General features: G+C 33.9%; 71 protein-coding genes and 15 pseudogenes. 66 read left to right on the forward strand and 20 right to left on the reverse strand.

Features of this window, described 5'->3' with window-relative positions:
- The first annotated feature begins 180 nt into the window (after positions 1 to 180).
- From AC3WTI_RS21025 to AC3WTI_RS21040, 4 genes are all read left to right on the forward strand, one after another.
- On the forward strand, positions 181 to 381 hold the full coding sequence (locus AC3WTI_RS21025) for a hypothetical protein (protein WP_000879950.1): 201 nt from the start codon (positions 181 to 183) through the stop codon (positions 379 to 381).
- Between the two features lie 98 nt (positions 382 to 479).
- The gene (locus AC3WTI_RS21030) at positions 480 to 1025 is read left to right on the forward strand and encodes a hypothetical protein (RefSeq protein ID WP_097842124.1); all 546 of its coding nucleotides are present in this window, start codon (positions 480 to 482) and stop codon (positions 1023 to 1025) included.
- Complete coding sequence (locus tag AC3WTI_RS21035; protein WP_492304394.1) at positions 1022 to 1624, forward strand: hypothetical protein; 603 nt, start codon at positions 1022 to 1024, stop codon at positions 1622 to 1624. The genes AC3WTI_RS21030 and AC3WTI_RS21035 overlap by 4 nt, the downstream gene beginning before the upstream one ends.
- Before the next feature lie 1396 nt (positions 1625 to 3020).
- Positions 3021 to 3299, forward strand: a complete 279-nt coding sequence (locus tag AC3WTI_RS21040) for an ArsR/SmtB family transcription factor (protein WP_492304465.1) — start codon at positions 3021 to 3023, stop codon at positions 3297 to 3299.
- Between the two features lie 419 nt (positions 3300 to 3718).
- On the opposite strand, the gene AC3WTI_RS21045 is transcribed toward AC3WTI_RS21040, so the two are convergent.
- Positions 3719 to 3829 carry a YjcZ family sporulation protein gene (locus AC3WTI_RS21045; RefSeq protein ID WP_071758052.1) on the reverse strand — a complete coding sequence of 37 codons (111 nt, stop codon included), beginning with the start codon at positions 3827 to 3829 and terminating at the stop codon, positions 3719 to 3721.
- 401 nt (positions 3830 to 4230) lie between these two features.
- Here AC3WTI_RS21045 and AC3WTI_RS21050 point away from each other — a divergent pair, with 401 nt between their 5' ends.
- From AC3WTI_RS21050 to AC3WTI_RS21080, 7 genes and pseudogenes are all read left to right on the forward strand, one after another.
- Complete coding sequence (locus AC3WTI_RS21050; protein WP_097841309.1) at positions 4231 to 4497, forward strand: hypothetical protein; 267 nt, start codon at positions 4231 to 4233, stop codon at positions 4495 to 4497.
- 237 nt (positions 4498 to 4734) lie between these two features.
- Complete coding sequence (locus tag AC3WTI_RS21055; RefSeq protein WP_097841310.1) at positions 4735 to 5094, forward strand: DUF3796 domain-containing protein; 360 nt, start codon at positions 4735 to 4737, stop codon at positions 5092 to 5094.
- Positions 5084 to 5284 (forward strand): helix-turn-helix transcriptional regulator, encoded by a 201-nt coding sequence (locus AC3WTI_RS21060; protein ID WP_048530145.1) that lies wholly within the window; start codon positions 5084 to 5086, stop codon positions 5282 to 5284. The genes AC3WTI_RS21055 and AC3WTI_RS21060 overlap by 11 nt, the downstream gene beginning before the upstream one ends.
- Positions 5285 to 6706: 1422 nt before the next feature.
- Positions 6707 to 7141 (forward strand): sodium:proton symporter, encoded by a 435-nt coding sequence (locus tag AC3WTI_RS21065; protein ID WP_142305875.1) that lies wholly within the window; start codon positions 6707 to 6709, stop codon positions 7139 to 7141.
- Positions 7142 to 7377: 236 nt separating this feature from the next.
- Positions 7378 to 8037 (forward strand): annotated as a pseudogene (locus AC3WTI_RS21070) (YrrS family protein).
- Positions 8038 to 8826: 789 nt separating this feature from the next.
- Complete coding sequence (locus AC3WTI_RS21075) at positions 8827 to 9075, forward strand: hypothetical protein (RefSeq protein WP_097841312.1); 249 nt, start codon at positions 8827 to 8829, stop codon at positions 9073 to 9075.
- A gap of 641 nt (positions 9076 to 9716) precedes the next feature.
- Positions 9717 to 9998: pseudogene (locus tag AC3WTI_RS21080) on the forward strand (hypothetical protein).
- A gap of 1063 nt (positions 9999 to 11061) precedes the next feature.
- On the opposite strand, the gene AC3WTI_RS21085 reads toward AC3WTI_RS21080, so the two are convergent.
- On the reverse strand, positions 11062 to 11226 hold the full coding sequence (locus AC3WTI_RS21085) for a hypothetical protein (RefSeq protein ID WP_097841313.1): 165 nt from the start codon (positions 11224 to 11226) through the stop codon (positions 11062 to 11064).
- Positions 11227 to 11406: 180 nt separating this feature from the next.
- Between AC3WTI_RS21085 and AC3WTI_RS21090 the strand changes: the two genes are divergently transcribed.
- The 5 genes and pseudogenes from AC3WTI_RS21090 (at position 11407) to AC3WTI_RS21110 (ending at position 15530) form a co-directional block, all read left to right on the forward strand.
- Positions 11407 to 11685, forward strand: a complete 279-nt coding sequence (locus tag AC3WTI_RS21090; RefSeq protein WP_087953947.1) for a hypothetical protein — start codon at positions 11407 to 11409, stop codon at positions 11683 to 11685.
- A gap of 1056 nt (positions 11686 to 12741) precedes the next feature.
- Positions 12742 to 12996 (forward strand): annotated as a pseudogene (locus AC3WTI_RS21095) (LPD1 domain-containing protein); the annotation flags it as partial.
- Positions 12997 to 13009: 13 nt separating this feature from the next.
- Positions 13010 to 14323 carry a DUF3854 domain-containing protein gene (locus AC3WTI_RS21100; RefSeq protein ID WP_097841314.1) on the forward strand — a complete coding sequence of 438 codons (1314 nt, stop codon included), beginning with the start codon at positions 13010 to 13012 and terminating at the stop codon, positions 14321 to 14323.
- 58 nt (positions 14324 to 14381) lie between these two features.
- Positions 14382 to 14534 (forward strand): hypothetical protein, encoded by a 153-nt coding sequence (locus tag AC3WTI_RS21105; RefSeq protein ID WP_179861172.1) that lies wholly within the window; start codon positions 14382 to 14384, stop codon positions 14532 to 14534.
- A 111-nt stretch (positions 14535 to 14645) separates the two neighbouring features.
- Positions 14646 to 15530 (forward strand): Rpn family recombination-promoting nuclease/putative transposase, encoded by an 885-nt coding sequence (locus tag AC3WTI_RS21110; RefSeq protein ID WP_097841315.1) that lies wholly within the window; start codon positions 14646 to 14648, stop codon positions 15528 to 15530.
- A gap of 779 nt (positions 15531 to 16309) precedes the next feature.
- Here AC3WTI_RS21110 and AC3WTI_RS21115 read toward each other — a convergent pair.
- Positions 16310 to 16474, reverse strand: a complete 165-nt coding sequence (locus tag AC3WTI_RS21115; protein WP_048530165.1) for a hypothetical protein — start codon at positions 16472 to 16474, stop codon at positions 16310 to 16312.
- A 125-nt stretch (positions 16475 to 16599) separates the two neighbouring features.
- Between AC3WTI_RS21115 and AC3WTI_RS21120 the strand changes: the two genes are divergently transcribed.
- The 10 genes and pseudogenes from AC3WTI_RS21120 to AC3WTI_RS21165 all read left to right on the forward strand — a co-directional run bounded on the left by AC3WTI_RS21120 (position 16600) and on the right by AC3WTI_RS21165 (position 29816).
- On the forward strand, positions 16600 to 16860 hold the full coding sequence (locus tag AC3WTI_RS21120; protein WP_048530167.1) for a hypothetical protein: 261 nt from the start codon (positions 16600 to 16602) through the stop codon (positions 16858 to 16860).
- 244 nt (positions 16861 to 17104) lie between these two features.
- The gene (locus AC3WTI_RS21125) at positions 17105 to 18457 is read left to right on the forward strand and encodes an S-layer homology domain-containing protein (RefSeq protein ID WP_098345999.1); all 1353 of its coding nucleotides are present in this window, start codon (positions 17105 to 17107) and stop codon (positions 18455 to 18457) included.
- A 307-nt stretch (positions 18458 to 18764) separates the two neighbouring features.
- A pseudogene (locus AC3WTI_RS21130) lies at positions 18765 to 18964 on the forward strand (hypothetical protein).
- A gap of 158 nt (positions 18965 to 19122) precedes the next feature.
- The gene (locus AC3WTI_RS21135; protein WP_071759164.1) at positions 19123 to 19542 is read left to right on the forward strand and encodes a hypothetical protein; all 420 of its coding nucleotides are present in this window, start codon (positions 19123 to 19125) and stop codon (positions 19540 to 19542) included.
- 66 nt (positions 19543 to 19608) lie between these two features.
- The gene (locus tag AC3WTI_RS21140) at positions 19609 to 19959 is read left to right on the forward strand and encodes a PrgI family protein (protein ID WP_048530171.1); all 351 of its coding nucleotides are present in this window, start codon (positions 19609 to 19611) and stop codon (positions 19957 to 19959) included.
- The gene (locus AC3WTI_RS21145; protein WP_097841316.1) at positions 19960 to 20874 is read left to right on the forward strand and encodes a hypothetical protein; all 915 of its coding nucleotides are present in this window, start codon (positions 19960 to 19962) and stop codon (positions 20872 to 20874) included. It abuts the gene before it with no gap.
- A 2-nt stretch (positions 20875 to 20876) separates the two neighbouring features.
- Positions 20877 to 22958 carry a VirB4 family type IV secretion system protein gene (locus tag AC3WTI_RS21150; protein ID WP_097841317.1) on the forward strand — a complete coding sequence of 694 codons (2082 nt, stop codon included), beginning with the start codon at positions 20877 to 20879 and terminating at the stop codon, positions 22956 to 22958.
- 30 nt (positions 22959 to 22988) lie between these two features.
- On the forward strand, positions 22989 to 26975 hold the full coding sequence (locus tag AC3WTI_RS21155; RefSeq protein ID WP_492304395.1) for a TrbL/VirB6 family protein: 3987 nt from the start codon (positions 22989 to 22991) through the stop codon (positions 26973 to 26975).
- Between the two features lie 44 nt (positions 26976 to 27019).
- A complete protein-coding gene (locus AC3WTI_RS21160) occupies positions 27020 to 29224 on the forward strand; it encodes a lysozyme family protein (protein WP_098903317.1) in 2205 nt (734 codons plus the stop codon).
- Positions 29225 to 29240: 16 nt separating this feature from the next.
- On the forward strand, positions 29241 to 29816 hold the full coding sequence (locus tag AC3WTI_RS21165; RefSeq protein WP_097841320.1) for a hypothetical protein: 576 nt from the start codon (positions 29241 to 29243) through the stop codon (positions 29814 to 29816).
- 338 nt (positions 29817 to 30154) lie between these two features.
- Here the strand turns inward: AC3WTI_RS21165 and AC3WTI_RS21170 are convergent, their stop codons facing one another.
- A complete protein-coding gene (locus AC3WTI_RS21170; protein WP_097841321.1) occupies positions 30155 to 30763 on the reverse strand; it encodes a DUF998 domain-containing protein in 609 nt (202 codons plus the stop codon).
- Positions 30764 to 30975: 212 nt separating this feature from the next.
- On the opposite strand from AC3WTI_RS21170, the gene AC3WTI_RS21175 reads away from it, so the two are divergent.
- Entirely contained in the window at positions 30976 to 31659 is a 684-nt protein-coding gene (locus AC3WTI_RS21175; RefSeq protein WP_097841322.1) for a CPBP family intramembrane glutamic endopeptidase, read from the forward strand.
- Positions 31660 to 31711: 52 nt separating this feature from the next.
- Here AC3WTI_RS21175 and AC3WTI_RS21180 read toward each other — a convergent pair whose 3' ends face one another.
- From AC3WTI_RS21180 to AC3WTI_RS21195, 4 genes are all read right to left on the reverse strand, one after another.
- The gene (locus AC3WTI_RS21180; RefSeq protein ID WP_255448474.1) at positions 31712 to 31840 is read right to left on the reverse strand and encodes a hypothetical protein; all 129 of its coding nucleotides are present in this window, start codon (positions 31838 to 31840) and stop codon (positions 31712 to 31714) included.
- Positions 31841 to 31929: 89 nt separating this feature from the next.
- Positions 31930 to 32124 (reverse strand): hypothetical protein, encoded by a 195-nt coding sequence (locus AC3WTI_RS21185; protein WP_048568735.1) that lies wholly within the window; start codon positions 32122 to 32124, stop codon positions 31930 to 31932.
- Positions 32125 to 32439: 315 nt separating this feature from the next.
- Complete coding sequence (locus AC3WTI_RS21190; RefSeq protein WP_097841323.1) at positions 32440 to 33585, reverse strand: DUF418 domain-containing protein; 1146 nt, start codon at positions 33583 to 33585, stop codon at positions 32440 to 32442.
- Positions 33586 to 33624: 39 nt separating this feature from the next.
- Entirely contained in the window at positions 33625 to 34107 is a 483-nt protein-coding gene (locus tag AC3WTI_RS21195; RefSeq protein WP_097841324.1) for a thioredoxin family protein, read from the reverse strand.
- Positions 34108 to 34643: 536 nt separating this feature from the next.
- Between AC3WTI_RS21195 and AC3WTI_RS21200 the strand changes: the two are divergent.
- A pseudogene (locus AC3WTI_RS21200) lies at positions 34644 to 35144 on the forward strand (hypothetical protein); the annotation flags it as partial.
- Positions 35141 to 35266, forward strand: a complete 126-nt coding sequence (locus AC3WTI_RS21205) for an aspartate phosphatase (protein WP_097841325.1) — start codon at positions 35141 to 35143, stop codon at positions 35264 to 35266. The pseudogene AC3WTI_RS21200 and the gene AC3WTI_RS21205, both read left to right, overlap by 4 nt.
- 377 nt (positions 35267 to 35643) lie before the next feature.
- Here AC3WTI_RS21205 and AC3WTI_RS21210 read toward each other — a convergent pair whose 3' ends face one another.
- The gene (locus AC3WTI_RS21210; protein ID WP_492304396.1) at positions 35644 to 37863 is read right to left on the reverse strand and encodes an S-layer homology domain-containing protein; all 2220 of its coding nucleotides are present in this window, start codon (positions 37861 to 37863) and stop codon (positions 35644 to 35646) included.
- Between the two features lie 392 nt (positions 37864 to 38255).
- On the opposite strand from AC3WTI_RS21210, the pseudogene AC3WTI_RS21215 reads away from it, so the two are divergent.
- From AC3WTI_RS21215 to AC3WTI_RS21290, 16 genes and pseudogenes are all read left to right on the forward strand, one after another.
- Positions 38256 to 38610: pseudogene (locus AC3WTI_RS21215) on the forward strand (pyridoxal-phosphate dependent enzyme); the annotation flags it as partial.
- Between the two features lie 81 nt (positions 38611 to 38691).
- Positions 38692 to 38859 (forward strand): annotated as a pseudogene (locus tag AC3WTI_RS21220) (DUF3902 family protein); the annotation flags it as partial.
- Positions 38860 to 39291: 432 nt separating this feature from the next.
- Entirely contained in the window at positions 39292 to 39693 is a 402-nt protein-coding gene (locus tag AC3WTI_RS21225) for a BlaI/MecI/CopY family transcriptional regulator (RefSeq protein ID WP_098903321.1), read from the forward strand.
- The gene (locus tag AC3WTI_RS21230) at positions 39690 to 41615 is read left to right on the forward strand and encodes a M56 family metallopeptidase (protein ID WP_098903322.1); all 1926 of its coding nucleotides are present in this window, start codon (positions 39690 to 39692) and stop codon (positions 41613 to 41615) included. The genes AC3WTI_RS21225 and AC3WTI_RS21230 overlap by 4 nt, the downstream gene beginning before the upstream one ends.
- A gap of 1410 nt (positions 41616 to 43025) precedes the next feature.
- Positions 43026 to 44279 (forward strand): MFS transporter, encoded by a 1254-nt coding sequence (locus AC3WTI_RS21235; protein WP_097841330.1) that lies wholly within the window; start codon positions 43026 to 43028, stop codon positions 44277 to 44279.
- Between the two features lie 14 nt (positions 44280 to 44293).
- On the forward strand, positions 44294 to 48850 hold the full coding sequence (locus AC3WTI_RS21240; protein WP_098903323.1) for a non-ribosomal peptide synthetase: 4557 nt from the start codon (positions 44294 to 44296) through the stop codon (positions 48848 to 48850).
- A gap of 2 nt (positions 48851 to 48852) precedes the next feature.
- Positions 48853 to 55329: an amino acid adenylation domain-containing protein gene (locus AC3WTI_RS21245; protein ID WP_492304397.1), complete on the forward strand. Its 6477-nt coding sequence runs from the start codon at positions 48853 to 48855 to the stop codon at positions 55327 to 55329.
- The gene (locus AC3WTI_RS21250; RefSeq protein ID WP_492304398.1) at positions 55326 to 70208 is read left to right on the forward strand and encodes a non-ribosomal peptide synthetase; all 14883 of its coding nucleotides are present in this window, start codon (positions 55326 to 55328) and stop codon (positions 70206 to 70208) included. The genes AC3WTI_RS21245 and AC3WTI_RS21250 overlap by 4 nt, the downstream gene beginning before the upstream one ends.
- Before the next feature lie 363 nt (positions 70209 to 70571).
- Positions 70572 to 71276 carry a 4'-phosphopantetheinyl transferase family protein gene (locus tag AC3WTI_RS21255; RefSeq protein ID WP_097841334.1) on the forward strand — a complete coding sequence of 235 codons (705 nt, stop codon included), beginning with the start codon at positions 70572 to 70574 and terminating at the stop codon, positions 71274 to 71276.
- Positions 71263 to 71985 (forward strand): thioesterase II family protein, encoded by a 723-nt coding sequence (locus tag AC3WTI_RS21260; protein ID WP_097841335.1) that lies wholly within the window; start codon positions 71263 to 71265, stop codon positions 71983 to 71985. The genes AC3WTI_RS21255 and AC3WTI_RS21260 overlap by 14 nt, the downstream gene beginning before the upstream one ends.
- Before the next feature lie 660 nt (positions 71986 to 72645).
- Positions 72646 to 73153 (forward strand): annotated as a pseudogene (locus AC3WTI_RS21265) (patatin-like phospholipase family protein); the annotation flags it as partial.
- Positions 73154 to 73303: 150 nt separating this feature from the next.
- Positions 73304 to 73495, forward strand: coding sequence for a hypothetical protein (locus AC3WTI_RS21270; protein ID WP_253621744.1), 192 nt, complete (start codon positions 73304 to 73306; stop codon positions 73493 to 73495).
- A gap of 819 nt (positions 73496 to 74314) precedes the next feature.
- Entirely contained in the window at positions 74315 to 75544 is a 1230-nt protein-coding gene (locus AC3WTI_RS21275; protein WP_492304399.1) for an aminopeptidase, read from the forward strand.
- A 141-nt stretch (positions 75545 to 75685) separates the two neighbouring features.
- The gene (locus AC3WTI_RS21280; RefSeq protein WP_492304400.1) at positions 75686 to 77059 is read left to right on the forward strand and encodes an alpha/beta hydrolase family protein; all 1374 of its coding nucleotides are present in this window, start codon (positions 75686 to 75688) and stop codon (positions 77057 to 77059) included.
- Between the two features lie 440 nt (positions 77060 to 77499).
- Positions 77500 to 78084 carry a TetR/AcrR family transcriptional regulator gene (locus AC3WTI_RS21285; protein WP_128975406.1) on the forward strand — a complete coding sequence of 195 codons (585 nt, stop codon included), beginning with the start codon at positions 77500 to 77502 and terminating at the stop codon, positions 78082 to 78084.
- A 62-nt stretch (positions 78085 to 78146) separates the two neighbouring features.
- Entirely contained in the window at positions 78147 to 78770 is a 624-nt protein-coding gene (locus AC3WTI_RS21290) for a GNAT family N-acetyltransferase (RefSeq protein ID WP_097841339.1), read from the forward strand.
- Positions 78771 to 78824: 54 nt separating this feature from the next.
- Here AC3WTI_RS21290 and AC3WTI_RS21295 read toward each other — a convergent pair whose 3' ends face one another.
- The 3 genes and pseudogenes from AC3WTI_RS21295 to AC3WTI_RS21305 form a co-directional block, all read right to left on the reverse strand.
- Entirely contained in the window at positions 78825 to 79304 is a 480-nt protein-coding gene (locus AC3WTI_RS21295; RefSeq protein WP_097841340.1) for a CPBP family intramembrane glutamic endopeptidase, read from the reverse strand.
- Positions 79305 to 79444: 140 nt separating this feature from the next.
- Positions 79445 to 79570, reverse strand: a pseudogene (locus AC3WTI_RS21300) (HU family DNA-binding protein); the annotation flags it as partial.
- Positions 79571 to 80168: 598 nt separating this feature from the next.
- A pseudogene (locus tag AC3WTI_RS21305) lies at positions 80169 to 80534 on the reverse strand (CPBP family intramembrane glutamate endopeptidase); the annotation flags it as partial.
- 42 nt (positions 80535 to 80576) lie between these two features.
- Between AC3WTI_RS21305 and AC3WTI_RS21310 the strand changes: the two are divergent.
- Positions 80577 to 80678, forward strand: a pseudogene (locus tag AC3WTI_RS21310) (alpha/beta hydrolase); the annotation flags it as partial.
- A 539-nt stretch (positions 80679 to 81217) separates the two neighbouring features.
- Here AC3WTI_RS21310 and AC3WTI_RS21315 read toward each other — a convergent pair.
- Entirely contained in the window at positions 81218 to 82711 is a 1494-nt protein-coding gene (locus AC3WTI_RS21315) for a peptide MFS transporter (protein WP_097841341.1), read from the reverse strand.
- Between the two features lie 226 nt (positions 82712 to 82937).
- Here AC3WTI_RS21315 and AC3WTI_RS21320 point away from each other — a divergent pair, with 226 nt between their 5' ends.
- Positions 82938 to 83924, forward strand: a complete 987-nt coding sequence (locus AC3WTI_RS21320; RefSeq protein WP_492304401.1) for a DUF4046 domain-containing protein — start codon at positions 82938 to 82940, stop codon at positions 83922 to 83924.
- A 203-nt stretch (positions 83925 to 84127) separates the two neighbouring features.
- Here AC3WTI_RS21320 and pdxR read toward each other — a convergent pair whose 3' ends face one another.
- Entirely contained in the window at positions 84128 to 85519 is a 1392-nt protein-coding gene (gene pdxR / locus AC3WTI_RS21325) for a MocR-like pyridoxine biosynthesis transcription factor PdxR (RefSeq protein WP_097841343.1), read from the reverse strand.
- A 109-nt stretch (positions 85520 to 85628) separates the two neighbouring features.
- Between pdxR and AC3WTI_RS21330 the strand changes: the two genes are divergently transcribed.
- The 5 genes from AC3WTI_RS21330 (at position 85629) to AC3WTI_RS21350 (ending at position 92244) form a co-directional block, all read left to right on the forward strand.
- Positions 85629 to 86534, forward strand: coding sequence for a DMT family transporter (locus tag AC3WTI_RS21330; protein ID WP_097841344.1), 906 nt, complete (start codon positions 85629 to 85631; stop codon positions 86532 to 86534).
- Positions 86535 to 87344: 810 nt separating this feature from the next.
- On the forward strand, positions 87345 to 88109 hold the full coding sequence (locus AC3WTI_RS21335) for an SDR family oxidoreductase (protein ID WP_097841345.1): 765 nt from the start codon (positions 87345 to 87347) through the stop codon (positions 88107 to 88109).
- A 317-nt stretch (positions 88110 to 88426) separates the two neighbouring features.
- Entirely contained in the window at positions 88427 to 88855 is a 429-nt protein-coding gene (locus AC3WTI_RS21340) for a DUF4879 domain-containing protein (RefSeq protein ID WP_097841346.1), read from the forward strand.
- Positions 88856 to 89349: 494 nt separating this feature from the next.
- Positions 89350 to 91311 (forward strand): DUF3472 domain-containing protein, encoded by a 1962-nt coding sequence (locus AC3WTI_RS21345; RefSeq protein ID WP_492304402.1) that lies wholly within the window; start codon positions 89350 to 89352, stop codon positions 91309 to 91311.
- A gap of 282 nt (positions 91312 to 91593) precedes the next feature.
- Positions 91594 to 92244, forward strand: a complete 651-nt coding sequence (locus AC3WTI_RS21350) for an RpiB/LacA/LacB family sugar-phosphate isomerase (RefSeq protein WP_098903325.1) — start codon at positions 91594 to 91596, stop codon at positions 92242 to 92244.
- 561 nt (positions 92245 to 92805) lie between these two features.
- Here AC3WTI_RS21350 and blaIII read toward each other — a convergent pair.
- Positions 92806 to 93756 (reverse strand): class A beta-lactamase BlaIII, encoded by a 951-nt coding sequence (gene blaIII / locus AC3WTI_RS21355; RefSeq protein WP_097841349.1) that lies wholly within the window; start codon positions 93754 to 93756, stop codon positions 92806 to 92808.
- Positions 93757 to 94540: 784 nt separating this feature from the next.
- Here blaIII and AC3WTI_RS21360 point away from each other — a divergent pair.
- The gene (locus tag AC3WTI_RS21360) at positions 94541 to 95311 is read left to right on the forward strand and encodes an ABC transporter ATP-binding protein (protein WP_097841350.1); all 771 of its coding nucleotides are present in this window, start codon (positions 94541 to 94543) and stop codon (positions 95309 to 95311) included.
- A complete protein-coding gene (locus AC3WTI_RS21365) occupies positions 95286 to 97229 on the forward strand; it encodes an ABC transporter permease (RefSeq protein WP_097841351.1) in 1944 nt (647 codons plus the stop codon). The genes AC3WTI_RS21360 and AC3WTI_RS21365 overlap by 26 nt, the downstream gene beginning before the upstream one ends.
- A gap of 119 nt (positions 97230 to 97348) precedes the next feature.
- Here AC3WTI_RS21365 and AC3WTI_RS21370 read toward each other — a convergent pair whose 3' ends face one another.
- Positions 97349 to 97603, reverse strand: a complete 255-nt coding sequence (locus tag AC3WTI_RS21370; RefSeq protein WP_048528538.1) for a hypothetical protein — start codon at positions 97601 to 97603, stop codon at positions 97349 to 97351.
- A gap of 1016 nt (positions 97604 to 98619) precedes the next feature.
- Between AC3WTI_RS21370 and AC3WTI_RS21375 the strand changes: the two genes are divergently transcribed.
- Positions 98620 to 100047 carry an S-layer homology domain-containing protein gene (locus AC3WTI_RS21375; protein ID WP_097841352.1) on the forward strand — a complete coding sequence of 476 codons (1428 nt, stop codon included), beginning with the start codon at positions 98620 to 98622 and terminating at the stop codon, positions 100045 to 100047.
- Positions 100048 to 100195: 148 nt separating this feature from the next.
- On the opposite strand, the gene AC3WTI_RS21380 is transcribed toward AC3WTI_RS21375, so the two are convergent.
- On the reverse strand, positions 100196 to 100750 hold the full coding sequence (locus AC3WTI_RS21380; protein WP_001059816.1) for a helix-turn-helix domain-containing protein: 555 nt from the start codon (positions 100748 to 100750) through the stop codon (positions 100196 to 100198).
- Positions 100751 to 100929: 179 nt separating this feature from the next.
- Between AC3WTI_RS21380 and AC3WTI_RS21385 the strand changes: the two genes are divergently transcribed.
- The 6 genes and pseudogenes from AC3WTI_RS21385 (at position 100930) to AC3WTI_RS21410 (ending at position 106175) form a co-directional block, all read left to right on the forward strand.
- A complete protein-coding gene (locus AC3WTI_RS21385; RefSeq protein ID WP_253621752.1) occupies positions 100930 to 101163 on the forward strand; it encodes a serine ammonia-lyase in 234 nt (77 codons plus the stop codon).
- 185 nt (positions 101164 to 101348) lie between these two features.
- Entirely contained in the window at positions 101349 to 101852 is a 504-nt protein-coding gene (locus tag AC3WTI_RS21390) for a DUF3902 family protein (protein ID WP_492304403.1), read from the forward strand.
- A gap of 98 nt (positions 101853 to 101950) precedes the next feature.
- Positions 101951 to 102772 carry a peptidoglycan-N-acetylglucosamine deacetylase gene (locus AC3WTI_RS21395; protein ID WP_492304404.1) on the forward strand — a complete coding sequence of 274 codons (822 nt, stop codon included), beginning with the start codon at positions 101951 to 101953 and terminating at the stop codon, positions 102770 to 102772.
- 256 nt (positions 102773 to 103028) lie between these two features.
- On the forward strand, positions 103029 to 104759 hold the full coding sequence (locus tag AC3WTI_RS21400) for a methyl-accepting chemotaxis protein (protein ID WP_088314994.1): 1731 nt from the start codon (positions 103029 to 103031) through the stop codon (positions 104757 to 104759).
- A 459-nt stretch (positions 104760 to 105218) separates the two neighbouring features.
- A pseudogene (locus AC3WTI_RS21405) lies at positions 105219 to 105383 on the forward strand (helix-turn-helix domain-containing protein); the annotation flags it as partial.
- A gap of 129 nt (positions 105384 to 105512) precedes the next feature.
- Positions 105513 to 106175, forward strand: coding sequence for an alpha/beta hydrolase (locus tag AC3WTI_RS21410; protein WP_492304405.1), 663 nt, complete (start codon positions 105513 to 105515; stop codon positions 106173 to 106175).
- A 749-nt stretch (positions 106176 to 106924) separates the two neighbouring features.
- Here AC3WTI_RS21410 and AC3WTI_RS21415 read toward each other — a convergent pair.
- Positions 106925 to 107488 carry a GNAT family N-acetyltransferase gene (locus AC3WTI_RS21415; RefSeq protein ID WP_097841357.1) on the reverse strand — a complete coding sequence of 188 codons (564 nt, stop codon included), beginning with the start codon at positions 107486 to 107488 and terminating at the stop codon, positions 106925 to 106927.
- Between the two features lie 227 nt (positions 107489 to 107715).
- Here AC3WTI_RS21415 and AC3WTI_RS21420 point away from each other — a divergent pair.
- Together AC3WTI_RS21420 and AC3WTI_RS21425 are read left to right on the forward strand one after the other, a co-directional pair.
- Positions 107716 to 109146: pseudogene (locus tag AC3WTI_RS21420) on the forward strand (IS4 family transposase).
- A gap of 566 nt (positions 109147 to 109712) precedes the next feature.
- Positions 109713 to 111104 carry a family 8 glycosyl hydrolase gene (locus tag AC3WTI_RS21425; protein WP_492304406.1) on the forward strand — a complete coding sequence of 464 codons (1392 nt, stop codon included), beginning with the start codon at positions 109713 to 109715 and terminating at the stop codon, positions 111102 to 111104.
- Between the two features lie 198 nt (positions 111105 to 111302).
- Here AC3WTI_RS21425 and AC3WTI_RS21430 read toward each other — a convergent pair.
- Positions 111303 to 111488, reverse strand: a pseudogene (locus AC3WTI_RS21430) (helix-turn-helix domain-containing protein); the annotation flags it as partial.
- A gap of 192 nt (positions 111489 to 111680) precedes the next feature.
- A pseudogene (locus AC3WTI_RS21435) lies at positions 111681 to 111874 on the reverse strand (DDE-type integrase/transposase/recombinase); the annotation flags it as partial.
- A gap of 231 nt (positions 111875 to 112105) precedes the next feature.
- Between AC3WTI_RS21435 and AC3WTI_RS21440 the strand changes: the two are divergent.
- The 3 genes from AC3WTI_RS21440 (at position 112106) to AC3WTI_RS21450 (ending at position 115277) form a co-directional block, all read left to right on the forward strand.
- Entirely contained in the window at positions 112106 to 113191 is a 1086-nt protein-coding gene (locus AC3WTI_RS21440) for an S-layer homology domain-containing protein (protein WP_097841359.1), read from the forward strand.
- A 544-nt stretch (positions 113192 to 113735) separates the two neighbouring features.
- Positions 113736 to 115124, forward strand: a complete 1389-nt coding sequence (locus AC3WTI_RS21445; protein ID WP_097841360.1) for an MFS transporter — start codon at positions 113736 to 113738, stop codon at positions 115122 to 115124.
- A gap of 24 nt (positions 115125 to 115148) precedes the next feature.
- Complete coding sequence (locus AC3WTI_RS21450; RefSeq protein WP_002157812.1) at positions 115149 to 115277, forward strand: hypothetical protein; 129 nt, start codon at positions 115149 to 115151, stop codon at positions 115275 to 115277.
- Positions 115278 to 115343 lie beyond the last annotated feature (66 nt).

A 115343-nucleotide genomic window follows, 5' to 3' on the forward strand; every position in this document is an offset into this window, starting at 1 on the left:
AGTAATTGGGCCATTTGTATGGAAAGCAATTCAAGGTGGCTATGATACAATTCTAGCTCGATTCACAAAAGCATCAAGCAATGCAGACGTAAATTCTTGGAATAAGTAATAGAAGATTTAGATAGGGAATTCCTTATTTATTCAATTCTTAAAATCAATATATAAAGGAGAAAGAATAATATGTTGGCGAAAATGAAAAATTGGTTAAAAAACGAAGACTCACAGTTATCATCAGAAAACGGTATGTTAATCGCCTTGGCTGTAATTATCGTATTAGTAATTGGGCCATTTGTATGGAAAGCAATTCAAGGTGGCTATGATACAATTCTAGCTCGATTCACAAAAGCATCAAAAAATGCAGATGTAGATTCTTGGAACTAAATATAAATTTAATAGTAAGCATAAGGGGACTACTACTAGAAGTAGTTCCCTTTTTTAGAAAACATATTGTATTTGGATTCAGAAAAGGAGAGAAGAGAGTGTTTTTGTATATTATAGGGTTACTACTAAGTTACATGATCCTAAACGTATTTACTGATTTGAAATATAGAAAAACGAGGAATGTGTGGCATCTTCTATTCTTAATTTTGGGGATAGGAATCACGTATTTTGCTGGAATAAGAACAGGCAAAGAGATTGCGATTGTACTAGGCATGGCCTTAGCATGTGGTTTATTGTTAGAGATATTTAAATTTTCGTCACCTGGTGATACGAAAATGCTTGTGGTGGTAGCTTTATATGTTAGCAATGTAGTAGAAGAATCGGCTGTGTTTACCGCAATTACACTAACAGCTTTTCATTTACTATTCTTTTGGATTGCTAGTGTGTATCGATTAATTAAGATTTTGGGGTTTATAGGAGCAATTAAAGACCAATTAGAGCATGCTGCTTCTATGTTTGGTGCAAAACTACCTAGGAAAGATATACAGCTGATACAGAGCTTTCCAGGTGCTTGTTCTATTTTATTAGGAGCACTGGTGTATGTTGCGTTTACTATATATCACAACGGAGGTATCTTGGCTTGAACAGTAAAATCATTCATCAAAGAGAAAAATATATTTACTTTACAATATTTGTGCTTATAGGAGTTCTCATTCTAAACGTGTTTATTAATATGTTATTGGTATTAGCATATCCTTTATTAATTGGATTAATTGTGCAGGTTATCTTACTACAGAAGATAAAAAAATCATTTTATCGGAATGGAAAAGAATTAACAGAACAGTTAAAATTAAAAAATATATTCCTGGTAGAATCAAATATTTTAGGAGATGAAGAGGGAACCGTCTATGAGGTGCATCAAATGCCTTTTGCATTCTCAAATGGACTAATCAATAAGGAGAAGGGTTATAAAGTAGTAAAACAAGAGTATGAAAGAAAAGTAAAAGAAGATTTAACAAAAATCTCAAAGTGGCAAGTTACAACAACACATCTTCGTTTATATACAATTTGGCAGAAAAATAGTACAGGTTATCAATTGAAAAAAATAGAGGATTGTATTGATCCGTATGCAAAGATGAACCGTGTACAATGGATGATTGCTTCATTCTGTACGACTGGTCGTATCAAGTACGATAAGAAACCAAAAGAGTGGGCAAGCTATGAATGGATTACTTTAAGATAAATAAAAAACAGAAGAAAAACTAAGTAGTTCAGTAATTGTAGGGAAACTTATTAATATGCTGTTTGTATTGGCATGATTGGATTAATTACTAGGTTGCTTGCTACAGAAGTTAAATAGTCATTTTATCGAAGCGGAAAAGTTAAAGGAACAATTAAAGCTGAAAAATATATTTTTACTAGAATGAAATGTTTTAGGAGATAAAAAGGGAATAGTTTATGAGGCGCATTAAATGTCTTTTGCATTCTCTATCGATTGAAAAAATAGAGAATTGTATTAACCCTTACACAAAGTTGAATTTTATTTAATAGATGATAGCTTCTTTTTGTACCACTAGCAGGCTCAAATGTAACAATTTATGAGTATAAGAATATTTTCTACCATCTAATCTAATTTGAACTACTCACCACTTAACGTCCTTACGGACTGTTTGAAGTGGGAGATTCCTGCGAACACCGGTGTATCCACCGGTTATCTTAGCAGGCTCTACCCGTAGTCCCTACGGTGAAAACATAAGTATCTTGTACGTTGACTCACCACACTACCTACTTTAGCTTGGTTTTCGCAACTTCGGCAAGTATGGGGCGAAAGAACGTTGAAGATTTTACGGTTGCAACGTTTTTCTGCAACCAACCTCATATCTTCAGTTTTCAAAGAGCAATCTGTACAAGTAAATGATAGCAAACATGTTGGCTTATGCCAACCGACATTCATCTCCCACCTAAAATTGGTGTTTCACACCTTCACATTTTTGAGGAAGGAGCCTTCTGTCGGAAAACGATAAAATTATTTTGATTTAAAGTTTCTTTTGATTTTCATATGAATAATTTCGAAGGTGTTTATTTTATACGAAAGAGAGTTAGAAGTGGCTATTTGAAGAATTTAATAATATTTTGTTTATTAGCTACATTCAGTCTAAATATTGTAGAATGTTCTAATAATTTGAGTTCACTAAGGGAAAAGTCTAAAACTTCAAAACCTATGGAGTTTAAACGAATTAACAAAGCATGGTACAAACATATGTAATAGTTTAAAAGAACTTGAAATGGTTACTGGCTAAAGGTCATAAGGAACAATTAATTTGGCTGATAGCAGATGATGCAGATCGAGAAAAAAATAACGGAATTACATTTGAATTTAAGTAATTATAAAATAAAAATGGTCTAGATTTAGACCGTTTTTTTTGATGTTTTTCATTGAAAAGCCACACTAAGGTGCCTTCCTCCGACTAGAACCACTTTAACTTTAAAAATATGTATTGGAATTTCATCCGAATATTATTTTTCTCAATGGACAATTGATATATTTCAGGGTTATTTGTACTGTTTTTATGTTAAGATATTCTGGTTGTTATCTGTCTTATTTTAGGAGGGTGGAAGATTTGCTAAGGGCTTTTGATTTGGACATTAGTTTCTATACAGAAAATATAAAAGTTTTAGAGTTATTAGGGAATCCTACTCGATTATCAATGGTTTGTAAATTGATATCATATGGATCTTTGTCAATTTCTGATCTAAGTAAGGAAACAAAAATTCCGGAAGATTTGATTGTACAACATTTGCGTAAATTAACTTCTGGAAATATTGTAATTAGTGAACGTATGGGGAAAAGGCTTTATTGTAGAATAAAAGATGATAAAACAATTGAAATTATTAAGGTTTTAGGGCTATTAAGTTAATTTTAATTACTATATATAAATGATACTTAAAGTTTTGTTATGATTTGATCGTATACAAGTACAAGTGCAAAATTACATATAGTTCTCCTTGGAGAATAGGTGGGTTATTTTATATTAATGAGATTGTACCAATATGAAAGAATAAAGGTAACTGTTTATTGTGGAGGCAATTGGTTATCCCTGCTTTCAATTTGGAAGGATAGGGATGGGATTCGTAAAAAATAAATGATATATCACTACCCTGATGGTAGTAGGTATTAGAAGGGATGTTAACGCATCACTTCTTTTTGATATGTACATAAGGTATTACTGTAAACTACTACAGAGATTATATTAAACATAAATAAAAATTAATGAGCTTATAATGGATATAATGTACAAGAGAAAAGACACCTTAAAGAGTCTTTTCCAATAGTTTTTTAGCAGAAGCAACTGCATCCGATAATGATTAATAGAATAAATAATACAACTAATAAAGCAAATCTTCCAGCAAAACCGCAGCCTTCGCCACAACTACCACTATATCCCATAACAATAGTTCCTCTTTAAGATAAGGGGGGAAACTAGGATTCATTCTATGGATTTTAACGGGTTCGTTTTACCTTATGTTTTGAAGAAAGAAATGAGCAGGTCCTTTTGAAAATAAAGAAAAGACGCCATTAGGCCCCTTTTCCATAGGTAAATAAGACTTTAGTTTTCCAATCTAAAGAAATGTTGTATCAGCTCTTTGTGAGTATATCATAATATCTGACCAACATATTATGCATTATTACATATTGTTCTAAAACCCTCTCTTTTACAGTTGATAAAATTAACCCCAAAAATCACTAAAATTAAAACGAATATTTCTATATATGAAAAATATTTACAAAAAATACAAAAGTGATACATTTAAAGTGCAAGTTATAAAAATATTTGATTGGGAATTATTATGTTTAAGAAATTAGTAGTAGGGGCTTTAGCAACTGGGCTTATGCTATCTGGTACTACAGGAGCATACGCAGCTGTAGATACTGATAATAATTTGAATAGTAGTAAGAAGCCAATTGCTGCATCATGTGATTATAAGGCTTTTCCTTATGCTAAAAAAGAAGATATGCCTATGGTAGTGATAAAAGGTGGAATAAAACATTATTTAAAAGGAACTGTTACAAAGGGTGGACAGTTATACGGGTTATATGAACCTGAATATTGTTAAAAAAGAAAGGACACTCAATGAGTGTCCTTTCTCCGACTTGAACCATCTTAATTTTAATAATATGTATTGGACTCCCATCCAACTATTATTTTACCACGTTAAGTAATATTGGTGTAACTTTCAGATGAATTCATGACGTTTATAAAGAAGTTGTACTGTTTTCAATCCTTTTTATTATCATATCTATGTGATATATTTATAACGTTAAGAGCGAAATATATCACATAGGAGGTTTATATGAAAAATAAATTGGCATATTTAGGGTTTCTTGGGTTTTTTGGTTTTTTAGGTCCGTTTACATTTTTAGGTGATATTTCATGGGCATATTATTTTTTCGGTTTCTTTTTCTTCTTCACATATGCAAAAGTAGTACCAGATGAACTTTTTATGCTGCATGTTCGGATCGCTGCTACAAGAGCTTTTTTCGTAGCACTAGTACTAGGCAGTATACTACTCTTAAGTGTTTTTATATTAGAAAATTTACATGTAATTCGGTTATTCGTTATAATTTCAGTTTGCATACCTGTAGGTACATTTATAATTAATTTAGAAATATTTGAGCGTAGAGAAAAGAAAGGAATGCAAGATGCCACTTAAGACTAGAATGAAAGAATATAGAATTAGGTTAAATATGTCTCAAGAAGATTTAGCCAAAGAGGTGGGTGTTAGAAGGGAAACAATTGGCAATCTTGAAAATGGAAAATATAATCCTTCATTCAAACTTACTTATGATATAGCAAAGGTTTTAAAAGTACCAATTGAAGTTCTGTTTTGGTTTGAAGAATAGGTTGTGTATAAAAATTAATTTCGGGTTTCTAACAAGAGACTCTATTTTATTCAATATTTTTTTAAATGGGGTCTTTGTATTTACCATTTGGGGTACCCTCAATATTTTTTATAAAAATGCATATAAGTTATAAGTAATATGAGCAATTATACAAGGAAAAAGTGAATTAGATTTTTATAAAGAAAAGACACCCTAAGGTGCCTTCCTCCGACTTGAACCACGTTCAGTTAGTATAAACTTATCCGTATTATCCCTTTGTTATACTTATAAACACATCCTATAAAACAGAATCGTCTATATACACCAGATTGTTAGTTTACAAAATACAAGAGTTTTGAGATCAGTATTAGAGTGACGCCACATCTTCTATAATAATTGGTATGTTGCGCCTATCAAAAGAATCTGTTTTATAGAATGTATTCACATTTTTATTTTACTATATGTAATATTTATTTGGTGTAATTTTTGTGAATATGTATAATTGCATAAGGTTTATAAAAAAGAGAGTATAATTGGGTATTGTGTAATAAAGAAAAGACACTCATTAAGTGTCCTTCCTCCGACTTGAACCATCTTAAATTTAATAATATGTATTGGACCTCATCTAATATAATTGTATCAAGCTGATGCACAGTGGTAATTGAGTAATACGATTAACAATAGAATGGTAGTAGTGAAGACACCTAAAAATAAGGAAGTAGATTCTTATATGTTGACTACGAATTCATCGACTCATGGTAACCAAAGTGGCTGAAAACAATCTCATTAATAGTATTACAATGATATACAATTCGGATTGAGATATCATAATACCAATCATTATGCCATTAATCCTCCCATTGCTCCTGCTACAATCCCATTTAATATGAGCATCATATCTTAAAATAGAAAAATGATAATACCACTAACAAAAATACTGATCAGGAGTCCTAAAACATAGGCTGCACTTAAATAGTTGTTACATTATTTGTAAGAGATATTTTTTGTTCATTTAAAAATCCAAGCAATCTTATTAATGCATTACGGAGGTTAACAGGTAAAAACATCAATCATACAGATTTCTGGACTTAAAAAGGGCTACTAAACTATGTAGTCCTTTTTAATAATTTAGTTTTCAAAAATCGATATTTTTTGTAATTCAGTTGCAAACTACAAAATTTCTTTTAAAAGAAATGTACATACACATTATATTTTATTCCATAAAGCTCTATCTTTTTTCACGATAGTTTAATATCGTGAAAAAATAAAATATTAGGTACGACATCACTTTGTTTTTTATATAGATTAGTAATTAAACTATATATTGAAATTAGCAATAATAAAATGTATTATTGAAAAGCGCAATTTATAATTCAAGTAATCAAGACTATGTACCCGTAATAATTTGAACATTCAGAAATTATAATATTGTCTAAAAATGAGTTGAGATTCTTAGAAACAGTACATATTAAATGGTATGGATTGTATAGTATAAATGATTTGTATAATAGAGAAGAAGCTTCTAAGAAGGGGATATTTACAATCTCTAGAGTAGATGCTAAGAATGAAACATTGCTCTATATAGGAAAAACCAAAAGAAGTTTTATACAAAAGATAAGGGAACTTAATAAGGAGTGGCCTTTTGATGAGAGCGAATTAAAGATTACATTAGGAATAATAGAATTTCCTAGTGGTGAAAGTTACTCTGAAAAGAAGGTAAAAGAGATAAAATCCCTTTTGATTTTACGACATACCCCATTAGAAAACAAAACATCTTTATTATACCATAGAGGGAAATTTAATTTAAAAATTATAAATAAGGGAAGAAGAGGCTTAATTGTTAAAAAGCTTTCTACAAAAGATCTAATATGGACGTAATTAGAATCACCTTTGAATAAAATTGAAGGTTTCTAAAGTGCTGAAGCTTATCAATTTTTAATGTATTAAATTATTTTGAGTAACATACATCAGATGCTTGAAAAAAACAAATTTTATTATGATATGAAATCCTGTATGGAAAGTGTAGTTCATTTCTATTATTTAATAAAAATATTAAGAATTATAGGGATAATGCATAAAGAGTAGAGGAAACAATAAACACGGAGGTTTAAAGAATGGGGCAAGTAAGCAGGTTTCAAGAAAAACAACAGAATCGTCGTCAAAAGGTGATTTTTAATATTGCATTTACTTTGATTTTAGTGACAGTTGGTATAGTGACATACCAGTTGTTTACCCCTTCTGATGCATCAAAGAAAGCAATTGCTCAAGAAAAGAAAGCAACAAAGATAGAAGAGAAGAAAAATGAAGATAAAGAAACAGCACAGATAGAAGAGAAGAAAAATGAAGATAAAGAAACAGTACAGATAGAAGAGAAGAAAAATGAAGATAAAGAAGCAGCACAGATAGAAGAGAAGAAAAGTGGAGATAAAGAAGCAGCACAGTTAGAAGGGAAACTAAAAGCAGAAAAAACGGCATCTAATGAAAAAAGTTCTCAAACTAATTCTTCTTGAAAGCCAATTGGAACAGAGCAAGGAGCAAAACCTGAAATGAAATTTAAAGAAGGAACAGTAGATTGGAGTGAGATGAAAAAAGCAATTTCTTATGCAGTTGATGTTCCAGAGAGTCAATTGATTTTCGATTTTATTGGGAATAATGGTAATAATAAAGCCTACGGTAATGTACGAGATAAGCAAAGTAATAAAAAATATAAGGTTAATATTGATTGGGTAGAGAATCAGGGGTGGAAACCAGAATCTGTTCAGGTGGTAAAATAAATAATAGAAATGTAATTATGTGTTTAAAAGTTTATTTTTGTAAAAACTCAAAAAAGAGTCCGTATCAATCAGGACTCTTTTTGTTATTTATTTATAAAATTTCTGTTGTTTTTTTCGCCGAGATACGTGCAAAATTAGGTTATAGCAATACAATTTTTACCAAACTTTGTTTTTCGTTGATATTTGTAACATAAACGCCCGTTTTTGTTACGTTTTATATTTGAAAATATGAAATATCCTAGCGGTTTAACTAGCTGTAACAAAATACTGTTTCAAAAATAATCTGTAACATTATTAGAAAAAGACGGTAGACATACGTTAAGACAAATATGTGAAGTGACAATAAATTCGTACTAAATATATTTATATACATTTCCTATACTATTTTTGAGAGCCATTAGATATTTTAGTTCCCTTATTGATATTGCGTTTTTATTTCCACACTCCTTTGATTTTGATACTATATCCCGTTTTCAGTAGTATCGATACTACTGAAAACGGGATATCTAATAAATATTGTTTAATCTAAAAGCCCTGTTCTATCGCACAGTTATCAAAATATAAATTGTTATATGCACCTTCCATAAATACTTCATCACAAGAGTCACATAAATATCGCTTTTCGTATCTAATTTCATATTTTTCTACGTTATTTCCTCCTTAATGTGTAAAAGTGTAAACGTGAACATTTAAACTTTTACACAAGTTCACAAAAATTACACAGCGATAAATTTATATATTGTAATATAATTAAATGTACTTCATTATTTACAAACAGGAGGGATTTCATTGGAATATTTTGATGATGAGTTATGCCAAATTGATATGGATCAAAAAGAAGCAATATTAGTTGTAAGAGCTTATAAAAGGTATTTAGCAAAAACAGATGAAGATAGAGAATATGGAACAGAAGTGATTGAACGTATTAGCAATAGTGATACTACTCGTGAGGATGCTGATTTTATTATAAGATGCATGGAAGTTATTGATGATATTATCGATAAAGTCGTCGAGGAGAAAGTAACAAATAAAAGCTAACCTACTACTATATGATAACCCTCCCCAAAAAACATCTAGCGTATAGACTACGGATTGTCTCTACATGAGCTTGTTGCTTTACGAATGAAACAACAATATATTTTATCTATCTTGCGTATAATGGATATTTTGTTTTTGAAAAGAATAAAAGTGCATAAAACCATTATTTAAATGGAGAAGCCCTAAGATTACGGGCTAGGGCTTTTCGGGTAGGTATTTCTCACACGACATTATAAAAAAGAACTTACTGAAGATAACACATGAATGTTTCATAAATATGTATCAAAAAAGTTATTTAAATTGTTGCAGCCCCTTAGAGGGCGCTCTAAGGGGCTAAGAATCGAGAATTTTTAAACTCTTGTTAATTATTACATGATTACTCTCTAAGGAGTATATAAGGAATTTTAGCACTTAACTAATAATTTTACAACTATATATTTTAATGTATGAATTAATAGGCTATTTATATAAAAAAAGGGCTCTTACTACTACGTAAGAGCCCCATGAACAAAGAAAAAGTCGTATATGACACTATATAAGAATCACAATAACATTTTAACATCTTGATATGTAGTCGTCTATACGTGATTGGCGTAGTAGGCCTAATAAAATGTCATTTGATTTGAAAGGGGAATGGGAAAATGATTGAACAGGTTGAGATCGAAGGGCAGTTATCAATATTTGATATAGATGAAACAAAAATCAAGCTGTATGAAGTCTTAAAAGCAAATGCTCGCCATTGCAAGATTAGGAGTTATTACCTACACAACGATTACATACGTGAAGTTAAGTAGTTCTTTATTAGAATTATAGATGACATAATTATTGATATGTGTTTGAGTCAGTTTCCTGAAGTATTTGCTGTGTACGAGGGATTCCCTGAAGCGCAGATCAAGAAGGTATACAGAGTGAGATTGCAATAATGCTATTTTATAAAAAAAGAGAAGCTCTTAATCAGGTCGCTCCTCTTAATGCCAATATACAATAACTATTCCATTATAATGTATGGGCGTAAAATATTTAATAATTATCTTTGTGGTAAAAATTTCATTTTTTCTTAGAACCTTTAAATCATGAAAAAAGGTTCTACTGTTTCCAACAGAACCTTTTCTAAAATGGCAAAGAGTAATCCTTACCTTACTCTTTATTCCCAGGAATTCATGTTTTATAAATCAGATTATGATAGTCGATATTCTCCATATTGACCAGAAAAGGACCAAGAATTCTAGTAAAATTCCAAGTGTTCTTTTCCTAGTTTTTTGAAATTCTTTTATTAAATAGCCAACAGCACTAATTGCTAGAAGAATGAAAAGAATAAGTTCTAGTGTAACTGGCATTTGATCTACTCCTAATCCGTTAATTAATTTATTATATAACGATTATAAGATATTTTTGTGGTTAATGGTGAAAAATTAAACAAAACTATCTCTATATGTAAAAAGGCCCTGTTGTCTCCAACAGGACCTCTTCTAAAATGGCAAAGAGTAACTCTTACCTTACTCTTTGTTCATATACTACAAGATTGTTAACAAAAATCCAAGGCCCTTTATATTGAGAAATAAAGAAAAATTATTATAAAGGATTTTATCTTTTTTCATAAATGAAAGAGCAGCTAAAAAACTAACTGCTCGGCTGGTTCTCCAGAGGGGAAAGGAGAAAGGTTAGGGACTTTATTAAATGTGTTATGGCCATCGCCTATCTATATTATTGACAAAATATTAAATTTTATTCTAGTAAACCTTAAAAGAGCACCTTTAAAAAGTACTCTTTAAGGGAAAAGTGAGATGTTAAAAAATAAATTAGGGTTTTTTGCTTTGAGATAATATATGACCATTTCATCATAATGTGACGATGGATCAAAAAAGAACAGCTAGCAAATGCTAACTGCTCAGTTCTCCAAGGGGGAACAAGGAGAAAATCTAATGTCATATACAGTATTGACGGAATATTGAGTTTCATTCAAGAGGTGTGTACTAATTATACAGGTTACATAAGAAGTCCTATTAGCATCCAGGCTGTCCCGACCAGAATTAAAGTTTCGAATGTAATCCAAAACTTTCTTTTTTCTGGTTTTGGAAATACTTTGATTACAGTAAATATGGCACTTATTCCTACAAGAGAGAAAAGAGCAATTCGGATTGTTTCCGTCATTTGCATCACCACCTAATATTTGGATAGTTTGATTATATATTAATCACCATTTTATTTCTCTCTATTAGATGGGTTAACAATGAGTAAGTCAACAAAACATATTTTTTGAATTATTTAATACAAATATATATAATTATATCGATGTTTACATATTAACTAGTTAAAAATGGGGAAAGAAAAATGAAAATTAAATTTGATGTGGTTAAAGATGAAAATTTTGATTTTACTTTATTAGAAGCAAAATTACTGAAAACTTTTAAAGAAGTGGATAATGTAGCAATAGTCGAAAAGGTTGAAGATAAAATTTTTGAAAAAGACGATGTGAAAACCCATTTAGAGGAGATTACTATTAATGTTACAGGAAAGAATATCGGATATAGATCAGTTTCAGCTAGTATATTTATTGTTCTAGAAAGTCTATCAATGAAGTTATTTAATATTAATATTAGTATACATTAAGCATCCAAAACGGAGGTCTTTTTCTTTGCTATGTAGAAATCACACATTAAACATATATTTATACACTTTGTTCCTATGCGTTAAGGAATAGTAATAATAGTAATAAAAAGATAATACCGATGAAACCGTATAAAAACAAAAAGAATCCTAAAAAGAGGGGGGTATGAAAATTGAGCATGATAAACCTTCTTGGGTATATAGAAGTTTTTAATATAGATTTGGTTTATTTGGAAGGAACAACATAAATTCGTATATATTATATGATAATATGAACATATTGGATATTTGAATTAAAGGATATCTATAAAAATAGGTAGAGTCTAGTTATTTGGTTCACATTTTAATTCAAGGGGGAAAAATTCGATACGATGTGAAAAGGATTTGTTGAAGCAATGGAAGGCGGATTTGCAAGCTATTTAAGAAGAGAAAAGGCTGAAGAAGAAGACTAAGAATACTTATCGTATAGTCAAATTAATGAATTTAATAGAATTAATAGATTAGCCTATTTAAACAAATGAACCCAACGAAAGAGAAAAGTTCTTTTTGTCTGTCTAAAAGTCAGCCAATATATAAATGATAAATTTTAGATAGTATCAGAGGGACAATTAATGGGATTGGTGGGATATGCACGAGCTGTTATAAGAGAGCAAGATCTAGGATTGTAATTTGAAACGGTAGAAACATATGGTAGTACAAAAATATTCACTGAAAGGTAGAAAGGAGTGGATTAAGAGAACATAAAGTTGTTGAAATCTTTGTATGAATTTATTAATATGGAACTATATTTATTGTTTATTTGATTCCGTTTATTCCCACACCTTATGCGTTGTGGTTGAGTTGTAGAAGCAAGTTATGTCTTGTTTTAATTCTGAAAGGGCTTCTTTGAGCCGATTAGTGTATATAAAGCTTATTTAATTAGCTGTGCACATTTTTAATCGACTTGAAGAAGCCCTTTTTGTGTTGTTTTAAAGTCTGTTTGGCTGGTAAAATCCATTATTACATTAGGCACAAATTATTATTTAGGGAGATATAAAATGAATACTAGTTTTGAGGTATCTATACTTTGATACAACAATCAAATTAGATAAAAAGAAAATCAAAAAATATTGGTCTACAAATCACGAGATATTTGCTAGAGCATTTGAAGTATAGATAGCATCCGATTTGCTAGAACAAGAACATAAAAACAATTATTTAGTTTGTGATATATATTCTTTTGTATATCTGTTAGTAGAACGAAGAAAGCATCTAAATAGAAGTATAAGGAGTTTAATGGAGGTAGTTGTTCTATACATAATAAACAATATATAAGGAGTGGGGGATTATGCATTATAACATTCAAAAAGGACAGTTCCGTTTAACAAGTGCTTATCCAAGAGGTAGCTGGTGGGAGTTTTATCGTGTTCCGTGTCCAATTTGTCATGATACAGGAAATTGCATGCTGCATGTTTCGCAAGAGAAAGTAGCGTGTACACGTGTAGAAAGTAAATGGATCTATGGAAAAAACACGGGCAATCCAAGCTACATTCACTACATAAATGGAAAAGATAAGTATCAATTGCCTGAGGTGAATGAAGTTCAGATCCATGATAAGAAAAGCAATGAGGAATTAAATGTGTTTAATCGTAAGTTAATGGATTTCATACCATTGCAAAAGCATCATCATGCACATTTAATAAGAGATAGAAAAATGAGCGAGGAACAAATACAAGTACGTCAATATCGCTCTTTCTTAAAACAACAAATTGAGTTAGAAGAGGATAATACATATACGACAGTTTGGGAAAAGCTATTTAAACAGATTGGGAATAAACATTGCTGGCAGGGAATTCCGGGTTTTTATGAGATGAATAAAGGTCGACTTTCTCTTCGTTTGATGTCAGGATCTCCTGGTATATTGATTCCTTTTCGAAACCAATACAATCAAATTGTTGGGTGGCAGGTTCGTGTGGATGAAGTGAAAAACTCCGTTTATGTGAAAACGGCACCTACTGGAGTTCAAGCGGAATTAATCGAACAGCCTAATGTTGTAAAGATAACTAAAAATGATGATTGTATCTTTGAAGGTGAACTAGAAGTGAGCAAAAAGGTAGAAATTCCATCTCAAGAGGAACGAATTGTTGTAAAGATTCATAAAGGGCAAAAATATTTATGGATCTCATCAGCAAACAAAAATCAAGGAACTGGTGCAGGAGGTAGTGAAAATCCACTGCCTGTGCACGTAGCGGTACCAAGTTCTCATTTGAAACATTGGAATTCTGGTACACTTCATCAAACTAAATCAGTGATGATAACAGAGGGAGCTATAAAAGCAGATCTGATTGCTGATTTGATTCCAGAGAGATTTAATAAAGTGGAACTTTCTGAAGTAGGAACAACTGTTCTTGCAATTCCTGGTGTAAATGCTTGGCGAATTGTTATGCCTGTATTAAAGGATATGATGGTAGAAAATGTTTATTTAGCGTTTGATGCCGATTTAGTAGAGAATGTAAAAGTACGAAAAGCTCTTATAGACTTTGCGACAAAGCTAAAGAAAGAGGGTTATAACGTAATTATTGCTGCATGGAACCCAGCACAAGGGAAAGGTCTCGATGATGCAATGCAAGCTTCTTTCAAGCCTGTTTTCCGCACAATATAATAAATCGTATCATTTTAGCTAGGGGATTATATATAAAAGAAAGGTGTGTATTAAGGATATGGATATTATGCAACAATTAATGGACGTAGAAAAAACTAGGGAACAAGAAAGAATGGAACTCATTCAGCGATTTTATAATGAGGGGGGTTCTATCATGAAAATTGCAAATGCGACAAATATGTGTGAAGAGGTTATTTTATATATCAAGTAACTAGAAGCCATACTTGGTGATGTGAATAGAGGAGAAAAAGATAGAATTGTAATTCTATCTTTTTTTCTGTGCTTAAATACAATTTTAAAACGAGAAAGGTAGAGGAAGAACATGAGTGTCTATGTAAAAAAGAATCTAGTAAATTTACGAGTTGATTATGCTTTTAAGCGTTTGTTTGGAGTAGAAGGAAATGAAGATATATTAATTGGGTTTCTTAACGCAGTACTACAATCATCTATTGATGAAGAAATTAAATCTTTGCACTTAGATGATCCGCACCTTCCAAGAGAGCAGAAGGATGATAAATTGTCTATTTTAGATTTGCGAGCTACGTTAAATAGTGGTATAAAAATTAATATAGAGATTCAAGTTCGAGACAAAAAAGATATGATAGAGCGCTCTTTGTTCTATTGGTCAGGCATGTATTATTCCCAAATGACTCAAGGGATGCAGTACACGGAATTAAGACCAACCATTTGTATTAATATAGTAGATTTCATTCTGTTTCCAGAAGAGCAAGAGTTTCATAATGTTAATACAGTGATGAACAAGAAATCGAAGCGCATTATTACTGAAAATATGCAGTTGCATTTTCTTGAAATTCCAAAAGTAATTCAAGAATGGCAAGGAGAACGAATGAATCCATGGGAAGATTCTTTAGCGCGTTGGTTATTATTATTTCCTGCGCATGAGGATGAGAGATTAACAACAATCCTGGAGGCGATAGCAATGGAAAAAGATCCAGTTTTGAAAAAAGCAATAGAGGATTGGGAGCGTTTAAGTAGCGATAAGGACTTTTTACGGTTATATGAGGCTAGAGAAAAAGCAATAAAAGATAGAGTATCAGAAATAGAAACGGCAAAAGAAAAAGGTGCAAAAGAAGCCATAATACAACTAATTCAAAATATGATTAAAGTAGGGTTACCTATAGAGAAAGTTGCAGAAGCTGCTGAATTAAGTGTAGAAGAGGTTAATAAGATATTACAAAATATATAGTAGAGAATAGTTGTGAAAATAGGTAATTGTTATTACAAACAATTACCTATTTTTTTATTCTTTTTAATTGTTGCCCATTTTGTGATTTTAATTATATTTTTTCATGCTTTAGCATTCCTTCTAACTTATAACACAATTAAAATATCAGGAAATAATGATGTAAATTAAGGTGAATTTAAACAAAATCCTTATTTAAATGAAGAAGCCCTAGGATTAGGGGTCTAGGGCTCCAAGTCATGGTATATCTCACACGACATTATAAAAAGAAAAGAACGTACTGAAGATAACACATGAATGTTTCATAAATGTATCAAAAAAGTGAACAAAAAGTGATTTTATAAATCAAAGTACTCAGCATACTTAACTAACGGCTTGTTGAAAAAAAGAAGCCCTGCAGAAAATGTTACAGAGCTTCATAAGACTGAGTTATGTCGTACTCACAGGTGATTTTAACATGGTTTTAGCAGGAAATAAATTGGTAAATATGACCAAGTAGTTTGAAGCTATTATTTAAAACAAAAATGCTTTCTGGTAAGCATAAGTAAAAAAGAGCACTAAATAAAGTGCTCTCGTGACGAGATTCCTTTTGTAACGACTATTTTATATAGAAAGGAACGTAGAATATTATATGGTTGCCCAGTTAAATAAGTGCCTTTTACAAATAAAAGAGCAGTTAGCAAAAGCTAACTGCTCCAATCATGGAATATGGTTAAGAAATGGGTTGTCTACATTATTGACGGAATATTGAGTTTTATTCGACGGAACTTATGCTCTACAAATTAGATTATAATATTTGCAATTACCCATATCGCCCAGAAAAGAACTAAGAATTCTATTGAAATCCAAAGTGCTTTTTTCTCAGGTTTTTTAAACTCTTTTATTAAAGAGAAAACAGCACTAATTGCTATAAAGATGAAAAGAGCAAGTCTTATTGTATCAGGCATTTTAACCACTCCTAATTTAAATTAAATTCATTATATATCGATTTTAAAATTTTTAGATAGTTATTGGTGAAAATTAAGCAAAATTTAAACAAAATTAACCTTTTGAGAGAAAGTGAGGAATAACAATGGGACTAGGAAAGCGTGGAAATGAAGTAGACCAACAGCAAGGTGAGATTAGTCTGTTTTCTGAAATCAGGAATATAGGACATGTTAGTAATATCAGAGTCAAACAGATTGATAGGGCCATACAATACGTTTTAGATAATGACGAGGCAGTGGTTAATAAGATTTTACCACATAAATATGGAAGAATAATCTTAAAAACAGGTAATTGTTTTATACATGCAATTGCCTGTTTTTTAATTTTCTCCCAATGTAATAAATAATTCGAATAGGATATTAGTGGATATATCTTATTTAGAATTTATTGTGTTTCAAAACTTCTAAATAAGATAAAAGGAATATATTGCACGTTTTAATTTGTTGAATTAACATATAAAGATATGGTTGTATGGATAATTTCTTTAAGAAGTCTAAAACGTTAGTTTAGATGAAGGATTTAAATGTACTCAAGTATTATATTGAGGGTAAAAAATCATATAAACTTAATTTGAATGAAGGAGATAATTTATGAAACTTAAACAGAAGGTATTAGCAGGCGGTATTATGTTGGCGACAGCATTAACGCCAATGATAGATGCGCAGGCAGAAGGTAAAAGGTTTAATGATGTTCCACAAGGCCATTGGTCTTTTAATGCTATTACAGATTTAGCAAATAAAAATATTATTGCAGGTTATGGAAATGGTATGTTTGGTTTTGGTGATAATATAACTCGTGGTCAAGTAGCTAGAATGATTTATGCTTACTTGAAGCCTGCAGATGAACCTAATATTAAAAATCCATTTACTGATGTCAAAGGGCATATGTTTGAAAAAGAAATCTTATCTCTTACTAAAGTTGGTATTATGAGTGGCTATGGTGATGGGAAATTTGGACCTGACAATATCTTAACACGTGAGCAGTTAGCTGCTGTGTTAACAAAAGCCTTTAATTTAAAAGCAACAGCAACTACCACTTTTAAAGATGTGGAAAAAAACTATTGGGCTACGAATGCTATCAGTGCATTACAAGAAAATAAAATTGCTGCTGGTTCAGGGAACAATATGTTTGAGCCAAAAATGGTTGTAACACGTGAGCAATATGCGCAATTTTTATACAATGCAATTAATATGAAAGAGAAACCAACAACAGAACCAGATAAACCAGAAAATGATAAAAACGATGGTACGACAACAAATCCTGTAGATCTACTGCCCCCTACTCTAAAGAAGATAGAGATAGAAAAACAAACATATAAAGCAGGAGAGACGGTACAAATAAGTATAGAGGCGGAAGATGATGTATCAGGTGTTCGTTATGCTTATGTAGCAATAAAGGGAGCTACAGGAGAAGAGAAAGAAGTAGCGGCCACTTATAATGAAAAAAGTAATAAGTGGATTGCTGATATTCCATTAAGTTCATATGCTAATCCTGGGGAATATATGGTGAAAACAGTTATATTATATGACAATGCTAATCATGCTAAAGTATACTGGGGTGGACAAGATTTTAATATTCATTTTAATGTTGAAAATGATACAGTAGCAGATCAATTCCCCCCTACTTTAAAGAAGATAGAGATAGAAAAACAAACATATAAAGCAGGAGAGACGGTACAAGTAAGTATAGAGGCAGAAGATGATGTATCAGGTGTTCGTTATGCTTATGTAGCAATAAAAGGAGCTACAGGAGAAGAGAAAGAAGTAGCGGCCACTTATAATGAAAAAAGTAATAAGTGGATTGCTGATATTCCATTAAGTTCGTATGCTAATCCTGGGGAATATATGGTGAAAACAGTTATATTATATGACAATGCTAATCATGCTAAAGTATACTGGGGTGAACAAGACTTTAACGTTTTCTTCAATGTTATAAAAAGTTAATACGATTTAACAATTTTAATAATATGTTATAGAGCTTTTCTTTGATATAAGTATAAGTAACCAATCAGGTAAAGGGCTATTCATTATTTAATGAGGAGCTGTAATCTGATGGTTACTTTTTTCTATTTCTGAAAAATTAGAGATAAGTAGGTAAGAGAAGAAAAAGAGAGGAAGTTGTTTCATTAGACTTATTGTTTTAGGGGAATGAAATTTCTATGTTTATTAAGTAGGAATTTCCTGAAAAACAGTTAGTAATTATGTGATTTTTATATAGTTATTTAGGGGATTATTTTATAGGTATAAAAAGGTGTTAGAAGTTTATTGTTATTATAAAAAATTATATTATATATGTGTTTATAAGTTAAAGGATAAAAGTACGAAATCAATAAAATAGAAACATAGCGCTCATTGAAAGAAGAAATGAATGTTTTGGGTTTTAAGGGCAGTGATATTTTTCAAATTCAAATGATATGGTACGATCCAAATAAAGATAATAAGAAGCAATAAAAAGTAAAATAGAAAATGAATTGTCTATTTTACTTTTTATTTTTTAGGCGTAAATAGGGACTTGTATTTTTAAAAACGTATTGCTATAATATAAAAGTAATAGGATTTTATAATAAAATAAAAAATTAATCAGTTCGCATATAAGAGAAGACCTCAATATGCGCCATGTCCTTAGGGGATGTGTGCGTGTATTGAGGTCTTTTTGCGTTTTGCGAGCAAAAACACCTGGAGGTGCAGGAATTATGTTGAATTGGTTGTCTGCAAAACTTATGACAACATCAGTAGGAGATTTTTTACTGGCAAAAGGTAGTTTTACGAAGGGCCTTGGTGGTAATGGCGGTAAAGGCGATGCTGCAACTGTCCAAAATAGTATGAATACCCTTGTAAAAACATTAATCGGTTTTGGTAGTATTTGGGTAGTTGCTTGTGTTGTATTCGCAGCTATTAAACTTTCTGGTGCGCAAGGGAAGAACCCTGAAAACCGTACACAAGCTATGATTGGTTTAGCTTGTGCGGCAATTGGAGGCTTTGTCATGATCAAAGCGTACGACATCGCTGCTTGGGTTGCAACAATCTAACATAAGAGTTTGTACAAGCTCTCCTCCATTTGGGGAGAGCTTCTCTTATACAAGGGAGGAAACAATATGAGAAAAGTAACTGTTCCTGTTGACATGACTTCGGAACAAAAAACGCTGTTAGGAGTATTAAGTAAACGCCAATTGATTTATCTATTAGGTGGCGGGGCGGCTCTTTATTTATATGTACCATTTTTATGGCGGCTATTTGTACCTATTGATGCGGTAGTAGCGTTTTTTATTTGCTTAATTTTAGCACTACCAATGGTAGTAGGTGTAATAGCGTTTGCTTTTATTTATAAAGAAAAACAACACATGTATCTAGATAGATTTTTACTTATCAAAATGCGTAGCCGTTCCGAAAAAGGGAAATGGAGAAAAGGGTACGAGCCAACTACATGGGCAAAGGAGAATTTATAGATGTTGGAAATGATATATTTTGCGGCGATAGCCATTGTAGGATTTTTCTTTTATCGAAAAATGAACGGAAAACCGCTGTTTGGGTCTAAGAAAAAGGGGAAAAAGCAAGGCGGAGTAGAGAAACACACTGCTGAAAAAAGTGGAAAGAAAAATAAAAAGAATATGCCTGCTGAATCAGAAGTTGATGAGGATAATGTTGATTTCTTTAACGCTTTTGTAGAAGAAATTAAGGAAATTGATAATCATATGATTCGTTATCATGATGACACATTTGTCTTGATTGCGGAAGCGCATCCAGTTAATTATTACTTGCTCTCCAATATGGAACAAGAAGCGATTGATATCAAAATTGAATCATGGTTAACCACATTAGAGTTTAATACAAAAGTATATATTCAAAGTAAGTTTGTAGATTTAACAGATCCTGTACGAAAAATGACAGAAACGATGAAAGGTGCGAAGGACCTTACACCAGAGACAGTACTATATGGTCAAGAGGTTATCGATAACTTAGAGTACTGGCAACGTTCGCAACCTCGATATGAGCAAAAGCGTTATTTAATTTATCCATACAAGGTTGATATTAGTACGATTACTGCTGATACAGAGGACGAGTTAGAAGAAAAGATTGTAGATAAGGCATTTAACGAATTATATCGTCGTTATAATGCTTCTCGAAATCTACTATCAAAAGCAAAAATTAATGTAGAAATGTTAACGAAAGATAAATTAATAGAGCTTTTATACGTAGCGTTTAATCGTCGTAAAGCTGTAAAAGCGCGTTTCCAGGACTTAATTGAAAACGAGAATTTCTCCCTATATTCAACCAGTGAGACAAATGAGAGAAAACTAGAGTTACTGAAAAAAGTGCTAGCGGAAGAAAAGACAGAAAAATCAAATAACGGGGTGGCGTAATTATGAAGTTATTCGGAAAAAAGAAAAAAATAGAAGAAAAAGATGAATTGGAACTAGAGGAGGAAGAGTTGGAAGAAGAAGAAATACCGACACAATTAGACAATCAAACTACAGTATTTGATGTCATTGCTCCAGAAGGAATGAAAATTGACGCAGAAGATTATGGAGTAATTAAACAATCCTTAGGAAGTAATACGTTCTTTCGCCCGTTTTATATTCCACGTGATGGGTATCCACGTATGATGCAAACCAATTGGCTGAACATGTTAACTTCAGCTGGGGAAGTAGATGTCATGATTGATATTCATAAAGAACCAAAAGCCAAAGCAATGCGATCATTAGATATGCAGCTTACGATGTTACGTTCGAATCTTTCTTTCCAACGTACACGTGGAAACATTGACCAAGAGAAAGATTTAGATGCAAAGATTCAAGACACAAACAATTTAATGGATGAAATCCAGTTTAATGAAAATGACTCCTATATGGTGAGTACAATGGGTGTTGCGTATGCCGAATCAAAGAAAGAATTGGACGTTTTATGTGAGTATATTGAAGATGAAATGCAAGCATCTCACTTTAAGATAGCAAGTACGTGGAATCGTGTGAAGAGTGGTTTAAAAGCTGTTATGCCGCTAGGGGCACCAAATACTCTGCAAGATACCTATCGAAATATCGATAGACGTGCGTTGTGTACATTTGCACCTTTTGTGTCAGGTTCCGGCAGGTTTAACGGAGGTATACCGATAGGAAAGAACAAAATTACTGGGCAAGTAGAATTTTTAAATTCTTTCGGGAATGCAGATTATCGTCCACCAAATTATAACATTGGTGTGACGGGAATCTCAGGTTCCGGGAAAAGTTTACTTTTAAAAATGAAGCTCGCTCGTGAAACATCACTTGCAGATACGCATGCAATGATTATCGATCCAGAGGGAGAATTCGTAAAAATTACAAAACGTCTAGGTGGTATTAATTTAAATATTTCACCAGAAAGTAATATCATTATTAACCCTTGTGCAATCGCAGTGACAGAACTTCAGATTACAGATAAAGACGAAGAACTAGAAGCGCTTGAACAATACGATAAGAAGGAACTCGTAGAGCGTGATGGCGTAAAATACGTAAGGTTTGTGCCGATTTTAGAGAAAATCAATGAAATACTAGGATTCTTTGACATTATTATTCGTGGGCAAGACTTTGATCAACCGGGATTAAATGTCTTCCAGCGTACGATGCTAGAAGACGCAATTCGTGAAGTGTTTGATAAACATGGTATTACCTCACATCCAACCTCCTTATATACAGATGAAGTGAAAAAGGTAGATGGACAATTAATTCAGTCTCAGGTGAGAAAGCCAGAGCCAGAGTTAAAAGAAATCTATGATGTCATAGTAGAACATCATGGGGACGATGTGAAAGCAGAAGAGTTAATTGCCGCGATTCGTCCATTTTTACGTGATGGTTCAAAACCATTATTTGATGGACAAAGTCATTTTGGTCGTGGTGTGGAAACACAGTTAAATGAATCACGCGTTGTTAATTTTAATATTAGTCATTTAGAAGAAGGCTTCTTAAAGCCAATCGCTTTCCACGTTATTTTGAACTATATTTGGGAGCATTGGATTAAGGGTCCAGAACATGCTATCAAACGAAAAGTACTGTATGTGGATGAGATGTGGCAGTTTATCGATTATGAACAAACGGTTAACTTCTTAGAAAAAGTAGCACGTCGTTCACGTAAAAGAAATGCAGGTATGTGTTGGGCCAGTCAGGACTTTGTTCGTATTTTAGAAAATGTGAAAGCGCGTGGTATCTTGCAATCTACTTTCTCTTATTTCTTCTTAGAACAAAATAAGATTGATAAGAAAAAAATCCAAGAGAATTTTAACTTAACTGCCGGGGAGCTTGATATTATTCTTAACAACCCAGGAAAAGGGGAAGGAATCTTCCGTGTAGGGGATAGTTCGGTTTGGATTCAAACAGATCCATCAGACAAAGAAATGATGTTCATTGAATCGAATGAAGCGGTACTACAAGAACTTTTAAATAACATGAAGAAAGTACAAGGGTACGCAGGATAATAGCGTACCTTTGAAAAAGAAGGTGAAATTATGCTTGAGAAAATAGTAGAGTGGGTCGGAGGCCTTATTATTCATATGGTGAAGGCTTTTCTTAGCCCGGTGTATGCAACTTTGGATCCACTGCCGGTTTTAGTGTTTGGAGGGAAGGGAACAGAAGGAAAAGGGACAAACCTAGATTTCCTATTTTCGGGTGATTCTCTAACCAAAGTATTAGACACAGGTATGCCTGTTATGTTTAAGCTTGTTGCTTTTTGTGTCCTTGTCAGTGTAGTTATTACGGCAGCAAAATACTCAGCAACGGCCATTAATCCAAATAATAGAACTGCATTAATAGAGTATGCAAAGGATTTAATGATCATTTCAATTTGCCTTTGGCATCTCGATTACTTTTATACACTCATATTTGAAATCAATTCATGGGTAATAATAGAGTTCAGGGATGCTATCAATGGAGTAAGTGGGGGGAATTTTGACCCAGATAAGGGTACTAAATTTCTACAACCGGGATTTGGTGGAGCTGGACTTACCATTACTGAGCTGGGTTTGAAAGGTCATGAAAATGACTATATGTTTATTATATTTGGTTTGTTTATAGAAGCTGGTCTTATTGTTTGGGCTAACTTTTACTATTTAATGCGAGCTGTGTCACTATATGTTTTAATGTTAATTGGTCCTTTAATGGTAGGTATGTGGCTATTTCCACAAAAGAAACAACAGACATTATATTGGATACGAGAATTTATAGGTGCAGTGTTCATACAAGCAATTCATGCGATTACCTTATGGCTCATTATTTCTCTTATTGGGGCAGCAAATAGCCCGTTAATCAAATTAATTTTACTTGCTATGTTTATCCCAGTTGGTGAAATTGTGAAAAGCTTTATCGGTCTTAGCACCAATGCATCAGGTGGTATTCATAGAGCAGGTACTATGATGGGTATGGGTGCTTTAGCAAGTGTGGCTGGACTGGTTAAAGGTGTTCGAGATGACTACCGAAATTCAAAAGTAAAACCGGATGATAAAGGGGATAAAGAAAAGACAAAAGAAGATTCTGATAACCCGAAAGATGCATTAGGAGCGAACTTAGGGACAGATGTTGGTACAACATCTCGTGCAGCTCGTATGTTAAAAGCTGGTCAAATTGGAAGTTCAATTGGTAAAGCAGCGACAGGAATTGCGGGTATGGCAGCGGGATCTGGTTTGGGGCCGGGAGCGATGGTAGTAGGCTCGCAAGTTGGAAGTGCATTAGGTGGTGCTCCTGGTGCAGTGGCTGGTAGAAGTGTTGCTGCTGTCGGCGAAGGGGCTGTAGCCTTAGGAAAACATATTGGTTCGAGTGTAAAGAAGGGTGCGGACACGTATTCAAATCTAAATGGCGAATCGTATCCGGAACTAACCGATGAAGATATCGCACAGGATTTAGCTACAAAAGATTTTGAAAATTGGAAAGCGGATAATCCTGATTCTGCAGTTACAAGTCGCTTAAAACAAGCATTCCCTAATGCTTCCGATGCAGAGATTGCTAAAAAAGTAGCGAAAACAAATAGTGATCAAATGTCTCGTTTCACAAATCAGCGGAAACAAGATTTACAAAATATGAAGAAAACCGCTACACCATATGGAAATGCTAGAGATTTAGTTAACGCTGCAACGAATGCATTCCAAAAGGGCTATGAGGCAGACCATAAAGATACGTTTATGAGTCAGTTACCAGAAAATATGTCAGCGGAAGAGAAAGAGAAACATTGGAACGACCATCTGAACGCAAAAGTACAAGGATTTAGAAACCACGCAGAACAGGCGGCCATAAAAGCAGGAGCCATGTCAGTTGATGCGAAGGATAAGCAAGGAAATAATCTGTTTGATAAGTCCTATGTGAATAAAGATGCGTTTGCTTCTCGACTTGCATTAGGAAAAATCGGAAAAGCAGTTGAAGGAGTAAAAGGAGAAACGTTAGAAAGTGGCTATCAAAATATGGGACAAGTTGGTGCTCTTGTCGGTGCTTCTGCTGCTGCATTCAAGAAAGCGTATAGTGCAGACCATAAGGCTGGATTCATGAAACAATTCCCTGCAGATATGCCGCAACAAGAAAAAGAATCAGCATGGAATAAACATTTAGATCAAAAAGTACAAGGATTTAAAAATCATGCACAACAAGCGGCAGAATCGGCTGGTATTGTACAGCAAAAAGACGGTATAAACTATGCGAATAAAGAAGCTTTCGCTTCTCATTTATCACAACAGTTACAAAAAAATCCTGGCTTAAATGCAATGGGTATATCCAGTGCAGCAGGCATCCAGAAGGCAGTCAACGGTGTGAAAACGCACGGTTTGACAAGTGGAGCAGGAAGCCAGAAAGCGAAACAAGTAAGTAATGTTGGGAACCTGGTACAAGCCTCTACAGAATCCTTTAAACAAGGCTATGCAGCTGAGAACAAGGTAAACTTTATGAAAAACTTGTCTCCAACTATGTATCCAAAGCAAAAATTAGAAGCGTGGCAGGCACACTTAAATGAAAAAGGAAATGAATTTAAAACAGTCGCAGAGCAAGCGGCAGTACAAGCGGGGGCGATGCCCGTACAGGCAAAAGATACAAGTGGTAAGAGTCTACATAATCAATCGTATATTAATAAAGATGCCTTTGCTTCGCAATTAACGAAAGGTTTACAAAATCATGCAAGTCTTGGAACGGTGAGCCAACAAGTAGGTTCTGGAATTACTAGTGCGATTCAAGGTGTTCGTTCACATGGCGTTGCGACAGGTGGTGCAATTAATAAAGCCGTATATGCAGCGACACAAACGCAAGCGAGTATTGCACGTGCAGGAAATCTTTCCGTTGCAGAAATTGAACGCTCTTATGCAGATGCATCAACAAGTGTAGCAAATATTGCACAAAGTGCTGGTAAAATGTCTATCCCAACTTCAGTAGTGGGACGTATGACTCAGCAAAGTAAGATGGTAGGTATAAGTATGATGGAAGGTGCCAAACACCTTGCGCATATACAGGGATTAGAAAACGTATCAAATGCATACTTTAGTGCCGAGAGTGCTGTACAACAATCCGGAGGGAATGCAGTACAAAGAGTGATAAGTGGGACTAATGCTGCTGTTAATACATCATTAGGTGGGAATGCAGCAGAACGCCATTACAATGTAACAAAAGGGTTAAGTTATGCAGCTGGTGTAATTGGTGGTGCAGGTGCTTATCAAGCGACTGCACGTATGGTAAGTAAACATAACCCGTATAACAAAGCTGTTCAAACAGAAGCAAAAGAAATTCAAGAGATTCAGAGAATGATACCAACAACCACAGACCATACAGGAACGCAATCTGTTGCTAAAGGGGCTGTACGTTTAGTTACGACGAATAACAAATCATGGATTGAAGCAAAAGATTCCAGTGGGATGACACAAGTTGTATCTCGTTATGGTAGTGGAGATAGTAGCATTCGTTCCGGACAAATGGTATACCAAGATTTAAATATTGCAGATGGGCAGTTGACACAGTACCGAAATGGTATGAAAGCTTCACCAGCGTATATCCAAGATTCAAGTGGTGGAAAAATCAGCATTAATCGTTCCATTAGTGTAAATCCAAATCAATTGGTAGGAAATCAAAATCCAAGACCGTTACAACAAAAACCAGTGTTTAATGAACCACCACTTACGGTAAATCACAAAGTAGACAATGGTCACTTCTATATGTCTGATTTAGACCAAGGTGGCTATAAGAATGTACAAATGGTCGTAGAAAGAGATCGTAGTTACATGGTTGCGACAACTATAGACGGTACAGTGTCACGTATTTCGCCATTCGGAAAAGGAGATACGCGCTTACAAGCAAACCAAAGGATTGAAAGAGCTTGTGAAGTGAAAGACAGTAGTATTAAGCCAAGAGAAGAAATCCTAGTAACACATACACAGGACGAAGTTGTTCGTACAGAGACGCACCTGAATTTATCAGAACATGACCCACAAAATCTGATTCCATTTTCGCCAAACCCTCGTTTGGCACAGTGAAGAGGAAGAAATTCTCAAAATGGAAAATATGGTGTGATAAGTCTATGAGTCAAAATCCTAACGATCCAAATGAACACAAAAAAAGTAACCCTTTAAAAGATGTAGCATCCCACTTTATTAAGAAAAAAGGGATGCAAGCGCGCGGAAAGATGGCAAAATTGGCAGGGAAAGCAGGAAAGGCGGCAGCGAAAGCTGCTGCCAAAATGCTAAAAGCAGGTATGCTAAAAATTGTGGGTGCTGTTGTGGCAGCAATTGGAGTACCTGCTGCTTTAATTATGGGAGTAATTATTGCTGTGTGTGTGATTTTAGTCTCTTTTATACCCTTTACCGATGATGAAGCTAAAACTGAAGAACAAGTCAAAAAATATATGGAAGTCTCAATGGCTCTGAATGTGGATTGGAAAGAAGTTGTCGCTTTTGATATGGCGAGATATGATAATGATTTGACTGGCAAAGATCCGCATGATGCTATATCATATTTCTTGGATATCCAATATGAAGAATATATGGAAAAAGAGGTATGTGAAGCAGGACCTAATGGTCCTTGTGAAAAAAAGAAAAAGGAGATGCAAAAAACAAAATCTGAAAGTTACTCCGGACAAGATGTAAAAAAGATATTAGGAGATACAGATTTTAAGAAAAAAATAGATGAGATTAATGCGAGTGGAAGTAAAAAAGTGACAACATCTTCTCATGGGCTAGAGAAAGCGATGGAACTCGCAAAGTTTAGTAAGAGTCAAAAAGAGCGTGCTCGTGAGATATTGGAAGCTGGGTTGTTAGAGGCAACGTATGGACATCTGGCACCTTCTAGTAATTTTGTTGGTGGTATGTGTGTAGGCTCTGTTAGTCCTGGCGGGGAGCCTGTTAATCTTAACGCAAAAGTTACAGGATACCTTCCTAAAATTAAAGAAATGGCAGAAAAACATGGTGTTGCTGAATATGTTGGTATTTTGGCTGCCCAAATGATGCAGGAATCACAAGGAGAGGGAAATGATCCAATGCAGGCTTCAGAAGGGCATTATGGAGATCTAAGTTCATCTTGTATAGGCATAAAAGGAAATGCGCGTATGGGTTGCATTAAAGATCCGAATATTTCTATTGAAGCAGGTGTATTAGAATTTAAAGATGTTTTAGGACAGTCGAATGGAGATATAGCCCTTGCCTTACAGTCCTATAATTTTGGATCAGGCTTCATTAGCTATGCATTAGCTAAGGGTGGCTATTCAGAGGAAACAGCCATTGAGTTCTCAAGAAGTAAGAATCATTTAAACCCAGCTGGTTGCTCCGATCCGAATAACTTCCGAACCAAGGTAAATGCGTGCTATGGGGACTACACGTACGTTTCTAAAGTTTTGAAATACTACAAAGATTTAGGTTGTGTGGCAGCTGGAGATGGAGAATGGATTTCTGATAAAGGATGGAAATGGCCAACAAAATCAGGGCGTATTACAGATACATTTGATGCAGTTCGTGATGGAAAGCAACATAATGCTGTAGATATTGGTGCTATGACCGCCGGAAAACCAGGAGATCCTGTATGGTCAATGGAAGCAGGAGTTGTTACGGCTCAGACGGGATATGTAAACTATGGTGGTTTAGGTGTTTATGTTGATCATGGAAATGGCATTGTATCCCGTTACTTACATTTGAGTAAAATTTCAGTTACACCAGGAACTATGGTAACAAAAGGACAAATTATCGGGGAAATGGGTGGTTCCAACTATGTTGGTGGTGTTCTGAATATGTTTGGATACGCTGTCCATTTAGATTTCCAAATTCGTGTAAACGACCAACCGACAGATCCAATGAAGTTTTTTAAGAAAAATGATGATCCAGGGTTATCATCTGGTGGTTCTCCTACAATGACAAATGCTAAACGACAAAAGGTATTGGAAGAAGCGAAAAAATGGCTAGGGCAAGGAAAAGTGAGATATGTACTAGGGGATCGTAATCCACCAGGTGGCACGTCAGATTGTTCAGGATTTACACAGTATGTCTTTAGAACAAGTATAGGTGTGCAACTTGGAGATTGGACAGGTGCTCAAGTTGGGCAAGGTAAACAAGTACCTGACATTAATCATGCACAATCAGGGGATCTTATCTTCTATGAAAATCCAGGGCACGTTGCAATTTACATGGGGAATCAAAAAATGATTCATATTGGTGATAACAAAGGTGTACAAATAACAGGTCTAAACTATACAGCAAGAGGTCAACATATGACGCAAATTCGTAATGTTATAGACTGATAAGGGATGAGAGTAGATGAAGAAAATAATCAATATTTTATCCAATATGCCTCGTAAGTACTTGGTCATATTAGGGATTATCGTACTAGTGGCAGGTGTTGCTACTTATAATACTATTCATCGTTATATGATTAAATCACAAGTGCAAGAGGAAGAACAAGTAAACCAAGATGAAATAGAAATGCTCGGAGATAAGCCAAAGGGATTTGATACAAAAGAGGAGGAATATATCGCGAAAACAAAAACAGTAGAGGACTTACTACGAAAAATTTCTAATAGTAGTTATGATGTCCCGTATTTGTTTACAAAGGCTGGATTTGGTATTGAACCAATGAAAATGACAAGTAATGAGCGTATGCTGGCTACAGAAGCTGTACAACGATATTTCCTAAATGGGGATAAGTTTTACAATGCGCGAATTACCAAAATCGATCGTGGAAAAAAAGTAGATACGTTTCATATTGAAGTTTTAATTCAACAAGTAAACTTTTTAGAATCACGACAATTTAAAGTGCAGGTAAACCAATATGCACAAATTGTAACTCCAATTGCACAAATTCCACATGGACAAGAAGAAGTACTTGTGGATTAAGAAGAAAATGAGGGTTGTGGAGAAAAACACAACCCTTTTTAAAAAGACATTAATTGAATATTCATAATTTTTCAACGAATTAAAACCATGGTTAAAAGAAATTTATACATATCGCTAAAGTAAGATATATATGGAGGGATACAAATGAGGATGTTAATTACACAAATGAGTTGTTACAAAACTAAATAAAATCCTTATTTGAATAGAGAAGCCCTAGAGTTAGGGGGTCTAGGGCTTCAAGTCTGAGTATATCTCACACGGCATTATAAAGAGAAAAGAACATATCGAAGATAACATATGAATGTTTCATAAATGTATCAAAAAAGTGAACAAATTTTTTATTTTATTAATTTGTAGGTTGATACAGTTCCCCAAACGAAAAGAACCAAATAGAAAAGTCTTTGTAGTAGACCTGCAGGTAAGGGGAAAAGAAAAACAAGTGAGATAAGTGTTGTTATTACTATTAAACTTAGTAAACAGAAATATGTCCATTTTCCAGCTTTTTTAAGATTCTTAGCAAAAATATATAGTCCTGGAAATACAGTAAGCATACCTATCCAAACTAGAATAGAATGTCCAATTAGGTTTACATCTGCAGGAATTAATCCTGAAACTATAGTGGAGATTCCTATTATAAGTATAAAAAATGTTGCTATTGTATTAATTCTTGTTTTTTCTAGATGTTGTGAAATATACAGTACTCCAATACAAAATGTTATTCCATTAATAATAAAGAGTAAATTCATCCAAAAATGATTAGGGGAGCATATTTCATAAGGAGCTATTTTGTAGGTGAATTCTCCACAGGTTGTTACACCTAGATCACTCATTGCGTGGCGATAATAGTTATAAGGTGCTGTAGAAGTGAAAATAAAGAAAGGTTCAATTAAAAAGTATAGGCAAGTTGCAATCCAGCTAATTAAGCCAACCCTGTTTGATATATACATTAGATTCCTCCTTTGGAAAAAGTATATTTTCATTATAGGTGGTTACATCATCAAAAATAAAAAATTTCAAGTTGAGAGTCGATAACCCTGTTCAACAATATGAGGTTTTCTGGACAAATGTGTTTAGCGGAAAGACGTAGAAAAAATGGATGGAGCAAAAGTAAACCAAAATCGTTAATTAAATAAAAAAAGTGAAGGGTAAATACATAAACATGAATAATAGTAATTTACATAAATCAGGTTATATCATACTTATATATTTTATAATGACTCAATTTGTTGGGATTATAGGTTTCCAATTGCTTGCAAAGACAGGTTGGTATGATATTCAGGGAAATCAACAGCAAGCAATCCAACAACTTCTCGTACATTGGGAACTAATTGGGTTTTCAGTTACGTGGATAATCTTTTTTTTTATATATAGAAAAGAGTTAATGAAAGATACAAAGTTATCAATTAAATTATCAAGAAACTTATTTGTATGGATTTTAATTGGGATCATATTAGTATTTCTTGGGCAGATGGTTGGAAGTCTTTTAGATAAGAGTGTATTCCAGCTAACTACGCAATCAGTAAATACGTCTAGTACAGTTGCTGCTGCGGTAATATCTCCTGTGGCACTTATTTCAATTGTTCTTCTTGCACCTTTAGTAGAAGAGTTTGTTTTTCGTTATGCGGCCATAAATATTTTAACGCGAAGGTTTACACAAACTTGGAGTATATTAATAAGTTCATTGTTCTTTGCTATTATGCATTTTGACTTTCCATTTATATTCGGATATTTTTTAATTGGAATCGTGCTCGCTGTGGTATATGTGCGTACTAATAGGTTACTAGTATCATTTTTTGTTCATGCAATTATGAATTTAATAATTGTTATGTTTCAAGTTATATGATGAAAAATATATTGATAAGTGGTGTTATTTGTTATTAACACCACTTATTGTTTTATTGCATGAAATTTGTAACGAAATAGCCAAATTCATAACCTGTTCTTATTAATCCAGCTCCTAATATTATATATAGACAATATTTCATAAAACGATTCTCGTTTAAGTAGTTTTTTAGATTATTCATGTTGAATCCTCCATCTGCATTGAATTTACTTGACTGTGATGTGTCGATACTTCAAATAAGCTTAAATTTATTTTATCATTGTTATATACTTATTCTTTAATCTGTTTCATTAATGCTTTAGCTGCTACAAATAACATGAAACTGTTGAGGATTAAACCTGCTAAATTTACGTAAAAGAAATTTGATTTTATAACATTGTATATACCCGTTAATACAAAACTGAAAAAGATAAATGAAGCAATTATAAGGGATACTATTTTTTGCTTATTTGTGTATAAATTCATTATTATCACCCTTTAAATTAAATATATAGATATAATTATATCATGGATTGATGTATGTAATTAACTATAAGATAGATATCTATGGGATTTAAATTTTTTCTTTTACAGGATAATAAGGCGGCAGATTAACACGTACAATTTGTTATACATGTTAATACTAAATTCTATAAAGAAAGACACCCTAAGGTGCCGTCCTTCGTCTTGAACCAATGTAATTTTAATAACATAATCTCAAAGCCACAAATATATCTTTAATCTTTAATATAACATTTTATCGTTTTTCCAGTTAATTGCATGTAAATGGAGAAAAATAGGCTATTTTTTATAAATTCCTTTTCTCCATATCCACTCAATAGGACCATAGCGGAAATATTTACTCCAAATTGAGTTGAATATAATTTGGGCAAGGATAATTAAAATCCCGAAGGTACATAGTTGCCAGTAATATATGTGTGAGACATCTTTAAAGTACAACGAAAGAATGACAAGCGTAAGGATACTTTGGCTAATGTAATTCGTTAAAGCATACTTACCTACGTTCATAAAGGGGTACAGCCACTCTATATATTTTTTATTCTCACAAATTCTAAGTAGGGTACAAATATAGAATATAGCTAGCATTTTCCCTCCAAATAGAATCCATAGTTGTATATCGTAAGAGTAATAGACATCCGTTTTTATAAAGTAGTAGATAATGGGACAAGAGAGAAGACATGAAATGCATAACGAGCTCCACTGTAAAAATATAATGTGCTTTAATAATTCCGGTACCCTTTTAAAAATATCTTTCTTACCAGCCCATAAACCGATTAAAAATAAGCCTATATATTCCGGAATCCCAATTAGTAGTTGTTGGGGTTCCTCTATCATCAGAAAAAGCAAACGTGCTTTTACTTGATATAAATAATGTGTAAATAGATTTACCGTGTGGTTGGTAGTAATGCCTGTAAACATATATTGATAGTAAGTTGGCACTTCAGGAATAGAAGAACCTGCTCGTGAAAATACAATAATATGTAATACGTAACTAACCGTTAGGAAACTACAACCAGCTATAAAAATAAGCTTAGTAGATCGATTATAAAAGAACAATAGAATAAATCCAGCTATAGCATACGCATGTAGAATATCTCCATACCATAGAAAGGTGAAGTGGAGTAAACCGAAGATTAGTAAAATACACAGTCTCCGAGTAAATAGCCTATACATGGGATATCCTTTGGCTTTTGTACTCTTCATAAAGATATAAAATCCTACTCCAAATAAGAATGCGAAAATAGTGTAGAACTTTGCTTGTATAAACAAATCTACTAAAAAACGAATTACTTTATCTGTACCGGAGTACCCTACTTGATTAAAGGGATCAAGTCCCGTCATAGTAGGTAGATTAGCAAATAAGATACATAGTATGGCAATACCTCTTATTATGTCTAAAGAATGAATACGAGTGCTTTGTTGCATGTTAATTCTCCTTTCGTACAAAGAAAAACGAGCACTATACTAGATAGCGCTCGAATTACGTCTTGCAAAGAATCCATCATATGTAGCAGCTGACACGGCTCCTTCTAGACGTTCAACTTCTTCACCCCTGTTATAAGCTACAACAACTGGAGTACCTGGAATGTCGAACTCTTGAAAGGCACTTTGATTTTCTGGTGTAGATATATCAATACGATAGATGGTTCTATCATGCTTTTTTGACATACTATTTATATCTGGTGCAGCTTTTTTACAAAAATGACAGGTAGGTTGATAGTAATACGCAATGAACTCTTCATGTGATTGTATTTTTTGTTTTAATTCTTCTTTTGAAATATCTTTTATATTCTCAGGTGCTCCTTTTACATCTGCAGCAGATACAATTGTTTTTTCTGGTGTTATGGTTTCTGTATTGACTGATTCATTCTTAGTTAAAGTAAAGATCGCAATACAAGCAACAAATAAAGTAGTAACAATTGCTCCAATTTTGTAGACTTTTTTCATAGTAAATTCCTCCTTAAAGTAAAAAAAGGACAAACCTCGCCCGAGTTAACTGGGCGTAAGGTTTGTCCTTCACGCTACGTACAATAGAGTATAAACAATGGAAACAAATTTTCTATCTATATAATAACATAGTATTTATATAGAATGCTATAAGAATTTTAAAGAAAAATAATAACTAGTTTTATATAATTTCACGTACCATATTGTATATAAAAAATTATCAAAACTACACTTAAGGGATTCTCTGTGTTGTATCCAATTGTTAGGTGCACTATTTTTCTCCATTAAACATAAAATTATTTAACAAACAACGTCTCAAAAAGTGTGTGTACTTATGAAGTGTGGCTGAATTATATTTTGATACCTTTTGAAGTAGTTTATGCTGCAAAGAATATACTATTATTACTAATGCGTAGAACTTGAGACGTGATGAACGTGTAGCCTTAGGAAATGGAAAGTGGAGCTCTTCTTTACAAGAGGAATTAAAGAATATAGTTTCTGATTTTGAAAAGCGGGATTTTCTAAAGAAACTATTAGAGGAATATTTACTTTCAGCACTGGGGACTTTCCAAAAATCTAATGATGAAAGTCTTATTAAACGTGTAAGGCACAATTTAGGGCTTTTATATGCAAGTCAAAACATGTCAGAGTTAGCAATTAAGCATTTAGAGGAGTCATTAGAAAACAACGCTAAAACGATGTTTCTTTTAGCAAGAGAACATTTTAAGTTAGGTCACAATCATATTGCTAATGAATATATTGAGAATGGCTATAAGATTAGTGATTTATGTTATCGTCATCATTTTCAAATTTTAAAAGCAGTACATAACTATGCACCACAAGAAGAATTAGAAAAGGTGGTCATGGAAGGTATTTCGTATTTTGAAGAAGAAGAATTATATGATTGGGTAAAAGAATATGCTTATCTTTTAGGTAATATATTCTATGGTTCAGAAGATCACGAAAAAGCCAGCAAGTATTTACACATCGCTTTAGATGCAGACAAAAAGAGTATAGAAAGAAGGGCGCTAAAATGAAAAAAGCAATCTTATTAATGATGATGTTATCCGCTGTTTTTACTTTTGGTCTTACTAATGTAAAAGACGTATCACAAAATGAAATTATTCAAGTGTTTATGGATCATGGAGAGCATATTTAATTATCTAAAAAAAGGGGGAGCTGCGAGCACCCTCTTTTTTAATTCCCAGTAAAACCTAATTAAATGTGAAGTTCAACTAAAATTTAGTTTAATTCTACAGAAGTAACAAAAGACATTCATGAAAGTAGATACTTTTTGAACTAGGGACAAGAAACCTTAAACTGCTTAGTTTATAATAAAATATCCATGAAAGTATTCTAAATAAATAGATTTATACAAAAGACAAGAAGCTTCTTAATTGTAAGAAGCCTCTTGTTTTTAGTTTTATACAAAGCAAATTTATATCAATTTTAAATAACTAACACAACCATAGGTATTAAAGAAATAGCATTTATATACTTATTAGTATGGGGATTTTCCCATTGGATTCCTTTTGCTTATCTTGCTAACTTTTCAATGATTGGAGCTTTAGCAGATAATTCACCAGTTGCCATATTACTCATAAAAGATGCCCCATAAATAGTGATGGTATCCCCAACTTGAATATCCTCAAGCACTTCAGGAGAAACAGTGGCAGAAACAGTCAGGCCTTCACTAGAAATTTGGACTGTTTCCTTCGATTTATTGATTACACTTCCAGTGTGCATTTTATATTGTTTTTTTAGAGCATTTTGTTCATTTTCTTTTTGAACAATAGCATATTTAGCTGTAGCTGGATCACCTGGTATTGAGCCTATAAACATAGGAGCATAAATGGTAACGGTATCCCCAACCTTAGTATCTTTAAGTACCTCAGGGGAAGAAACGATAGCGTATACACTTGAGTTTTTACCAGAAACCACCAATCCACTTTCCGTTTTTTCAATTACTTTACCAGAAAGTTTTTGGTGTTGATTCAGAGCATTTTGTTCTTTTTTATCGAATTCTGATATAGATTTCGATAAATCTAGACTTGTATTAGGAGTCACTGTCTTACTTGCTAACTTTTCAATGATTGGAGCTTTAGCAGATAATTCACCAGTTGCCATATTACTCATAAAAGATGCCCCATAAATGGTAACGGTATCTCCAATCTTTATATCTTGTAAGACTTCAGAAGAAACGATAGCACTAACAGTCGAGCCTTCACTAGAAATTTCAATAGTGTCCTTTGATTTATTAATTACATTTCCAGTGTGCATTTTATATTGTTTTTTTAGAACGTTTTCTTCATTTTCTTTTTGAACAATAGCATATTTAGCTGTATCTGGTTCACCAAATACAAGACCATCTATAAAAATAGGTGCATAAATCGTAACAGTGTCTCCAATTTGAATATTTTTAAGGATTTCAGGGGAAGCAACCATAGCATCTAAAATTGAATTTCCATTGGAAATGATTAAAGAGTTTTCTGTTTTAGTAGTTACTTTACCAGAAAGCTTTTTATGTTGGTTTAGAAGAGCTTGTTCTTTTTCGTGATGTACTGATAAAGTTGTATTAGTGTTAGGAGACTTACTCTCAACAGACGTTGTGTTATCTACACTTGTATTAAGAGTGACTGTCTTACTTGCCAACTTTTCGATGATTGGAGCTTTAGCAGATAATTCACCAGTTGCCATATTACTCATAAAAGATGCCCCATAAATCGTAACAGTATCTCCAATCTTTATATCTTGTAAGACTTCAGAAGAAACGGTAGCGCTAACCGTCAAACCTTCACTAGAAATTTCAATAGTGTCCTTTGTTTTATTGATTACACTTCCAGTGTGCATTTTATATTGCTTTTTTAGAACGTTTTCTTCATTTTCTTTTTGAACAATAGCATATTTAGCTATAGCTGGATCACCTGGTATTGAGCCTATAAACATAGGAGCATAAATGGTAACGGTATCCCCAATCTTAATATCTTTAAGTACCTCAGGGGAAGAAACGATAGCGTATACACTTGAGTTTTCACCAGAAACCACCAATCCGTCTTCCGTTTTTTCAATTACTTTACCAGAAAGTTTTTGGTGCTGATTTAGAAGAGTATTAGTACTTGTATAGTCTTTTTCTTTTAATTCACTATTCATTTCTCTTGACAGCATATCAGTTTTAGCAGTAAGTTGAGCAGCTTCAGCTCGTGTTATGAATCTATTTGGTTGCCAGCCGTTATCAGTACCACTAGAAATTTTTAAATCAATTAAAATATTGGCATACTTTTCTCCCCAATGCCCTTTTAAATCCTCAAATTTACTTTGGCCATTATCATTTGCTGTACTTTGTAATTTATAAGCATTTACTAGCATTGTCGCCATAGCAGCACGTGTAACCTTTCCAGTTGGATTGAAGATTCCATTTCCTTCTCCTTTAATAATGCCAGCTTTTTCAGCAGCAGCTATATAGGGAGTAGCCCAATGGTTTTGTGAATCTGTAAAGGACGGTTTCGCATCGAATTCAATTTGTATACCCAAAACCTTTGTCATAATAGTAGCCGCAGAAGCTCTATCTAATGAATCATTTGACCCAAAGATCCCATCTGGGTAGCCACGTAATACTTGTTTATCCACTAAATAATTAACGGATTGCTCTGCCCACTTTGGAACATCAGGAAACTTTTGAGTATCCGCATAAATACTAGAAGAATAGGATAATATAGCCCCTGCAAGGAGACCTGTTGTAATTAATTTGCGCTTCATAAAAATATACACCTCTACCAATCTATTGTATTACCAAATTGAAATTTTTTATTTTATATTTATATATTTGTGATGATGCTGACTTTAAAAAGACATTTATTCAATTAGGTGTAACGATTATAGTTACTTATATGTATAAGTGTCAATGAATAATATTTACAAAAATGTGTAAAATTTACATCTAAAATAAGTATAAATTATTTTTATTAAGTATAATTTAATGTTTTATTGACGTATTAATGTACGTTTAATTATAATAAGTTACAGTTAACTTTTAATTGTATTTACCAGTGTAATAAGAATACAAGAATTCACTTGAATTTAATAACCAAAAGTCTCAATATGCGCTATTAAGTATGATGACCTGATTATATGAGGGGATTCCTGTATAAGATTTTGGAATTGACAATAATAAAATAGTGGATGGACTTGCACTTGGAAGAGTATCTGGGTTTATAGGGAAAACAATAGAACCATTTTTAGTAGGGCATATACAGTTAGTGATAATCATTTATATCAGCTATTAAAAGAATTAGTGGGTAAAGAGGATATCCAGCTAGAACCATCAGCATTAGCAGGAATGAATAGACCCATTAGATTGCATAAAAGGGGAGAGGCTATTTACAAAATAATGATTTAAAACATAAATTGAATCAAGGTACACAAATTGTATAGGGAACAGGAGGAAGTATGATTTCAAAAGAAGTAATGGAAGAATACTATCAAACAGGTTCTCCGTTAATTTAAAAAAATTTCTAATAAGTAAATGACAACATATGAGTAAACACCAATGCTTAATTATAAAAATTTTTAGGAAGTGAAAACATTATGAAATCAGCTTTAAGTAACATTATGATCTCCTTGATTCTTGCAGTAGGAGGGGTCATTTCGCTTTTTTTTAATTTAGGGGGAGGTCAAGATTGGATCTGGGATTGGGTAGGGCTATTACTGGCATATCTATCTTTGGGCATTTTAATAGGCTTATATAATAAAACTAAATTTGAAGCTTATTATAAAAATAACCATGTTCCAATAAACTTCTGGCATGATAATCGTATGTAAAAATATATGTATTAGTTAAAAGAAAATCAGAATGGAAAAGCAATTCATATAGGGTTTAAATATTTGTAAGAGCGTGTTTAGATAAAAATATACTCTTACAAATATTAGTAGATATAAAAATGCATTATTATATCTACTAATCATTAAAGTTAGTTTTCGTTTTAAAAACCATTAGAATTAGCAGAACATTAAACGTATTGGTTATTATAGCAAGTGTCTAAACTTCTTTTAATTTTTTTCATTCTAATGTTAATGGACATAGGAAAGGATTCTACAAACATTAAATACGATTGACAATGGGAGATTACAAGTGTAATATTCAGTTGTAGATTACAAATGTAATACAGAGAGGTGTAATTTTAAACAATGAAAGAATTACCTAAAATTTCGGAAGCTGAGTTAGAAGTTATGAAAGTACTTTGGTCAAAATCTCCACAAACGGCAAATGAGGTGATTGAAGCGTTAGAGGTGAAAATGAATTGGAAACCAAAAACGATTCGAACGCTGATTAATCGATTAGTCCAAAAAGAAGCAGTTGCTTATCATCAAGATAAAGGGCGTTTGTACTCTTATTATCCTTTGGTTTCGCAAGATAGTTATTTACAAGTAGAAACAAAATCTTTACTTAAACGTTTCTATGGTGCAGCATTTAAACCTTTACTTGTAAATTTTTTAAAAGAAGAAAAACTGTCTTCAGAAGATATTAACGAACTTAAACGTATTCTAGATGAGAAAACTGAGGAAAATCAGAGGAAGGATAGATTATAGTTGTGGAAAAATTTATTAATATATATCTACCTGCTTTTTTTGATTGGGTGATTGAGACCTCGATTATGGCTAGTATATTAGTGGGACTAATCTTGTGTATCAAGGTCTTGTTTAGAAATAAGTTAACTCCACGCTGGCAATATATGCTATGGATCATATTAATTATAAGACTTGTATTACCTTGGTCGCCAGATAGTTCCTATAGTATCTATTCTGTTCTTACTTACAAGAGTGATAATGCATTCATTTCTAGCCGAAATCCTGTAGCTAATTTTCTTACAAAAGAGCGTAAGCAAGAATTAAAAGATATAGACGATACAAAGGTTCTCACAAAAGAAGGTATTTATACCTCAAGTTCAACAAAAACTGTTCAGGCAAATAAGACACAAACAGGCATGAATGAAAAGCAGGATGATGAGCCGATTCCATTCTATACAATCTGTATATACATTTGGCTTACTGGCGTTACCCTTCTAAGTGTTGCTACTTTTGTAATGAACAGGCGTTTATTACTTTACATAAAAAAACAACCTGTTATTACAGATGAGAAGATTGTCCAGATTTTTGAAAAGTGTAAGCAATCTATGTCTATTCAACGGAATATCCCTCTATTTGTATCTGGAAAGGTTTCCAGTCCGACGGTGTTCGGATTTATTCGCCCCAAGTTGTTGTTATCCAGTGTACATATGAAGATTTTAGATGAACAACAATTACGATATATTTTTTATCATGAATTAGCTCATATCAAGCGAAGAGATGTTGGTGTGAATTGGCTTATGCATGGGTTACTCATTTTAAATTGGTTTAATCCCATTCTATGGTATGCCTACTCATGTATGCGGGAAGATCAAGAACTAGCATGCGATGCATTAGCTCTTACATGTATAGATGCAGAGGAACAAATTGCGTATGGACATACTATTATTAGTCTATTGGAACACTACTCAAGTTATTATCAAGTCCCAAGTATAGCGAATTTTAGTAAAAATAAGAGAGCGTTAAAAAGGAGAATTCTAATGATTAAAAAATTCCAAAAAAAATCATATCGTTGGTCTGCGATAGGGGCTGTGGCAATTATTGCCGTTTCATCTGTATCCTTATTAAACGCCCGTGCTGATAAGCCGACTAACCCTGAGAAACAACAAATAGAAGTGAAAAATAATATGAAAGAATTAAAAACACAAACCGATATTCCTATACAGCAAATTGTAGAAAAAATGATTGGTACAAAAGAACAGGCAGATGCAGAATTTTTTGTTTCAGAGGGAGAGTATAATACTTTACTTAAAGAAGTTGGTTTGGCACGAAATCTGTTTACAAAAGAAGAATTTGAACGATTTATTGCTTTAGAAACAGAAGCATATACTTTGGGTAAAAAAGTAAAGTTAGTAGGAAGTCCTGAAAAGTTAGATTCAGAAGAACAAAAAAAATATCAGAAAAACAGTGAAGAAATTGGACCATTTAGACAGAAAATCACTTCGGAATTTAGATTAACTAAAAAGGAAGCACAGAAATATGTTGATTTTCCAATTAAGACCCCAAGTTATGTGGTAAAAGGGTTTAAATTAACTGGAGAAGGTGTTACAACACCGAAGACTACTGGAAAAATGAATCCCGATTTTATTTATGAATATCAAAATCAAAGTAAAGATAATGTATATATTGTGCACCAATCTGCAGTTACTGCTGAGGGAATAGAATTCTCGAATAAAAAAGCAGATTATAATGAAAAGGTAACAAATTATGAATTAGAAGGTACAAAAATAACCTTAGTTGAAAGTCTTGATACAGAGGAAACCTATAAAGTAATGCAAATGATTGTTCCTGCAAAAGGAAAGAATAGCGCTTATCAAGTTATAATTCTTGCAGGTGATTTAAGTAAAGAAGAAACAGAGAAAATTATGCTGTCCTTTCTAAAATAAAAATAGAGTCTCAGAATTCCATTTAAATGGACTAAACTAAGAAGAGGGTATTATGTTCAATATTCGAACATATATCCTCTTTTCTTATACATATTAGATTAGTAATACAGATATTGAAAATCATGCTAATGATACACGTAGTTATATATATCTGAAACAACTCCTTTATAAAAAAGTAGATACTTCTATTCCTAAAACAATGATAGGAATAGAAGTATCTACTTTTTGAACCTAGGACAAGAAACTCTAAACTACTTTGCCAGTATACAATAAAAACAGAGATACAAAAACATCCTGCATGGTTCAAACATGCAGGATGTTTTTGTATCTCGTAGTATCAATTAGGTCACGTTAGTCAGTGGAGAATGTATAAAGATGCTTTACAACGATTTCAACCTTTCAACCACCCTTTTCTATAAACCTCTTGCGATCACTACAAACAAATTAAGAGTAAAAACTGATTCCCCCTTAGTTTACAGTAAATCAGCTTTTTCTATGTGAAAAATATCTTAGCGTACGCTAAGATATTTTTGGAAGTAAATACCCTCTGTGTTTCTTTTTGATTAATATATTTACTGAACTTTCCTGCACAGATGCTCCTTCAATCCTATTATAAAAGCGATTTTGAAAGTAAGTAATTTGTAAGTAATGGGTAAGAAAAAAGAAATTCTCATTGCGTATGATAGAAATATAAAGAGGAATGAAAGGGGAAAAAGGTATGACCTATTTATGAAAAATAAAATAGTAACGAGGGTGTTTTAAGGAAAAGAAGTAATTTCTATGATTAACATACATGTGGAAAAAGAGGAGTATATCGTGTGTTATGACTCAATAGCATTTGTGAAAATAATATTAACTAAGATGATTGCAAATTCACCTTATTTTTATCTGAATTTTCCAATTTGATTATTTCAACTTTATGAAGATAGTAGCTAGAAAATTTGTGTGATAGTATTTTAAATAGAAAAAAAAGACAATTCTGAAAAGAGGGTGTAATTTGGATGGTTTAACTATTATAAATGTTAGGGTTAGATAGCTATTAATGGATTATTTTCATTGAGTAGAGTTTTAGCTTGTAGAATATGAAAATCAAAGAAAGTAGTTCAGATAAATTAATGAAATATTATCGTTTTTTACTGTGGTTGTAATGACGATATAACTAGAAATCATTTAATTTGTCCACGTTTATAGGTAAAAAAGATTATTTAGGGTCAGAAGTGAACGTATAAAAACTAAAAATAAATATATTTGAATGCATAAATTATACCAAAGATATTGAATTTTATAGTTATTGAAGTTTGAATACTATTAAATTTCGGATGGATATATGTAGAGTTATAAATTATGTGCAAAAAAGAGGTATTGTGTACACCAAAACATCCGTTTTAGTAAATTTAAGGAGCACATTTTATGAAAACTACCGATTCAAAAGGCCTATTAGGAAATAGGATTTATTTACAAGTTTTCTCTGCCTATTCTTTGCTTATGCTTGGTGTTTTTATTGATATGTTAGCGATTATGACTATAGTTGGGTTTGAATGGGAAGTAGATCCTACTATGATTGGATTGATCCCTGTTGCATATGCACTTCCTGGAATTATTTTTGGCTCATGGGCAGGTGTTATTGCAGATCGTTTTAGAAAAATTCCAATTATGATGTTCTGTAATTTGATGGTTGGTTTAATAACAATTGCTCTTTTATTTGTACAAAATATCCACTGGCTCTTAGTGGCATTAATGATTCGTTCCATTTTTATTGTTTTCTATTATCCTGCACAACAAACACTAACAAGACAGATTGTATCCCCAGATTTGCTTACTAAAGCAGTAAGTATCAACGGAATAGTAGAGCAGGGTACCAAGATAGTAGGCCCACTTATAGGGGGCATGTTGCTGAGCTGGTTTCAGCCAGAGTTCTGCCTAATTATAAGAGCTATAAGTTGTTTATTAGCTACGTTAGTTCTGATACCAACAATAAAGTTCAAAGAAACTATATCGAAAGAACTTGTTGAAAAGCAAAAGCAAAGCACTTGGGTCGCTTGGGTACAAGGGTGGGGCTATGTGTTATCTAATCGGATAATATTATCAACTATGATTTTCGTTACAATAGCCATGGCAGTATTACAATTAGTAGACTCACAATTCCCGACTTTATTTAAGAGCTTATTCCCACATGATAAAAGTAAAATGGGATATATCATTTCTATTATTGGTCTTGGCGGAATACTTGGTGCATTACTAACTCAGAAATTAAAACAATTTCAATATGGTTGGGTAGTATGTGGAGGCATGGTTTTAATGGGAATTGGTTTTGGGGGGATTGGTTTGATAACGCCCGGTACGGTTTTCATTTTGGCCTATCTGATTAGTTTTATCGCTGGTATTGGAAGTGGGCTGATGCTTGTATCTAATCAAGTCATTTTACAAATAGAATCTGATCAGGATCAAGTAGGAAGAGTATTTGGTATTCAAAGCAGTTTAACAAATGCAGTTCTAATTATTTCTCCTGCTATGAGTGGCCCATTAGTGCATTTGTTTGGAGTAACTCAACTCTATGTTTATGGCGGGATTGGGCTTGTTGTCATTGGAGTAATTGGAGTTTCACTGCAGAAATATTTATGGGTGAAACATAAACACGAACCTATAAGAGCAAATAATTTTTGAAGGGAAGATTTTTTATGACCAATGAGGAAAGTTATCCATTAAGTCACCCGCAGCGAAGAATTTGGTATACAGAAGTTGTTCATTCTGATAAAGGGATATGTAATTTAAGATTTTTATTTAAACTTCATCGAAAAATGAATTATTCAAAATTAAACCAAGTTGTGAATCGTGTTATCAGTGAAAATGACGGTTTGTGCATTAGATTAAAAGAAAATGGGCATCAGGAACCTAAACAATATTTTATTAAACATGAAGAACAAGAACTTGAGTTTTTCGATTTCAGTAATGTTGAGAATTCAGATTTGCTTGACGAATGGATAGAGCAGAAAACAAAAGAAACGTTTACATTATTTGATTCAAATTTATACTATTTCGCTTTAATAAAATTAAACGATGATGAATGTGCAGTCTTTGGAAATGTTCATCATATTATCATGGATGGTTTATCAATTCAAATATTTACTGAGCAGATTGCAAAATATTATTATGAAATGCATAACGAGACTGAGGAAGGCGAAATTAAAAATTCATATGTTCAATTTCTGGCCAATGAACAAACATACTTGAATAGTAATCGCTTTCAAAAAGATCGAAAATTCTGGTTAGAGGAATTTAAAACACTTCCATCTGTAACGGGATTGAAACCCTATAATACGTATCAAGTTAGTACCAAAGCATCACGCGAAACGTTTATATTATCGGAGCATTTGAAGAGAAAAATAGAATTTTTTTCCGAAAACTACAAATTTAGTTTATATGCTCTTTTTGTCGCTGCTTTCTCGTTGTCCATGTATCGGTGGACCTCATCGCTTGATATTGCATTAGGAATGGCTTACGGCAACCGCATGACTAAAATGGAACGAAAATTGATTGGAATGATGGTGAGTACAGTTCCTTTAAGAATGGATATTGATCCAGAAGAAGAAGTGCTTTCATTTATTGGTAGGGTGTCCAGAAAACAAAGTAAATCATTAAGACATCAGAAATATCCATTTGATTTATTATTAAAGCAGATTAATAAAGAGAATAACAGCAATGTGAGACTTTTCGGAACTACGATTGATTATAGGGATCGTGATGAAAGTGGAGACTCACTATGGATCGCAAACCGTGAAGAGGTACAAGATTTTGCAGTGCATATTGAAAATCTAATTGATATAGACTCTTTACATGTACATATTGATTATCGTGAGGAGCTATTTTCTAAGGAAGAGATAAAACGCTTTTTTAACGTTATGTTATCGATAATGGAAAACACTTTTGAAAACCCAAAGCAGAAGGTAGCTGAAATCGAAATTATTTCTGATGAAGATAAAAGAAAAAGTTTAGTTGAGTTCAACAATCCTAAGTTGGATTTCCCACCTCGGGAAACTCTTCATGAATTGTTCGAACGACAAGCAATGATTTATCCAAACGCTATTGCAGTTACGTATGAAAAAGAAAAAGTTACTTATAAGGAGCTTAATGAACGTGCAAATCAGTTAGCTCATTATCTGCAGAAAAAGGGAATAGGACCTGATACTTTAGTTGGACTGTGTGTTGAACGTTCTCTCGAAATGATTGTAGGTATTTTAGGGATTTTGAAGGCTGGTGGGGCTTATGTTCCACTTGATCCAACATATCCAGAGCAGCGACTTCAATATATTTTAGAGGATGCTAGCATTCAGTTATTCGTAACGCAAGAAAGTTTAAAAGAATTGAAATGGTTACCAGAAAATGTTGAATCGATTTGCCTGGTTCGTGATCAAGAAGAGATTGGGAAAGAAAGTAAGACCTTGCCGGTTTCTGATGTGAATTCCCAAAATCTAGCTTACGTAATCTATACTTCGGGATCAACAGGGAATCCAAAGGGCGTTATGATAGAGCATCACAATGTCATTCGGTTATTTAAATCGACGGATTGTTGGTATCAGTTTAATGAAAAAGATACTTGGACGCTTTTTCATTCTTATGCATTTGATTTCTCAGTATGGGAAATTTGGGGAGCATTATTATATGGTGGAAAATTAGTTGTTGTTCCGTACTGGATTAGTCGATCGCCAAAAGATTTTTATCAATTATTGGTGGAGGAAGAAGTCACAGTTCTAAATCAGACACCTTCCGCATTTCGACAATTAATACGAGTGTGTGAACATGAAGATAAGAATAAAAACTTGCAGCTGCGTTATGTGATATTTGGCGGAGAAGCGTTAGAACCCATTAGCTTGTTACCGTGGTTTCAAAGATATGGGGATAAAGAACCACAGCTAATTAACATGTATGGAATTACAGAAACTACAGTTCATGTTACGTATTATCCAATTACTCTAGATGATGTGCATCATGCTTCGAGAAGTAATATCGGAAAACGGATTCCAGATTTAGAAGTGTATATATTAGATGCTTATCAACAACCTGTTCCTATAGGTGTAGATGGTGAGCTTTATATTGGCGGGGCAGGGCTTGCGCGTGGGTATTTAAATAGACCTGAATTAACAGCAGAGCGCTTTATATCTCATCCATTTAGTAGTGATCCGAAAGCAAGATTATACCGGACAGGAGACTTAGCGAGGTATTTGCCAGATGGTAATCTGGATTATCGTGGAAGAATTGATCATCAGGTTAAAATACGTGGTTTCCGAATTGAGATTGGGGAGATTGAGTCTACTTTAAATGCATATGCATCTATAAAAGAGGCAGTTGTAATTGTAAGAGAAGATCAACCGGGTGATAAACGATTAGTAGCTTATGTTGTAGGAGATGGAAATGTAGGTGCGTGGAGAGAGTATCTTAAAGCGAAACTACCGAGCTATATGGTACCTTCAGGATACTTGAAGATGGAAGCCATTCCACTTACAGCTAACGGCAAAGTTGATCGTGAGGCCTTACCTATGCCAGAGGAAAAGCAGATTAATAGTGAATGTGTTGGCCCTCGGAATAGTAATGAACAGATACTGGCTACAATTTGGAAGCAAGTATTAGGTATTAAAAAGGTGGGAATCTATGATAATTTCTTTGAAATTGGTGGCGACTCGATTCTCAGTATTCAAATCATATCTCAAGCAAGTCAAGTAGGGTTAAAACTTACTCCAAAGCAAATGTTTGAATGCCCAACTATTGCCGAGCTGGCACAAGTGGCTATAGAAACGCAGGGAGTACAAGCGGAGCAGGGGATTGTGACAGGAGATGTGCCTCTTACTCCAATTCAGTACTGGTTCTTCGAGCAAGAACATCCACATCCAGAGCATTGGAATCAATCAATGCTTTTAAGAGTAAAAGAGAGATTGGATGTGAAGTTACTAGAGGGAGCAATATTAAATTTAATCAAACATCATGATGCTTTACGTTTTCGGTACGAGCAGTTACCAAACGGAACATGGAGGCAGAGAAATGAAGGGACTAATGAGCTGTCAGTACTCCATGTTGTAAAACGGAACAAAGTTAATGAAAAAGAGTGGAATAAGATAATACAAGAAGAGATGAACATTAATCAAGATAGTTTCAATTTAGTTACTGGTCCGTTAATGAGAGTAGTTTACTTTGAGGATAACTTGACTGGAAATGATCGAATATTCTGGGTGATTCATCATTTAGTAGTAGATGGAGTATCGTGGAGAATTCTATTGGAAGATTTACAGGTGGTATATAACCAGATGAAACAAGGTCAAGGAATTCGCTTACCTGCGAAAAGTACATCTTTTAAAGAATGGTCTGAACGACTCCAGACATACAGTGATTCGGGTATTTCAAAAGAAGTACAGGATTATTGGAATGAACAAGTAGAAAAAGAAACGATGACAATTCCAATGGACTATCCAATACAAGAAACAACAGAAGAATCGATTGATCAAGTGACGAGGACTTTAGGAATAGAAGAAACACATGCATTGTTACACGAAGTTCCAGTGACTCATAAGACAAGGATTGATGAGGTACTATTAACGGCATTAGGACAAGCTATCGTCGATTTTACAAATCAGCAAACGGTTTCTATTCATCTAGAAGGACACGGAAGAGAAGAGATGATTGAAGGTATTGATTTATCACGGACAGTGGGCTGGTTTACGAGTATTTATCCCGTTCATCTCAATTTTCAAGGAACTCAAAAACCTATAGAAGGGTTGAAGGCTGTCAAAGAACAATTGCGTCGAATTCCGAATCGCGGAGTTGACTATGGTATTTTACGTTACTTGAATAAAGGGTTAATTCCGGTTTATCAGCAAAATCCTTCAATAAGCTTTAATTATTTGGGCCAATTTGATCAGGTGTTTTCAATAGAATCTTTGTTTATGCAAGAGACAGGGTTTACATTTTTAAATCATGCTCCAGATTCCAAGCCATCTCATCTAATTGATGTTATCGGAATGGTGAAAGATGAAAAGTTACATTTTATTTGGATGTATAGTAGAGAACAGTTTTCTAAATTAAAAATTCAAGTAATAGCAGATGGTATGTTGAGGCATCTTCGTCAACTTATAAATAAACCAACAACAGAGTCTGCTTTTACGGTATCAGATTTTGCTGATGCAGAGGATCTTACGGAAGAAAGCTTGAGCAAAGTATTACTTAAATTAACAAAGAAGAGGGTGTAAAAATGGGAGACGTTATTGATATATATGGTTTATCACCTTTGCAAAAAGGAATACTGTTTCATACTTTATACGATCAAGATGATGAATATTCTTTTTCCTATATTGTACAAGTAGGTTTCTTGCTCGGGGGGCAATTGGATGTTGCTACTTTTGAAAAAGCTTGGAAATATGTTATTCAACGACATGAGGTTCTGCGCTCAGTATTTGTTTGGGAGGAAGTAGAAAAACCTCTACAAGCAGTTTACGAACGTCTTCCTTTTACTATTCATCAAGAGGATTGGAGTACCCATTCGCATGAGGAGAAGGAGAAGGAGAAGAAATTACACCAGTTTTTGACTGCAGATCGTAGGAAAGGATTTTTATTGGATGAAGCACCATTGATGAGAGTTACTGCGATTAAAGAAGCAGAAGGGGAAACGAGAATTATTTGGACACATCATCATATTTTGCTAGATGGTTGGAGTGTTTCATTGGTCTTTAGTGAAGTGATGGAAGTTTATCTCAAGATGATAAAGGGAGAATTGTTGGATCTTCCTAAATCTCTTCCTTATAAAAAATATATCCAGTGGATAAATAAACAAGATCAAAGTCAAGCAGAGGAATTTTGGAAAGAAGAATTAAAAGGGTTCTATGCACCTACGCCATTAGCGATGGAAAGAAAGGATCAAGGGCAGGAGAAGGGCTATGGAGAGTGTGTTTATCAGGTATCTGAGGAACTCACTGAGAATTTACAAGAGTGGGTACGAAATAGTCGATTAACATTGAATACGTTAGTACAAGGTGCATGGGCTTATTTGATGAGTAGATATAGCGGTGACAGTGACGTCGTATTTGGCGTAACTAGCGCTGGACGTCCTACTGATTTAATGGGAGCAGGGAATATGGTGGGGCTATTTATTAACACATTGCCTACCAGAATTCGATTAACGGATAATACATCAGTAGTAGATTGGCTTCGTAAAATACAAATGAAAGAAATGGAACGAAGACAGTATGAGTATAATTCGTTGATAGATATTCAAGGCTGGAGTGAGGTTCCGCGAAATAGCTCCTTATTTCATACCTTGTATGTGTTTGAAAATTATCCAATTCAAGGTGAGAGAAATGATGATTTAAGATTACTAGATGTTAAAAGTACGGAACAAACAAATTATCCTTTAACACTCATTGTAATGCCCGGTAAGAAAATTACTTTAAAGTTGATGTATGATCGAAGCTTTTTTAATGAAGAAACAATAAATCGGATCCAGAATCACTTATTGCAAATATTAATTCAGATGACGAAGAGCCTAGATTCAAAACTATTTGAAATTACTCATTTAACAGAAGAAGAACAGATACAGTTACTAGAGGAATGGAATCATACTCAAGTTAATTATTCGGCTGAAGGCATGGTTCATACAATGTTTGAGGAGCAAGTTAAAAAAACGCCGGAAGCAATCGCGGCTAGTTACGAAAATGAACAAATTACCTATAAAGAGTTGGATAAGCGTGCAAATCAGCTAGCTCATTATTTACAAAAGCATGGTGTAGGCCCAGAGTCTCTAGTTGGTGTATATATGGAACGTTCATTACAAATGATGATAGCGTTATTAGGTATTCTAAAATCAGGAGCAGCGTATGTTCCACTTGACCCTACTTATCCAGAGAGTCGGCTTCGATATATATTAGAGGATGCTGGAATCGAAGTACTAGTGACGGAAGAAAATTCTAAAAACTTGTTTGTATCTGAAAATATAGAAACGATTTGTATGAATAAAGATTACACTGCAATTGAAAAAGAAGAATCAACCCCATGTATAAGTGGTGTAACAGGAGAAAATTTAGCGTATGTTATGTATACTTCAGGATCTACAGGGAATCCAAAAGGAGTAATGATTGAGCATCATTCAGTAATTAATTATCTAGAATGGATGCAACATAAATATCCACTTTCTGAAAAGGATGTGGTCTTGCAGAAAACGCCATTCTCATTTGATGTCTCTGTTTGGGAATTGTTTTGGGGCATTCACGTTGGTGCAAGTGTATCTTTCTTACCTCCAGGTGGAGAAAAAGATCCTTCTATTATAGCTGAAGTTATTAAACAACATCAGGTCACTATAGTTCAATTTGTACCTTCGATGTTATCTGTTTTCTTAGATCAATTCAATCATATTGAATTGAACATGAATTGTTCCTCTGTACGCCATGTATTTTCTGGTGGAGAAGAACTAAGTTCAGGGTTAGTTAGACGATTTCAACAGAAATGGAATTATAGTGGACAAGTGAAATTAACCAACTTTTATGGACCAACTGAAGCCACTATTTATGTGAATGCATTTGATATTCAGCCTAATCAAGAATTTGTTTCTATTGGGCAGCCAATACAGAACACGCAATTATATGTATTAGACCAAAATCAACGCTTGCAATCAATAGGAACTGAGGGTGAGTTATATATTGGCGGTGCTGGTTTAGCGCGTGGATACTTAAATCGTCAGAATCTTACTGCTGAAAAATTCATTTCGCACCCATTTCGATTGGGGGAACGACTATATCGAACAGGAGATTCAGTAAGATATCTAACTGATGGAAATATAGAATTTATAGGTAGAATGGATCATCAAGTCAAAATGCGTGGTTTTAGGATTGAATTAGGAGAAATTGAAGCAACTTTAGAAAAATGTTCGTTTATTAAAGAGGCTGTCGTATTAGTTAGAGAAGATCGTCCAGGTGATCAACGATTGGTTGCATATGTAATAAGCGATGGAAATACCCAAGAGTGGAGAGAGTATTTACAAAAACAATTACCGAATCATATGATTCCAGCGCACTTTATAGAGTTAGAACACTTTCCGCTTACTCCGAATGGGAAAATCGACCGAAAGGCCTTGCCAGCACCTGATGAGCAAGCTATTGAAGATTTAAATGTGCTACCTCGGACACCATCGGAAGAGCTTATTGCCTCGGTTTGGAGTCAAGTGTTAGGAACAGAAAATATTGGCATTCAGGATTCCTTCTTTGAACGTGGTGGGCACTCACTACTTGCTACTCAAATCGTCTCTCGATTGCAAGAACTGTTCCAAATTAAAATTCCATTACGTGAACTTTTCAAGCACGATACAGTGGAAGCATTGGCGAAACGAGTGAATCAATTACGAAAAGAAGATAAAAAACGAGAGGTTGCTCCCCTTGTACCTATGAAACGAGAAGAAGTTATCCCACTTTCCTATGCGCAGAAACGTCTATGGTTTATTAATCAATTAATGCCAAATAGTGCTATGTACAATATCCATGCAGCGTGTCGCTTAACAGGTGAATGGTCAATTGAAGCATTGGAGGTCGGATGGAATCAATTGTTGGAGCGTCATGAATCATTAAGGACGACAATTCTAGAACAAGAGGGTGAACCTTTTCAACAAGTTCAATCTCATGTATTCAGACATATTCCTCAAACGAATCTAACAGATCTCTCTTTGGAAGATAGAGAAAGAGAAATGAAACGCCTCATTCAAGACGAAGCTGAGGAACCATTTCATTTTGGACAAGGTCCTCTGATTCGAACACGAATATTGAAAGTGGACAGGGAAGAATGGATTCTCATTTGTACGATGCATCATATTATTTCAGATGGATGGTCAATGGGAATCTTACTTGAAGAGTGGATGGCTTTTTATGAAGGAGCATTAAGCGGCAAACCCGCGGAATTGAAGGAGTTATCTATCCAATATGCAGATTTTGTCATGTGGCAGAAGGAATGGCAAAAAGAAGAGAATTTGAATCAGCACCTTCAATATTGGAAGGAAGAATTATCTGGGGAACTACCGGTTTTACAATTACCGATGGATCGTCCTCGACCTGCAGTTCAAACCCATCGTGGTGCAAGTCAGTCCTTAATAGTGGCGAATTCCCTACAGGAAAAGCTCAAAGATTTAAGTCTGCAAGAAGGATGCACTTTATTTATGACATTGATGGCAGCGTATCAAAGCTTCCTTTCTCGTTATACAGGACAGGACGACATTATAGTTGGAAGCCCGATCGCTAATCGAAATGTGAAAGAGATTGAGGGATTAATAGGATTCTTTGCAAACACGTTGGTTTATCGGGCTGATTTCAGTGAAAATCCGACGTTCAAAGAACTTTTGTCGCAGGTAAGAAAAAAAGCGCTAAAAGCATACGAGTATCAGGACATCCCATTTGAGAAAGTGGTAGAATCCGTAAAACCTGAACGGAATACAAGTCATTCACCAATATTCCAAACTATGTTTACTTTACAGAATACGAAACAAGAGTTTGTTCAGCTATCTGAAAGACAAATGGAACTCATGGAAAGCCATGCTTCTGTTGCCAAATTTGATTTGAGTTTATTTGCTTCTGAGACGGAAGAAGGATTATCACTAACCTTTGAATATAATACTGATTTGTTTAATGATACAACCATTGAACGGATGGCAAGTCATTTTAAAAATTGGTTAAATCAAATTGTCTCTCATCCAAAATGTGTACTATCGGAACTGAATATGTTATCGAAAGTAGAATATAAGCAACTACTAGAGGAATGGAATAAATCGGGTGTTATAGATATGGAAGAAAGCACGATTCATACAATGTTTGAAGAACAAGTGGAAAAAACACCAGAAGCAATTGCAGTAGTGTGCGAAGATGAAGAACTAACATATCGAGAGTTGGACGAACGCTCGAATCAGTTGGCACATTATTTACAAAAAAATGGTGTAACATGCGAATCATTGGTTGGGATTTGCGTTACACGTTCATCCGAGATGATTGTCGGTCTCTTAGGAATTATGAAGGCGGGAGGAGCATATGTCCCAATTGATCCAGCGTATCCGGAAAGTCGACTGCAGTACATTTTAGAAGATGCTCAAATAAAGGTACTGGTGACACAGGAAAAGTTACAACAAAAAATGGTTATACCTAAATTCGTTGACGTGATTTGTATTGATGGTAATCGAGCAGAAATAGAACAAGAAGTAACTACGGTATGTATGAGTGAAGTGACGGCCGATAACTTAGCCTATATTATCTATACTTCAGGTTCCACTGGAAATCCAAAGGGAGTAATGATTGAGCACAGGAATACAGTAACAATGATTCATTGGGCGCATCACACGTATTCCCGAAAGGAATTAGCGGGAGTGTTAGCTTCAACTTCGCTATCTTTTGATTTATCCGTTTTTGAAGTATTTGTTCCCTTAACGATGGGTGGTAAGGTGATTGTCACTGAAAATGCTTTACATCTAGAGAAGTTGTCTTCCAAAGGTGTAACTTTGGTTAATACTGTGCCATCGGCAGCGAAGGAACTGGTTCGAACAAAAACAATACCTTCTTCGGTAAAGGTGATGAATTTGGCTGGAGAACCATTGCCATATTCGCTTGTTCAAGATTTATACGAGAGAAGTACGATTGAAAAGGTGTACAACCTATATGGACCGTCCGAAGATACTACGTATTCCACGTATATGGAATTAGAAAAGGGTGTCATGCATAGGGTACCACCAATTGGTAAACCAATATTCAATACAGAAGTATATGTACTGAGTGCCGAACAAAAAATGGTTCCAATTGGTGTAGTTGGTGAGCTATACATTGGTGGATCAGGGTTAGCACGTGGATATTTAAACCGCCCTGACTTAACGCAAAATCGTTTTATATCGCATCCGTTTAAAGAAGGAGAGCGAGTATACCGGACTGGAGATCTAGTAAGGTATTTACCAGATGGAAATTTGGAGTATGTTGGACGAATCGATCATCAAGTAAAAATTCGTGGGTTCCGGATTGAACTAGGAGAAATTGAAGCGGCATTACAAAGGCATACATTAGTTAACGAAGCTATTGTGATGGTGCGGGAAGATTATCCTGGTGATCCGCGTTTGATCGCTTATGTTGTAGGAGACGGGGATGCTCAACAGTGGCGTGATTATCTCAAGGATCAACTACCAAATTATATGATTCCAGCCTATTTTGTTGGATTAAATGCATTTCCACTCACTCCTAATGGGAAAATTGATAGGAAGGCCTTACCAGCACCAGAGAGACAGGAGATAGCAAGTGGTTATATTGCTCCTCGTACGTCTACGGAAAAAACAATCGTTTCGATATGGCATGAAGTTTTAGGTATGGAAAACATCGGAATTCAAGATTCGTTTTTTGAAATTGGTGGCCATTCACTACTCGCTACGCAAGCTGTTTCCAATCTTAAAGAGGCTTTTGGAATCGAGATACCATTGCATGATTTATTTATGTTTCATACGGTGCAGCAATTGGCGGAACAGATTGATCAATTGCTCTATAACAAAAATCAAGAAATGCAGAATGATAGTAAGGAGAATGTAAGTCTTCAAGACTATATTCAAAAAGAAGCAGAAGTCAGTAATGATGAAGAATTACTAGAACTGCTTAAGCAATTAGAAGAGCTATCAGAGGAAGAAGCACAAGGGATATTCGAGAGTAATTTGATTGAGGAAGGGGTAAAAAAATGAGAAGTGATTTACTTGCAAAGCTGAGTTCACTTTCTCCTGAGAAGAGAGCATGGCTTCAGAAGCAAATGCAAAAAAAGGAGAATAAAGAAGCACTCCCGTTGTCTTATGCACAACAACGTTTGTGGTTTATGGACAGATTTAACCCAAACAGTTCTTTATATAATATTCCAACAGTATGGCATCTAAAAGGAAATTGGATACCTGAAGCATTAGAGAAGGGATTCAATCGACTCATTGAACGTCATGAATCACTACGAACTGTTTTTAAAGAAATAGGAGAACAGCCTGTGCAACAAATTGTCGAATTCCTTCCTAGAGCATTACCTGTAAGAGATTACTCTCAACTTCCTCTAGAAGTAAAAGAAAAAGAGGTAGATAGTTTAATTGCGAGAGAAGCGCAAGAACCATTTGATTTAATGAATGGTCCTTTAATTCGTAATCAGCTTGTTCAATTAGAGAAGGATGAATGGTTATTACTGTGTACGATGCATCATATTATTTCTGATGCTTGGTCCATTGGTATATTCATGAATGAATTACTTGCTTTCTATGAAGAAGAAACGGGCGGAAATCCTGCTAAATTAAGTTCACTATCTATTCAATATGCAGACTTTGCGAAGTGGCAAAAGGAGTGGTTGCAAGGTGATGTGCTAAATCGTCAGCTTACGTATTGGCAGGAAGAATTGTCTGGTGAGCTTCCTATCTTACAACTGCCAGTGGATCGACCTCGACCGGTTAAGCAGACTTACTCTGGGGCTGCGTATCATGTAATTTTTCCTTATAAATTGCTCAGTCAATTGAAGGATATAAGTCGACAAGAAGGATCTACTTTATTTATGACTTTAATGGCAGCATACCAGAGCTTTCTTGCTCGTTATACGGGACAAAAAGATATTCTAGTTGGTAGTCCGATTGCAAATCGGAACCATAAGGGAGTAGAAGGATTAATTGGTTTCTTTGTTAATACGTTGGTTTATCGATCAGATTTGAGTGGCACCCCTACTTTTCGGGAGGTTTTGAACCAAACAAAGAAAAAGGCGTTAACAGCTTACGAATATCAAGATATACCATTTGAAAAAGTGGTAGAAGCTGTGCAACCTGAACGAAGCATGAGTCATTCCCCTATATTTCAGACCATGTTTACGCTACAGAATATAAAACAAGAACGACTAAATTTGCCTGATAGAAGTATTGAAATGGTAGAAAGTAATATGTCTATTGCTAAATTTGATTTGAGCTTAACTGCCTATGAAGTGGAAGAAGGTCTATTTGTCTCATTTGAATACAACACGGATTTATTTGATAGTAGTACCATTGCACGTATGGCAGGACATTTTGAGAACTGGCTAAATGAAATCACGTATTATCCAGATGAATCATATACAAAGCTGTCAATGTTATCGGATACCGAGCAAAAACAACTCCTAGAAGAATGGAATGATACGGACGTAGTTTATGGTCATGATTGTATGATTCATGAGCTATTTGAGCAGCAAGTTGCACGGACACCTGATGCAGTGGCGGTAGTTTATGAGGGTGGAAAGCTAACATATCAAGAACTTAATGAAAAATCGAATCAATTGGCACATTTTCTACAAAAACGAGGTATCGGACCTGAATCATTGGTCGGTATATGTATTGAACGTTCTCCTGATATGATTATCGGTCTCTTTGGGATTTTGAAGGCAGGTGGGGCTTATGTCCCACTGGATCCAAGTTATCCCGAAAATCGCCTGAGATATATTTTGGAGAATTCACAAATTCAAGTGCTGTTAACAAAAGAGGCACTACAGGACTGGTTACCTAAAGATATTCAAGCAATTTGTTTAGACCGGGATCAAGTAATGATTTCTAAAGAGAGTAATTTAGCTCCGGTGAGTGGAGTAACAGCAAATAACTTAGCCTATATTATATACACTTCGGGTTCGACGGGAAATCCAAAGGGGGTAATGATTGAACATCATTCCGTTATCAATCGCCTACAGTGGATGCAGAAAAAATACCCATTGTCCGAGGACGATACAATCTTACAAAAGACACCGTTTTCGTTTGATGTTTCTGTCTGGGAATTATTTTGGTGGTCATTTGTAGGAGCACGTGTTTGTTTACTTCCACCAGGAGGAGAGAAAGATCCTGCGGTGATTGAGGAGTATATTGAACGATATCGTGTGACCACCATGCATTTTGTTCCGTCGATGTTATCTACTTTCTTGGATTACATGGAACAATATAACTCAAAAAGGAATGTTTCGTCCTTAAATCAGGTTTTTACTAGTGGAGAAGCATTAAATACGGAACAGGTTCGCCGGTTTAAGGGGGTATTTTATGATGTTCAGCAAACAAAGTTAATTAACTTGTATGGTCCTACTGAAGCGACTGTGGATGTGACTTATTATGATTGTGATTTAGAAAAAGAACCAATACTTATTCCGATTGGTCGTCCGATTGATAATACAGAGTTGTATGTGTTAGATCAATATCAACAAGTGGTCCCGATTGGTGTGGCAGGGGAACTTTACCTTGGAGGAGTAGGATTGGCACGTGGCTACTTAAATCGACCAGATTTAACTACTGAACGTTTTATTCCGCATCCCTTTAAGGACGGGGAACGATTATATCGAACGGGTGACTTGGTGAGATATATGAATGATCGTAACTTGGAATATATTGGAAGAATAGATGACCAAGTCAAAATTAGAGGATTCCGAATTGAATTGGGAGAAATTGAAGCAGCTTTACATGATCACTCATCTGTAAAAGAAGCAGTCGTGTTGGTGAAGGAAGATCGACCAGGAGATAAGCAGTTAGTAGCTTATGTAGTGGGCGAAGGGGGTACTGGAGAGTGGCGTGAATATCTCAAGAAGCAACTGCCACATTATATGGTTCCAGCATACTTTTTCCAAATTGAAGGTATGCCACTCACTCCAAATGGTAAGGTGAATCGGAAAGCCTTACTGGAATTAGAAGAACAGTTCGTAAGTGAAGATATTACTTCATCACGAACACCAGTGGAGGAGCTTATCGTTTCCGTTTGGAGCCAAGTGTTAGGAATAAAAAATATTAGTGTTCAGGATTCCTTTTTTGAAATTGGTGGTCATTCACTACTCGCTACTCAAGTAGTGTCACGTTTACAGGGAATTTTTCAAATCGAATTACCAGTACGTGAACTATTTGAATATACAACGGTGGAGTCACTGGCAAAGCGATTAGATCAGTTACGTAAAGGAGATAAAAAACGAGAGATTCCGCCACTAATACCAATGAAACGGGGAGAAGCTATTCCACTATCTTATGCCCAACAACGCTTATGGTTTATTGATCAATTTACACCTAATAGTGCCCTTTACAATATGCCAATGGTATGCCGCCTTACAGGGAATTGGCTACTTGAAGCATTGGAAACGGGATGGAATCAACTAATAGAACGTCATGAATCACTGCGGACGGTCTTTCACGAAGTGAACGGTCAACCCGTACAGCAAATTGAACCGTATGCTTTTCAATCAATTCCGAAAACGGATTTAACTATGCTTTCTTCTGAAGATCAAGAAGAAGAAGTTAAACGTTTAATTCAACAAGAAACAGAAGTGCCATTTGATTTAACAGAGGGTCCATTAATCAGGACAAGTATTTTGCACGTGGGAGAAGAAGAATGGATACTCCTTTGTACTCTACATCATATCATTTCAGATGGATGGTCAATGGGAATCCTACTTGAAGAATGGATGGCATTTTATGAGAAAGCAACGGATGGAAAGGTAGCGGAACTTGAACCATTACCGGTTCAATATGCCGACTTTGCTCAGTGGCAAAAAGGATGGCTAAAGGAGGAGGTGCTTGATCAACAACTCCAATATTGGAGGGAAGAATTGTCTGGGGAGCTTCCTGTACTCCAACTTCCTATGGATCGCCCGCGTCCCGCAATACAAACACATCACGGGTCGACATACACTCTGGTTCTGCCAAGCACGCTACATGATAAATTGAATGAACTTAGTCGAAAAGAAGGGGCTACACTCTTCATGACGCTTTTAGCTGCATATCAAAGTTTTCTATCTCGTTATACGGGACAAGAAGATATTCTGGTCGGAAGCCCAATTGCGAATCGGAATTATAGAGAAATTGAAGGACTAATTGGTTTCTTCGTTAACACGCTGGTTTATCGAGCTAATTTGAGTGGTAGACCGACATTTCAAGATGTACTGTATCAGGTTCGTCAAAAGGCATTGAAGGCGTATGAATATCAAGATATTCCATTTGAAAAAATTGTAGAAGTTGTGCAACCGGAGCGAAGTACAAGTCATTCGCCAATCTTCCAGACTATGTTCATCTTGCAAAATATGAAACAAGAGTTTCCGGTGTTATCTAGTAGAAGTATTGAAATGATAGAAAGCCATAGTCCAATTGCAAAGTTTGATTTAAGTGTAATGGCAGCTGAGACGGAAGAGGGATTACTTTTTACTTTTGAGTACAATAAGGATTTATTCAATGCTACTACTATTGAACGGATGGCAGGACACTTTGAGAAATGGCTACATGAAGTTTCTCATCGCCCACAAAATCCGTTGCATGACCTGAGCATGCTATCAGAACCCGAGCGTACTTTGTTATTAGAAACATGGAATGACACTGTAATGGAAATGTCTCATCAGAGTCTTGTTTGCGACAGATTTGAGGAGCAAGTAGCAAGGCGTCCTGATGCGATTGCGGTAGTTGATCATACAAAACAGTGGACTTATGGTGAACTGGATAAAAAAGCAAATCAGTTGGCAAATGTTTTACAGCGAAAGGGAGTAGCTCCAGAGTCAGTGGTAGGAGTTTATCTTCCGAGGTCAGCTGAGCTGATAGCAAGTTTATTAGGCATTTTAAAAGCTGGAGGAGCTTATGTCGTTTTAGATCCGTTATATCCAAAATCAAGGTTAGAATACATGATTGAAGATGCGGGAATTCAATTTGTAGTGACGGCAGAAGGACAAGAAGGGCATTTCGCACACGTCGAAATGGTGAGGTTAGAAGAGTTAACGGTGGAAAGCGTAATCGCACCTACACGTCAAATAAATCCAGAGAACTTAGCCTATATTGTCTATACCTCTGGTTCTACAGGAAAACCGAAGGGTGTCATGGTTGAATATCGGTCATTAATGAATATGGTTTCTTGGCATCAGGAAGTTTATCATATTTCAGCAGAGGATCGTGCGACTCAGATTGCAGGGGTTGCTTTTGATTCGGCTGTCCAGGAGATTTGGCCGTATCTAACTGCTGGCGCAGCGCTCTACTTGTCAACAGAGGAACTGAGAATTAATCCAGAAGCACTAAGAGATTGGCTCATTGATTCACGAATAACAGCTAGCTTTGCACCTACACCTATACTGGAAAGGCTCTTGAAATTATCTTGGCCAGATAAAACGGATCTTCGTTTTATCATTACTGGTGGGGATCAATTAACGCAGTATCCATCTAACAATATTCCTTTTGCGGTAATTAATCAGTATGGTCCATCGGAAAATACCGTTGTTACCACAGATTGTTATGTACCCGTAGGAGTGACAACAGGTACGCCATCGATTGGTCGACCGATTGCGAATACAGAAGTTTATGTGTTAGATTCTCATCTTCAGTTAGTACCAATTGGTGTAATTGGAGATCTCTATATTGGAGGGAAGAGTCTTGCACGTGGATATGCTAATCGTCCGGATCTTACAAAGGAAAAATTTATTCCACATCCTTTCAAGTCAGGAGAACGTCTCTATTATACAGGAGACAAAGCAAGTTATCTTTCTGATGGTAATCTCCAGTTCCATGGACGTATAGATGACCAAGTGAAAATTCGTGGTTTCCGGATTGAGTTGGGAGAAATAGAAGCTGTTTTGCAGGCACATTCTTCTGTGAAAGAAGCAGTTGTATTGGTACGAGAGGATCATCAAGGTGATAAGAGATTAGTAGCTTATGTAGTTGGTGAAGGAAGTGTCCATGAATGGCGAGAATATCTACAAACACATTTACCAAATTACATGGTTCCAACAAACTTTATTGAGATGGAATTTTTACCACTTACACCGAATGGAAAACTTGATTTGAAGGCATTGCCTATACTTAGTGAACAATCCGCTGAAAATACTGTATACCCAAGAACTCCGCTGGAAGAACTTATTGCTTCAGTGTGGAGTCAAGTGCTAGGAATAAGAGACATTGATGTTCAGGATTCTTTCTTTGAGCTCGGTGGTCACTCTCTACTTGCTACACAAGTGGTCTCACGCTTACAGGAAGTCTTTCAAATCAAATTGCCAGTACGTGAACTGTTCGAATATTCAACGGTCGAGGCATTATCGAAACGAATAGATCAGTTACGTAAGGGGAGCGAAAAACGAGAAATTCCATCATTGGTGCCGGTGGAACGCGGAAATAATATGCCACTATCTTATGCCCAACAGCGTTTATGGTTTATTGATCAATTTGCACCTAATAGTGCACTTTATAATATGCCAATGGTATGCCGCCTTACAGGGAATTGGTCACCAGAGGCATTGGAGTTGGGATGGAATCGGTTGATAGAGCGTCATGAATCTTTGCGGACTGTATTTTATGAAGAAGATGGCCATCCTGTGCAGCAGATTCAACCGTACGTTTTCCGTCCGCTTCTGCAAATGGACTTAACTAAGCTTTCATTAGAGGAGCGAGAAAGAAAGTTGGAGCAATGGATTCAAACTGAAGTCGAATCTCCATTTGATTTAGAACAAGGGCCATTGTTCCGTGGGAAACTCATAAGAATTTCAGAAGAAGAATGCGTTCTTTTGTGTAATATGCATCATATTATCTCGGATGGATGGTCGATGGAAATCTTGCTTCAAGAATGGATGGCATTTTATGAGAATGCGATTGGTGAAAAACAAGCAGAGCTGGAACCACTACCAGTTCAATATGCCGATTTTGCTCAGTGGCAAAGAGAATGGTTGAAAGATGAAGTACTATATCAACAACTTGCATATTGGAAGGAAGAATTATCTGGTGAGTTACCAGTCTTAATGTTGCCCATGGATCGTCCGCGTCCGCCAGTGCAAAACCATCATGGATTAACTCATAATGTTTTGTTATCGCGCTCATTACTGGACAAATTAAACGAACTAAGTCGTCAAGAAGGGGCCACACTTTTCATGACCTTATTGGCATCGTATCAAAGTTTCCTTGCTCGTTATACAGGACAAACGGATATTATTGTTGGCAGCCCAATTGCAAATCGAAATTATCAAGAAATTGAAGGACTGATTGGTTTCTTTGTCAATACATTGGTTTATCGAGCTGATTTAAGTAATGCACCGGCATTTCAAGAGTTGTTGTCTCAAGTGCGGATAAAAGCATTGAAGGCGTATGAGTATCAAGATGTTCCGTTTGAGAAAATTGTAGAGGTTATCCAACCTGAACGAAATACAAGCTATTCTCCGATTTTCCAAACCATGTTTACTTTGCAAAATGCGGGACAGAAGCTACCAGAACTACATGGAAGAAATATAGAAGTAATGGAAAGTAATGCTCCAATCGCTAAGTTTGATTTAAGTTTAACTGCTGCAGAAGTCGAAGAGGGTTTATTACTTACTTTTGTTTATAGAACTGATTTATTTGATAGCTTAACTATTGAATCCATGGCTGAACATTTTGGGAACTGGTTGAATGTAATCGTGGAGAATCCTGATAAATCATTAGCTAAGTTGCCTATATTAACAGGATTACAGCAAAAACAGTTGGAAGAGTGGAATAATGATGTTGTAGCATATCCGCAGGAAAGTACGATTCATCAGCTGTTTGAAGAGCAAGTAAATCGTACACCTGATGCGGTAGCAGTGATAGATGAAAAACAGCAGTTAACATATCGAGAGCTGAATGAAAAAGCTAATCAATTGGCCCACTATCTTCAGCAATGTGGGATTGGGACTGAATCATTAGTTGGACTTTGCTTTGAGCGTTCAGTTGAGATGATTGTTGGTATTATGGGAATCTGGAAGGCTGGAGCAGCATATGTTCCATTGGATCCATCATATCCAGAAAGTCGCATACGATATATTTTGGAGGACACTGGAATTCAAGTATTAGTTACGAATGAGTCATTAGAAGGTTGGATACCTAAAGAAGTCAAGGCAGTTTGTCTAGATAGGGATCAAGCAATGATTTCAAAAGAAAGCATTCTTTCACCAAAATGTGAAGTAACAGGAGAAAACCTAGCGTATGTTATCTATACTTCGGGATCGACGGGGAATCCAAAGGGTGTCTTGATACAGCATCATTCTGTAATAAACTTGTCGCATGGTTTACAAAAAGAGGTTTTCGAACATGAGATACGATCTAACATGCACGTCGGTTTAAATGCGTCAATTGCCTTTGATGCATCTATTCAGCAATTACAAATGCTATTATATGGTTCAAGTTTGTATATTATTCCAAATGAAGTACGAAGTGATCCGGAGCAGTTTGTAGCTTATATTAGGGAGAACAAGTTAGAAATCTTTGATATAACACCTTCATTACTTCAATTACTTTTAGATGTCGGATTGTTAGAAACGTGCGATGGTGTTCATGTTCCGAGTAAGGTACTGGTTGGTGGCGAAGCGATTATACCTTCATTATGGGAACAGCTAGTAGAGACTGATAAAATGGAGTTTTATAATGTATATGGTCCTACAGAATGTACGGTTGATGCAACCTGCTACCATATTAAAAAAGATAGTAAGAGAGTAACAATTGGGCGTCCGTTGCCGAACGTTCAAACTTATGTATTAGATAGAAATAGGTTGCCAGTTCCAGTTGGTGTGATGGGGGAACTGTATATCGGAGGAGCAGGTCTAGCAAGGGGGTACTTGAATCGTCCAGAGTTAACATCCGAACGATTTATTTCACATCCTTTCAAAGAAGACGAGAGGTTATATAGAACGGGTGATCTTGTGAGATATCTTCCTGATGGTAATATAGAATACTTAGGAAGAATGGATAATCAAGTGAAGATTAGAGGATTTCGAATTGAACTTGGAGAGATTGAGTCGACCTTACAGGAGCATTACTTAGTAAAAGAGGCAGTTGTAATGGTTAGGGGAAATCAGTCGGGAGATAAGAGGCTGGTAGCTTATGTAGTGGGCGAAGGCAGTTTAGAAGAATGGCGAGAGTATCTTAAAACAAAACTGCCAATCCATATGATACCTTCCTACTTTGTCGAAATGAAAGAATTACCGCTAACCATAAATGGAAAGATTGATCGGAAATCGCTACCTATACCAGATTATCAAGGAACACAAGAAGGATACGTGGCCCCAAGAAATGAACGTGAACATAAGCTTTCTATCATTTGGGAACGTGTACTAGGTTCAAAACGTATTGGTATGAATGATAACTTCTTTGAAATTGGTGGAGATTCAATTCTTAGCATTCAGCTTGTCTCGCGCGCGAAGCAAGCTGGTTTACAATTGACACCAAAACAAATATTTGAACACCAAACGATTGCTGAGTTGGCGCAAGTAGTCAAAGAAGAACAAGGTGTACAAGCTGAACAGGGAATTATAACTGGAGAGACGATACTTACACCTATTCAACAAAGGTTTTTTGCACAAAATCATCCTAACCCACATCATTGGAATCAATCCATGTTCTTTAGAACGAAAGAGAAATTGGACATAGGATCACTGGAAAAGGCGGCAGGTAACCTTCTACTTCATCATGATGCTCTGCGTTTAAGATATGAACGTTTACCTAATGGGGTTTGGAAACAGTGGAATGAAGGAATAGAAGAACAATTGATGCTTACTGTCATTTCATTAGACGAAGTGCCGGAAGCTGATTGGCATCAGGTTATTCAAAAAGAGATTAATGTTGCACAAGAAAGTTTGAATTTACATGATGGTCCGTTAATGAGAATGGTGTATTTTGATGAAGGTGAGCACGCTGGCCGATTATTTTGGACAATTCATCATTTAGCCGTGGATGGTGTTTCTTGGCGAATTTTATTGGAAGATTTGCAAACAGCATATAAGCAAGTAGTCCAAGGGCAGAAAATTCAATTACCTATGAAGAGTACATCTTTTAAAGAATGGTCGGAGAAATTACATCATTACGCTGAAACTGGACTATCAAAAGAAGTGCTACATTACTGGGATGAGCAGGCTGAACAAGACGTAGTTAAATTGCCGGTAGATGGTACTATAAGTAATCCAGTAAGCGCAGTAACTGAGGAAATTACTGTGGTGTTAAATGAGAATGAGACCCGTATGTTATTGCAAGAAACTTTAAGCACTCACCGTGTCCAAATCAATGAAGTATTATTAGCAGCATTAGTACAAGCTACGGCAGCATGTACGGGGCAGTCGATATTGAGCGTAGATTTAGAGGGACATGGTCGAGAAGAGATTATTGAAGATGTTGATTTATCGAGAACTGTGGGATGGTTTACAAGTATTTACCCAGTTCATTTAAATATTACTAGTGCTAATACGCCAATTGCAGCATTAAAAGCAGTTAAAGAACAAGTTCGCAAAATTCCTAATAAGGGTGTTGATTATGGGGTGTTGCGTTACATGAACGCAACAATGTGTGAGCAATTAAGCTCCCAATATACACCGTCTATTAGTTTTAACTATCTTGGACAATTTGACCAAATGTTTTCTAGCGATGCAATGTTTATTCCGGAGAACGAATTTAAGCGTTTAGATCATGCTGCCGGTTCCAAGCGATCGCATGTAATTGATGTAATTGGGGTTGTAACGGATGGAAAACTTCAGTTCACTTGGGTATACAATGTTGGACAATTTGCCAAATCAACGATTCAAAGTATTGCACAGAATATGCTATATCAACTGAGTACATTGATTCAATTTTCAGACAGAGAATCTGCACTGACCATTTCGGATTTTGCAATGGCTAATCTTAGCCAAGAAGGTTTGACAAATGTACTAAACAAAATGCATCGCGGAAAGAAGAATCAGATTACCGATTTATATCCACTATCACCTTTGCAAGAAGGTATGATTTTCCACACATTGCATGACCAAGGGGATGAACATGTTGCACCGTATATAGTGCAATTGAGTTTTATGATTCGAGGAAAAATGAATATTCCTACATTTGAGCAGGCGTGGAAATCTGTAATTCAGCGGCATGAAATTTTTCGTACAGCATTTGTATGGGACGAAATTGAAGAACCTGTACAAGTGGTATATGAAAATATCCCATTTAAAGTGAACAAAGAAGACTGGCGTACAATGACAAGTGAAGAGATAGAGGAAAAAAGAAAAGTCTTTTTGGCATTAGATCGAAAACTAGCCTTCCAATTTGATGAAGCACCATTGATGCGGGTAACAGTCATTCAAGAAGGTGAGGAAGAATATCGGATTGTTTGGACCCATCACCATATTTTACTGGATGGATGGAGTTTACCATTAGTATTTAATGAATTACTTACAGTCTATCAGAAGAGAATGAATGGAGAAGCTGTGAAGTTACCTAAGTCCTCACCATATAAGAAATATATCCAATGGTTAAGAGAGCAAGATAAGGAGCGGGCGGAACAATTCTGGAGAGAGAAGCTAAAAGGTTTTACTGCGCCAACTTTGCTGGGCTTAGAAAGTAAAGAGGAAGAAAAAGGTTACACAGAGAAGGTTACGTATTTATCAGAAGAGCAGACTCAAGCGTTACAAGGATGGGCGAAACGCAATAAACTTACTTTGAGTACAGTAATTCAAGGTGCATGGGCATATCTCATGAGCCGATATAGTGGAGAAAATGACATTGTTTTTGGTGTAACAAGCTCAGGGCGTTCTACGGAGATTATTGATGTTGAAAACATCGTAGGTCCTTTCATTACAACGTCACCGACGCGAATTCAATTGATGGATGATATAAAAGTAATAGATTGGTTGCAGAAGATACAAGAGGAAGAGATAGAAAGAAGACAATATGAGTATGCTTCTTTGACAGAGATTCAGGGGTGGAGTGAAGTTCCTAGAGGAACACCGCTGTTCAATAGTTTATATGTGTTTGAAAATTATCCGGTGAAAGAGGAGTCTTCAGGAAATCTGGAAATTGGTGAATTGGAAGGAGTAGAACAAACCCACTACCCATTAGGGTTGGCTGTAGTTCCAGGACTCCAGTTATCGTTAAAGTTAATGTATGACCGTAGTAAGTTTAATAAATTAACTATTAAAAGAATGTTGGGTCATTTACGCCAAGTATTAATGCAAATGCTCAAAAACATTGATCAAACTCTGTCGGAACTTGTATATATTACGGAAGCTGAACAAAGGCAAGTTTTGGACGAATGGAATGATAATACAATACCCTATCCACGTGAGAATGTAATTCATCAACTATTCGAAGAGCAAGTGAATCGTACACCAGATGCGGTGGCAGTAGTGGATGAAAAACAGCAACTAACGTATCGGGAGCTGAATGAAAGAGCTAATCAATTGGCCCATTATCTACAGAAATATGGAATTGGAACAGAGTCATTAGTTGGCCTTTGCTTTGAGCGTTCAGTTGAGATGGTTGTTGGTCTCATGGGAATTTGGAAGGCTGGAGCAGCCTATGTTCCATTAGATCCATTGAATCCGGAAAGCCGCCTGCAATATATTTTAGAAGACACGGGAATTAAAGTGTTAGTTACAAATGAGGTATTACTAGGATGGATACCTAAAGACATCAAGACAGTTTGCCTAGATAGGGATCAAGCAATGATTTCTCAAGAAAGTAAACTTTCACCAATATGTGAGGTTACAGGGGAAAACTTAGCGTATGTTATCTACACTTCCGGTTCGACAGGGAATCCAAAGGGGGCATTAGTACAGCACCATTCTGTAATAAACTTATCATATGGTTTACAAAAAGAAGTTTTCCCACATGAGATACCTAATAATATGAGAGTCGGTTTAAATGCGTCAATTGCCTTTGATGTATCTATTCAGCAATTACAAATGCTACTTTATGGTTCAAGTTTATATATTATTCCAAGCGAAGTGCGCACTAATCCGGAACAATTTGTGTCCTATATTAGGGAGAATGAGTTGGAAATGTTTGATATGACACCTTCATTACTTCAATTACTTATAGATGGAGGTTTGTTAGAAACGAGCGCTGACGTTCATGTACCAAGCAAGATATTGGTCGGTGGAGAAGCAATTATGCCGTCATTATGGGAACAGCTAGTAAAGACCGATAAAATTGAGTTTTACAATGTATATGGTCCTACAGAATGTACGGTTGATGCAACATGCTATCATATCAAAAAAGATAGTAAGAGGGTAACGATTGGCCGTCCGTTGCCTAACGTTAAAGCTTATGTATTGGATAAAAATATGTTACCTGTTCCAGTTGGTGTAACAGGGGAGCTATATATTGGTGGTGCAGGTATAGCGAGAGGATACTTGAATCGTCCAGAATTAACAGCCGAGCGATTCATCCGGCATCCATTTAATGAAGAAGAGCGTTTATATCGTACGGGAGATTTGGTTCGTTATTTACCTAATGGTAATTTAGATTACTTGAGAAGAATTGATAATCAAGTGAAAATTAGGGGCTTTCGTATTGAACTTGAAGAGATTGAAGCGAATTTAGAGAGGCATCCATTGGTAAAAGAAGCAGTAGTTTTGGTAACAGAGGATAAATTAGGAGAGCAGAGATTGGTTGCTTATGTAGTTGGAGATGGTAGTATGCATGATTGGCGTGAATATCTCAAGACACAAGTACCGAATTATATGGTTCCCGCACACTTTATTAAGGTAGACGAGATTCCTCTTACAACGAATGGAAAAGTTGATCGAAAGGCATTGAACAATTTAACTATTCAAAGAGAAAATAACTTCTCTACACCAATCATTCCAAGGGATGAAATTGAATATCAGTTGATTAAAATCTGGCAGGATGTCTTACAGATAGAAGATGTGTATGTAAATGATGATTTCTTTAATAGAGGAGGACACTCTCTCCTTGTAATTAAATTAGTTTCAAAAATTAGGGAGAAGTTTGGAAAAGAAATTAAAGTGTCTACATTGATTAAGAATCCAACAGTGGAAGGAATCGCATGCCTTATTCGTGATAAGCATGATATGACGAAATCAGTAGCAGCGCTAGTTCCACTACAAAAATCAGAAAAAAGACCTTTCTTCTGCGTTCATCCGTTTATGGGGAATGTATTCTGTTACATTCAACTAGCAAGATTACTTAAGAACCATTGTTCATTTTATGGTTTACAGAATCCTCTTATAGAAAAGGGAGAAATTGATGAGTTGGCCTTGCCGGAACTAATTCAACTTTACATTGAAGAAATAAAAAGTGTTCAGCCAGAAGGCCCATATCGTCTTGGGGGATGGTCTTTAGGCGGTGCAATTGCTTATGAAATCGCAACTGTGCTAAAGAATCAAGGTGAGGAAATTGAGTTGTTGGTACTCATGGATACTAAAGTACCTTCAAAGCAGGACTATAAAACGAGTGAGGATATGCTCTCATATATATCTAAGCATTTCATTCGTAGAGATCTTACTGAGCAGGAAGGAGGCCTCGTCCATCAACAAGATATGCTTGTGGAGCGATTAATTATTGAAGGCGTACTCCCACCTGATGCAGATCTTATGAATTTGAAGCAAGTTATCAATGCTCATAGGAAATGCCTGAACATAATGGCAGAGCATGACTTGATACCATACTTTGAGGAAGTTATCTACTTTAGTGCTGAGGAGGGAAAAGAGTTGTTTACAGATTGGGGACCTTTATTAAAAGGAAGAGTAAATAAGTATTCTGTCCCTGGATCACATGAAGAAATAGTGAGCTCCCCGGCAGTTGAAAAGATAGCTAAGTACCTATTAAATGAATTTGAAGGGATAAAAGAAACATCCCTTTCATTAACTGAAAAGTAGAGAGTGCAAAAGATGCAACGCTATGAACGAAAAGGGCAGCCCAATAACTGCAAATAAAGTGTAGGCAATAATGAATATATCAAGAGTATTACTTTTTAAGAGGATAATGGAAAAATTACTTGATAGAGACATAGAAACCTATATGAGTTGCTCATAGAATGATGTAAATGCTCTCCATTTTTTGTAATAGAAGCTAATGCTTTGATGATATTACTGAGGAAAGGTGTATATTTTCATTGATATGTAAATATGCACCTTTTCTATTGTATTTGCGATTTAATAAAGTTAATTTGAATTTATGTAACGCACATATATGAAGCCATCCTTTAAAAAAGGAAGTGATTTATCATACACATTCAAGCTGTGAAAATACCAAAGAATATTGAAAGTCATTTGTTTAAGCAACTTAGTAACTTGGTTTCAAATGAGAAGAAAGAACGAATGAAGCGTTTATTAAACTCATGCGACATTAATAGGACCCTGATAGGGGATTTACTAATCCGATCTCTAATCTGCCAAAAGTATAAAATTAATAATGAAGAAATTAGATTTATATATAATGAGTATGGAAAACCTTTTGTTGAAAATTTTTCTGACTTTCATTTTAATCTGTCACATTCAGGAGAATGGGTGGTTTGTACTACTGCTAATTTTAATGTGGGTATTGATATAGAAAAGGTTTCAGAGATAGAGGCTCTTAAATTAGCAAATGAATTTTTTTCAGAGGAAGAATTTTATGATATATCTAATATAAATTCTGATGAACAAATTAATTATTTTTATGATTTATGGACATTAAAAGAAAGTTATATAAAAACGATTGGAAAAGGGCTTTATATCCCGTTAAATTCATTCTCTATAAAAAAAGAGTCACCAACTTTAATTTCATATAAGTATATACCTCAAAACTTTTACTTTAGACAATATAACATTGAGCCAAATTATAAGATATCTGCTTGTGCAACAAGGGATGAATTTCCGCAAGAGATAATAATTAAAGACATTTATTCAATTTGCCAAAATATATACAAATTTGAAAGTAAGGAGAAAATCAATGCAGAAGACTAAACTTTTTTGCTTTCCACATGCTGGGGGATCTGCGTTTAGTTACGCAAAATGGAAAAATTACTTTAATCCATATATTGAGGTAGTCCCGATAGAGTTAGCTGGTAGGGGATATAGAATTGAAGAAAACTTGTACCAAAGTATGAAAGAGGCAGTAAATGATGTCTACAATAAAATAGTTATGCAGATAGATGATTCGCCCTACATTCTATTCGGGCATAGCATGGGAAGTTTGATTGCCTATGAAGTAGCCAGAAAAATAAAAGATTCTAAAAACGTATCGCCTGAATTTCTTGTTTTGTCCGGTAGAAATCATCCAAATAGTAAAATAAAAAATATCCGTCATAATCTTTCTAATGAGCAATTTAAAAGAGAAGTTATTGCAATGGGAGGTACACCATCCGGGGTACTTCAATCAGAAGAATTAATGGAGATTTTTCTCCCAATTCTAAGAGCAGATTTTAAAATTGTCGAGACATATATTCATGACAATAATATACAACCATGTGATATTGATTTTCTTATATTTAATGGGGAAAATGATGAATTTACTACATATGATCAAGTAATAAAATGGGAGCAATATACAAGTAAAACGTGTACTCTTCATTCTTTTGAAGGTAATCATTTCTTTCTAAATGAAAATATTGAAGAAATAGCAAAGAGTATTATAAGAAAGTTAGATTCTAAAAGATTATCAAATAGTTTTTAGAGGTTTTCTAAGTATATTCATGGCTAAGGAACAAAATATTAAATATGAAAAATAAAGAAACTGCTGAAATATCATTGAATAAGGGCATTGAAGCCTAAACGAACTTTTCAAAGGCAGGAAAAAAGACTCATTGAATCGTAAGAGTTACTTCCCCTATTTATCTAAAAAAGTGATGCAACTTATTTGCATCACTTTTTAAATTTTTACCAGAGAGTAATTTAGTTAATTAGTAGAAAAAGGAAGGTGCCAATTTGGCCCCTTCCTTTTTCTCATACATAACGCTTGTTGACAACTTATGAAATAATAGCATTCATCGCTATTAAAATATAACACTAAAAGTAATTAATTAGATATGTAATTGTGCATACATTGTACTATTTCATGAATGGGAATAAAACTATTTATCTCTTTCGGGCTAGGAAACAAATAGACTCAGGTATACTTAGGGTAAGAGCACCCAAAGATGCGCTCCGTTTCCTATTTCCTATCCTACATTAACATTCTAAGCAAATTCCCTCTCTGTCAAACAATTCATCCATTAAATAAAGATAAATTCGCCATACGTATCGCGTAGCATGAAACGTTCTTAATATCATTTGGAATATATTTAAATATACTTCTGATACTATAACAGATCTAAAATCTCTCTACTGGTATATAATTACATATCCATTTCGTAATTTAGTATTTGAAGGAGGCGGGGTAAAAGGGGTCGCTTTTATCGGTGCCATCCGCGCACTAAACGATGAAGAGATTTTGCCAGAAATACAACGATTTGGGGGACTTCTGCAAGAGCGATTACTGCATTACTTTTAGTCTTTCCATTCCATTCGCAGATGTCGTAAAAATCCACAAAGATATGAATTTTAAAGCATTAAAAGATCATGATTTTTTGTTTATTCAAGATAACATTCGTCTATTTTTTGATGATTTTGGCATTTATAAAGGGGATTTTTTCACTGAGTGGATAGGTGCGATAATTGAAAAATGGACAGGGAGTAAGGACACAACCTTTCAGCAGTTATATGACAAAACAGGAAAAGACGTGTTTTTCCAAGGAACAAACGTTTCTACACATCAGCTTCGCACGTTTTCTCGTGAGACTACGCCTGATGTCCCGTTAGTAGTTGCCGTGCGGATTGCGATGTCCATCCCATTCTTTTTCAAATATTTTGTTCCTAAACAACAACCTGAGTCTGTAAAAATAGTGTCTGTTGAAGTACTACCAACAGGTACGAATATCACATTTGAACGTGATTCTTCTGGAGATGATGAAGAAATAAAACGTTAGAAAAAAACAATTGATAGTGTAATTCTTATGGATGAAAGAGGGAAAACATATAAGTCAACGTTGAAGAGGTACTCAAGTGCTGGGAATAATGGGAAAACAATTAAAGTGAAAACGTTTGATGTTACTACTTTTGATAATGTGAATCATTTTAAAGTGTTATTAAAAGATGTTGATGGAAAAGCTATTGTAATCGGTTTAGCTCGTGAAGAGAAAAAATAAAGTATATGTTAGAAAACGCAAACTTCTAATCAAAAGAGGCTTGCGTTTTTTAAATAACTTTTTTCCACTTTTCCTCATTAACCAATAGAAAGAAGACCGTTTTTTCGTTTTGGGGTGTTATAAAATGCTTAAGTTGATGGGCATGCGATGATGGTGAGGTACCGCCACATTTTAACGAAAATATATGCTAAGCAAATTTTGAAACAAAAAAGCGGATTTTTACCCAGTTAAGAGTACATCGGCTCGTTAATATTTAGCAGTAATTTGTTATCCATTTATGCATAAAGATCTTACCGTTATCGCTGCCTTTGTTAGAATCCAGTTTTTATATAGAATGCTACCAAAAAATTGAAAAAATAAATTTAATTGCTTGAAAATTCATTTTAAATGATTTATATTTGTATTAAATGATAGATTTATCTATCAAAAATGACTTTATACAAAGAAAGGTGTGATTGAGATTGTAAAACGTCAAATTGCTGAAAAGCCTTTAGGTGCAGCAGCATTGAAAAGATTGGGCAGAAATGAGTGAGCTTATACAATAAAGAACGCTATAAATTTAAGTAGTGCTTGAAACCCTTGAATTGGATTATTTGGTAAAAACATCGAAACTCATTGAAATATTTTCTCGTCTAGTAACTAAATTAATTTTAAGAGATAACTAATGAATTGAAAAAATCCATTAGTTGTTATCGTGTCTTGATGAAAAACGTAAAAATAGACAAGAGAAAATCCTGAAAAACCTATTCACAAAGTATGGTATGAAGGCAAGCTAGTAAGGGGAATTCAAAATTATTGGATAAAAGCGAGGTAAATAATATGACTTTTGAAGAAAAATTACAAGCATATGCAGAACTTACGGTGAAAATTGGTGTCAATATTCAACCAGGGCAATATTTATTAGTCAATACATCAGTGGATGCATTGGATTTCGTCCGTTTGGTTGTAAAAGAGGCCTATAAGGCTGGGGCAGGTCGTGTTCATGTTAATTTTTCGGATGAGAAAATAGATCGTGCTTACTTTGATCATGCCTCAGATGAAGAATTTAATCGTTTCCCAGAATGGATAGTCAAAATGAATGATGAGCTAATCGAACGTAAAGGCGCACTATTAATAATAGAAGCTACAGACCCTGATAAATTTGCAGGTATTTCAGCTGATCGTCTAGCTACCTATCAAAAGGTATCAGGAGCTGCTCTAGAAAACAATCGCAACGCCGTAATGAAGGATTTAATAGCTTGGTCGATGGTAGCAGTTCCTTCATCAAAGTGGGCATCCAAGGTGTTCCCGAATTTAGCAGCTGAGGAGCAAGTACCAGCATTATGGGAGGCTATTTTTAAAGTTGTTCGTATCGGTGAAGGCAATGCTGTTGAAAAATGGCGTGAACATGTAGCAAATTTAGAATCTCGTGCGGTCCTACTGAACAATAAAAAATATGCGAAGCTTCACTATACAGCACCAGGTACTGATTTAACAATTGCATTAGCACCAGAGCATAAATGGATTACTGGAGGTGGTAAAACGCCAGATGATACTATCTTTATGGCTAATATGCCGACGGAAGAGGTTTATACGTTACCGATGAAACAAGGTGTAAATGGCTATGTAAGCAATACAAAACCATTAGTTTACCAAGGGAATATTATCGACGGCTTTAAACTGACATTTGAAGAAGGAAAAATTATTAAAACTGAAGCACAGAGAGGACATGATTTATTACAGGAGCTTATTAATGTAGATGAAGGCGCTTGCTATTTAGGTGAGATAGCACTTGTACCACATGAATCGCCAATTTCAGCATCGGGGATTTTATATTTTAATACATTGTTTGATGAAAATGCATCGAACCATTTAGCAATTGGTAAAGCTTATCCAACTTGCTTAGAGGATGGAAGGGATTTAGAAAATGATCAACTCGAAACGTTAGGTGCAAATATTTCAGTAATACATGAGGACTTTATGATTGGCAACAGTGAGATGGACATCGATGGTATTTTACCAGATGGAACTGTAGAGCCAATTTTCCGTAAAGGTAGCTGGGCATTTTAAGTTTTTAATTTTAAGAAAGGAGTATATGAAACGATTATTAAGCATAATTGGTGCAACTATATAGGTGCTTCATATGTTTTTGCTCAGATTGATAATTACCTCTTTAATTAGAAGTAAAATGCATTCAAAGGAGATAGGCCAATGAATTTCTGGGAAGTCGTTTTGATAGTTGTGAATTTTAGTCTATTAAGTTGGATACTGTTAGTAGGCAAAGAAACGAAAAAGTGGTCTAAATTAGCTACTTTGGTTGCTGTTGTAATGGTTACAGTTCAGCTATTGGTAGAAGGTTTTAGATGGCAGATGATTCCGGCATATGTATCCCCAGTTATCTTGATTTTATGCTATTTATTAGCTGGGCGGAAAAAGGGCTTTAGAAGCCGGAGTATATTCATAGTTAAAACTTTGTTGTTGTGCATCTATTTGTCTGTAGCAGTTGCACTACCTTTACTTATGCCAGTATTTTCATTTCAAGAACCAACTGGCCCACATAGGGTCGGTACGAAGCTATATCATTGGGTTGATCATCAAAGAAATGAACCATATTCGAAAAATCCAACTGATCGACGCGAACTGATGGTGCAAATTTGGTATCCTGCAGCTGAAAAAAGCAAGGGGGACCAAGAACCTTATATTCGTAACATAAATGAGCTCTCCAAGGGATTGGAAAAAACATTGTCCATTCCTGCATTTGCATTCAGCCACTTGGAATTGGTAAAATCTCATTCGTTTATGGATTTACAACTCTCTGACTCAGAAAATCATTATCCCATATTACTTTTCTCTCATGGTTTTAATGGTTTTCGTAATCAAAACACGTTTGAAGTTGAGGAGTTGGCTAGTCAAGGCTATATTGTTCTAAGTATCGATCATACCTTTGATACTGCAGCTACCGTCTTTCCAGATGGTCGAGTTGCTTATGTACAGCCCTTCAATTTAACTGATGACGCAGGGGATAGCCACATAAATTTATGGGAGGAAGATGTCACCTTTGTGCTTAATCAGATAGAGAAACTTAACCAAAACGATGAGACCGGCTTCTTTACAGGAAGGCTTGATACCTCACGAATTGGAATGTTTGGGCACTCTTACGGTGGAGCTACCGCAGCACAAATACTTGCAAAAGATTCTCGAGTTAAAGCAGCTATCAATATGGATGGCGCTTTGTATGGGGAAATTTTACCTGAAAGTGGGATTGGAAAACCATTTCTGCTCATGAGTGCAGTAGAGCCTGATGAAGCAGATCCCGATAAAGTGACGGAACGATATGAGCGTGGGTTAGCTGGCGGTGGTATGTCAATGGTCATTCCTCATACAGATCATACAAGCTTCACCGATTTACATTTGTTCTCCCCACTGTTACAGAGCCCAGGTGAAAATCCAAAGGAAGTTCATCGCATTATAAACGAATTCAGCCTGGCATTTTTTGACCAGTATGTAAAACAGAAGGATGACGGATCAACCCTTAAAAGGCTGATGACCAAATACCCGGAAGTGAATTTTAAAGTAAACCGATAACTTTATGCAGAAAGTACCTTCACTATAAAAACTAGAAAAATTACTGTAATTGTTAATCCTTCATGAAAAAATGCTGAAAAAATTAGCAAGAAGGATAACCATATTAGTGAAAAAATAAAAATATCACAAGGGAACATCGTAAAAAATAGTTTGAAAAACCCAGCTAATGTAATCATTTTCTCTACTAAGAAAGTAACTCGTACCATTTCCTTTAGCTTTTGTATGTATTACATTAAAAATTAATTTCTTCAACGTCATCTAAATAATGAAGTGCTAAAAATGAAACATTCAAGTACTATCAGTTTCAGTAATATAATTCTTTTGGAAAAGCTACATTCAGCAGCTGGACACTTTGTTTGGGATTGTTTATCATAATATCAAATGATATATTTATCTATCAAAAAATGACGAATTTATATAGAAAAAAGGAGAGATTGACGATGAAGAAAGACTTATCAACGTTAAAAGAAGCGAGATTTAACGCAATTCTTGATTCGGCTACTATATTGCTTGTTGAAAATCCTACTGCTTCGATGAATGAAATTGCGGAATATGCGGGAATTGGCATTGCTACACTCCATCGCTACGTCGAAAGCAGAGAGAAATTGATGCTGTTCTTGGGCCATCGGGCTATACAACTGGTAAGTGATACCGTAAACCAGATCCCACTGGATGAGGAAAGAAGCGAAAACTATATTCCAGAACTCATTGAAGCATTAATCCCTTTAGGTGACAAAATCTATTTTCTAGGTCATGATGCATCTGTATTTAACAACAAAGAATTAGGTGAAGCTGAAGAGAAGCTGAGGGAACCTATACGACGCGTTATAGAGTTGTTACAACAACGTGGTTACTTTCAGCAAACGGTTAGCAGCGAATGGATTTTGAATACGCTTTATGCCCTAGTTTTCCATACCTGGGAACAGGTACATGAAGGAAATGTGGCTAAAAAATCTGCTGCAGAGCTTGTTTTAAATACATTTTACTATGGTTTCAAAGCTAAGGATGGGTTAAGAAGGGAGTGAACTGATACAAATTCATGATAATTAACATCAATAATATAGAAAGCGAAAAGGAGGGCTGGGAAATGAATCAAATCTCTATTGTAAAGGCTGTTCATCAATCCATGGTGGGCGCCCAGCTAAATGTAATGGCATTGGAATACATGGCGTTTGCACTTGCAGGATCTGAGGAGAAGAACGCAGTCGAAGGGACTTTTTGTAAGTTATGGCGGCAGGGGAATAACCGTTTTAGTCATCAATACGCTTATGAAGCTCAAATGGATGGGAAAACTCTAGGGATGATTACTTGCTATCCCATCCCCGTTTTAAATCGTCTTGCTTGGCCCACTTTTAAACAGCTGCTTTCATTCGGAAAGTTGGATTTTGTTTTTTATAACATTCTGAATATCAAAATGCTTTATTCCATGATTACCTTGAAGGAGGGAGAAGATGACGAGTTTCACATCGGAACAATCGCCTTATTGCCTGAAAGTCGAGGACTGGGGATAGGTACCAGACTACTTGAGTTTGCCGAGGAACAGGCTTCACTGCAAGGCTTTGCCAAATGCTCTCTAACGGTAAAGAAAGAGAACCAACTTGCCATTAAATTGTATCAGAGGTTAGGCTACCAGATTACAAGTGAAATCAGTAAACCAAAGTTCTCGTTGTACAGAATGGTCAAAAACATAGAACGTTACAACCTGTTATAAAAAAGTTGTAACGTATTAGGGCAGTACTAATGGTACCGTCACATCAATCCAAGATTAAAAATTTTTAGCTAAAAAGACAACAATATTATGTAAGATATGTATACTCCATACAATCCAAAATGCTGAAATTTTAGTATGTCCATTTTCTTTTTTCTGTGTATAATTCCAATAAGAGTATGCAAATACCCATCCCATAATTCCAGCATATAACATATAAGTATAGCCAAAACTGTGGCTCAATCCAAATATACAAGCTGAAATAAAGATAATTGATTTATTGTGTTTTTCCATACTGGGAATTAATCTTAAAATCCAAAATACAAACATTTGATATAGAGCTGTTTCTAATAAGGGTGCAAGGACTATACCATCGACTATTTGAACTGATAAATCTTCATCTTCAATAGGATTTTTTTGTATACTTCCCGGCAGAAAGCTAGTTAGCATTGGTAACAAGAAAGATGCAAAAGTCATGACTAGTATAAACCATGGTGCTTTTAAATGATATAAATAATGTTGTATCTTCTGAATCATTGTTATATTCTCCTATTGTACATTTATAATATACTGTCTATTAATTTTTAGAATAATAGAATTCAAAATTGTATATAATTACTTCTATCTATACGTGCAGATTTTTTACATACCTCAACTGTACCAAAACCAAGAATCTATACTTTCTCTCTATTTGCTAGAACGTTTGTTAACGTATCTAATACAGTTTGTGTTCTTGCAGCTACATTCTTTTGTGTATGCTCTGCTTTTTCTGCTACTACTTTTGTTAATTCTGACTTACTCAGTTTTTGTAACTCTTTTTATGTAAATAGGTGAGTTTAAAACGTGTGTATACTCATGATGCAATTAATACGGTACATAGAAAAAGCCCTAGCAAGAGCTAGGGGACAATTTCTGTGCGGTAGTAAGAAAGTAAAATGTGTTCATCGTACAATTAACATTGTAACATCTTGATAAAATAATTCAAGGTGTCAATTCTAGATGTTTTGTTTGTTGAGGCGTTTCCACATCGACATCAAGCTAACATTTTGACGGTCCCAAATTTAAAATTTCATCTTTTTATAGATGCCCATAGGAATTGAGCCCGTTTTTCGTGTTGGGGTAATTCTGAATTCTTAAGTTGCCGGGCATGGGGACCGCCTTCATTTTGGAAAAAACACACTAAGAGTATGCAAAATTTTATACAGTTTTTTGACTAATCCAGTAACAAATGAGAAGTTTGAAACCGCGCTATAATAGAAATATATATAATGCATAGATCTATAGAACAAAAAGAGGATTCCTTGTGAGATTAGGGTTCCTCCTTTTCCATTGCTACTGAAAATAAGATGTTATGTCTACAAATCTTGTTTAGAATATAGATAAAAAAATGTAAAACTATTTCTAACTCAATTCACGATCTTGATTGGCATGTTTTTTGTTTCCGTATAACATCTTCTTCGGATTTATAACTATAATTAAAATCGCTACTATTAAATAAAAAATTGCATTGTACTTAATTAATTCTATTAATTGTCCATTTATTATTCCTATAAAAAAATTAAAGAAAAAGTGGATGATAATCGGTATAATTAGATTGCGATTTAAATTGTAAAATGTTGTCATGATTATTGTAGTAGATATAATTGCAATCATAAAATACAAAATATATTTGATTAAATTAATGCCTGTAAAACCTGTAGTAAGCCATATAGGCAAATGCCACATTCTCCACCAAAAACCGATAATTATTGAAGATTTTATGGAAGAACGAAAAAATTAGTTATTATAATCAAATTTGATTTTTTTAGAAATGGGGAGTTAAGTAAACCGGATGAATATTATAGTCCAGCTAATATTCCTGAGTATGTTATAAATGATATTGCTACTTGGGTGCAAGGAAAAACGAAATAAAACGGTTAACTATATTTTTAAAAGCTATTTTCGGTTCTTAAGATAGAATCATTTTTAATTCCTTGCTTGATGGGTATGGGGGACTATTTCAAAAACCCAATAGCAATACTTTGAGTTTTAGAGGATACTAATGTTGAGGAAAATAAAGAAGAAGTATGAAATTAATGTATTGACTTTATAACGTATAAAAAGACACTTTAAAAAGTGCCTTTTTATACGTTGACATACAATAAAAGAAAATGTAGTGATTAATCAAAATATGTTGGATGCTTCTTGATTTACTTTATTATAACATTGATATAGAAAATTTTAAATGCAATTTTACATATATATAGATTAAGTTATATTAATGAATATTACCCATCATTTTCTTTTTGTTTTCATAATTTATTATTTTAATTTGCAATAACGATAATCAGTTAGCAAATTAGAAACATATAAATAATCCTTATTAAATTATTTTTATAGAAAAAATAAATAACTATTCAAAAAACTGTGCATAAAAACCTGAATTATAACAAGTTTTTAGCACAGTTTTTTTATTTTATGCCTTTCATTAAAACTTGAATCTTTGGAGCCATAAAATATAAAATTACACTTAAAATGATTGAAAGGCCACCAATCGCACCGAAATAAATAATTTCTGTTTCAGGATTATATAATCGAACTATTTGAGCATTTATAGCTTGTGCAGCTGCACTAGTTAAGAACCATAGACTCATTGTTTGAGCAGAGAAGGCAGCTGGTGCTAATTTGGTTGTAATTGATAGACCTACAGGTGATAAACAAAGTTCCCCGATTACTACTAATAGGAAGCTAATCGCTAACCACATAGGACTTACAAGGGATTCTGTACCATGGATATATGCAGGGATAATCATAACTAAGAAAGATAAACCAGCAAATAATAAACCAATAGCAAATTTATTAGCCGTACTTGGTTGACGTGAATTAAGCTTTACCCATAACCAAGCAAATACTGGTGCTAACAAAACGATATAAATAGGGTTTAATGATTGAAACCATGAAGATTGCAGTTCAAGCCCAGCCAATTTTAATTGAGTACGCTGATCAGCATATGAAGCTAAAATGATAGCTCCTTGTTCTTGAATGGCCCAAAACATTGTTGCAGCAATAAATAATGGTATGTAAGCAATTAAACGAGACTTTTCAGTTTTTGTAGTTTTCGGGCTACGATACATAAAAATAAAGTAACCAGTTGGAATGAGAATACCTAAAATACTTACTAATAAAGTGAATCGATTAATAGTTAAAATACCTGTTGGTATCGTTAAAATACAAAATAGTACTATAGCTATTGTACCAATACTAAATTGTGTAATAACTTTTTTTCTTTCAATGTCTGTTAAAGGATTTGGTACTTGTGTTCCTGCTAAACCAAGGTTTTTCTTTTTTGTAAGAACAAAAATAATTAAGCCCAATAGCATACCAATTGCAGCAACACCAAAACCTAGGTGGAAGTTATACTTTTGACCAAGTGTCCCTATAATAAAAGGAGATAAAAGAGCTCCTAAATTAATACCCATATAGAAAATACTGAAACCTGAGTCACGTCGAGTATCTGTTTCACTATATAAATCACCAACAATGCTAGATACATTAGGCTTTAATAAACCTGTACCTAGTACTAAAAATACCATAGATATGAATAAAGTACTTATAGTTCCTGGTAGTGCTAAAATTAGGTGACCTATCATAATTAAAACTCCACCCCAAAAAATCGTTCTACTTGAACCTAATAGACGATCTGCAATCCAGCCACCAATAATGCCAGACATGTAAACGAGAGATCCATAGATGGCCATAATTGACGCTGCGGTCGCATGATCCATCCCTAAACCACCTTGTGAGATTGAATAATACATGTAGTAAAGTAATATTGCTCTCATCCCATAGTAAGAGAATCGCTCCCAAAACTCTGTAAAGAATAGGGTAAACAGCCCCTTAGGGTGTCCGAAAAAACCGCTTTGCGGAACAGTACGAATAATATCGCTTTTACTAAGCTTCTCCATACGAATGCACTCCTTATATTTAAATATAACAATACTATATTAGTATAAACCAATAATTAGAAAATTAAAATAAAAATTTACTTAGTTAATTATTAGAATTTTTATAAAAAACAAATTTTGTGTTGCTTTTAATTTGGGTTTTACTTATATTATTTAATATGGATATACTGATTGGAAATAATGATAGTGTATAAATATTAATACAAAATGTAGGAGGATTTATATATTGTTAATGAAAGAAGTTGCTATAGAAGATATTTATCAGGAAATATTAGATGGAAAAAGAAATAAATTTCCTCCAAATACATGGAAAGAAGATAAAGATAATAAAATGGCGCGGAGGATAATAACATATTTGCTTAACAGTATTTTAAAATGGAATAAGGAAGACATAAGAAAAAAATGGAACACAAAATTAATTGTAAAATATAGGCTACGGGGATTACTCAAACATAGGTATGAAAATAGCCCTTTTAAAGCAATAAATGATTTGTACCCAAATCAATTCAAAGAATGGGAATTTGGTATGACTCCTTTAAATTATTGGACTAAAGAAAAAGCATTAACAATTTTGAAATGGATTATTGAGGAAAAAGAGGGCCTTTCACAAGAAAAGCTCTTAGGAGTATACGGGAAAAAATGGTTGAAAAAAAATAAGCTTAGCGCACCTCTGGCTATGTATTGGAATAGTAGCCCGTATGCAATGATTAATGATCTTTATCCAAGACGTTTTAAAGAATGGGAATTTGGTATGACTCCTAATAACTTCTGGACTAAAGAAAAAGCATTAGAAGCATTGAAATGGACCATTGAAGAAAAAGAGAGATTAACTCCTAAACAATTGCTTGATATATACAATATAAAATGGTTAAAGACCCATGGATTAGCATCGGCATGTCAATTAATTTGGGGGAATAGTCCGTTTAGAATGATTAATGATTTATATAGAGACCGTTTTAAAGAATGGGAATTTAGAGTTACTCCTGTTGGATATTGGTCTAAACGTAAAGCATTAGAGGCGTTAAGGTGGACTATTGAAGAGAAAGAAAAATTGGATGAAAAACAGCTATTACAAGTATTTAATCAAAAATGGCTAATAGAACAAAAATTATGGACACCGCTAAAACGTTATTGGAAAGGAAGTCCATATGAAATGCTTAATGCTCTATATCCAAATCGTTTCTCAAAAAATATGTTAAAAGGATATATTTAAAAGCAATGATTAAATTCATAATTATTGGGAAAGTTTATGATATAACATTCGGTTATTAATTTTGGAGAAGACACCTTAAAGGTGTCTTTTTTTATACTAAAAAAAGAAAAATATTAATTTGTGTAAAAAACTTCAAAATATTAAAGGGATTTCTATTCATAATTAAATAAAATTATTCATTAATTGTTTTACCTCTTTTCCTATTAGAACCAAATTTTTGCTAATTGTGATACTCCTTTTATTATCTCTTCTTCGCATAAATTACCAAATCCAAGTTGAATATGCGGATATTCTGGTGAATATTCCGAGAAATATTTTGAACAAGGATATACTATAATGCCGTGATCATGTGCTCTTTCAATTAGCATTTTTTCACTCATTTTTGTTTTCACTTCAATAATAACGAAAATGCCGGAGCTACCACCTTTAATCTTGACATATTCCTTAAAGTGCTTTGATAATTCCCTAGTTAATAGATTCATTTTACGTTTATACAAAGATTTCATCTTTCTTAAGTGCGAGTACCAATATCCTTCATTCATAAAAGTTGCCAATGTACGCTGATGAATAGATGAGGATGTTTGTTCAAGCAAAGGGAGTATCTTTTTATATTCATGTATTAGCCGCCTAGGCAAAACCATATAACTGACACGGATAGAGGGAAGAAGTGCCTTTGAAAAAGTTCCTAAATAAACCACTCTATCATTGGAATCTAAGCTTTGAAGAGACGGTATAGGTTGATGGATATATCGAAATTCACTATCATAGTCATCCTCAATAATATAGCCTTCCACCTTTTTTGCCCATTCAAGTAACTTTAGTCTTTCATTGACAGGGATGGTCACTCCATAAGGAAAGTGGTGAGTAGGAGTGACATATAAAAGTCTAGAAGGCGATTTTAAAAGAAGATCGACTTGAATGCCACGTTTTTTTACAAGAATTGGATCAATACTAAATGATTGAAGAACAAAAAGTTCCCTTGCCACGTCATACCCAGGATCTTCTACTGCCATATAATGATAGTCTGTCTTTAGCATCAGTGACAAAAGTAATAACAAATGTTGTGTACTACTACCAATAATAATTTGTTCTGCAGAAGTATTCACTCCTCTTGATTGAAATAAGTAATCTGCTAATGCTTTCCTTAATTTAATGTCGCCTTGTTTTTCTCCGTATGAAAACATGCTAGAGTCTTTAATAATTTTGTTTGTAATCATTCTCCATTTTTTCAAAGGGAAGTTTTCTTGATCCACTGTCCCAATCTTAAAATCAATAGTTTTCATGGCAGTATGATTTGTTTCATGATGCAGTTCTCTGATAGGTTCAAAATTTAGTGTTTCATCTAATATAATAGCCTCTACAAAAAATCCTTTTTTGTTTTCACTTCGAATATATCCTTCCGATTGCAGTTGTTCATAGGCAACCTGGGTTGTGTTTCTGCTGACCTTTAATTGGGTAGCGAGTTGTCTAATGGATGGCAATTTTTTACCTTGTTCTAATTTACCAGATAAAATCTGAGTTCGTATATATTGATAAACTTGTTGATACATAGGATTTTTACTTTTTCGATTTATGTTAAATATTAGTTCCTTCATTATTTGAATACCTCATCTGTCATTTGTATTTATTGTAAACTGTCCCTTTTAGAAATGACAGTATAAATAAATAATGAATTTATAAAAAATTTAATCTAGGAGAAAGTTTATGACAATATTTATGTACATATTTTGTTTGATTGTATGGGGACTCAACTTTATTGCAGTAAAAATTCAAGGAACTCCTGTCAGCTTAGAACTATCCTTAACTTATCGTTTAGTTATGACAGCTTTTTTGTTTTTGATTCTTATTTGTTTCCTTCGACCAAGAGGGATGCCAACAAAAAAAGATATTTTATTTATAATGAATTTTGGTATATGTAACTTTGCATTAAGCTATTTATGCCTTTATTACGCTACAATTTTGAGTTCTGCAGCAATTGTAACGTTAATTTTTTCATTAAAGGTGATTTTGACCCCAATCGCTCTTCGAATTTTTTTAAAAGAAAAGTTACATTCACGCGTTTTGGTTGGAGGCATTTTAGGTGTATTAGGAGTATGCATTCTCATCTATCCGAATTTAAATAATTTTCAAGGTTTTAATGATATAAAAGGAATCATGGTTGCAATCTTAGGTACGCTTCTTACAGCAATAGGTGATGCGAGCTCGGCACGAAATGCAAGCCACAAGGTGAATCCTATCTATGCAAATGCAATTGGATTTACAGTAGGTAGTATAGTGATGGGGGGAATTGTATTATTTCAAGGGGAAAAAGTTACGTTTCCCACATCGTTTTCATATGTAGGTATGCTGCTATATTTAACTCTGTTTGCTTCTTTTGTAGCATGGTTTTTCTATCTGAAGCTTGTAGAAAAAATCGGAGGAGCTCGAAGTGGGTATATGGTTGCACTATTCCCTGTAATTGGAGGAATAGCTTCCGTTTTAATCGGTGAGTCAAATCCATCCGCGTATTTGTTTATTGGCTGTTTTTCTAGTTGTATTGGAGCTGCTATCGCATTAGGGTTTAGAACTCAAAAGCAAGAGTCGAAATTAACCCTAAAAAGAGTTAATTAAGAAAGGAATAAGTGTAATGGATCTGAAAATAGAGTCCATATATTTTTTGTTATTTATATATGTATTGTGAAGGCTCTTTTGCAAAAAAAAGACGTCATAAGGCACTTAAAAACTGTGTAGATAAGGATTTGTTTTTTCTGATTTAAAGAAAGTATGTATCAGCACCCTTGGGAGTATATCTTAATATTCGTTCAATTTAACATTGAAGTGGATACAAAATTGCAGAGATAACATTTAGAAAGTGTACAAGAAGTATGTTAGTTTATCGAAAAAAGCCCTACAGGGGACGTAGGGTAAGTCTAAGGGTATTGAAGAATTGTCGATTCTAAAAGTAAAGGACTTCTTGGAATAAAGTTTAGCACATAATCCGCTAAAACCTTATATAATAATGTTACAGAAATGTGAATTACTGATTCTAAAGCACCGGCATTTAAAGCTGGAAAAGAATTAAGAGAAGCAGTGAAATAATTATACATAGTAAAAAAGGGTTTGATATTCATATCAAACCCTTTTTTCATTATTGGTTTAGTATAATTGCTCATCGTGGCTTCTTAACAAGGGTTTAGAAACTAGATATTTTTCAAGTACTACAATCTAAAACTAATAGTTTTTTTTGTTTGTGGTATTCACTTTTCCTAGCTTAACGGACATGGGTGCACTATATCATAAGAAGAAAATTAGATGTTTAGTATGAAATAAAATTAGTATCAATACAATCTTGGTCCTTTAAGGAAACCAAATTAGAGAGCAACATATCAAAGAGTATCCTGTGATATAACTAAGTAGAATTCTAAACAAGGGGATGATGAGATGAATAAATTGAAGGGGAAAGTTGCATTAGTAACAGGGGCTAGTAGGGGAATAGGACGAAGTATTGCCTTACATTTGGCACAGGCTGGTGCGTTAGTTGTAGTGCACTATAGTAAAAGAAAAGAAGAAGCAGAAAGTGTAGTGGATAAAATTAAACAAGATGGCGGTGCCGCATTTGCAATCAGTGCAGATTTAAGTACTTTGAAAGGCATTAATAACTTGTATTTAATGATGGATCAATCTCTTCAAAAACATATAGGTAATACTTCATTTGATATTCTTGTAAACAATGCTGGAATTGGGCAGATTTTAACGTTAGAGGAATCTACAGAGGAGTCTTTTGATGAGGTTATGAATATTAATGTGAAGGCTCCATTTTTCATTATTCAAAAGGCTTTGCCACGTTTAAAAGATGGAGGACGGATTATCAATATTTCATCATTTGTTACACGAGTAGCCTCTCCAAGTGTTTTTGCCTACAGTATATCTAAGGGGGCAATTAATACACTTACTCATACTTTAGCACAACAACTTGGTGTTCGTGGTATTACAGTAAATGCAATTCTCCCGGGTATAATTAATACAGAAATGAACGCTGAGACATTGGGGAATAAAGATGGCCAAAAATATGCTGCAGGTTTATCGACTTTTAATAGATGGGGAGAACCAAATGATATAGCTGATATTGTAGGTTTTCTTTCTTCATCAGACAGCCGTTGGATAACTGGTGAGTTAATCGATGCAAGTGGTGGATCTTGCTTATAATGCTAGAGGAAAAGCCAAATTAAATTGAGTTGGATTTGCAATTCTATTTTTTATTTGTTAAATAATCGAACTACGCACCATTTATTAGATCTGACAAAAGTCACCTTGAAACGAGTCCAAGTATTGAAATTCAATCAAGTTAGAGAACCAATTATGCTGTAGTAGGATTAATGGTAAATGCAAATAGTAAAGATGCAATGAATATGCATAATTTCATATATAAATAGGTACTTTTTGTTAACTCTTTCACAGGGAACAAAATGTATGAAATTAGTATGATAGAATCAATTTGTATTTAATATAAAGGGGATGATTGAATGCTAAAAAGAATGATCGTAGGGGTTTCATCATTAGTAGTTGGAGCAATAATTGGTTTAGCGACAGATGTATCTGCAGCACCTGCACCACCATTAACATCATTAAATGTAGTAAAAGTTGAATCTCAATTAGGCGGAGTTGAATTTATTGGTGCAAACAATTTAAGTACGGTTAAAGATCATGGAGGAAGCTATTTATACATTTATACAAATGAAATGGGATATGGTAGAAATCCAATTGCTCAAATGAGTGGACAAAAACTAAAAAAAGTAGATTCTAAGATGATTGATATTAATGGTGATAGAACAGTTGATGGATGGGAATATAAATGGGATGCTTCGGGACAGCAAAATGGACAATTCAAATATCAAAACACATCTACAAATGCACCTTGGAATACATTATCTACTTCATTAAATATTAAATAAGCTAACATAAGAATTTAATGTTAATTTTTGGTTGGTTGCAATATTTAATGTTTAGGTAACTAAAGGAGTCTACGTTTTTTGTGGGCTCTTTTAATCTTTTGAAAAGACATGTGCAAATTGATAAGCTATTTTATCTAATTACCACGATGTATGTTTACATAGTGTTATTTCTGTAAACAAATTTTTAGTTAATAGTGTGAGTAATTAAGGAAATAAATCTATTGAAAAATCATGAAATATCAAAGGAGTCTTTCAGCATAATAATCTAAAACTATATATTTATGAATTTTCACAATATTTTTAGCCAACATTAAGTCACAAATCATACGATTTTCTTACAAAATACTATAATTTGATTAGTAATAGTAGTGAAAAAAACATTAAACATAACTAGGTGGTATAGCTAATGTTATTTTTTTACATAATTTGTTTAATAGTATGTACATCGTTATTATTCAATGTAACTAAAATAATTTAAAAGGAGATAGGAAGTTATGTTTAAAGAAAAAATAAATAGAAGACTAAAAAAAATTGTTATAATTACTGCGGCTTGCACCATGATGTCAATGTATGGAGCACCAATTTCTAGTACAGAGGCAGCAATCCGATCTCATGCTCCATCAGTTTATGTAACACCACAAAATACTGCTGCTTCAGATATTATTAGCATAGACTGGTCACCAGTCCAAACAGCACCTTATACGTATTGGGCTGTGCATAACTGGAATCAGGGGGGAGAGGGTGGTGGTTATGCTGGCTTCCAACAACAAAGTGGTTTTGATCAAACCGGTAAACGTACTCTTCATTTTGCGCTTTGGGATCCAATAGCATCAAACCAAGCAATAAAAGCCGAATATTTATCTCCGACTTCAGAAGCCAGTAGATTTGGTGGAGAAGGAACAGGTCTGAAGGTACAAACAACTTATAATTGGAAAGATAGTGAATGGTATCGAATGACTCTACGTTCTTGGCAAGAAGATGGCCATACAAAGTTTGGCCAGTGGATAAAAGATAATAAATTAAATCAATGGAAGTTAGTTGCTATTATGGATCATCCAGTTGCGAATGTTGCATTTAACTATGGTCTATCGATGTTTCAAGAGGACTGGGCTGGTAATGGACAAGATGTAAGAGAAGCACGCCTTAAAAATGGATACAGTAGAAAAGTTTCAGATCAACAATGGAATTCTTGGAATAATCAGCGTATCTCTGGGCAACATGATACGTCCTATCAATACGATGGAGGAGCAACTTCAGAATATCTCTGGGTTAAGGCAGGAGGAAATACTCAATCAACTATTGGTAATGGAAAAAGTTTTAATATAATTCAGCCTAGTCAACCTGAAATGGGAATTTTGGATTTTGATATTCAAAATATTCGCTTTGAAGATGAGAAATTAAATGTTTCTTGGAAATTGAAAGAACAAAGTGCTCCACAATTTAAAGGGAAAATTGAAATCTATAACAATGAAAAGTTAATGGGACAACCTTTGAAAGTAATTGATAATATTAAGTCCTACCAAACTGAGGTAAGTCAAACTATGCAATTGCCTCAAACGGCTTTTGCTAAAATTACATTAACAGACATATTTGATCGAACTGTAGAGAAAAAAGTAGGAATTACAAATGGAAATTCTGATATTTTAGTAGGGAACCAATTTGCATGGTCCCTAAAAGGATATAGTGATCGAGAAATTGCAAAAGTAGATTATAATAAAGCGGCAGAAGAGTTGAAAATCAAATTGGAAGCTGGTGTACCGCATTCTTACTTCAATAGCACATATGCAAGTATTAAGGTCCAAAACTCATCTGGTAACGTATTATACAATAAGGAAATCTTGGGGAATAGACAACAAAATACCGAAAGCCAAACTGTGTCTGTAAAAGTGGGGGATTACATTGAATTAACTCATATAGAAGGAGACGCAGTAAAGGAAAAGACACGCGCAACATTAACGAATCTTGAAAATAACAAAAATGAGACTATTGGAAAGACAGCAAGGTATCTGGTAACTAAAGAGGGATTAAAGAAAGTTGAAAAAATGCCAGAGACAACACTTCTAGATGGACAACAATTTGCATGGTCATTAAAAGGATATAGTGATCGAGAAATTGCAAAAGTAGATTATAATAAAACAGCAGAAGAGCTGAAAATCAAATTAGAAGCTGGTGTACCGCATTCTTACTTTAATAGTACATATGCAAGTATTAAGGTCCAAGGCTCATCCGGTAGCGTTATGTACAATAAGGAGATCATGGGAAATAGACAACAAAATGCTGAAACCCAAACTGTACCTATAAAAGTGGGAGATTATATAGAATTAACTCATATAGAAGGGGAAGCAGCAAAGGAAAAATCGCGAGCGACTTTAACTAACCTTGAGAATGGAAAACAGGAATATATAGGTAAGAAAAGAACATATCAGGTCACATCCACAGGATTAATAAGAAAATAGATGTATAAAAAAGTTGGGGGAATCCCCAACTTTTTCTATAGAAATGGAAGAATAACAGTTTCTGTAACATCAAATGACCAATACTTCTCAAAATACAGAAAAAGCATCACAATACTGTGATGGAAAAATAGAAAATAATAACTGGAATTGTCAAAAAAATCTGTGTAAGTTTTTGAAATGAACAAATAGAAAAGCAAATATTAAGGTAAGATTAGTTTTATCATTTTTATCTTCTTTTGACTTTCAGCTTGTGTAATAATTAAATCGAAAGGTTGTGAAAGAATGAAGATAGCTGTAATACAAGCAAGTACCCAAACTAGCAAAAATGAACTGATATTTGAAGAAACAAAAAGGGCTGTGGCGAAGCATGGATATGAAGTGCTGAATTTCGGTGTTACTGTTGAAGAATCTGAGTTAAGCTATATCCAAGTGTCCTTAGCTGTTGGTCTACTTCTAAACTCAGGTGCAGTTGATTTTGTCGTCACTGGATGTAGTAGCGGTGTTGGTATGTCGATTGCCTGTAATACACTTCCGAATGTCATTAGTGGTTATCTGCCAACTCCAACAGATGCGTTTCTGTTTGGTAGGATAAATAACGGAAACTGTGCATCACTGCCACTTGGATTGAATTTTGGTTGGGCGGGCGAACTAAATCTTCGCTTCACGCTTGAGAAACTTTTTGAAGAACCGTTCAATACTGGGTATCCTCAAGAATCCGCCGAACGAAAGAAACGTGATGCAGAACTTTTTAAAACAATCAAGAGTGTTTCACACCATGGCATCGTTCAGATTCTGAGTCAGTTAGATGTAGCAGTTATTAATCCTGTTCTTCAAAAACAAGATTTAGTGGAATTTCTCTTGCGGAATGGCACCAACACAGATATATCAAAGTATCTGATCGAACAAACGACGGATTTAAATCACAATAGATAAATACTGTATTTTTTAATAAGTTTGGCAATTTTAATGTTAACCATAAGTGGATTCAATACTATTGACCAATTGGGGAATATGACTGCCATTCCATTTGTTTTGGTGTTTTTTTACAGTCCTTCTCCAACGAAAAATCCCTTTGCCTTTAGGCATGGGATGAAAGTGAGGTCGGATACGGAGTGCTACTAAATAATCGCAAGGTTTGTGGCACTTTAGGTATTCAAAGTGTGGGTATCCATTACGACGATTTTCCTGTTCTTTTCGCTTTTCGAGTTTAAATTTTAACCAAGAAGGTGATTCATTTCGCCTTGAACCATTGCCTCAAACATAGGTCCAAAGACGTTTTTCAAAGCCTCTTGCATATCATCAACAGTTTCCGATTGGTAAGCTTTAAAAATTGATTGAATTAAATTTACGGATTTTGGATCTCTTTTCTATCTAACAATAAGTGTAACTATTCCCGCATAGTAATTTTAGAAAAAGAAAAACCGTGAAACGACCCTCTATCTAGGATAGTAGGTTATTTACACGGTTTATATTACACTCTCCAATAATCGATGATTATTTATTCGTAGCTTTTAAAGTATCTAACACGACTTTGGTTGTGTCTGCAATAAGTTTATCATCGTATTCTGCATCTTCTTTATCATGATTAGAAAGGATGGCAAGAACAATTGGCTTTTTATTTGGTGGCCAAATAATTGCAATATCATTCCTTGTCCCATAAGATCCTGCACCAGTTTTATCAGCTACTTCCCATCCTTTTGGTACGCCTGCGCGAATTAATTTATCCCCAGTTGTGTTTCTCTTCATCCAATCTACTAATAGTTCACGTTTCTCAGATGGTAGTACAGTTCCTAATGTAAAAGATTGAAGTGTCTTAGCGATTGCTTCTGGTGTACTCGTATCATGTGTTTCTCCTGGATTTACTTCATTTAATTCAGGTTCAAATCTCTCGGAATTAGTAACAGTATCACCAATTTCCCTCAATATTTTTTCAAATGCGGATGGACCACCTAACTTTTTAAGAATTAAATTATGTGCCGTACTGTCACTATATCGAACAGAAGCATCTGCAAGTTCTTTTAACGTCATTCCTGTATCCGAATGCTTTTCAGTAATTGGATTATAATTAGAAAGGTCTTCTCGCTTATACGTAATCCTTTCATCAAGAGCTTCTATTGAGTTCTGACGTAAAAGAGCTCCCGCTGCTAATGATTTAGATGTAGAGGCAAATGCAAAGCGATCATTTGCATGGTAAGCAACGGTTTGATTCGTACCTGTGTCTAGTGCATAAATACCAAGCTTAGCGTTATATTCTTTTTCAAGTTTAGCAAAAGAATCATTACCAGTATTTTCTTGTTTAATTTGATTTGTTTGTTTCGTTTGTTTAGGTGATTCAGATGGAATATTACTATTGGAACAGCCTATTAGTGTAACACAGGATAGTAATACGACAGGTGCAATCTTTTTGTAATGTGAAATGGTAAAGAACTTGTTTAAAACGAACATAAATTTTCAACCTCTTTCAAGAATATATGAATTTTGTTTTGGTGTTTTAAATACCGATGTTATTTAAATTGTGTATAGGATAACAATACTTTTGAAGTTGAATTTTAACAGGTTAAACAGAATTAAAACGTTTAGACGAATGAACAGACGCTGTTTGGATTGTTTCTTTTTAATTACACTTGTAATCGTTCACCTGTGAAAGTATTAAACTCGTAACATTTAAATGCAGTATTTCAATACACACTTTTTTACATCACTTTACTTTTGGTAATAATATGTCCTTTCATATTTTTAGGAATACATGTAATAGACACTCTAAGTAATAAATTTGTTCCATTTTAAGAATAGGAAGAACTTGGTGAACGATAAAGAAAATACGATGAATTGCAAATAAAATCTATACGGAAATCTAGTAGCATATAGTCCAGTGCATATGAAAAATTCCTCAATGCTATCTCTCAAAAAAATTATGTTTCTTGGCCTCATAGACTGTATTTTCAGAAACATTTCAAGCGTGTAAGAAAAATGAAAGATAATTCAATATGAGAAAAACAACCATATTACTACAATGAAAAACAGAAACATGTTTAAAAATCCTGAGGTACGATAACAAGTTATTTTAGTGTTTAATACATTCGAACAAGTATGGAAGCTTAAATAAGAAAAACTGAAACAAATTAGTAATGCTTAGTACATTACTCGTATTTTGAATAAGTCAAAATATAGACAGGCATTAGTTATCAAATCTCATTCTTAGTCGATAAAATTGGAGGAAATTTCTCATATGAAAATAGTAGAAGTAAAAGAACTTAGTAAAGAATACACAGGAAATGTTTCACACACGGCACTTTCAAATATTAATTTAACAATAACAGAAGGAGAATTTGTTGGGGTCATGGGTCCTTCGGGTAGTGGAAAAACAACGTTATTGAATATGATATCTACTATTGACTCGCCAACATTAGGTAATGTATTTATTAATAGTAAAAATCCATATCAGCTTTCGGTCAATGATTTGGCCTTATTTCGCAGACAGGAATTAGGGTTCGTCTTTCAATCCTTTAACCTGCTGCATACATTAACAGTAAAGGAGAATATGGTTCTTCCGCTTGTATTAGAAGGCATGAATGTGAAAAGAATAAATAAACGAGTAGAATCTATTTCTGAAAAATTAGGTATTAACGAAATTTTAAATAAACGAACATATGAAATATCAGGAGGACAAGCGCAGCGAACAGCGATAGCTCGTGCACTCATTCACTCTCCTAAATTAGTTCTTGCCGATGAACCGACAGGGAACTTAGACTCTAAATCCTCTCAAGATGTAATGGAGATATTAACACTATTAAATAAAGAAGAAAAGGCAACAATGATGTTAGTAACGCACGATCCAGTTGCTGCTAGTTACTGTGATCGCATTATATTTATTAAAGATGGACAGTTATACAATGAAGTTTGCTGCAACGGTGATCGCCCACTATTTTATAAAAATATTGTGGACAGTCTTTCTAGGTTAGGAGGTAATAAAAATGACATTTCGACAGCTCGCATTTAATAATGTTATACGGAATAAACGAATATATCTTGGGCATTTTTTTAGTAGCACATTTGCGGTAATGATTTTCTTCACTTATGGTTTACTTGTCTTTCATCCAAACCTACAAGGCGAACTGACTCATGTAAGCACCATATTGAGTACGTTTGGGAAGATAGGATTTCAACTATCATATTACTTAATCTTTGTCTTTTCATTCTTATTTATTTTCTATTCAGTTAGTGCCTTTTTAAAAAATAGAAAAAAAGAGTTTGGATTATTAATGTTACATGGAATGTCTCATCGGCAGCTTCATCAATTAATTTTTTTCGAAAACATGTTGATTGGAATTCCTTCTATACTGGTAGGAATTGGGCTTGGGATAGTTTTTTCTAAATTATTTTTACTAGTTACTGGGTCCTTATTGGGAGTAGGACATAGGTTAGCATTTTACTTTCCATTAAAGGCTATGGGAATAACAGCTATCTCCTTTTTTGTTCTATTTCTACTTATTTCATTATTTACATCGAAAATGATGAAAATAAATGAGCTTGTAGAACTCATAAAATCAGAGGAAAAACCAAAAGCTGAGCCGAAAGTTTCCGTCTGGATATCCATGTTGGTACTTATTTTATTTGGGGCAGGTTACTCCTGTGTGCACCACAGTATCGTTGCAGTGAATTACATGGATTTAAATCGATTGTTACTACTTGTAGGGGTAGGTGTCTTATTAATTGTTTTTGGAACCTTCTTTTTCTTTAATCAATTGTGTGTATATGTGTTATATACTTTAAAAAATAGAGAAACTACATTCTTTAAAAGAACCAATCTTCTTGTTATTTCAGAATTGATGTATCGAATGAAAGATAATGCGAGAACATTCTTTATCGTTACAATTATATCTGCTGTTTCTTTTACAGCAATTGGAGTTTGTACAGCTATTGGAAATCCAGAACTAGCAAAACATGAGACCCCATATGCATTTACGTATCGATCGGATAAGGGGAATATACAAGAAAAAGCCCATATTGAAGAGATAAAGAAGCAATTAAATGAATATGGATTTTCTTATGAACTTGTTGCAACAGAATTTAAAAGGACACTAAACGGATTGGCGTTAATTAATGTATCTACGTATAATGAATATGCAAAACAATTAGGGTATGAAATAGAGAAATTAACAAATGAAAATGATAGCATTGCTATACGACAAAATAAGAACGAGAAAAGCGCGGAGGATATAAAAACTTTTGAAATAATACATGGTGAAATAGAGGTCCCACTCTCTGTGCAAAAAACAATTTATATCCCAGAATTATCGTTAATCGAAAAGCCTATTATTGTCTCTGATGATGTTTATAATAAGGTCAAAAATGCTCAACAAGAAAACGTACTCCGAGATTACACCATATACGGTTTTATCGTTAAAAATTGGTCTGAAACGAATGAAGTTTCTACTAAACTTATGAAGATTATTGGTAAGAATCAAGAGGATTATTATATGTTTTCATCTTTGTATTTAAAGTGGCTTGAATTGAAACAACAAAACGGATTACTTTCTATCTCAAGTATAATGGTGGGGATTGTATTTTTCGTATTTACGCTAAGCTTTTTATATTTCCGTCTATTTACTGATTTAGAACGTGATCAAGAGCAATATCAAATGATTTCAAAATTAGGATTAAGTCAAAGTGAGTTAAAGCAAATCGTGACAAGACAAATGATGCTACTATTTTTCTTACCGATTATAGTGGCTATGGTTCATAGTAGTTTTGCATTTCTAACGTTTCATCAATTAGGACAAACAGTAAGTAAGGAAATGTCCGTTATTCAAAGTTCAATTGTTGTATTAATAAGCTTTATTTGTATACAAATTATTTACTTCTTTATTATTAGAAATCACTATTTAAAACGCATATATACAAAAATGTATTCATAGAAAAAGAATGCATTTAGAAGAGAATTTTTTTACAACAATAACTTTAAAGTAAATATTGTAATTGTCTATAGGAAAGTAATAAAAACACTCGAATTGAGTGTTTTTATTACTTTCATTTATCATTTATCTGGTACATAACAAGTGTTGTTATCCATATAGCATTTCTCTATCTTTGTTTTAGTATTACCTTTTTTATCCCTATAAAAAACCTTAACTGTTCCCTTTGCACCATTATAATCAAATTCATATGCATTAGGGTATTTGTCTCTAACCCATATCAATCCTGAACCCGCACTTGCAGGCATTGCTGAAATAAGTAAAGCAGATGTTAAACTTAGCGCCCCAACGACCTTTTTAATTTGTGACTTTGACATAAAAAAATCCCCCTCTATTTTTTTATTAACCTATTAGAATAATATATATTTAATGGGTTAATGGAATGGTAACATATTCCACCTGTGTTTTGTATTCATTAAACTTGATAAATAAATATCTAAAAATTCTAAATATGTAATTTGATATTAAATATTACAAAATATAAAATTAAATTATACATAATTATATTATAGTAAACTAGATTGTTTGAATATGATAGTATTATTGTTGATTTTCTATTTAAATGGATGGAAATAGAAGTAGAAATGTATACCGTGTGAGGGGATAATACATCGGGTTTTTGTTTGAACTTTTAAAAGAGAGTGAAAGAGCAATTAAGCGTGAGTATTCAACATATGTGCTAAGGAAGCAAGTGTATAAAAGATAGCAGAAAATCCATTTTTCGCTGTGGTAAGATCGAGCATAGGTCTAAAAAGTAAAAGTATAGTAAAGATCCTCTTGATAATAGCATCTTGTCTTTTTTAATTTATATTGAATATACATTAATCATACTATATTCTTGATTAATTCTTTAAATTTTACTGTGAGAATTTATAATTTTGTTATAAAAAAATAGGCAATCCTCTTTATAATGGATTGCCCAATCAAATGAATTAAAACAAATAACAGACAGACCAATTATACTATAAATCTTAATATAAGTATATACAAATTATAAATATTTTATTACCAACTATTAAAAGCTAGTTATTCTATTATTAAATATACATTAACACGATTTTCAGTACTGGTAAATATAATTAAGTAAAAGTTAATTAATGAATCAACCTTATACATAAGTTAATTAAAATAATGCGAAATTATAATTGTTTTGTAAGTATTATACAATTTTGTAAAAGACATTCATTGACACTTGTGTATATAAGTAACTATAATCGTTACATCAAATTGAATGCATGTTAATATAATTTCATCATGATTATAAGCATGTAAATATAAAAATATAAAATCTCAATTTGATTAATACGATAGAATGGTAGAGGTGTATATTTTTATGAAACACAAATTCATCGCAACAAGTATCCTCGCAGGAGCAATATTATCTTATTCTTCTAATATTTTAGCAGATACTCACAAATTTCCTGATGTTCCAAGGTGGGCAGAGCAATCCGTTAATTATTTAGTGGATAAACAAGTAATAAGTGGTTACCCAGACGGAAATTTTGGCTCAAATGATTCACTAGACAGAGCTTCTGCCGCAACAATTATGACAAAAGTTTTAGGTATACAAATTGACTACGATGCAAAACCATCTTTTACAGACTCACAAAACCACTGGGGAACACCTTATATTGCCGCAGCAGAAAAAGCTGGCATTATTAAAGGCGAAGGTAATGGTATCTTCAATCCATCCGGAAAAGTAACGCGCGCTGCTATGGCGGCAATGCTAGTAAATGCGTATAAACTTCAAAGTACAGCAAATGATAATGTCCAAAGTAAATTTGAGGATTTAACAGGCCATTGGGGTGAAAGATTCGCCAATATTTTAATTGATTTAAAAATTTCTGTTGGTACTGATAACGGTTGGCAACCAAATAGATTCATAACACGCGCTGAAGCTGCGCAACTTACTGCAAAAACAGATATGATGCAACTAACTCCAAAAAATGTTTTAAAGGAAAAAGAAATTATTACTGCTACCTCATATGAAGATTTGAATTTAACGGTGACTTCTAAAATTACAGCTCAAGAGATTGATAGTTTTATTGCAAAATATCATTCAGATAGTCCATTAGTTGGACATGGACAAGATTTTATCAATGCGCAAAATAAATATGGCGTGAATGGTCATTATTTAGCGGCGCATGCGATTTTAGAATCTGGATACGGTAAATCAGAAATTGCATATCAAAAACATAATCTATTCGGATTACGTGCTTATGATAGAGATCCATTTAAATATGCAAAATACTTACCAACGTACGGCGACAGTATTGCTTATAACGCTAATTATGTACGAGAAAGATATTTGGAAGAAAGTGGTATGCATTATAACGGACCAACATTAGCTGGTATGAACGTGAAATATGCATCAGATAAAGGCTGGGCAAAAAAAATTGCGGGTATTATGGAACGTATGAAACCATTCCGTGCAGAAGACTATACATATGCAAAAAAATTACCAAAGAGCCCTGAAACATTAGATGTTGAGGCATTATCTAATGAAATACCGTATAAAATGTATGCAGATGGTTCGAGCGCAAATATAGTATCATCAGCTGCTTATTACTATGTACCTTATCCATTTGATTTGAAAATTAAAAGTAGATCAGATGTAGATGTAACGCAAAATAATGTTGGTACATTAACTCCTGGAACAAACATCTTTATTTATCGTGAAGATCCAAATGGATGGGTCGAATTCTCTTTTGACGCTAATGGGGAAAAATACTGGACATTAAAAAGTAAATTAAGCATGTAATCAAAAAGCTCTACTTTACTATTCTTAATTGTTTAGCTTTTAATCTCATATAATTAAGAGACAAGTTTTTTATTTTCTTAAAATATAGTTATGTATACAAAAAGTTAGAGAATGATTTTCTCTAACTTTTAACCGATAGTATATGGAATTAAAAAGATGGTGGGGTTACTCCGAATATAACAGTGACTTTGTTTAAAGAAGTGTTTTCCCATTTATGCTTTGCATATGGTGGGATTTTAACACTATCACCTGTATTGAGAAGTAAAACCTCATCATTTAAATATAGTTTTACTTGTCCTTCCATAATAAATGCTATTTCTTCACCTTTATGTGCCACAGGTTCTATAGATGAAGCGGTTTGAGGTAACAGATTCATTAAAGCCAATTCTAGTGATCCATCTAAATTTGGAGATAATAACTCATACGAAACATTTCCACTTTCAGGGAAAGTTATTTTTTTTCTTTGATTAGCTCTTACAACTAATTCTTCTGTATTGGTATCTTCTAAGAAAAAATTAAATAAAGGAATATTTAATGCTACAGAAATTAATTTTAGTGTTTGTAATGATGGATTCGTGATTCCTTTCTCAATCTGACTTAACATGGAAGGTGTTATATCAGCTAATTCAGCTAACCGTTTACTAGTTAATCCGGCATTTTTTCTAAATGCCATAATTTTTTGACCAACATTAATATTGTTCATATGTGTAATCCCCTTTAAATAAGTAAAAAATATTAAATTATAGTTAATTTTATTTACTTATACTAAACATGTTGTTAATATATACTTAATTATAATAAAGTATGATTAAATTTCCAAGCACCTGCATAGTTGTGAGAATAATAAATAAAAGGAGAAATGATTAGGATTATTCTTCTTGTATGTTTTTAGGTATGATGACCAGATTACATGAGGGTATTTTCGTACAAGATATTGGGATTGATAATAAAAAAATGTCTGATAGACTGGCAGTTAGAATAGCATCTGGGTTTGTAGATAGAACATTAGAACCATTTTTAAACGGTGTATATACAGCTAGTAATAATTATTTGTATAAATTATTAAAAGAATTAATAGATATAGATAGAAAAGACTATATGCAAAAAACGCTTTAAAACAAAATTTGAATCAAGTTACACATATTGTATGGGGAATAGTAGAAAGTATGAGTTCACGAGAAGTAATGGAAGAATAGTATCAAACAGGTTCTCGATTAATAAAAAGAGTTTTTAATAAGGAAAGGACAACTCAAGAGTAAACATCAATGCTTTATCATAATTATTAAGGAAGTGAGAACATCATGAAATCAGCTTTAAATAATATTATGATCTCTTTGATTTTTGCATTAGGAGGGGTCATTGCACTTTTGTTTAATTTAATGGGAAATCAAGATTGGATATTAAATTGGGTGGGAGTATTACTGGCGTATCTATCTTTGGCCATTTTAATAGATCTATCAAATAAAACTGTGTATTATAAAATATTTCCTAAAATACTATACAGAACTTTGTTTATTTCCTTTAATACTGCAGTATTAGGAATAGTTGTAGGGATAACATACCAACTATTAGGAAAGTGGAATGTTACTATAATGATGTACTATTGGTTGATAATCTTATTCTTACATATAATTACTATAATAATATTAGTTGTATTAATATTTTCAAATCTTAATAATCAAAAAGATAGCTTCCTATATAAGTTTATTATACTTTTAAACATTTTCCTTACCGTAGGGCCAGTGTTATATCCATTAGTTCTAACTATTATTGGAAATGGTATGAGCAGTAGTGCAGGAAATTAATAGGGATTATCCAGATTATTGAAACTACTAGCAAAGGCAAACTGAGTTTGGTTAAATAACATATAGTGGAATAATAGGATAGAAAGAAGAATTATGGTATGAAAATGAAGCTAAAGAAAAAAAGAATTTTATGTGTATTGTTAGCTATTACATTAGTAGCAATAGGTTATTACATGTTTCAATCTATAACGAATCCTAAGCTAGTAAATGCAGAAGAGGAAAACAGTGTACAACAAGTGAGCAGTCTTCCTAAAAATGAATTTAGAAAATCAATACCTAGTCGTTTTGATGGTAAAGAAAGAAAAGTTGTATATTTAACTTTTGATGATGGACCAGGAAAATATACAGCTAACCTATTAGATATATTAAAAAGAAATAATGTGAAAGCAACATTCTTTTTAATTGGTGACAATGTGAAAAGGTTCCCAGATTTAGTGAAACGAGAACATGTAGAGAGTCATTATGTTGGCATGCATAGCATGACACATGATTATAAAAGGTTATACACCAATAAGGAATATGTTAAGGAAATGAAAGAGGATCAATCTTTAATTAAAAATGTTATTGGAAACTCACCGAAATTAACACGGCCACCATATGGATCAATGCCTGGCTTAAATGAATCAATTCGAAATCAAGTGGTCGGAAATGATTTAAAAGTATGGGATTGGACAATTGATTCTTTAGATTGGAAATACAATAAATTAGCCGTTGAAGTAGCAGCCGCAAAAATTGTGCAAAATGTATTGGCAGGTGCGACATCTTCAAAAGAAATTGTTTTAATGCATGATATTCATCCCCAATCTGTCGCGGCAGTTCCAGCAATTATAAAAGGATTAAAAGAAAAAGGTTATGAATTTGAAGCTTATAATGAGAATGATCATTTTCCAATAAACTTTTGGCATGATAATCGTATATAAAAAGATATGTATTAGTAAAAAGGAAATCAGAATGGAATAAGCAATGACTATAGGGTTTAAATATTAGCAGGAGCGTGTTTAGATAAATAGATGAAAACACGCTCTTTTTACCGGACTATATTTAAATTTAGATTTAAATATGAACTTTCTTATTTTAGAAAACTTTATACGTTTTTTAATAGATATAAACAATTAAATGTCTTTATTTATGTAAATAAAATTATTTAATCATAATATAACAATGGAGTGAAGTTAATTGTCGTTTTTTAAAAACAGTAAAATTGGTACAACATTAAATGTATTAGTAATTATAGCAAGTGTAGCTTGTATAATATTATCTATACTAGGATTTTTGGGTCTGAAAAAGGGGGAGCATGCATCTAATACGATGTATGAAGATAGTTTATTACCAATTCAGTGGATAGGAGCTATAGAGTCTAATTTTTATCTAATCAATATGAATGTAAAGGAAACTATTCTATCAAAAGATCAGGAAAGAATAAAGGAACTTTTGGTAGAAATAGATGTAGCTCGTACAGAAACTGATCAGTTAATAAAGAAGTTTGAGTCTAGAGTTAGTTCTAATAAAGAAAAAGAATTGTATACAACATTTCATGCGGTATTTAATGAATTAAGAACACAACTGAGGAAAGTACAAGATTTGGGACAATCTAATAATGAAGAAGCATATGCTTATTATCTGAAAGAAGTTGACCCTAATATGAAAAAGGCAGTGCAGGCTATTCGTGAGCTCATTCAGGTTAATAATAATAATGCAGATCAATTACAAAAAAATAATACAGCCAGTGCAACAAATACTATAATGCTGTTTGTTAGTATCTCTATTATAGCAATCGCAATCGTTATTTTTATAGGATATATCATTAAAAGTGCAATTAGACAACCAATTGTATTATTAGAAAGAGATATGGAAAAGGTATCTGCAGGTGATTTAACGATACGTACTTCTTATAAATCGGATAATGAATTAGGAAGTATTGTAAAATCTTTTAATAGTATGCTGGATAACTTACAACAATTAATTGGAGAAGTAAAAATCACAACGCAAGAGGTCATTTCTTCTACCAATGGAATGTTGCAAGATACTAAAAGAGCATCTCATATATCAAGAGAGGTAGTTCAAACTATATCCGAGGTCGATAAAAAAATAGAAGGACAAGTTACTAGTATTCAAGAAAGCTCTTCATCAATGGAAGAAATTGCGACTGGCGTTCAAACTGTAGCTGAGTCTTCAGCAACGGTTACAGAAGTGGCGGTCACAACAACAGAACAAGTCAATTCTGGTAGTGAAGTAATTAAACAATCTATCCTTCAAATGAATAGTATTCATGAGGTTGTTGAAGAAACATCCACAGTAATAGAGAGACTTGTTATGCGTACACAGCAAATTGATAAAGCTCTGGATGCAATCACTAATATTGCTGAACAAACAAACCTTCTTGCTTTAAACGCTTCAATTGAAGCCGCACGTGCTGGAGAAAATGGAAAAGGATTTGCAGTGGTAGCAGCGGAAGTAGGGAATTTAGCTGAACAGTCTAAAGCATCTGCAGATGAAATCAATCATTTAATACTAGCCATTCAACAAGATACAAAAGATACAGTTGATGCAATGCAAAAAGGTCAACAAAAAGCGTCGGAAGGAAAAGAAACAGCTAATAAAGCGGATCAAGCATTCTCATCTATTATGGTAGCTATTAATAAAATTACTAGTCAAATTCAAGAAGTATCTGCAGCGACAGAAGAAATGTCTGCCGGCACAGAAGAAGTAAACGCCTCTATGTCGAGTGTTTCTGAAACCGCAGCGCAAGTAGCTAAAGAAACAACTCAAACAGTACAGTCAATCGAATCACAGGCAGCCTCAATTGAAGAAATCTCGAATCAATCTAACAAAATAAAAGAAAAAGTAGAAGCATTATCAGAGTTAGTTTCGAAATTTATTATTGAGAAACAAGGCAAGGAGAAATAAGAGTAATAAAAAAGACCATAGTAACTTTTATAAATATGAAGTGCACCCCAATTGTTAGACACATAATTAACAATTGGGGTGCATTTTTTATGGATAAATTTTCTTCAAAAGATAAATACAAGCAGTAAAACGATAATTTCGTAAAATAGGTTATGTAATTAATATAAGAGAGCTATCTGTGAGAATTTAATATATTTTTTCATTTTAGAGGTGACACATTTTTTAGCTTGATAGCGATGTGGTGTTACCCCATGCCCATCAACTTAAGAATTCAGAATTACCCCGAAACGAAAAAAGGAGCTTTTTTGTTACATGTTAGTACAAAATTTCGTTCTGGGATACTATAGAATTTTAGCTTAATGGGCATTGGGAGAGTTACCTCTATACATTTAATTTGCCTTTTATGAAGGGAAATAAGCATTATTTTCGAATAGATAGTTAGTAAAGTTAAGTAAATGAGGGGGATTTAAAGATCGGTTAAAGAAATATCATAAAAATCACACAGCAATGAATTATGTAGTAAAGTTATACAAAGAAGGAAATATGACTGTACATCAAATTTGTGAAATTACAAATGTATCTAGAGCTTCATTATATATAAAGTTATCGGAAGGGAACAAATAATCATTCCTTATTCCATTAAATGAACGAATCAATAGAACAAGAATAAATTATTTCTTCTATTGAAATATAATCCCAAAATAAAATAATCTACTAAGTAATTCTCATTTTATAAAAAAGAGGTGTGAAGAGATGTCATTAACATCAGTTTTATTAAATGTGTTATTTGAAAAGGGGGATGCTAAAAGGGATAAAGGGTTAACTACCCCAGAAAATATCGCAAGGTTTGACAACCTTAATTACTACGGGGATAAAAGTGAAGACCATTTGCTTGACGTGTATTATCCAAAAGATACGGAAAAACCTTTGCCAGTAATTATATCGATTCATGGTGGTGGCTGGGTGTACGGGAACAAGGAAGCTTATCAATTTTATTGCATGAAGTTAGCCCAGTATGGGTTTACGGTAGTAAACTTCAACTACCGCCTTGCACCAAAATATAAATTTCCAGCGGCTCTGGAAGATGTAAATTCGGTTTTTCATTGGATGAAGAATAATTCAACAAAGTTTCATATGGACTTAAATAATTTGTTTATTGTAGGTGATTCAGCGGGGGCACAGATTGCAAGTCAGTATGCAGCAATTTTAACTAATTTAAAGTATGCAAAACTGTTTGACTTTAAAATGCCTGATATTAAAATAAAAGCAATGGGATTAAACCACGGAATGTATGATCCACTCGATAGAATAAAAAACAAACAAACGAAAAAATGGTATAGGAATCTTTTAAATGCTTTGATGAAGGACTATCTTGGAAAAGAAATTTATAAATATGAAAAGGAAATGGATTTTTAGTCAAACATTACACCATCTTTTCCTCCGTCCTTTGTGACTTGCAGTGTTAATGATGGATTGGTTGGGATTCAACCTGCTTTCCTTAGTAAATTAGAATCCGCAGGACTTCATTATATTTACAAGGAATATGGTCATAATGACAAAGCGAGCGGTCATGTATTCCACCTTGACTTAAGAAAAGACGAAGCAACAATACTCAACAACGAACAAATAGAATTTTTCCACCAATACATATGCAAATGAGTAGATATCTAGTAAGAAATTAATTAAAACAAGCTGAAAATGGGGTATCAAGTTAAAAAGTACATTCTTCCCCAAAACGAAAAAATGAACTGAATTTCTATGGATAACTAGGAAAAGATGAAATTTTCATTTTGGGGTAATTCTGAATTCTTAAGTTGATGGGCAGGGGGTCTCGTCATAAAAATGCGTATTTACAACGTTAAGAAATTGTCTATATATGCAAGATTTTATACAGACGGTGCACCAGCACCATTTTTCTGCAATATCCTAAAAAAATTTATAGTAACTGCGTTCATATGCCTTTGCATAAAAAATTGTATGGACGTATCGAACACAAAGAACCTCAAAACTCTGTACTATCAACATTTTGAGGTTTTTTGTGTTCCCAAACTTTCATTTGAGAACGTTATTGCGTATTTGTTTGTATAACTTAAAATCTTACTACATTATAGTTTACAATTGCAGAAAATCATTCTAACGCTTTATTAAAGTAGAACATCGTCGTTCTATGAGTAATCTTCTTTTAACATCGCAAAAATCTTAGTGTCACGGAATTCACCTTTTATGAATTCATTCTTTCTCAAAGTACCTTCAAACTGCATGCCAACCTTTAGCATTACTTTCTCTGAACCAACATTATCAATGTCACAACCACCCTCGATTCGATTTAAATGAATTACGTCAAAGCCGAATCGAATTAATTCATTAAGAGCTTCAGTTGCGAACCCTTGTCCCCAATACGCTTTATTTAAAACGTAGCCAATTTCTGCTTTACTATGTTTATTAGACCAACCAATAAAAGCACAATTCCCAATAACTTTCTTGCTTTCTTTATGCACGATTGCCCAATCAACAGATTGACCTTTTTCATGTCGTTCAGTAATAATTTTTATAAATTTATTTAAGGTGTCTTCCTTAGTTTTATTGACTTCCCAAGTCATAGAATGTGTTATTTCTGGGTCAGAGAAAATCTCAAATAAATCATCTACGTCATCCAATTCTATCTTTCTAAATAAAAGGTGTTCTGTTTCAAGAACAGGTATTTCCTTAAAAAATTTTTCAATCTCCATAGTAGTTCCTCTTTTGCATTTATTATTTATTATAAAGTATTTTTCCTCTTATTAAAATAACCTGTCTCATCACTTTAATTACAGGAAATGCACCCAAAGCGAGGTTCGGGAACTTTTGTGCTTGGGGTACAGCCATATCGCTATCAAGCTAACAAAACTAAATTTCCTTAAAATGCAAAAATACGCTATTCTTTCTGTAGAATCATAGGAAAGGAGGGAATTTTTGTATGTCTATTTCTGTATCCGATGAATTACAACTATTTGCTCAAGAGATTCAAAGCTGTTTATCTCCAAATATCTTACGAGATCTTGCTAGAGATGTTGGTTTTGTACAACGAACTAGTAAGTATCAAGCGAAGGATTTAGTCGCTTTATGTGTATGGGTGAACCAAAATGTAGCTATGACTTCTTTAACTCAGTTATCTAGCTGTTTAGAAGCATCAACAGCAGTACTCATCAGTCCTGAGGGACTGAATCAAAGATTTAATAAGGCGGCCGTCCAACTTTTACAACACCTACTAGCCGAACTACTAAGCAAAAAATTGGCCGCATCTATGCCGATTTCTTCTCCATACACTTCTGTTTTCAAGCGTATTCGTATTTTAGATTCAACTGCATTTCAACTCCCAGATGTATTTTCATCGGTTTATTCAGGTGCAGGAGGCTGCAGCCATACAGCTGGGATAAAAATTCAACTTGAGTATGATTTGCTAAGTGGACAGTTCCTACATATTCAGACAGGTCCAGGTAAACAACATGATCGCACTTACGGCTCTCTGTGTGCCCCAACTGTGACAGCGAATGATTTATGTATCCGAGATTTAGGTTATTTTCATTTAAAAGACCTTCAATATATACAAGATCAAGAAGCCTACTATATTTCTCGTATCAAGTCAAATACACGTATTTATCAAAAAAATCCTAACCTTGATTATTTTCAAGATGGAAGAATTAAGAAAGGTACAGAGCATATACAGATAGAGATGGAGACGGTAATGAACTCCCTTCAACCAGGACAAACATGTGAAATAGCTAATGCTTATGTAGGAATGGTTGATAAAGTGCCAGCTCGTGTAATTGTCCATCGATTAACAAAACAACAGCAACAAAAACGATTACAAGATCAAGCTGTAAGAGAAAAAAAGAAAGGAATGAAGTATTCTCCTCGTAGTAAACGACTCAGTGGTGTTAATGTATATATGACAAACACCCCTACAGATATTGTCCCGATGGGACAGGTACATGACTAGTATTCTTTGCGTTGGCAAATCGAAATTTTATTTAAAACGTGGAAGTCATTTTTTCAAATCCATCATTGTAAAAAGATAAAACCAGAACGATTGGAGTGCCATTTATATGGTCAATTGATTGCCATTCTACTCTGTTCTTCTATCATGTTTCAAATGTGCCAATTGCTCCTCATGAAGAAAAAACGAGAGCTTAGTGAGTATAAAGCCATATATATGATTAAAGACTATTTTCTTCTTCTATTCCAAACTATACAAAAAAATACCCAAGAGCTATCAAAGGTGTTACTTCGTCTGTTCAATCTCCTACAGCAAAACGGGCGGAAATCTCATCGATATGAGAAAAAAACGGTCTTTGATATATTAGGTGTCGTTTACAATTGTACCATGTCTGATAATCAAGCCGCTTAATTCAAAAAAGTGAAACCCGTTAGGGTTTATTTCGTATGCAAATCTTTCAATCACCTACACTTGCCCTTTAGAAAAAGAAACAATCTCGCCTAAAATTGACTTTGCATAAGCTTAGCTTGATAGCGATGTGGGGATACCCCTATAAAAATAGTTGAAAATGTAAATTTAGACGAATTTTGAACAAGGTTTTTCAAATATGGTATTTTGCAACTTTCTATTCCTTTTATCTAAGATTTATAAGGGAATATTCTTATTACGATATAGTTTTTGATGTAAATAAAATTAGTTATCTATTAATTATTAAAAATTATTTAGAGTTACCTTCACTACATAATAATATTAATGTTAACTATTTCAAGTATTAACTACCATAAGTTATAGAAAATGCTTAGATAATTACTCTTATATTAGAAAAGTATAAAAAATATACCAAGTCAGACTAAGTTTGAAAAATATCTAAATGTATTCCAAATCCTTCAAAAAAAGGGTACGTTTGTTATGGGAGTAATTATTATAGAAATAAAAAATATCTGAATTTTAAAATTTATTTTAAGGGAGACAAAAAAATGAGACAAAAAAGAACGATATTCACCGTTATATGTGCATGTGGGATTGGGTTTGCAGGCTATACTAATTGTATTTCAGCAGCAGCTATAGACAATGATACATTAATAAATAATGGACACAAAATCAATTCTTCTATTATAACAAACTCTTCTCAAGTATCCGCTGTCGCTAAGGAGATGAAACCTTTTCCTCAACAAGTAAATTACTCAGGAATTTTAAAACCGAATCATGTTTCACAGGAAAGTTTGAATAATGCAGTTAAAAATTATTATAACGATTGGAAGAAGAAGTATCTAAAGAATGATTTATCTTCACTTCCTGGTGGGTATTATGTTAAGGGTGAGATTACGGGAAATCCAGATGGGTTTAGACCATTAGGAACTTCAGAAGGACAAGGATATGGGATGATTATCACAGTTTTAATGGCAGGACATGATTCAAATGCTCAGACTATTTATGATGGCTTATTTAAAACAGCAAGAGCTTTTAAAAGTTCCATAAACCCAAATTTAATGGGGTGGGTTGTAGCAGATGACAAGAAAGCACAAGGGCATTTTGATTCTGCAACAGATGGAGATTTAGACATTGCTTATTCACTTCTTCTTGCTCATAAGCAATGGGGATCAAGTGGGAAAATCAATTATGTAAAAGAAGCTCAAAATATGATTACAAAAGGTATTAAGGCTAGTAATGTGACAAAAAATAATGGTTTGAATTTAGGGGATTGGGGAGACAAAAGTACATTTGATACTAGACCATCCGACTGGATGATGTCTCATTTAAGGGCATTCTACGAATTTACAGGTGATAAAACTTGGCTTAATGTTATTGATAATCTCTACAATACTTATACAAATTTCACAAATAAACATTCACCAAAGACAGGATTAATTTCTGATTTTGTTGTAAAAAATCCACCACAGCCTGCACCAAAAGATTTTTTAGATGAATCGAAATATACTGATTCATATTACTATAATGCGAGTCGTGTACCACTCCGAATTGTTATGGACTATGCAATGTATGGAGAAAAGAGAGGTAAGGTGATTTCTGATAAAGTTGCTACATGGATAAAAGGTAAAACAAAAGGTAATCCATCGAAAATTGTTGACGGCTATAAACTAGATGGAACAAATATCGGTGATTATCCAACAGCCGTATACGTTTCGCCCTTTATTGCCGCTGGTACCACTAACAGCAAAAATCAAGAATGGGTAAATAGTGGTTGGGATTGGATGAAGAATAAGAAAGAGAGTTATTTCAGTGATAGTTATAATCTTTTAACCATGTTATTTTTAACAGGGAATTGGTGGAAACCGATTCCAGATGAAAAAAAGATACAAAGTCCAATAAATTTAGAAGTACAATCTGAATTGAAGGAACAGGATTAAGATTGTATGAATACCAAATTTGAAATTTGATATTTTTTTAAAATATAGATAAGCAATTAGCAGAAACTTATATAGTAAAAAACGTAGGAATTTATAATTTCTACGTTTTTTACTTATAAGATAAACTATATGGATTAGATAAAACATGTAGGATGGAAATAAAATAATGTACTGGTTGGAAGTTGATGTAAATAAGCTTCAAAAATTTTCAATATATGATTTTACAGCTTGTAATAAAAATTCTTCTTGCCCCATACCAGATTCGGCAGCCATTTGAATTACTTTTTGTTTAAAGTCATAATCTGCATGAAAAGTTAATGGCTCAACCTTACTTTTAAAATAAATGCCTTCAACATGAGGGAGTATTGATCCTGACGTCATATGTGGCGGGACCCCGTATAGAAGAAATACGGAATATTCTACAAGCCTAAATGATTAAAAATAACACCTACAATATTTGTAGGTGTTATTTTTAGTGGCCACCGCAACTTTGACGGTAGTAGTTATCTAAAGGAGAGCAGGTTCTGTTGCAAAGTTTGAAAAAGCATAAACGGGTGGATGAATAAGGAAAAATCCTTATGCAGTGGCCATTAATTGTTGTAACGCATTGTACACTGAAAAGGCGAAATCTATTTATATATAGCCTGAATTGTTTCCATTACTTTGATGGTACGTGAGGCCTGACGAAGAGTTTGAAATCCAGCTGATTTCACAAACTGATGTTTGACATGTCGATGGTCTTGTTCAATGAGATTATTACGATGTTTAATATTTCACATACCATAATGATATATAGTTTTAAGGATAGTCTGAAATAAATTCTTATTGTTTATAAAATGGTTTAATAATAGATTGATTTAAGGGTAAAATAGAATATTAATTTTAAATTAATATATATAAATTAATAAAGGATATGGTAATACGAATAAGTTGGAAAATATGGTATATAAGGTAATTAGAATTATTTATAGCAATAATTTATAGAGACAGGGAGATGCAGTATGAAATTAACAAAAAAGCTTTTAGTAGGAGCTACACTTGCTACTACGATATTTACATCATTATCGAATGTACAAGCAGACACAACATTTAAAGATGTTCCTACAGATCACTGGCCTTATGATGCAATCATGCATCTAAAAGAGAAAAACATTGTAGCTGGTTATGGAAATGGAATGTTCGGATTAGGAGATAATATCACACGTGGGCAAGCGGCGCGACTGCTATATGTGTATCTACAGCCATTAAATCTAGCTATACCCTACGAGGATCAATTTAGAGATGTAAAAGGTACTATGTTTGAAAAAGAAATACATGCAGTTGTAAGTTCGGGTCTTATGAATGGATATGGAGATAATATGTTTGGACCAGATGATGTTCTAACTCGTGAACAATTGGCAGAAATTTTACAGAATACATTTAATTTAAAAGCAAAATCTATTACTACATTTAATGATGTTGAAAAAAATTATTGGGCTACTGAGGGGATTAGTGCTCTACAAGAGAATAAAATTGCAGTAGGTACAGGGGACAATTTATTTGAGCCAAAAAAAGTTGTAACTCGTGATCAGTATGCACAGTTTCTCTATAATGCAATTCGTAAATTAGAGAAGCCAGGAAATCCGGAAGTAATGCCGCTTGGGATACCTAAATCCATGGTGACTGATGACTTTACGTTTATTAAACCTTGGGTTGACTTCATTCCAGTATATGTTAAATCTATATCTGAAGAAGCGCAATCTCTTATTAATGAGATGAATGCAAAATATAATTTAGATATTAAGTATTCAGAGGCAGGTCCTTCAATTGATTTAGATTCAGCTAAAATGGGGGGCAGAGCATTAAGTTTAGAAGAACAAAATGATAAGGGTCCTAACTTTACTATTTTCTTCGAACATCATAAAGTTTCCATTGAATTGACGAAGAGATGGGTTACCATGATATATCCTGATTTAAATCTAGATGCAGAAATTGATAGATTGGTTAAAAATCCAAGTAACAAATATAAATTTGTTAAAAACCAACGTGAAATAACAATGGGAGAAACAAATAATAAAAATAGTATATACATTAATATTATGGAATAATTCACTTTTTTAAAGATGTAAGTGAAATAAAGTTATGACCTCTTATCCCTATGCCTATTAACTTAAAAAATTTATAGTGCCCCAAAACGAGAAAATCTTCAACTGAAGATGTCAATATTCTCATTTTGGGGTATTTGTTTTTCTTAACTTGATAGATAGCTCCTGATTTCTTACTGAAAAACCAGAATTTTAATCAAGGATATATTTATCAATAGATTGAGAGTTCTAACATGGTTAACCTATCACTTGAAAAATGAACTTATTGCCGAAAATCAGTACAAAAATTCAACCAAAGTTTAACTCTTTATTGATATTTTTAAGTGTTATTTCTAGTGGTAGCGCCATTTTTCGAAGGTATAGCTTAATTTATAAAACTTTGCAACAGATTGTATTTGTCCATAGAAAAAGTTTCTCAACTTAGGTTGGCAAAAATATATTAAATTCTAGTTGTACATAAGTTATTTATCTATTATTATTTATTTCACCGGGATTATTTTTTAGAAAAATCTAAAAATAAACACATCTGAAGGAGAGAACATCCTTAATGAATACGTATAAAATTAAAATTTTCACTATTTCATTATGTGCTTTTGCAAGTGTAATGAGCACGTCCATGTTAACCATTGCTTTTCCAGATATCATTAAAACTTTTGATATAAATTTTTCAACACTTCAAATTAGAAATATATTATTCTTTGCTTTTTTTGCAACAGGGATTCCTCTTTTCGGGAAAATATCTGATATATTTGGAGCAAAAAGGATTCTTATTATAGGTCTATTACTCTTTACGTTCTCGACCGTTTTAAGTGGAATGACTACTAATTGGTACTTGTTTTTAGGATTTCAATCATTACAAGCTATTGCAGATGCGATGATTGTACCTGCGCAGGTTTTATTAATAAGAACAAATTTTGAGGAAGATAAGATAGGTTGGGCATTTGGGTGGTTTTCTGGAGTGCTTGCAGTTGCAACATTTGTAGGGCCAGCTTTAGGAGGGCTCATAGTGCGATACTTTCAGTGGCAGGCAATCTTTGGAGTATTAAGTTGTTTTAGTACGATTGCTTTATTACTCGTATTAGGGATTATTAAAAAGGATAATTATGAAAAGAGTATAAAAAAAGTTCTAATACCTTTCAAAAGTTCAATAAGTTTACTTTTACTTGTATTAGCAATACAGATTTTATTTATTGATAACGTCGGTATTTACTTGAAACTTTTAGCGGCTGTTTTTGTTGTCATAACAATCTTGCTATTTGTATTCTTTGAAAAGGAGAGTACAAATGAAACTTCTCTAATACCTAAAAAAGCCATTCATAATCCAATTTTTATTTCTGCATTAATTAGGGTATTTTTATTATTCCTAATTGCAAATGCAATTACATTATATATACCAACATATATGAGAGAAAATCATGGAATACCTCCTGAGCAAGTCGGATGGATATTAGTAATTGATTCTGTAATTTCGATAATGCTCTCAGGGTATATGGGACGTTTAGCTGATTTAAAGGATAATCGTCTATTAATATTAATAGGTGTATTTTTCTCAATATTCGGAATGTCATTGTTAGCTATTTCGACATTTTCAAGCTCAATCTTGTTGTTTCTTTTTATGTTTTTATTCTTTGGATTGGCAGGAGTTATTACAATGCCATCCCAAAATAAAATCGCAATGTTATCAGTACCCAAAGAAGAAACAGGAGTATATATGGGGTTATTTCAAATGGTTCAATTTGGAACAGGAGCATTTGCTGCAGGTATCTTTAGTCATGTAGTTAATTTTTCCGGTACTAATGGTGGCATGTCTAATGACGGATTCTTATATTTAGTTATAGTCTGTATAGTTTTATATTTCATCGTACTATTTACCTTGTATTTTGATAAGAAATTTTTAAAAAAAGACACTAATGTGACAGAAAACGTAGAAAGTTAATGACTTTGAAAGGAGGTGATTTACATGGAAAATAAAAATGAAAAATTACTTGAAGATTTAGAAGTAATTGAAGCAAAAGAATTAGAAGTAGGTAACGCATTTCATGCTTTCCGTTTTTCAGCAGCTCCAGAAGCAAAAGAAGATGAGAAATAAAATATAATATTATAATCCATAAAAGCAGAAGTGTGCAGCTGTTTATAACAGCTGTACACTTCTACT

Source organism: Bacillus sp. EB106-02-03-XG38, from assembly GCF_058792175.1.

Excerpts from the sequence above, each read along its gene's own strand:
- AC3WTI_RS21025 (WP_000879950.1), top strand. The coding sequence starts at position 181 with ATGTTGGCGAAAATGAAAAATTGGTTAAAAAACGAAGACTCACAGTTA.
- AC3WTI_RS21045 (WP_071758052.1), bottom strand. The coding sequence starts at position 3,829 with ATGGGATATAGTGGTAGTTGTGGCGAAGGCTGCGGTTTTGCTGGAAGA.
- AC3WTI_RS21050 (WP_097841309.1), top strand. The coding sequence starts at position 4,231 with ATGTTTAAGAAATTAGTAGTAGGGGCTTTAGCAACTGGGCTTATGCTA.
- AC3WTI_RS21055 (WP_097841310.1), top strand. The coding sequence starts at position 4,735 with ATGAAAAATAAATTGGCATATTTAGGGTTTCTTGGGTTTTTTGGTTTT.
- AC3WTI_RS21060 (WP_048530145.1), top strand. The coding sequence starts at position 5,084 with ATGCCACTTAAGACTAGAATGAAAGAATATAGAATTAGGTTAAATATG.
- AC3WTI_RS21085 (WP_097841313.1), bottom strand. The coding sequence starts at position 11,226 with ATGACGGAAACAATCCGAATTGCTCTTTTCTCTCTTGTAGGAATAAGT.
- AC3WTI_RS21090 (WP_087953947.1), top strand. The coding sequence starts at position 11,407 with ATGAAAATTAAATTTGATGTGGTTAAAGATGAAAATTTTGATTTTACT.
- AC3WTI_RS21100 (WP_097841314.1), top strand. The coding sequence starts at position 13,010 with ATGCATTATAACATTCAAAAAGGACAGTTCCGTTTAACAAGTGCTTAT.
- AC3WTI_RS21105 (WP_179861172.1), top strand. The coding sequence starts at position 14,382 with ATGGATATTATGCAACAATTAATGGACGTAGAAAAAACTAGGGAACAA.
- AC3WTI_RS21110 (WP_097841315.1), top strand. The coding sequence starts at position 14,646 with ATGAGTGTCTATGTAAAAAAGAATCTAGTAAATTTACGAGTTGATTAT.
- AC3WTI_RS21115 (WP_048530165.1), bottom strand. The coding sequence starts at position 16,474 with ATGCCTGATACAATAAGACTTGCTCTTTTCATCTTTATAGCAATTAGT.
- AC3WTI_RS21120 (WP_048530167.1), top strand. The coding sequence starts at position 16,600 with ATGGGACTAGGAAAGCGTGGAAATGAAGTAGACCAACAGCAAGGTGAG.
- AC3WTI_RS21125 (WP_098345999.1), top strand. The coding sequence starts at position 17,105 with ATGAAACTTAAACAGAAGGTATTAGCAGGCGGTATTATGTTGGCGACA.
- AC3WTI_RS21135 (WP_071759164.1), top strand. The coding sequence starts at position 19,123 with ATGCGCCATGTCCTTAGGGGATGTGTGCGTGTATTGAGGTCTTTTTGC.
- AC3WTI_RS21140 (WP_048530171.1), top strand. The coding sequence starts at position 19,609 with ATGAGAAAAGTAACTGTTCCTGTTGACATGACTTCGGAACAAAAAACG.
- AC3WTI_RS21145 (WP_097841316.1), top strand. The coding sequence starts at position 19,960 with ATGTTGGAAATGATATATTTTGCGGCGATAGCCATTGTAGGATTTTTC.
- AC3WTI_RS21150 (WP_097841317.1), top strand. The coding sequence starts at position 20,877 with ATGAAGTTATTCGGAAAAAAGAAAAAAATAGAAGAAAAAGATGAATTG.
- AC3WTI_RS21155 (WP_492304395.1), top strand. The coding sequence starts at position 22,989 with ATGCTTGAGAAAATAGTAGAGTGGGTCGGAGGCCTTATTATTCATATG.
- AC3WTI_RS21160 (WP_098903317.1), top strand. The coding sequence starts at position 27,020 with ATGAGTCAAAATCCTAACGATCCAAATGAACACAAAAAAAGTAACCCT.
- AC3WTI_RS21165 (WP_097841320.1), top strand. The coding sequence starts at position 29,241 with ATGAAGAAAATAATCAATATTTTATCCAATATGCCTCGTAAGTACTTG.
- AC3WTI_RS21170 (WP_097841321.1), bottom strand. The coding sequence starts at position 30,763 with ATGTATATATCAAACAGGGTTGGCTTAATTAGCTGGATTGCAACTTGC.
- AC3WTI_RS21175 (WP_097841322.1), top strand. The coding sequence starts at position 30,976 with ATGAATAATAGTAATTTACATAAATCAGGTTATATCATACTTATATAT.
- AC3WTI_RS21180 (WP_255448474.1), bottom strand. The coding sequence starts at position 31,840 with ATGAATAATCTAAAAAACTACTTAAACGAGAATCGTTTTATGAAATAT.
- AC3WTI_RS21185 (WP_048568735.1), bottom strand. The coding sequence starts at position 32,124 with ATGAATTTATACACAAATAAGCAAAAAATAGTATCCCTTATAATTGCT.
- AC3WTI_RS21190 (WP_097841323.1), bottom strand. The coding sequence starts at position 33,585 with ATGCAACAAAGCACTCGTATTCATTCTTTAGACATAATAAGAGGTATT.
- AC3WTI_RS21195 (WP_097841324.1), bottom strand. The coding sequence starts at position 34,107 with ATGAAAAAAGTCTACAAAATTGGAGCAATTGTTACTACTTTATTTGTT.
- AC3WTI_RS21205 (WP_097841325.1), top strand. The coding sequence starts at position 35,141 with ATGAAAAAAGCAATCTTATTAATGATGATGTTATCCGCTGTTTTTACT.
- AC3WTI_RS21210 (WP_492304396.1), bottom strand. The coding sequence starts at position 37,863 with ATGAAGCGCAAATTAATTACAACAGGTCTCCTTGCAGGGGCTATATTA.
- AC3WTI_RS21225 (WP_098903321.1), top strand. The coding sequence starts at position 39,292 with ATGAAAGAATTACCTAAAATTTCGGAAGCTGAGTTAGAAGTTATGAAA.
- AC3WTI_RS21235 (WP_097841330.1), top strand. The coding sequence starts at position 43,026 with ATGAAAACTACCGATTCAAAAGGCCTATTAGGAAATAGGATTTATTTA.
- AC3WTI_RS21240 (WP_098903323.1), top strand. The coding sequence starts at position 44,294 with ATGACCAATGAGGAAAGTTATCCATTAAGTCACCCGCAGCGAAGAATT.
- AC3WTI_RS21245 (WP_492304397.1), top strand. The coding sequence starts at position 48,853 with ATGGGAGACGTTATTGATATATATGGTTTATCACCTTTGCAAAAAGGA.
- AC3WTI_RS21250 (WP_492304398.1), top strand. The coding sequence starts at position 55,326 with ATGAGAAGTGATTTACTTGCAAAGCTGAGTTCACTTTCTCCTGAGAAG.
- AC3WTI_RS21260 (WP_097841335.1), top strand. The coding sequence starts at position 71,263 with ATGCAGAAGACTAAACTTTTTTGCTTTCCACATGCTGGGGGATCTGCG.
- AC3WTI_RS21270 (WP_253621744.1), top strand. The coding sequence starts at position 73,304 with ATGGATGAAAGAGGGAAAACATATAAGTCAACGTTGAAGAGGTACTCA.
- AC3WTI_RS21275 (WP_492304399.1), top strand. The coding sequence starts at position 74,315 with ATGACTTTTGAAGAAAAATTACAAGCATATGCAGAACTTACGGTGAAA.
- AC3WTI_RS21280 (WP_492304400.1), top strand. The coding sequence starts at position 75,686 with ATGAATTTCTGGGAAGTCGTTTTGATAGTTGTGAATTTTAGTCTATTA.
- AC3WTI_RS21285 (WP_128975406.1), top strand. The coding sequence starts at position 77,500 with ATGAAGAAAGACTTATCAACGTTAAAAGAAGCGAGATTTAACGCAATT.
- AC3WTI_RS21290 (WP_097841339.1), top strand. The coding sequence starts at position 78,147 with ATGAATCAAATCTCTATTGTAAAGGCTGTTCATCAATCCATGGTGGGC.
- AC3WTI_RS21295 (WP_097841340.1), bottom strand. The coding sequence starts at position 79,304 with ATGATTCAGAAGATACAACATTATTTATATCATTTAAAAGCACCATGG.
- AC3WTI_RS21315 (WP_097841341.1), bottom strand. The coding sequence starts at position 82,711 with ATGGAGAAGCTTAGTAAAAGCGATATTATTCGTACTGTTCCGCAAAGC.
- pdxR (WP_097841343.1), bottom strand. The coding sequence starts at position 85,519 with ATGAAGGAACTAATATTTAACATAAATCGAAAAAGTAAAAATCCTATG.
- AC3WTI_RS21330 (WP_097841344.1), top strand. The coding sequence starts at position 85,629 with ATGACAATATTTATGTACATATTTTGTTTGATTGTATGGGGACTCAAC.
- AC3WTI_RS21335 (WP_097841345.1), top strand. The coding sequence starts at position 87,345 with ATGAATAAATTGAAGGGGAAAGTTGCATTAGTAACAGGGGCTAGTAGG.
- AC3WTI_RS21340 (WP_097841346.1), top strand. The coding sequence starts at position 88,427 with ATGCTAAAAAGAATGATCGTAGGGGTTTCATCATTAGTAGTTGGAGCA.
- AC3WTI_RS21345 (WP_492304402.1), top strand. The coding sequence starts at position 89,350 with ATGTTTAAAGAAAAAATAAATAGAAGACTAAAAAAAATTGTTATAATT.
- AC3WTI_RS21350 (WP_098903325.1), top strand. The coding sequence starts at position 91,594 with ATGAAGATAGCTGTAATACAAGCAAGTACCCAAACTAGCAAAAATGAA.
- blaIII (WP_097841349.1), bottom strand. The coding sequence starts at position 93,756 with ATGTTCGTTTTAAACAAGTTCTTTACCATTTCACATTACAAAAAGATT.
- AC3WTI_RS21360 (WP_097841350.1), top strand. The coding sequence starts at position 94,541 with ATGAAAATAGTAGAAGTAAAAGAACTTAGTAAAGAATACACAGGAAAT.
- AC3WTI_RS21365 (WP_097841351.1), top strand. The coding sequence starts at position 95,286 with ATGACATTTCGACAGCTCGCATTTAATAATGTTATACGGAATAAACGA.
- AC3WTI_RS21370 (WP_048528538.1), bottom strand. The coding sequence starts at position 97,603 with ATGTCAAAGTCACAAATTAAAAAGGTCGTTGGGGCGCTAAGTTTAACA.
- AC3WTI_RS21375 (WP_097841352.1), top strand. The coding sequence starts at position 98,620 with ATGAAACACAAATTCATCGCAACAAGTATCCTCGCAGGAGCAATATTA.
- AC3WTI_RS21380 (WP_001059816.1), bottom strand. The coding sequence starts at position 100,750 with ATGAACAATATTAATGTTGGTCAAAAAATTATGGCATTTAGAAAAAAT.
- AC3WTI_RS21385 (WP_253621752.1), top strand. The coding sequence starts at position 100,930 with ATGTTTTTAGGTATGATGACCAGATTACATGAGGGTATTTTCGTACAA.
- AC3WTI_RS21390 (WP_492304403.1), top strand. The coding sequence starts at position 101,349 with ATGAAATCAGCTTTAAATAATATTATGATCTCTTTGATTTTTGCATTA.
- AC3WTI_RS21395 (WP_492304404.1), top strand. The coding sequence starts at position 101,951 with ATGAAAATGAAGCTAAAGAAAAAAAGAATTTTATGTGTATTGTTAGCT.
- AC3WTI_RS21410 (WP_492304405.1), top strand. The coding sequence starts at position 105,513 with ATGTCATTAACATCAGTTTTATTAAATGTGTTATTTGAAAAGGGGGAT.
- AC3WTI_RS21415 (WP_097841357.1), bottom strand. The coding sequence starts at position 107,488 with ATGGAGATTGAAAAATTTTTTAAGGAAATACCTGTTCTTGAAACAGAA.
- AC3WTI_RS21425 (WP_492304406.1), top strand. The coding sequence starts at position 109,713 with ATGAGACAAAAAAGAACGATATTCACCGTTATATGTGCATGTGGGATT.
- AC3WTI_RS21440 (WP_097841359.1), top strand. The coding sequence starts at position 112,106 with ATGAAATTAACAAAAAAGCTTTTAGTAGGAGCTACACTTGCTACTACG.
- AC3WTI_RS21445 (WP_097841360.1), top strand. The coding sequence starts at position 113,736 with ATGAATACGTATAAAATTAAAATTTTCACTATTTCATTATGTGCTTTT.
- AC3WTI_RS21450 (WP_002157812.1), top strand. The coding sequence starts at position 115,149 with ATGGAAAATAAAAATGAAAAATTACTTGAAGATTTAGAAGTAATTGAA.